General features: G+C 62.8%; 108 protein-coding genes, 1 tRNA gene and 1 riboswitch (1 of these 110 cut by a window edge). Of the genes, 59 read left to right on the top strand and 50 right to left on the bottom strand.

Annotation, left to right across the window (positions count from 1 at the left end; genetic code table 11):
- From FJ443_RS17865 to FJ443_RS17850, 4 genes are all read left to right on the top strand, one after another.
- A protein-coding gene (locus FJ443_RS17865) for a hypothetical protein (RefSeq protein WP_140495786.1) crosses the window boundary here: on the top strand, positions 1-134 show its 3' end. The gene continues 385 nt to the left of window position 1, outside the view; 134 of the gene's 519 nt are visible here — the last part of the coding sequence; its start codon lies beyond the left edge, outside the window; its stop codon occupies positions 132-134.
- Between the two features lie 192 nt (positions 135-326).
- The gene (locus tag FJ443_RS17860) at positions 327-707 is read left to right on the top strand and encodes a cytochrome c family protein (RefSeq protein WP_140665117.1); all 381 of its coding nucleotides are present in this window, start codon (positions 327-329) and stop codon (positions 705-707) included.
- Between the two features lie 152 nt (positions 708-859).
- The gene (locus FJ443_RS17855; protein ID WP_140665114.1) at positions 860-1,795 is read left to right on the top strand and encodes a heme o synthase; all 936 of its coding nucleotides are present in this window, start codon (positions 860-862) and stop codon (positions 1,793-1,795) included.
- Positions 1,796-2,107: 312 nt separating this feature from the next.
- Positions 2,108-2,929, top strand: coding sequence for a DUF2189 domain-containing protein (locus tag FJ443_RS17850; RefSeq protein WP_140517100.1), 822 nt, complete (start codon positions 2,108-2,110; stop codon positions 2,927-2,929).
- Between the two features lie 61 nt (positions 2,930-2,990).
- Here the strand turns inward: FJ443_RS17850 and FJ443_RS17845 are convergent, their stop codons facing one another.
- From FJ443_RS17845 to FJ443_RS17815, 7 genes are all read right to left on the bottom strand, one after another.
- On the bottom strand, positions 2,991-3,464 hold the full coding sequence (locus FJ443_RS17845) for an aminoacyl-tRNA deacylase (RefSeq protein WP_140665111.1): 474 nt from the start codon (positions 3,462-3,464) through the stop codon (positions 2,991-2,993).
- Positions 3,465-3,653: 189 nt separating this feature from the next.
- Entirely contained in the window at positions 3,654-4,052 is a 399-nt protein-coding gene (locus tag FJ443_RS17840; protein WP_140495791.1) for a cytochrome C oxidase subunit IV family protein, read from the bottom strand.
- A 9-nt stretch (positions 4,053-4,061) separates the two neighbouring features.
- Entirely contained in the window at positions 4,062-4,781 is a 720-nt protein-coding gene (locus FJ443_RS17835) for a heme-copper oxidase subunit III family protein (protein ID WP_140495792.1), read from the bottom strand.
- 13 nt (positions 4,782-4,794) lie between these two features.
- Positions 4,795-5,499 (bottom strand): cytochrome c oxidase subunit 3, encoded by a 705-nt coding sequence (locus tag FJ443_RS17830; RefSeq protein ID WP_140495793.1) that lies wholly within the window; start codon positions 5,497-5,499, stop codon positions 4,795-4,797.
- Positions 5,496-7,265, bottom strand: a complete 1,770-nt coding sequence (gene ctaD, locus FJ443_RS17825; protein WP_140665108.1) for a cytochrome c oxidase subunit I — start codon at positions 7,263-7,265, stop codon at positions 5,496-5,498. Before ctaD ends, FJ443_RS17830 begins: the two co-directional genes overlap by 4 nt.
- Positions 7,266-7,286: 21 nt before the next feature.
- Complete coding sequence (gene coxB / locus FJ443_RS17820) at positions 7,287-8,171, bottom strand: cytochrome c oxidase subunit II (protein ID WP_140495795.1); 885 nt, start codon at positions 8,169-8,171, stop codon at positions 7,287-7,289.
- Between the two features lie 284 nt (positions 8,172-8,455).
- Positions 8,456-9,136, bottom strand: coding sequence for a GntR family transcriptional regulator (locus tag FJ443_RS17815; RefSeq protein ID WP_140495796.1), 681 nt, complete (start codon positions 9,134-9,136; stop codon positions 8,456-8,458).
- 216 nt (positions 9,137-9,352) lie between these two features.
- Between FJ443_RS17815 and FJ443_RS17810 the strand changes: the two genes are divergently transcribed.
- The 7 genes from FJ443_RS17810 to FJ443_RS17780 all read left to right on the top strand — a co-directional run bounded on the left by FJ443_RS17810 (position 9,353) and on the right by FJ443_RS17780 (position 17,813).
- Positions 9,353-10,480 carry a sugar ABC transporter substrate-binding protein gene (locus FJ443_RS17810; protein ID WP_140665105.1) on the top strand — a complete coding sequence of 376 codons (1,128 nt, stop codon included), beginning with the start codon at positions 9,353-9,355 and terminating at the stop codon, positions 10,478-10,480.
- Between the two features lie 75 nt (positions 10,481-10,555).
- Positions 10,556-12,097, top strand: a complete 1,542-nt coding sequence (locus FJ443_RS17805) for a sugar ABC transporter ATP-binding protein (RefSeq protein ID WP_140665309.1) — start codon at positions 10,556-10,558, stop codon at positions 12,095-12,097.
- Positions 12,094-14,160: an ABC transporter permease gene (locus tag FJ443_RS17800; RefSeq protein WP_140665101.1), complete on the top strand. Its 2,067-nt coding sequence runs from the start codon at positions 12,094-12,096 to the stop codon at positions 14,158-14,160. Before FJ443_RS17805 ends, FJ443_RS17800 begins: the two co-directional genes overlap by 4 nt.
- Positions 14,161-14,173: 13 nt before the next feature.
- Positions 14,174-14,980, top strand: coding sequence for an SDR family oxidoreductase (locus FJ443_RS17795; protein WP_140665098.1), 807 nt, complete (start codon positions 14,174-14,176; stop codon positions 14,978-14,980).
- A gap of 10 nt (positions 14,981-14,990) precedes the next feature.
- Positions 14,991-15,938 (top strand): 3-hydroxyacyl-CoA dehydrogenase, encoded by a 948-nt coding sequence (locus tag FJ443_RS17790; RefSeq protein WP_140517092.1) that lies wholly within the window; start codon positions 14,991-14,993, stop codon positions 15,936-15,938.
- Positions 15,935-16,897 carry a 3-keto-5-aminohexanoate cleavage protein gene (locus FJ443_RS17785; RefSeq protein WP_140517090.1) on the top strand — a complete coding sequence of 321 codons (963 nt, stop codon included), beginning with the start codon at positions 15,935-15,937 and terminating at the stop codon, positions 16,895-16,897. Before FJ443_RS17790 ends, FJ443_RS17785 begins: the two co-directional genes overlap by 4 nt.
- 37 nt (positions 16,898-16,934) lie before the next feature.
- The gene (locus tag FJ443_RS17780; RefSeq protein WP_140517088.1) at positions 16,935-17,813 is read left to right on the top strand and encodes an SMP-30/gluconolactonase/LRE family protein; all 879 of its coding nucleotides are present in this window, start codon (positions 16,935-16,937) and stop codon (positions 17,811-17,813) included.
- A gap of 195 nt (positions 17,814-18,008) precedes the next feature.
- On the opposite strand, the gene FJ443_RS17775 is transcribed toward FJ443_RS17780, so the two are convergent.
- The 9 genes from FJ443_RS17775 to map form a co-directional block, all read right to left on the bottom strand.
- Positions 18,009-19,325, bottom strand: coding sequence for an ArgE/DapE family deacylase (locus FJ443_RS17775; RefSeq protein WP_140623395.1), 1,317 nt, complete (start codon positions 19,323-19,325; stop codon positions 18,009-18,011).
- 2 nt (positions 19,326-19,327) lie between these two features.
- On the bottom strand, positions 19,328-20,284 hold the full coding sequence (locus FJ443_RS17770; RefSeq protein WP_140561491.1) for an ABC transporter permease: 957 nt from the start codon (positions 20,282-20,284) through the stop codon (positions 19,328-19,330).
- Positions 20,281-21,267 carry an ABC transporter permease gene (locus tag FJ443_RS17765; protein ID WP_181175000.1) on the bottom strand — a complete coding sequence of 329 codons (987 nt, stop codon included), beginning with the start codon at positions 21,265-21,267 and terminating at the stop codon, positions 20,281-20,283. The genes FJ443_RS17770 and FJ443_RS17765 overlap by 4 nt, the downstream gene beginning before the upstream one ends.
- An 8-nt stretch (positions 21,268-21,275) precedes the next feature.
- On the bottom strand, positions 21,276-22,262 hold the full coding sequence (locus FJ443_RS17760; protein ID WP_140495805.1) for an autoinducer 2 ABC transporter substrate-binding protein: 987 nt from the start codon (positions 22,260-22,262) through the stop codon (positions 21,276-21,278).
- A gap of 31 nt (positions 22,263-22,293) precedes the next feature.
- Positions 22,294-23,064 (bottom strand): ATP-binding cassette domain-containing protein, encoded by a 771-nt coding sequence (locus tag FJ443_RS17755; RefSeq protein WP_140495806.1) that lies wholly within the window; start codon positions 23,062-23,064, stop codon positions 22,294-22,296.
- A gap of 27 nt (positions 23,065-23,091) precedes the next feature.
- Positions 23,092-23,868 carry a glutamine amidotransferase gene (locus FJ443_RS17750; protein ID WP_140665095.1) on the bottom strand — a complete coding sequence of 259 codons (777 nt, stop codon included), beginning with the start codon at positions 23,866-23,868 and terminating at the stop codon, positions 23,092-23,094.
- Positions 23,869-23,904: 36 nt separating this feature from the next.
- Positions 23,905-25,086 (bottom strand): PfkB family carbohydrate kinase, encoded by a 1,182-nt coding sequence (locus tag FJ443_RS17745; RefSeq protein ID WP_140521013.1) that lies wholly within the window; start codon positions 25,084-25,086, stop codon positions 23,905-23,907.
- A gap of 231 nt (positions 25,087-25,317) precedes the next feature.
- A complete protein-coding gene (gene radC, locus FJ443_RS17740; RefSeq protein WP_140521012.1) occupies positions 25,318-26,106 on the bottom strand; it encodes a DNA repair protein RadC in 789 nt (262 codons plus the stop codon).
- Between the two features lie 49 nt (positions 26,107-26,155).
- Positions 26,156-26,983, bottom strand: coding sequence for a type I methionyl aminopeptidase (gene map, locus FJ443_RS17735; protein ID WP_140517079.1), 828 nt, complete (start codon positions 26,981-26,983; stop codon positions 26,156-26,158).
- 209 nt (positions 26,984-27,192) lie between these two features.
- Here map and FJ443_RS17730 point away from each other — a divergent pair, with 209 nt between their 5' ends.
- The 4 genes from FJ443_RS17730 (at position 27,193) to FJ443_RS17715 (ending at position 28,813) form a co-directional block, all read left to right on the top strand.
- Positions 27,193-27,591, top strand: coding sequence for a hypothetical protein (locus FJ443_RS17730; protein ID WP_140521011.1), 399 nt, complete (start codon positions 27,193-27,195; stop codon positions 27,589-27,591).
- A gap of 108 nt (positions 27,592-27,699) precedes the next feature.
- Positions 27,700-27,936 carry a hypothetical protein gene (locus tag FJ443_RS17725; RefSeq protein ID WP_140521010.1) on the top strand — a complete coding sequence of 79 codons (237 nt, stop codon included), beginning with the start codon at positions 27,700-27,702 and terminating at the stop codon, positions 27,934-27,936.
- A 178-nt stretch (positions 27,937-28,114) separates the two neighbouring features.
- Complete coding sequence (locus FJ443_RS17720; protein WP_140517077.1) at positions 28,115-28,411, top strand: DUF982 domain-containing protein; 297 nt, start codon at positions 28,115-28,117, stop codon at positions 28,409-28,411.
- Positions 28,412-28,453: 42 nt separating this feature from the next.
- The gene (locus FJ443_RS17715) at positions 28,454-28,813 is read left to right on the top strand and encodes a DUF6074 family protein (RefSeq protein WP_226880309.1); all 360 of its coding nucleotides are present in this window, start codon (positions 28,454-28,456) and stop codon (positions 28,811-28,813) included.
- A gap of 40 nt (positions 28,814-28,853) precedes the next feature.
- On the opposite strand, the gene FJ443_RS17710 is transcribed toward FJ443_RS17715, so the two are convergent.
- The 5 genes from FJ443_RS17710 to phaC form a co-directional block, all read right to left on the bottom strand.
- Positions 28,854-29,996: a hypothetical protein gene (locus FJ443_RS17710; RefSeq protein WP_140665092.1), complete on the bottom strand. Its 1,143-nt coding sequence runs from the start codon at positions 29,994-29,996 to the stop codon at positions 28,854-28,856.
- A gap of 166 nt (positions 29,997-30,162) precedes the next feature.
- Positions 30,163-30,237, bottom strand: a tRNA-Glu gene (locus FJ443_RS17705).
- On the bottom strand, positions 30,223-30,447 hold the full coding sequence (locus tag FJ443_RS17700) for a hypothetical protein (RefSeq protein WP_140517073.1): 225 nt from the start codon (positions 30,445-30,447) through the stop codon (positions 30,223-30,225). Before FJ443_RS17700 ends, FJ443_RS17705 begins: the two co-directional genes overlap by 15 nt.
- A 57-nt stretch (positions 30,448-30,504) precedes the next feature.
- Positions 30,505-31,752: a YcbK family protein gene (locus tag FJ443_RS17695; protein ID WP_140665089.1), complete on the bottom strand. Its 1,248-nt coding sequence runs from the start codon at positions 31,750-31,752 to the stop codon at positions 30,505-30,507.
- Between the two features lie 216 nt (positions 31,753-31,968).
- A complete protein-coding gene (gene phaC, locus FJ443_RS17690) occupies positions 31,969-33,804 on the bottom strand; it encodes a class I poly(R)-hydroxyalkanoic acid synthase (RefSeq protein WP_140665086.1) in 1,836 nt (611 codons plus the stop codon).
- A gap of 98 nt (positions 33,805-33,902) precedes the next feature.
- Between phaC and FJ443_RS17685 the strand changes: the two genes are divergently transcribed.
- The 7 genes from FJ443_RS17685 to recJ all read left to right on the top strand — a co-directional run bounded on the left by FJ443_RS17685 (position 33,903) and on the right by recJ (position 40,676).
- Positions 33,903-34,295, top strand: coding sequence for a hypothetical protein (locus FJ443_RS17685; RefSeq protein ID WP_140495819.1), 393 nt, complete (start codon positions 33,903-33,905; stop codon positions 34,293-34,295).
- Between the two features lie 74 nt (positions 34,296-34,369).
- A complete protein-coding gene (locus tag FJ443_RS17680) occupies positions 34,370-35,587 on the top strand; it encodes an LL-diaminopimelate aminotransferase (protein WP_140495820.1) in 1,218 nt (405 codons plus the stop codon).
- Positions 35,588-35,635: 48 nt separating this feature from the next.
- A complete protein-coding gene (locus FJ443_RS17675; RefSeq protein WP_140665083.1) occupies positions 35,636-36,949 on the top strand; it encodes a homoserine dehydrogenase in 1,314 nt (437 codons plus the stop codon).
- 128 nt (positions 36,950-37,077) lie between these two features.
- On the top strand, positions 37,078-37,434 hold the full coding sequence (locus FJ443_RS17670) for a hypothetical protein (protein ID WP_140495822.1): 357 nt from the start codon (positions 37,078-37,080) through the stop codon (positions 37,432-37,434).
- A gap of 66 nt (positions 37,435-37,500) precedes the next feature.
- Complete coding sequence (locus FJ443_RS17665; protein WP_140495823.1) at positions 37,501-37,668, top strand: Thivi_2564 family membrane protein; 168 nt, start codon at positions 37,501-37,503, stop codon at positions 37,666-37,668.
- A gap of 179 nt (positions 37,669-37,847) precedes the next feature.
- Positions 37,848-38,831: a class II fructose-bisphosphatase gene (glpX, locus tag FJ443_RS17660; protein WP_140495884.1), complete on the top strand. Its 984-nt coding sequence runs from the start codon at positions 37,848-37,850 to the stop codon at positions 38,829-38,831.
- Positions 38,832-38,891: 60 nt separating this feature from the next.
- Positions 38,892-40,676: a single-stranded-DNA-specific exonuclease RecJ gene (gene recJ, locus FJ443_RS17655; RefSeq protein ID WP_140517061.1), complete on the top strand. Its 1,785-nt coding sequence runs from the start codon at positions 38,892-38,894 to the stop codon at positions 40,674-40,676.
- Positions 40,677-40,687: 11 nt separating this feature from the next.
- On the opposite strand, the gene FJ443_RS17650 is transcribed toward recJ, so the two are convergent.
- From FJ443_RS17650 to folE, 3 genes are all read right to left on the bottom strand, one after another.
- Complete coding sequence (locus FJ443_RS17650) at positions 40,688-41,659, bottom strand: patatin family protein (protein ID WP_140495825.1); 972 nt, start codon at positions 41,657-41,659, stop codon at positions 40,688-40,690.
- Between the two features lie 97 nt (positions 41,660-41,756).
- Complete coding sequence (gene hisI / locus FJ443_RS17645) at positions 41,757-42,215, bottom strand: phosphoribosyl-AMP cyclohydrolase (protein ID WP_140521255.1); 459 nt, start codon at positions 42,213-42,215, stop codon at positions 41,757-41,759.
- A gap of 90 nt (positions 42,216-42,305) precedes the next feature.
- Positions 42,306-42,941, bottom strand: coding sequence for a GTP cyclohydrolase I FolE (folE, locus tag FJ443_RS17640; RefSeq protein WP_140517057.1), 636 nt, complete (start codon positions 42,939-42,941; stop codon positions 42,306-42,308).
- A gap of 242 nt (positions 42,942-43,183) precedes the next feature.
- On the opposite strand from folE, the gene FJ443_RS17635 reads away from it, so the two are divergent.
- Positions 43,184-43,630, top strand: coding sequence for an iron-sulfur cluster assembly scaffold protein (locus FJ443_RS17635; RefSeq protein WP_140495827.1), 447 nt, complete (start codon positions 43,184-43,186; stop codon positions 43,628-43,630).
- Between the two features lie 16 nt (positions 43,631-43,646).
- Here the strand turns inward: FJ443_RS17635 and FJ443_RS17630 are convergent, their stop codons facing one another.
- Positions 43,647-44,552 carry a LysR substrate-binding domain-containing protein gene (locus FJ443_RS17630; protein ID WP_140521003.1) on the bottom strand — a complete coding sequence of 302 codons (906 nt, stop codon included), beginning with the start codon at positions 44,550-44,552 and terminating at the stop codon, positions 43,647-43,649.
- A gap of 326 nt (positions 44,553-44,878) precedes the next feature.
- Here FJ443_RS17630 and yidD point away from each other — a divergent pair, with 326 nt between their 5' ends.
- The 4 genes from yidD (at position 44,879) to FJ443_RS17610 (ending at position 49,397) form a co-directional block, all read left to right on the top strand.
- On the top strand, positions 44,879-45,253 hold the full coding sequence (gene yidD, locus FJ443_RS17625) for a membrane protein insertion efficiency factor YidD (RefSeq protein ID WP_140495829.1): 375 nt from the start codon (positions 44,879-44,881) through the stop codon (positions 45,251-45,253).
- 143 nt (positions 45,254-45,396) lie between these two features.
- The gene (gene blaOXA, locus FJ443_RS17620; protein WP_140495830.1) at positions 45,397-46,215 is read left to right on the top strand and encodes a class D beta-lactamase; all 819 of its coding nucleotides are present in this window, start codon (positions 45,397-45,399) and stop codon (positions 46,213-46,215) included.
- Positions 46,216-46,362: 147 nt separating this feature from the next.
- The gene (gene thrS, locus FJ443_RS17615) at positions 46,363-48,339 is read left to right on the top strand and encodes a threonine--tRNA ligase (protein WP_140555350.1); all 1,977 of its coding nucleotides are present in this window, start codon (positions 46,363-46,365) and stop codon (positions 48,337-48,339) included.
- A gap of 119 nt (positions 48,340-48,458) precedes the next feature.
- Entirely contained in the window at positions 48,459-49,397 is a 939-nt protein-coding gene (locus tag FJ443_RS17610) for a GNAT family N-acetyltransferase (RefSeq protein ID WP_140579721.1), read from the top strand.
- A 55-nt stretch (positions 49,398-49,452) separates the two neighbouring features.
- On the opposite strand, the gene FJ443_RS17605 is transcribed toward FJ443_RS17610, so the two are convergent.
- Positions 49,453-50,415: a hypothetical protein gene (locus FJ443_RS17605; protein WP_140623504.1), complete on the bottom strand. Its 963-nt coding sequence runs from the start codon at positions 50,413-50,415 to the stop codon at positions 49,453-49,455.
- 154 nt (positions 50,416-50,569) lie between these two features.
- Here FJ443_RS17605 and FJ443_RS17600 point away from each other — a divergent pair, with 154 nt between their 5' ends.
- From FJ443_RS17600 to FJ443_RS17590, 3 genes are all read left to right on the top strand, one after another.
- Positions 50,570-51,154: a nitroreductase gene (locus FJ443_RS17600; protein WP_140564054.1), complete on the top strand. Its 585-nt coding sequence runs from the start codon at positions 50,570-50,572 to the stop codon at positions 51,152-51,154.
- The gene (locus FJ443_RS17595; RefSeq protein ID WP_140564053.1) at positions 51,155-51,763 is read left to right on the top strand and encodes a flavin reductase family protein; all 609 of its coding nucleotides are present in this window, start codon (positions 51,155-51,157) and stop codon (positions 51,761-51,763) included.
- Between the two features lie 203 nt (positions 51,764-51,966).
- A complete protein-coding gene (locus FJ443_RS17590; RefSeq protein WP_140665080.1) occupies positions 51,967-52,641 on the top strand; it encodes an isoprenylcysteine carboxylmethyltransferase family protein in 675 nt (224 codons plus the stop codon).
- 3 nt (positions 52,642-52,644) lie between these two features.
- On the opposite strand, the gene FJ443_RS17585 is transcribed toward FJ443_RS17590, so the two are convergent.
- A complete protein-coding gene (locus FJ443_RS17585; protein WP_140665077.1) occupies positions 52,645-53,526 on the bottom strand; it encodes a CoA ester lyase in 882 nt (293 codons plus the stop codon).
- Positions 53,526-53,978, bottom strand: coding sequence for a MaoC family dehydratase (locus tag FJ443_RS17580; protein WP_140517043.1), 453 nt, complete (start codon positions 53,976-53,978; stop codon positions 53,526-53,528). Before FJ443_RS17580 ends, FJ443_RS17585 begins: the two co-directional genes overlap by 1 nt.
- A 151-nt stretch (positions 53,979-54,129) precedes the next feature.
- On the opposite strand from FJ443_RS17580, the gene FJ443_RS17575 reads away from it, so the two are divergent.
- The 3 genes from FJ443_RS17575 to FJ443_RS17565 all read left to right on the top strand — a co-directional run bounded on the left by FJ443_RS17575 (position 54,130) and on the right by FJ443_RS17565 (position 56,108).
- The gene (locus FJ443_RS17575; RefSeq protein ID WP_140517041.1) at positions 54,130-55,254 is read left to right on the top strand and encodes a DUF2336 domain-containing protein; all 1,125 of its coding nucleotides are present in this window, start codon (positions 54,130-54,132) and stop codon (positions 55,252-55,254) included.
- 94 nt (positions 55,255-55,348) lie between these two features.
- On the top strand, positions 55,349-55,657 hold the full coding sequence (locus tag FJ443_RS17570) for a nucleotidyltransferase domain-containing protein (RefSeq protein WP_224646996.1): 309 nt from the start codon (positions 55,349-55,351) through the stop codon (positions 55,655-55,657).
- Positions 55,650-56,108, top strand: a complete 459-nt coding sequence (locus FJ443_RS17565; protein ID WP_140495841.1) for a HEPN domain-containing protein — start codon at positions 55,650-55,652, stop codon at positions 56,106-56,108. The genes FJ443_RS17570 and FJ443_RS17565 overlap by 8 nt, the downstream gene beginning before the upstream one ends.
- A gap of 7 nt (positions 56,109-56,115) precedes the next feature.
- Here FJ443_RS17565 and FJ443_RS17560 read toward each other — a convergent pair whose 3' ends face one another.
- Both FJ443_RS17560 and parE read right to left on the bottom strand, forming a co-directional pair.
- A complete protein-coding gene (locus FJ443_RS17560) occupies positions 56,116-58,182 on the bottom strand; it encodes an FUSC family protein (RefSeq protein ID WP_140665075.1) in 2,067 nt (688 codons plus the stop codon).
- 38 nt (positions 58,183-58,220) lie between these two features.
- Entirely contained in the window at positions 58,221-60,281 is a 2,061-nt protein-coding gene (gene parE, locus FJ443_RS17555) for a DNA topoisomerase IV subunit B (RefSeq protein WP_140517037.1), read from the bottom strand.
- Between the two features lie 235 nt (positions 60,282-60,516).
- Between parE and cpaB the strand changes: the two genes are divergently transcribed.
- From cpaB to FJ443_RS17505, 10 genes are all read left to right on the top strand, one after another.
- Positions 60,517-61,443, top strand: coding sequence for a Flp pilus assembly protein CpaB (gene cpaB / locus FJ443_RS17550; protein WP_246671066.1), 927 nt, complete (start codon positions 60,517-60,519; stop codon positions 61,441-61,443).
- 116 nt (positions 61,444-61,559) lie between these two features.
- Positions 61,560-62,945, top strand: a complete 1,386-nt coding sequence (locus FJ443_RS17545) for a type II and III secretion system protein family protein (protein WP_181167416.1) — start codon at positions 61,560-61,562, stop codon at positions 62,943-62,945.
- A gap of 4 nt (positions 62,946-62,949) precedes the next feature.
- The gene (locus FJ443_RS17540) at positions 62,950-63,219 is read left to right on the top strand and encodes a hypothetical protein (protein WP_140495845.1); all 270 of its coding nucleotides are present in this window, start codon (positions 62,950-62,952) and stop codon (positions 63,217-63,219) included.
- Between the two features lie 24 nt (positions 63,220-63,243).
- A complete protein-coding gene (locus tag FJ443_RS17535) occupies positions 63,244-64,458 on the top strand; it encodes a response regulator (protein ID WP_140561477.1) in 1,215 nt (404 codons plus the stop codon).
- Positions 64,455-65,876 (top strand): CpaF family protein, encoded by a 1,422-nt coding sequence (locus FJ443_RS17530; protein ID WP_140495847.1) that lies wholly within the window; start codon positions 64,455-64,457, stop codon positions 65,874-65,876. Before FJ443_RS17535 ends, FJ443_RS17530 begins: the two co-directional genes overlap by 4 nt.
- A 4-nt stretch (positions 65,877-65,880) precedes the next feature.
- Entirely contained in the window at positions 65,881-66,846 is a 966-nt protein-coding gene (locus FJ443_RS17525; protein ID WP_140495848.1) for a type II secretion system F family protein, read from the top strand.
- Between the two features lies 1 nt (position 66,847).
- Entirely contained in the window at positions 66,848-67,810 is a 963-nt protein-coding gene (locus FJ443_RS17520; protein WP_140495849.1) for a type II secretion system F family protein, read from the top strand.
- A gap of 66 nt (positions 67,811-67,876) precedes the next feature.
- A complete protein-coding gene (locus FJ443_RS17515; protein WP_140495887.1) occupies positions 67,877-68,698 on the top strand; it encodes a hypothetical protein in 822 nt (273 codons plus the stop codon).
- 162 nt (positions 68,699-68,860) lie between these two features.
- Entirely contained in the window at positions 68,861-69,331 is a 471-nt protein-coding gene (locus FJ443_RS17510) for a hypothetical protein (protein WP_140495850.1), read from the top strand.
- A 174-nt stretch (positions 69,332-69,505) separates the two neighbouring features.
- A complete protein-coding gene (locus FJ443_RS17505) occupies positions 69,506-70,681 on the top strand; it encodes a diguanylate cyclase (protein WP_140665072.1) in 1,176 nt (391 codons plus the stop codon).
- A gap of 9 nt (positions 70,682-70,690) precedes the next feature.
- Here FJ443_RS17505 and gcvP read toward each other — a convergent pair whose 3' ends face one another.
- The 9 genes from gcvP to FJ443_RS17460 form a co-directional block, all read right to left on the bottom strand.
- A complete protein-coding gene (gene gcvP / locus FJ443_RS17500) occupies positions 70,691-73,501 on the bottom strand; it encodes an aminomethyl-transferring glycine dehydrogenase (RefSeq protein WP_140665069.1) in 2,811 nt (936 codons plus the stop codon).
- Between the two features lie 17 nt (positions 73,502-73,518).
- Positions 73,519-73,887, bottom strand: a complete 369-nt coding sequence (gcvH, locus tag FJ443_RS17495) for a glycine cleavage system protein GcvH (RefSeq protein ID WP_140495853.1) — start codon at positions 73,885-73,887, stop codon at positions 73,519-73,521.
- Between the two features lie 7 nt (positions 73,888-73,894).
- Complete coding sequence (gene gcvT, locus FJ443_RS17490; RefSeq protein WP_140517019.1) at positions 73,895-74,992, bottom strand: glycine cleavage system aminomethyltransferase GcvT; 1,098 nt, start codon at positions 74,990-74,992, stop codon at positions 73,895-73,897.
- A 148-nt stretch (positions 74,993-75,140) separates the two neighbouring features.
- Positions 75,141-75,227: riboswitch (glycine riboswitch) on the bottom strand.
- 103 nt (positions 75,228-75,330) lie between these two features.
- On the bottom strand, positions 75,331-76,122 hold the full coding sequence (locus FJ443_RS17485) for a molybdopterin-binding protein (RefSeq protein ID WP_140665067.1): 792 nt from the start codon (positions 76,120-76,122) through the stop codon (positions 75,331-75,333).
- Position 76,123: 1 nt separating this feature from the next.
- Entirely contained in the window at positions 76,124-77,005 is an 882-nt protein-coding gene (locus FJ443_RS17480; protein ID WP_140564213.1) for a cytochrome b/b6 domain-containing protein, read from the bottom strand.
- A 116-nt stretch (positions 77,006-77,121) separates the two neighbouring features.
- On the bottom strand, positions 77,122-77,799 hold the full coding sequence (locus FJ443_RS17475) for a DUF1345 domain-containing protein (RefSeq protein WP_140633496.1): 678 nt from the start codon (positions 77,797-77,799) through the stop codon (positions 77,122-77,124).
- Positions 77,800-77,824: 25 nt separating this feature from the next.
- Positions 77,825-78,292, bottom strand: a complete 468-nt coding sequence (locus FJ443_RS17470) for a YaiI/YqxD family protein (protein WP_140495857.1) — start codon at positions 78,290-78,292, stop codon at positions 77,825-77,827.
- A gap of 64 nt (positions 78,293-78,356) precedes the next feature.
- Complete coding sequence (gene gfa / locus FJ443_RS17465) at positions 78,357-78,926, bottom strand: S-(hydroxymethyl)glutathione synthase (RefSeq protein WP_140665063.1); 570 nt, start codon at positions 78,924-78,926, stop codon at positions 78,357-78,359.
- Between the two features lie 65 nt (positions 78,927-78,991).
- Positions 78,992-80,119: an S-(hydroxymethyl)glutathione dehydrogenase/class III alcohol dehydrogenase gene (locus FJ443_RS17460; RefSeq protein WP_140665060.1), complete on the bottom strand. Its 1,128-nt coding sequence runs from the start codon at positions 80,117-80,119 to the stop codon at positions 78,992-78,994.
- Positions 80,120-80,321: 202 nt separating this feature from the next.
- Here FJ443_RS17460 and FJ443_RS17455 point away from each other — a divergent pair, with 202 nt between their 5' ends.
- From FJ443_RS17455 to FJ443_RS17445, 3 genes are all read left to right on the top strand, one after another.
- Positions 80,322-82,334, top strand: a complete 2,013-nt coding sequence (locus FJ443_RS17455; protein WP_140665056.1) for an acetyl/propionyl/methylcrotonyl-CoA carboxylase subunit alpha — start codon at positions 80,322-80,324, stop codon at positions 82,332-82,334.
- A gap of 113 nt (positions 82,335-82,447) precedes the next feature.
- Positions 82,448-85,975, top strand: a complete 3,528-nt coding sequence (dnaE, locus tag FJ443_RS17450; protein WP_140562435.1) for a DNA polymerase III subunit alpha — start codon at positions 82,448-82,450, stop codon at positions 85,973-85,975.
- 67 nt (positions 85,976-86,042) lie between these two features.
- Positions 86,043-86,846, top strand: coding sequence for a potassium channel family protein (locus tag FJ443_RS17445; protein ID WP_140665053.1), 804 nt, complete (start codon positions 86,043-86,045; stop codon positions 86,844-86,846).
- Positions 86,847-86,863: 17 nt separating this feature from the next.
- On the opposite strand, the gene FJ443_RS17440 is transcribed toward FJ443_RS17445, so the two are convergent.
- The gene (locus FJ443_RS17440; RefSeq protein ID WP_140501527.1) at positions 86,864-87,745 is read right to left on the bottom strand and encodes a DMT family transporter; all 882 of its coding nucleotides are present in this window, start codon (positions 87,743-87,745) and stop codon (positions 86,864-86,866) included.
- Positions 87,746-87,924: 179 nt separating this feature from the next.
- Between FJ443_RS17440 and FJ443_RS17435 the strand changes: the two genes are divergently transcribed.
- The gene (locus tag FJ443_RS17435) at positions 87,925-88,431 is read left to right on the top strand and encodes a hypothetical protein (protein WP_140665050.1); all 507 of its coding nucleotides are present in this window, start codon (positions 87,925-87,927) and stop codon (positions 88,429-88,431) included.
- Positions 88,432-88,454: 23 nt separating this feature from the next.
- Here FJ443_RS17435 and FJ443_RS17430 read toward each other — a convergent pair whose 3' ends face one another.
- Positions 88,455-89,783: a DNA polymerase IV gene (locus FJ443_RS17430; RefSeq protein WP_140665047.1), complete on the bottom strand. Its 1,329-nt coding sequence runs from the start codon at positions 89,781-89,783 to the stop codon at positions 88,455-88,457.
- 65 nt (positions 89,784-89,848) lie between these two features.
- Between FJ443_RS17430 and FJ443_RS17425 the strand changes: the two genes are divergently transcribed.
- Entirely contained in the window at positions 89,849-90,436 is a 588-nt protein-coding gene (locus FJ443_RS17425) for a GNAT family N-acetyltransferase (RefSeq protein WP_140518294.1), read from the top strand.
- Between the two features lie 94 nt (positions 90,437-90,530).
- Positions 90,531-92,033, top strand: a complete 1,503-nt coding sequence (locus FJ443_RS17420; protein WP_140665306.1) for a hypothetical protein — start codon at positions 90,531-90,533, stop codon at positions 92,031-92,033.
- 146 nt (positions 92,034-92,179) lie between these two features.
- Here the strand turns inward: FJ443_RS17420 and FJ443_RS17415 are convergent, their stop codons facing one another.
- On the bottom strand, positions 92,180-92,479 hold the full coding sequence (locus FJ443_RS17415) for a DUF3572 domain-containing protein (RefSeq protein WP_140501536.1): 300 nt from the start codon (positions 92,477-92,479) through the stop codon (positions 92,180-92,182).
- 236 nt (positions 92,480-92,715) lie between these two features.
- On the opposite strand from FJ443_RS17415, the gene FJ443_RS17410 reads away from it, so the two are divergent.
- The 10 genes from FJ443_RS17410 (at position 92,716) to FJ443_RS17355 (ending at position 104,627) form a co-directional block, all read left to right on the top strand.
- Positions 92,716-93,087, top strand: coding sequence for a response regulator (locus FJ443_RS17410; RefSeq protein WP_140501538.1), 372 nt, complete (start codon positions 92,716-92,718; stop codon positions 93,085-93,087).
- Between the two features lie 33 nt (positions 93,088-93,120).
- The gene (locus tag FJ443_RS17405) at positions 93,121-94,494 is read left to right on the top strand and encodes a PleD family two-component system response regulator (RefSeq protein WP_140562440.1); all 1,374 of its coding nucleotides are present in this window, start codon (positions 93,121-93,123) and stop codon (positions 94,492-94,494) included.
- A 528-nt stretch (positions 94,495-95,022) separates the two neighbouring features.
- A complete protein-coding gene (locus FJ443_RS17395; protein ID WP_140562442.1) occupies positions 95,023-96,516 on the top strand; it encodes an FAD-dependent monooxygenase in 1,494 nt (497 codons plus the stop codon).
- Between the two features lie 150 nt (positions 96,517-96,666).
- On the top strand, positions 96,667-97,401 hold the full coding sequence (locus tag FJ443_RS17390; protein ID WP_140501544.1) for a FadR/GntR family transcriptional regulator: 735 nt from the start codon (positions 96,667-96,669) through the stop codon (positions 97,399-97,401).
- Positions 97,398-98,585 (top strand): PLP-dependent transferase, encoded by a 1,188-nt coding sequence (locus FJ443_RS17385; RefSeq protein WP_140555370.1) that lies wholly within the window; start codon positions 97,398-97,400, stop codon positions 98,583-98,585. Before FJ443_RS17390 ends, FJ443_RS17385 begins: the two co-directional genes overlap by 4 nt.
- 29 nt (positions 98,586-98,614) lie before the next feature.
- Complete coding sequence (locus tag FJ443_RS17380; RefSeq protein WP_140562443.1) at positions 98,615-99,892, top strand: sugar ABC transporter substrate-binding protein; 1,278 nt, start codon at positions 98,615-98,617, stop codon at positions 99,890-99,892.
- 179 nt (positions 99,893-100,071) lie between these two features.
- On the top strand, positions 100,072-100,995 hold the full coding sequence (locus FJ443_RS17375) for a sugar ABC transporter permease (protein ID WP_140518289.1): 924 nt from the start codon (positions 100,072-100,074) through the stop codon (positions 100,993-100,995).
- The gene (locus FJ443_RS17370) at positions 100,995-101,843 is read left to right on the top strand and encodes a carbohydrate ABC transporter permease (RefSeq protein WP_140501552.1); all 849 of its coding nucleotides are present in this window, start codon (positions 100,995-100,997) and stop codon (positions 101,841-101,843) included. Before FJ443_RS17375 ends, FJ443_RS17370 begins: the two co-directional genes overlap by 1 nt.
- Before the next feature lie 3 nt (positions 101,844-101,846).
- On the top strand, positions 101,847-102,914 hold the full coding sequence (ugpC, locus tag FJ443_RS17365) for a sn-glycerol-3-phosphate ABC transporter ATP-binding protein UgpC (RefSeq protein ID WP_140665044.1): 1,068 nt from the start codon (positions 101,847-101,849) through the stop codon (positions 102,912-102,914).
- A 573-nt stretch (positions 102,915-103,487) separates the two neighbouring features.
- Positions 103,488-104,627 (top strand): hypothetical protein, encoded by a 1,140-nt coding sequence (locus FJ443_RS17355; RefSeq protein ID WP_140665041.1) that lies wholly within the window; start codon positions 103,488-103,490, stop codon positions 104,625-104,627.
- Positions 104,628-104,915: 288 nt separating this feature from the next.
- Here the strand turns inward: FJ443_RS17355 and rpmG are convergent, their stop codons facing one another.
- The 8 genes from rpmG to FJ443_RS17315 all read right to left on the bottom strand — a co-directional run.
- Complete coding sequence (gene rpmG / locus FJ443_RS17350; protein WP_006201775.1) at positions 104,916-105,083, bottom strand: 50S ribosomal protein L33; 168 nt, start codon at positions 105,081-105,083, stop codon at positions 104,916-104,918.
- 152 nt (positions 105,084-105,235) lie between these two features.
- Entirely contained in the window at positions 105,236-105,694 is a 459-nt protein-coding gene (locus FJ443_RS17345) for a hypothetical protein (protein ID WP_140656407.1), read from the bottom strand.
- A gap of 149 nt (positions 105,695-105,843) precedes the next feature.
- Positions 105,844-107,019 (bottom strand): MFS transporter, encoded by a 1,176-nt coding sequence (locus tag FJ443_RS17340; protein ID WP_140501562.1) that lies wholly within the window; start codon positions 107,017-107,019, stop codon positions 105,844-105,846.
- A 23-nt stretch (positions 107,020-107,042) separates the two neighbouring features.
- On the bottom strand, positions 107,043-107,783 hold the full coding sequence (locus FJ443_RS17335) for an NUDIX domain-containing protein (RefSeq protein WP_140501564.1): 741 nt from the start codon (positions 107,781-107,783) through the stop codon (positions 107,043-107,045).
- Between the two features lie 73 nt (positions 107,784-107,856).
- Entirely contained in the window at positions 107,857-108,306 is a 450-nt protein-coding gene (locus FJ443_RS17330; RefSeq protein WP_226880329.1) for a DUF983 domain-containing protein, read from the bottom strand.
- Positions 108,303-110,621 carry a ribonuclease R gene (gene rnr, locus FJ443_RS17325; RefSeq protein ID WP_140665038.1) on the bottom strand — a complete coding sequence of 773 codons (2,319 nt, stop codon included), beginning with the start codon at positions 110,619-110,621 and terminating at the stop codon, positions 108,303-108,305. The genes FJ443_RS17330 and rnr overlap by 4 nt, the downstream gene beginning before the upstream one ends.
- Positions 110,622-110,627: 6 nt before the next feature.
- Positions 110,628-113,249, bottom strand: coding sequence for a type I DNA topoisomerase (gene topA / locus FJ443_RS17320; RefSeq protein WP_140557820.1), 2,622 nt, complete (start codon positions 113,247-113,249; stop codon positions 110,628-110,630).
- Positions 113,250-113,595: 346 nt separating this feature from the next.
- On the bottom strand, positions 113,596-113,875 hold a 280-nt coding region (locus FJ443_RS17315; protein WP_140528014.1), incomplete at its 5' end, for a hypothetical protein.

Raw genomic sequence — 113,875 nt, 5'->3', positions numbered from 1 at the left:
CCGCCGCGAACCGGCTCCAGCTTTCGTGGCGCTTCGGGCTGCTGTCGGGGCGGGGCCACGCCGATTTCGATCTGACCGGATTTGATGAAGCGGTCAGCCAGCTCGCCGGCAGCTGCAACACTGCTATGCCTTGATCCGCTGCGGACAACCTAAACCTTTGTAGGTCGACCTCTTCTACCTGCCGGCCAGATTCCGTGGTATATAGAGGCCGCAATTTCATATGGGAGAAGTGGACAATCTGTTCTGCCGTACAAGGCGCTTCGCTGGCGATGCTGGCTTATACCAGATCGTCTCAGGCGCATTTGACGATCAGGGAGGAAAAAGTCATGCGCTTAGCCGCATTTTTCGCCGTCGTGTTTGTTGCAACCTTCGTCGCCAATCCATCGCAGGCTCAGGATACTGCGGCTGGCGAGAAGGTCTTCGCCAAATGCAAGGCCTGCCACATTGCGGACGAGGACAAGAACAAGATCGGTCCATCGCTGCACGGCGTCATCGGCCGCACTGCCGGTACGCATCCCGGTTTCAAATATTCCGACGCCATGATTGCGGCCGGCAAATCCGGCGTCAAATGGGACGAACCAACACTGATGACCTATCTTCACGATCCCAAGGCTATGGTCAAAGGCACCAAGATGGCGTTTCCCGGCCTCAAGAACGATGCAGACGTGACCAGCGTCATCGCCTATTTGAAAACGTTCTCCAAGTGACTTTCTCCTCCGCCATGCGTCTATCCTCTCGTTCGCCGTGATCTCGTCCGAACCCGAAGGGGCCGCGTAAGCAAAAACCGGGTTTCAATTTCGCTCACGCGTGCCTTCGGTTCGGGATCATGGCCTAGGTTTCTTGCTTCCATCGGTCTGAGATGTCGACTAGGGAAAGCCGCCTCAAGGATATCGTCATCCGCCTTCCGGAAGCGACGGCGGGTGATTTCTTCGCGCTTTTAAAACCGCGGGTCATGGCGCTTGCCGTATTCACTGCTTTCGTGGGCCTAATGACGGCGCCTGGCCCGACGAATCCGGTCATCGCGGTGATCGCCATCAGTGCGATTGCGATGGGAGCAGGCGCGGCCGGGGCGCTCAACATGTGGTACGACGCGGACATAGATGCGTTGATGTCTCGCACGTCCAAGCGGCCAATCCCGTCGGGCCGCGTCGCGCCAGGCGAAGCCCTCGGCTTCGGTCTGGTGCTTTCCGCACTTTCGGTGACGGTGCTCGGCGTGCTGGTGGGGTGGCTTGCCGCATCGCTGCTGGCATTCACCATCTTCTTCTACGTCGTCATCTATACGATCTGGCTGAAACGCTCGACACCGCAGAACATCGTCATAGGTGGCGCGGCAGGCGCTCTTCCTCCGGTGATCGGGTGGGCTGCTGCCACCGGCGCCATCGGCATTGAAAGCATCATTCTGTTCCTGATCATTTTCCTCTGGACACCACCGCATTTCTGGGCGCTAGCCCTGTTCAAGGTCGGAGAGTACGCCGCGGCGGGCATCCCCATGATGCCGAACGTGGCTGGCCAACCGTCGACCAGAAAGCAAATCTTGGCCTATTCGCTGGTTCTGGCGCCAATCGGCGTGCTTCCCTGGGCCTTTGGATTCGCGAGCGGATATTACGGGATTGTCTCGACCGTCTTGGGTGCGGGATTCGTCTGGCGCGCCTGCAAGGTGCTCACCATCCCCGACAAGGAGATGAAGCAAGCAAAGGCGTTGTTTTCTTATTCGATTTTCTACCTGTTCGCGATCTTTGCAACGTTACTTGCCGACACTACTGTAATGCGTACGATCGCATCAGCCGGCCATTGACGCCGGCGCAAAACATTACGTCGGCAGTGCGCAAAAACCCAGCAGCAGCAGAACAACGACGCCAAGGCCGAGTATGAGAACTGTCCTTCCGTCCATGACCCTTCACCTTCGACTTGAGGAGAATATCGAAGAAAGGCGTCCAGAGCTAGCCAGGCGGCCGGGCCTTCTTACCCAACCTTCTTACAAAGCGCGACAAGTCGCTCGCATGAGAGTATATTGATCCTGGTGCAGGTCGCGGTTTGCGTGGCCAGTCATGCAGAACGGCAGCACCGTGAAACCGCGGCCTTACCAGACCTGTCTGGAGGAATGGTCATGGCAAGCTTTCACGTCATAGCAGGCGCCAGCGAGACGCTGGAGCACACCAGAATTCGCAAGATCGGTGTCACCGACCTTTTCGATGCGCTCAGGCGTGGCGTCGACGATTTCATGGTCAAACCGTCGCACATCATTTTTCTCTGCCTGATCTACCCGCTTGCGGGGGTCGTGCTTGCAGTCTGGACATCAGGCAATAACACGCTCCCATTGTTGTTTCCGCTCGTGTCCGGATTTGCGCTAATTGGTCCATTCGCCGCAATCGGCCTCTATGAGATCAGCCGGCGACGGGAAGCCGGGCTAGACGCCTCATGGAGGGCCGCCTTCGAGGTCAGGAATTCTCCGGCGCTGCCAGCCATCGCCGCGGTTGCGATCATGCTGCTTGCAATCTTCATCGCCTGGCTTTTGACTGCGCAGGCGTTTTACCAACACCTGTTCGGCCCCGCCCCACCGCAATCCTTCTCCAGCTTCATCAATGACATATTCGCCACAGGACGCGGCTGGACGCTCATCATCTTGGGGCACGCCATCGGCTTCGTCTTCGCTGCGATCGTGCTGTGCACGACGGTCGTCGCCTTCCCGTTGTTGCTCGAGCGAGATGTCGGCGCCTATGAAGCCATCCACACCTCGGTGCGCGTGGTGCTGGCGAACCCGATCGTGATGGCGGTATGGGGCCTGATTGTCGCCGTCGCCCTGATCATCGGCACGCTGCCAGTATTCGCGGGGTTGGCGGTCGTGCTGCCGATCCTCGGTCACGCTACCTGGCATGTCTACCGCAAGGTCGTGGAACCGCCGCCGACGGCCGGACCGGCGCCTCGATGAACTCCCTGCCGCGCCGGCAAGAGGACCGGTGCGTGCAGGTTGATCAGAGCCCTTTCCCGCTTCAGTAAGCCGGATGGCTGAAGCGGGCCTGGTGGGCGCCCATAGTCAGGTTACAGAAATCCTTGCCGCTGACACGCACCAGCGTCCTGTGATCGCCGCCCTCGAAATAGATATCGGCGGCACTGCCAAGGCTTTCGTCAAGGACTACCGGCACATCGTAGGCCGCGCCGATCGGCGGAATGGCGCCGGTATCGCAATCGTCAAAGAGCGAAACCGCTTCATCTTCGGTGGCGAGTCCAAGACTCTTGTCCATGACCTTCTGCAACGCGCCGAGCTCGATCCTATGTGTGCTGGGGACCACGGCCAGCGCATAACCCAGATCGTGGTGAACGAGCACCGATTTGGCCATTATGCTGCCGGGCACGTGCGCGGCTATAGCGGCCTGCCTGCTTGTGGCCGTGCGATGATGCGCGACAGTGTCGTAGGAAATCCCTTTCCGGTCGATATAGTCCTTCAGTTTGTTTGCGATTGTCATTTTGGGCGTCCCTTGCTGAGTTCGCGACGCAGGTCAAAACGCGGCAATCATTTCGCTTCCGTCGTTTCGGTATGAATAAAGATGGCCCAACCGTCGATTGTTTCAAGGCGAGGGTGGCGGCACCGGACCGCCCGCAGCATCGTCGGAATCCTGATCGGCCATCGACAAGGTCTGAACTCCGATTTGGCGTCAGGGCCCAGCCCCGAAAAACGCCATCCGGGTGAGAAGCGTGTAATCCGCTTCAAAGACCATCATCGCCACGAATACCAACACCAGCACGGGCGGCAGGATGATTGCGTATGTCAGCGCCAGCCGTTCCCAGGCCATGTGCATGAAAATGGCGACGATGAGCCCTGCCTTGAGGATCATGAAGATCAGGATCAGCGACCATCTGAGATAGCCGTGCAGACCGAAATAATCGATCAGATAGGAGCAGGTGCTGAGAATGAACAGCCATGCCCAGACCACCAGATAAAGCTTGATCGGGTGCTCCTGATGAACTTCTGCCGGGGGGGCGCCGGTCGTCGCCGCGTCATGAGTAGCGTGCAGCGTGTGTTGCCCGAGGCCGTTTGCGGTTGCTTCAGCCATATCTGCCTCTCACCAAAGATAGAAGAACGCGAAAATGAAGACCCAGACCAGGTCGACGAAATGCCAGTAGAGTCCCATGATCTCGACGTTCTCGTAGCGGCCCCTGCGGCTGGTAAAGAAGCCGGGCCGCCCAAAGTCAAAATCTCCACGCCACACCTTTCGCGCCACGATGATCAGGAAGATCACCCCGATTGTCACATGCGTGCCGTGGAAGCCGGTGATCATGAAAAAGGTTGACCCGAACTGGGCAGCGCCCCAGGGATTGCCCCAGGGCCGCACGCCTTCGGTGATCAGCTTGGTCCATTCGAAGGCTTGCATACCGACAAAGGTCGCACCGAGTGCTGCGGTCAGAAGCATCAGGATTGCCGTTTTGCGGCGGTCGCGGCGATAGCCGAAATTGACCGCCATGGCCATGGTTCCGCTGCTTGAGATCAGCACGAAAGTCATGATGGCAATAAGGATCAGCGGAATATCCGAGCCGCCGATACGAAGCGCAAAGACCTCGCTGGGATTGGGCCACGGCACGCGTGTCGAAATGCGCGCGGTCATATAGGAGAGCAGAAAGCAGCCGAAGATGAAGGTGTCGCTGAGCAGGAAGATCCACATCATGGCCTTGCCCCATGACACGTTCTTGAACGCCCGCTGATCCGAGGACCAGTCGGCGGCGATGCCTTGCCAGCCTGCGGGCCGCGGCTCTGTCTGAGCGATATGCGTGAGTGTCTCTGCCATCCGCCCGTTCCTCCTACGTCAGTAACCCCCGGCAAATATCGATGAAAGTCGCGGCCCAGCCGGCCAGAAGCGCGAAGATGGCAAGCCAGACGAAAAGCAGGAAATGCCAATACATGGCGCACAGCTCGACGCTGAGGCGAAGCCGCGCCGGCCTTGCCCCGTTCCAAGCGCCGACGGTTGTTCTGCCCAGGCCCACCAGTCCGCCCAGTATGTGCAGGCCATGCATTCCGGTAAGCAGGTAGAAGAAACTGTTGGCCGGATTGGAAGCCAGAAAGTAGCCATCGGCAGACAGCTCGCGCCAGGCCATAAACTGTCCAATCAGGAAGGAGAGCGCCGTAAACCCGGCGGTGGCAAGGCCGAGCTTAACCATGTCCATTTGACCCTTGCGCGCCGCGAGCGAGGCGCATTGCAGCGCAATGCTGCTGAGGACCAGCATGCCGGTGTTGAACCAGAGCAGCCGCGGCAGCGGCAGCGCCTGCCAGTCCGACAGCGCCATGCGCATGAAGTAGGCGCTGGTGATCAGCGCGAACAGACAGCCGACGACCGCCAGGAAGACGCCGAGGCCGATCTTGGCGGTCGGCAGCGCCGATCCTTCCATACCAACAAAATCCCCGGCCATACCTTGCTCGAGCCATGGCTTGGTCATCAGCCGCTGGTGGGAAAGCCACCATCCGGCAAAGCCGGCGATCACGAGCATGAAGACCAGAATGACGCTCATGCCGGCTCCTTGGAGGGACCGAAGGAGCCCGGCACGTTTTGCGGGATGAAGTCCTCCTTGGCGCCCGGTACGCTGTAGTCATAGGCCCAGCGATAGACGATCGGCAGCTCCTTGCCGAAATTGCCATGGGCCGGTGGTGTTTGCGGCGTCTGCCATTCGAGGGTCGTGGCCCGCCACGGGTTGCCGCCGGCCTCGCGGCCATGACGGATGCTCCAGATCAGATTGAACAGGAACACAATCTGGGCAAAGCCGACGATGAACGCCATGATGCTGATGAACGAGTTCAGATGGTGGGCCGATTCTGTCATCACCGTCATATCGGTCAGTTCATTGTAACGCCTGGGCACGCCCATCAGTCCGAGGTAGTGCATGGGAAAGAAAATCAGGTAGGCGCCGAGGAAGGTGACCCAGAAATGGAACCGGCCCAGCGCCTCGTTCAGCATCCGGCCGGTGACCTTCGGATACCAGTGGTAGATCGCACCGAAGATCACGATGATCGGCGCGACCCCCATGACCATATGGAAATGGGCAACGACGAACATCGTGTCCGACAGCGGGACGTCGACCACGACATTGCCAAGGAACAGCCCGGTCAACCCGCCATTGACGAAGGTGACGATGAAAGCCAGGGCAAATAGCATCGGTATGGTGAGGTGGATGTCGCCGCGCCACAATGTCAGCACCCAATTGTAGACCTTGATGGCGGTCGGAACCGCGATGATCAATGTCGTGGTGGCGAAGAAGAAACCGAAATAGGGATGCATGCCGCTGACATACATGTGGTGCGCCCAGACGACGAAGCTCAGCGCACCGATGCCGACGATGGCCCAGACCATCATGCGATAGCCAAAGATGTTCTTGCGCGCATGGGTGCTGATCAGGTCCGACACGATGCCGAAGGCCGGAAGGGCCACGATGTAGACTTCGGGATGGCCGAAGAACCAGAACAGATGCTGAAACAGGATCGGGCTGCCGCCATTATGCTGTAATTGCTCGCCCATTTCGACGATCGCCGGCATGAAGAAGCTGGTGCCGAGCGTCCGATCAAGCAGCATCATCACACAGGCGACGAATAGCGCCGGGAAGGCGAGCAGAGCCATGACGGTCGCGGTAAAGATGCCCCAGACAGTCAGCGGCAGACGCATCAGCGTCATGCCGCGCGTGCGGCCCTGCAACACCGTCACGACATAGTTCAGCCCGCCCATGGTGAAGCCGATGATGAACAGGATCAGTGAGACGAGCATCAGGATGATGCCCCAGTCCTGGCCCCCCGGTGTGCCGGTCATGATTGCCTGCGGCGGGTACAGCGTCCAGCCGGCCCCCGTCGGTCCGCCAGGCGCAAAGAAGCTCGACACCAAAACCAGCACGGCAAGCAGGTAGATCCAGTAGCTCAGCATGTTGACATAGGGAAAGACCATGTCGCGAGCCCCCACCATCAATGGGATCAGGTAGTTGCCGAAACCGCCGAGGAAGAGCGCCGTGAGCAGATAGATCACCATGATCATGCCGTGCATGGTGATGAACTGGTAGTAGGCTTCAGGCGTGATGAAGTCGAAGGTGCCGGGAAAGCCGAGTTGCAGCCGCATCAGCCAGGACAGCACCAGGGCGACCAGGCCAATTCCCGTTGCCGTCGCGGAATACTGGATGGCAATGACCTTGGCGTCCTGCGAGAAGACGTATTTCGTCCACCAACTGTGCGGATGATACAGTTCGACTTCCGCGACTTCGGCCGGCGGGATGGCATCTGCAGGGGTAATATCGACCATAGGAACACCTCCGTGTCCTTTTTAGCGAGACCCGACGGTTTCGAGCTTTGCTGCAATCCTCGAACTTGACACCGTCGTTGGACCCGACGCCTGGCTTGCCGAGCCCGTCTGCTGGGGCGCCGACAATTGCGCAAACGTCTGTTGCTGGCCAAGCCACGCCAGGTAATCCTCCTGCGTATCGACCATCACCACACCGTGCATCATCGGATGTCCTTGGCCGCAGAGTTCAGCGCACAGGACCTGGAAGGTTCCGGTTTTCGTTGGGGTGAACCAGAAGTAGGTGACCGAGCCCGGGATCATGTCCATTTTGGCGCGGAATTCCGGCACATAGAAATCATGCAGCACGTCGATCGAGCGAAGCAACATCTTGACCGGCTTGCCAACCGGCAGATGCAGATCGGCCGCTTCGACCACGACATCGTCCTGGCCATTGGAATCGCTGGTGATCACGCCCAACGGATTGTCAGCGGTGACGCCGCGGGTGTCGGATGTGCCGAGCTTGCCGTCCTTGCCGGGCAGGCGGAAACTCCATTGCCATTGCTGGCCGACAACTTCGACCACGGTTGCGTCGCTCGGAACGTTGACGAACCGGTTCCAGACGAACAGGCCGGGAACCAGCAAAGCCGTTACGCCGACCGCGGTGACAACCGTCAGCCAGGATTCGAGCCGCCTGTTCTCCGGTTCATACGCCGCCTGATTGCCTTCCCGATGACGGAAGCGGAAGACGCAATAGGCCATGAACAAAACCACGGCGGCAAAGACGACGCCGGTGATCCAGAAAGTTATGATGATGGTGTTGTCGATATAGTCCCAGTTCGAGGCAATCGGCGTCCACCACCATGGGCTCAGGAGGTGGAACAGCACCGAGCCCACAACTATCAAAACGAGTACAAGCGCGAAGGCCATGTCCCGTTCCTCCCGGCATTCCAGGGGCGCGAAGCCGTCTCCGGAAATGCCAAGTGCATCATAGCTTGATTTGGGGTCGCAATTCTAGAGCCGACTGTCTTGACGGGAAAAATCCCGCCTTGCCTGCGCCAACCCTTCGAGAGGAGCCGTCCATCACACACGGGGACGCGTTCGTCCTGCTGTTGCGCCTGCGCCGGATCGTTTGGGCGAAGTCGACGGTGGGGTGTGCCAAGCCACGTCGGCAGGCCGAATTCGATCTTCGCGCCGACGAAGTTTCGTTTGTGCTATTTCAGCAGGCCGACCAGAACGTCGAAGGCGGCGTCGATGTCGGCGCGGACCGCGGCCTTGACCGCTTCCGCGTCCCGGTCACGCAACGCAGCGAACATCTCCTGATGGTGCGCATTGGCGGTCGAATAGTTTCCGGAATCGTGCAGCATGTTGAAATAAGGACTGATCTGCAGCCACAAGTTCTCGATGATGTTGAGAATGTTCTCGGAGCCGGCCGCCCGGTAGATGGAGAAATGAAAGGCGTAGTTGGCGCGCAGATAGGACTTGACGTCTCCCGCCGCATTGGCCTGTTCGAGCGCGTCCAGATGCTGGCGCAGCCGGGCGATAGCTTGGTCGTCCATACGCTCGGCCGCCCATGCGGCGGCGATCGCTTCGATCTCGAAGCGGACGTTTCTCAGATCGACGAGGCGTGTGCGGCTGAGTGCGGGAATGCCGATCGAGCGGCCTGAAACCACCATCAGCGCGTTGGCGGCGGTCAGCCGCCGCAGGGCCTCCCTGACCGGCATCGGACTGACGCCGAAAGCATCGGCAAGGCTTTGCACCGTTACCATCTCGCCCGGCACGATGCTGCCGTCGAGGATCAATTCGGTGACATGGCGATAGACCCTGTCCTGCAAGGTCTCCTTGGACAGGGGCGCGATCTCGACACCCGGCTTTCTGAACGCCGCTCCAGCCATCTCCCCTCAACCTTCCCGCGCAAGCTGCGCCATAACCCGTATCCGGAATGCAGGCTTCCGGCTGCGGCGTCAAGCACCCCCGCCGTCGCCTTGTTATGAGCATATTTCATCATTGATCTTTGATCAAATGGTGATACGGTTGCGATATCGGATGGCAAGGTCACGTCTCGTGCCCTTGGGAGGCATCCGATCGTTCGGATCGGGAGGAGTTTCATAATGGGTATCGGATTGAAAGCCCGGCGGCTTGCGCTGCTGGCCGGCATGGCTGCCTGTGCTTTTGGCATCTCCGCGGCCGAGGCCGCTGAAAAACACAAGATTTTTCTCAGCATGAGCTTCATCGGCAATGACTGGCAGGCCGAGGCGGCGAACATGGTCAAGGCGATGGCCGCGCACAAGAGCATGGTCGACAAGATCGACCTGCAGGTCCAGGTGGCCGGACCGAACGCGCAGCGCCAGATCCAGCAGATCAACGCCATGGTGCAGGCGGGAGCGGAGGCGATCGTGATCTATCCGATCTCGCCGACGGCGCTGAACCAAGTGGTCAAGAATGCTTGCGAAAAGGGGGTCAAGGTCTTCGCCTACGACGCCGAGATCACCGAGCCCTGCGCTTACAATGTCCATATCGACCAGGAGGAGGCTGGCAGGGTGACAGCCGAATGGCTGGCCAAGAAGCTCAACGGCAAGGGCAACATCATCGCCGTGACCGGCGTTCCCGGCACCTCGGTCGACGAGCTGCGCACGAAAGCCGCCAAGGCGGTGTTCGCCAAATATCCCGACATCAAGATTGTCGGCGAAGCGGTCGGCATGTGGAGCCAGGCGGTGGCACGCACCGAACTCTCCAAGATTCTGGCCACGCGCAACTGGGACGACATTAACGGGCTGTGGATGCAGGTGGGCTGCTTCACCGCCAATTCGATGCAGCTCGAGGCAGGCAGGAAAGCCGGCGCGCTTTTGCCTTGCGCCGGTGAAGGCTCCAATGGCGGCCGCATCCAGATGCTGCCGGAAGGCACGGAGGTCGAGGGCGCTGCTTCTCCCTACGCGCCGCTCGGCGCGCCGCGCATTTCCTATGCCTCGCCGCCTTATTCCGGCGCGCTCGCCTTGAAGCTCGCCATCGAGGCGCTCGAGGGCAAGGATGTGCCGAAAGCGACCATCCTGCCGCTGCCGATCGTCACCAACGAGACGAGCAAGCTTTGCAACGAGGGCACCTGGGCGGAAATGAAGGCCGGATGCAACACCTTCAAGCCGTCGCTGGTTTCCAACCCAGGCTGGTTCGCGTCGATCTTCTCCGACCAGACGCCCGAGATCGGCCTCAACGCGGCGCTCGTCGGCCAGCCCGAGGAGTAGGCTTCAGCAATCCGTGCGCGTGGGGCACTGTGGGCTCCACGCGCCCGCAAGCATGGCATGCCGGAACCGGGAATGATGACTTCAACAACGCATGTGCCGGCTATTGCCGTCAACGGCATACGCAAGGCGTTTGGCGCGACGGTCGCGCTTGACGACGTCTCCTTCGCGATCTCGCCTGGCAGCGTGCACGCCTTGCTGGGTGAGAACGGCGCCGGCAAGTCGACGCTGGTCAAGCTCCTATCGGGACTGGTGCGGCCCGATCAGGGCCAGATCAGCATCCTTGGCGCGCCGGCCGCGCTCGGTTCGCCGCGCGCCGCGCATGAACGCGGGGTGCAGACGGCGTTCCAGGAGATGACGCTGGTCCGCGACCTCAGCGTTCTCGACAATATGCTGCTGCCCTATGCGCCATCCGGCCCGACCGGATTGATCAGGCGGTCGGCCGCGCGCAAGGCAGTCGGCCGGCACATTGCCGATCTCGGTTTTTCGGTCGATCTCGACGCCGAGGTGGCGACGCTCGATCTCGCGGTCCGCCAGAAGGTCGAGATCGCGCGCGCCGTCTACCGCAAGCCGCGCATCCTGTTGCTGGACGAGCCGACCTCGACGCTTTCGGGCGGCGACGTCGAATGGCTGGGAACAATCATCGCGCGGCTCAAGGCCGCCGGAACGACGGTCGTGTTCATCACCCACCGCATGCGTGAGGTGCGGGCCTTCTGCGATACCTTGACCATCCTTCGGAATGGCCGCCACATCATCACCGCACCGGTGGCCGACATCTCGGATGAGGATGTGATCGAGAAGATCATCGGCCGCGCCCTCGCGCAGACCTTTCCGCCAAAGCCCGAGGGCGCGGCCGTTTTCGGTCCGCCGGTGCTCGGCGCGCGCGACCTCAAGGCGGGCAGAAAACTCGACGGCGCCAGTTTCGATTTGCGCAGGGGCGAAATCCTCGGCATCGCCGGACTTCAGGGTATGGGCCAGCTAGACCTGTTCCTCGCCTGCTTCGGCATGGCCGAGATCGAACGCGGCCACGTCATGGTCGACGGCCGCAAAGTGTGGCTCGGCTCGCCGGCCGATGCGCTGAGGCCCAACATGGCGATCGGGCTGGTGCCGGAGGATCGCAAGACCGAAGGCCTGTTCCTGAAATTGTCGGGCCGGCAGAATGCATCGCTGCCGGTGGTCGGCCGCTTCACCCGGCTCGGCTTGATCCGCGAGGAGGAGGAAGCACGCGCCGTGCAGGCGGCCTTCTCGACGGTCGAGGTGGACAACCGAGCGCTGTGGACAAGGGCAGGCGCCTTTTCCGGCGGCAACCAGCAGAAGATCGCCATCGCCAAGTGGCTGGTCGCCGAAAGCCGCATCCTGCTGCTCTTCGACCCGACCCGTGGCATCGATGTGGGCACCAAGCATGAGCTCTACGTGATGATGCGCAACTATGTGGCGGCGGGCGGCTCGATCCTGCTGCATTCGACCGAAATTCCCGAACTCGTCCATCAATGCGACCGCGTGCTCGTTCTCTATGACGGACGGCTGGTGGCCGAGCTCGCCGGCGACGAGATCACCGAGAGCGCGATCATGCGTCCGGCGCTGGGACATGGCGGCAATATGCTGGAGGCAGCACAGTGAGCGCGGTCGGTTCGACGGCAACCGGACAGGCCGGATCCCTGGTGCACCTCCTGGCGCGGCATCGCGGCGCCATCATCGCGGCGATCGTCTTTGCAGTGCTGCTCGTCGTCGTCGACCTGATCAGCGCCGGGCGGCTCACCTATTTCGACATTTCGTTCCTGTCGAGCGGCGGCGCCACCTCGGCGCTGGCGGCGATGGGCCAGACCATCGTCATCCTGTCCGGCGGTTTCGATCTGTCGGCGGGCGCCGTGGTTTCGCTGGTCAATGTGGTGCTGGCCACGTCGATGGATCCGATGGCGACCGGAACGAGCGTCTGGCTGTGGACGATGGCCGGCATTGGCGTCGGCATGCTCGTCGGGGCGTTCAACGGCTTCTTCATCGCGGTGCTGCGCATGCAGCCCATCGTCGTCACGCTGTCGACCATGTTCATCTTGCAAGGCATCACACTGCTGGTCATGGACAAGCCCGGCGGCTTCGTCTCGCCCGATCTCGGTTCTTTCTATCTCGGCGATGCGATCCCGGGCTGGTTGCCCATGCCGCTGGTCGTCATCGGCATGGTCCTGCTGGCATGGTTCTGGCTGAAAGGCACGCGGTTCGGCACGGCGCTTTACGCGGTCGGCAGCGATCCAGACGCTGCGGCCGCGGTCGGCGTGCGCGTCGCTCTCGTGCGCTTCCTCGTCTATGTCATCGCCGGCGGCTGCTACGGGCTTGCCGGCGTGTTCATCAGCGCCCAGACCGGCAGCGGCGATCCGCTGGTCGGCAATCCGCTGCTGTTGTCGATATTCGCCGCCGTCGTGGTCGGCGGCACGCGGCTCGGCGGCGGGCAGGGTGGTCCGTTCGGCACCGTCTTCGGCGCCTATATCCTGATGATGGTCGTCAACGTCCTGCTCGTGCTCAACGTCTCGGCCTATTATTCGACCATCGCCGAGGGCACCATCCTCATCCTTGCCGTTCTCGCGGGCTCGCTGTCGCATGGCTCCGTGCTCGCCTACCAGGTCCGCGCCTTGCGCGCGCGGTTCGCCGCATGGCGCGCCGGCATGCTGCCGTCGCAACTCGATCATACCGACCGCAGGCTGCGCATCGCTCACAAAACGGCCGTTCCAGGACAGGCACCCGGCTTTCGCGTTCGCAATGCCGAGGCGCTGCGCTACGCGCTGCCGGCTTACGTCTGCCTGGCCGTCGTCATGATCGTCACCCAGATCTGGCTCGGCCGGGCCATCTTCAATCCCACCTACTGGAACTCGCTGTTCGTGCTGTCGAGTTTCCTTGCCGTGCTTGCGCTCGGGCAGGGCAGCGTCATCCTCACAGGCGGGCTCGACTTGTCGGTGCCGTGGACGATCGGCCTGTCGGGCATCCTCCTTGCCGGCATGGTCAACGGATCGGACGCGGCACTCGCCTATGCGCTGCCGGTGGTGCTCGCCATCGCCTGTCTTATCGGACTGGCGAACGGCATCGGCATCGTTTTCCTCGGCATCTCGCCGATCGTCATGACGCTCGCCACCAACGGCATCTTGCAAGGTTTCGCGCTTCTCTATTCGCAAGGCACGCCGGCCGGCTTCTCCTCGCCCATGCTGCGCTGGTTCATGACCGGCAAGCTATGGGTGGTGACGCCGGTCGTGCCGTTCATGGTCGTCTTCGTGGCCCTTGCGGTGCTGCTGCTCGGCCGCACCGCCTTCGGCCGGAAGGTCTACGGCATTGGCAACAGCCCGCGCGCGGCCCAGCTTTCGGGCATCGCCGTCGGACGGACGCTGATCTTCGTCTATATGCTGTCGGCATTGTGCGCGGCCATCGTCGGCGTCATGCTGACCGGCTTTTCCGGCCAGGCCAGCCTCGGCATGGGCGACGACTATCTCCTGCCGTCCATCGCCGTTGTCGTGGTCGGGGGCGTGCTGATCACCGGCGGGCGCGGCCACTATCTCGGCATGCTCGGCGGCGTGCTGCTTTTGACGGCGCTGCAGATGCTTCTGGCCGGCACGACGCTGCCCTACGCCACACGGGCGATCCTGTTCGGGCTGGTGGTGCTCGGCGCCGTCATGGCGCTGCGCGAAAGACGCATACAATGAAGGGAATGGAATCATGAGCACGAGCGCACCCAAATCGCCCGACGAATTCCTGGCGGGGCTCAAAGGGCAACGTGTCCTGGTCACGGCGGGCGCCGGCGGCATTGGCTTCGCCATTGCCGAAACGCTGTCGCGGCTCGGTGCGCGCATCGTCGTTTGCGATGTATCCGACGAAGCCCTGGCGGCCGCCCCCAAGAAGATGACGCTCGTCGCAGCGGTCAAGGCCGACGTGTCGCGCGACGACGATGTCGACCGGCTGTTCGAGGCGGTGGAGGAGAAACTCGGCGGCCTCGACGCACTGATCAACAATGCCGGCATCGCCGGGCCGACCGGCGGCGTCGACGAAATCGATCCGGCCGACTGGAGGCGCTGTCTCGACATCGGCCTGACCGGCCAGTTCCTGTGCGCACGGCGCGCCGTGCCGCTCATCAAGGGGGCCGGCGGCGGTTCGATCGTCTCGATGTCGTCGGCGGCCGGCCGCCACGGCTATGCGTTCCGCACGCCCTATTCGGCGGCCAAATTCGGCGTCATCGGCTTCACGCAGAGCCTTGCCAAGGAGCTTGGGCCGCACGGGATCAGGGTCAACGCCATCCTGCCGGGCATCATAGAGGGGCCGCGCATCGAGAGCGTTATCTCGGCACGCGCCAAACAGGTCGGCATCAGCCATCAGGAGATGACCGAACGCTATTTGCAGAACATCTCGTTGCGCCGCATGACCAGCCCGTACGACGTGGCTTCGATGGTCGCATTCCTGCTGTCCGACGCGGGCATCAACATTTCAGGCCAGTCGCTCGGCGTCGACGGCAACGTCGAAACGCTTTGAGGAGCAAGCCATGGCCAGGGTTGCAATTGTCGGAAGCGGGTTCATCGGACGGGCATGGGCGATCAGCTTCGCGCGCGCCGGCCATGATGTGCGCATGTGGGACCAGTCGCCGGTCGCGGCAGGCGGCGCGCGCGACTACATAGAAGGCGTGCTCGGCGATCTCGCTTCGAATGATCTGCTGCGCGGACAGACCGCGCACGCGGTGCTCGAGCGCATCGTCGTCATGGGAGACTTGGACGCGGCTCTGGCCGGCGCCGTGCATATCCAGGAGAACACACCGGAAAATCTCGAAGTGAAGCGCGAGGTGTTTTCGCGGATCGATTCCCTCTCTGATCCGCAGGCGGTGATCGCCAGCTCCACCTCGGCGCTGCTGCCGTCGAAATTCACCGATCATCTCCCGGGGCGGCACCGCTGCCTGGTCGTGCATCCGATCAACCCGCCCTACCTCATTCCGGCGGCGGAGGTGGTGCCGGCGCCGTGGACGTCCGCCGAGACGCTCGAAAGGACGCGCGCCTTCCTCCTCGATGCCGGCCACGCGCCGCTGGTGATGAAGCGCGAGCTCGACGGCTTCATCATGAACCGGCTGCAAGGGGCGCTGCTCGAGGAAGCTTTCCGGCTTGTCGCCGACGGCTATGCCAGCGTCGAGGACGTCGATATCGGCATCCGCGACGGGCTGGCGCTGCGCTGGTCGTTCATGGGGCCCTTCGAGACCATCGATCTCAACGCGCCGGGCGGCGTGCGCGACTATGCCGAGCGCTACCAGGGCATCTATTCCAATATTTTCCCGCAGATGCTGCGTCGCGTCGACTGGGCGGGCGAGGTGATGGAAACCGTCGAGGCCGAGCGTAGCAGGCGCTTGCCCAGGGAGAAACTGGGCGATCGGCAGGTATGGCGCGATCGCCGGCTGATGGCGCTGGCGGCGCACAAGAAGAAATCGGATCAGGAGTTCGGACAATGAAAGAAACCAGCCGCAAGCCCGGCGCCACGGCGGCCAGGGGCAAGGTCATCATCACCTGCGCGGTGACGGGGGCGATCCACACGCCGACCATGTCGCCCTATTTGCCGATCACGCCGGACCAGATCGCCTCGGAGGCGATCGCCGCCGCGGAAGCCGGCGCCGCGATCCTGCATCTGCATGCCCGCGATCCGGAGACCGGCAAGCCCGACCAGACGCCGGAGGCCTTTGCCCGTTTCCTGCCGCGCGTCAAGCAAGGCACCAACGCCGCCATCAACATCACCACCGGCGGCAGCCCCTACATGAAGGTCGAGGAGCGGGTGCGCCCGGCCGCCCAGTTCAAGCCGGAGGTAGCCTCGCTCAATATGGGCTCGATCAATTTCGGGCTCTATCACCTCGCCGACAAATACGAGACCTTCAAGTTCGACTGGGAAAAGCCGCATCTGGAAGCGACGCGCGACCTCGTCTTCCGCAACTCGTTCAAGGACATTGAGTACATTCTCGCGACTTGCTACGACAACGGCACGCGGTTCGAGTTCGAGTGCTATGACATCGCGCATCTCTACAATCTCTCCCACTTCGCAGACCGTGGGCTGGTGAAACCGCCCTTCTTCGTGCAGTCGGTGTTCGGCCTGCTGGGCGGCATCGGCACGCATCCGGAGGATGTCGCGCATATGAAGCGCACGGCGGACCGGCTGTTCGGGGACCAGTTCCGGTGGTCGGTGCTCGGCGCCGGCGCCAGCCAGTTGCGTATCGCCGCGCAATCGGCGGCCCTCGGCGGCAATATTCGCGTCGGGCTGGAGGACAGCCTGTGGGCCGGCAGGGGCAAGCTTGCCAAGTCGAATGCCGAGCAGGTCGTGCTGGCGCGCAAGATCATTGAGGGGCTCGGCATGGAGGTGGCGACGCCGGACGAAGCGCGCGAGATCCTGTCGCTGAAGGGCGGCGACAAGGTCGCTTTCTGACGCAGCCAATCGCCGCGCGAGCAAAGAGGAGGACGGCATGAAGATCGAAGTCGTGGTGGACGTGAAGACCACGCTTGGCGAGGGACCGCTCTGGGACGTCGAGCAGGAGCGTCTCTACTGGATCGACAGTTTCGACGGGCGCGTCTTCCGCGCGACCGCCGACGGGCGCGAGATCCGCTCCTGGGACGTGCCGATGAAGATAGGCTCGATGGCGCTGCGCAAGGATGGCGGCGGCGCTGTCGTCTCGTTGCAGCGCGGTTTCCATCTGCTCGATTTCGCCACCGGCGAGGTGACGCCGATCCATGATCCGGAGCCGGACAAGCCAATGAACCGTCTCAACGACGGCAAGGTCGACCGGCGCGGCCGCTTCTTCGCCGGCTCGATGGACACGATGGAAGAGGGGCCGTCCGGCGGCCTTTACAGGCTCGATCCGGATTTCTCCGTCACCAGGATCGATTCCGGCATCATCTGCTCCAACGGTCCATGCTGGAGCCCCGACGACCGCACCTTCTATTTCGCCGACACCTGGACCGGCGAGATCTGGGCCTATGATTACGACATCGAGACCGGTACGGCCAGCAACCGCCGCACCTTCGTTCGCGTCGATACCAGCCGCGGTGGTGCCGCCGACGGCTCGACCGTCGATGCCGAAGGCTGTCTGTGGAATGCGCTGGTCTATGACGGCCGCCTGGTGCGCTACGCGCCGGACGGCAGCATAGACCGTATCATCGACATGCCGGTGAAGAAGATCACCAGCGCCATGTTCGGCGGACCGAAGCTCGACACGCTCTACGTCACCTCGATGGCCAAGCCGCCGCTGCCGCGTTTTCCCGGCGATGGCGTGCTGCGCGGCAGCCTGTTCGCCATCACCGGCCTTGGCGTGACCGGAGTTCCCGAGCCGAGGTTTGGTGGCTGACGGGCGGCCTCTTAGAGCAGTTCACCGTTTCATGGAAACGGCGAACCGCTCTATCTCTTTGTTTTTGCGCAATTCCATAGGGAAAGCGCTACGCGCTTTTCCCGGGAAAACCGTACACACTTTTCCTGGAATTGCTCTCGCCGCTCCTCCCGGACGTCTTCCGCAAACTTCCTGCCGCTCGCAGTCAGCTAAAAACTATCGGCACCATTTCTCCACCGCTAAGGCGATGGCCTTCGTGCAGTCGACGAGATCGCGCACCGAAACGCGCTCGTTCGGCTGATGCGCCTGCGCCGGATCGCCAGGACCGAAGTTGACGGTCGGGGTGTTGCCCAGGCCGGTCGGCAGGCCGATGTCGCTGTGTGCGCCGAAGCCGCTCAGGGCCGGCGACAGGTCGGCTGCTTTGACGGCCTCCTGGAACAGGCCGACAAAGGGGTTGTCCGACGGGATCTCGGCGCAATCGGCATCGAGGATCCATTCGACACGGGCAGGGTGCTTTCGCAGATAAGGATCCGCCTGGCAGACATTGGCGATGTGCTCTTCGATTTCGCGTTTGACATTGCCGCCCAGCCTGAACTCGTCATGCTCGCTCGGCAGATACTGTACGTCGATGATGATCTCGCCGCGTCCTGCCATGGAGGATGGATGTTCGCCGGCATTGATCTGGGTGACGATGATCTGGTTGGGCAGGTCCATCAGCGGGTGGTTCTTCCTGGGATCGAACATCCATCGCCGGTTGAGGATGTCGATGCCGTCGAGGATCTGCCGGCAAAGCTGGACGGCGTCGACCGGGCCGCTCGAATACCAGGCGTTCGGCGTCAGTTCGGCATGGCCGCCTATGCCGTCGATGATGATCTTGCCCCACAGAATGCCGTGACAAAGCGGTGCGATCCTGTTCGCCGTCGGTTCCGTCATGATGCCGGCGTCGGCGCGAAAGCCGCGATCAACCATGGCGAGCGACCCCATGCCGCCGATTTCCTCGTCGACGACGGTGGTGAAGACGACGTCGCCGGAGAGGGAAACGTCGAGTTCCTTCAGGATTTCGACCGCCATCAGCATGCAAGCGACGCCGCCCTTCATGTCGACCGTGCCGCGACCGTGCAGGAATCCATCTTTCAGGACAGGCTGGAAGGGATCGGTGGTCCAGTGCCCGGCGGCACCCGGCGGCACGACGTCGATATGGCCGGTCAGCATGATGGACCGCCCGCCGCCGGTGCCTTTCAAAACGCCGCCGAGATTGGGCCGGCCCTCGAACGTCCTGCCCTTGTTGGCGCCGGCACGTCCCTTGTATTTTTCGTAGAGTGCCGGGCCGTCTGGATCCCAGAGATCGGTCGAGAAGCCGAGTGCCTCAAGGCGCTTTTGCAGGTAGAGCTGGCAATCCCGCTCGCCGGGGCCGGCCTCCTTCGGATTCGATTTCACGATCGAAGGGAAGGCGACGAGATCGCTCAGCGTCTTAACGATGCGCTCGGCGGCTGCCTCGACGCGCGCGGCGATGGTCTCTTCCATGGAAGGCATTGTTATCTCCAACGTTGGGAAAGTCGGTCGGCGAGAAGGACGAAAACCAGAAGGGCGCCGACAATCCCCACCTGCCAGACCGTGTTGATGTTCAATTGCAAAAGGCCGGTCTTCAACGTGACCAGCAGCAGGACGGCCGCGAACACGCCGCCGACGCCACCGCGCCCGCCAGTGATGACGATGCCTCCCAGCATGGCCGCGGTCAGCGATTCCAGTTCGAGGTTCTGGCCGATATTGGGCCTGCCGCTGCCGAGCCAGGCGAGAGAGACGAGGCCGGCCGCACCGGCAAGCGCGCCGCTCAGCACATAAAGGATGAAGCGCACGCGATCGACCGGGATGCCGACCAGTTTGGCCGAACGTTCATTGAAGCCCATGGCGTAGATCCAGCGCCCCCAGGCCGTCGAGAGCAGCACGAGACCGGCAAGCGCGAAGCAGGGGACGGCGAGCGTAAGGAAAGGCACGGGGATGCCCATGATCGCACCGCGCCCCCAAACTAGCAGCCAGGCAGGCACGCCGGACTGGGCCGCGCCGCCGGTGACCGCAAGCGCCAGGCCGGAATACACGAAAAATGTTCCCAGCGTCGCGATGAAGGGGAGAAGGGCGAGCCCGTTCACCAGCCATCCGTTCAAGGCGCCGAGCATAGCGCCAGCCAGGATGCAGACGACCGGCAACAGAAGGGGTGGCAACCCCAGCTTCAGGGAAAGCATGGCAACGATCGCCGAGAGCGAAACGGCGCCGCCAACGGACAGGTCGATGCCCGCGCCCCCGGCCAGGACGACCAGCGCCTGTCCAAGGCCGACCAGGGCCAGGATCGTCGAAAATTGCAAAATCGTGGTGACGGTGCCGAGATTGAAGACCGAAGGCTTGAGCGCCAGCAGGCCGACAATAACGACCAGCCAAAGGCCGCACAGCAGAGCCAAAGTGAGGGCGGGGCCCTGCAGGTTCCGGATCCTGTTCATGCGCGGGCTCGCAGGAATTGGGCAAGCGGCAGCCGGTTGGAGACGGCTTCGAAGCCGAGCACGCCGATGATGAGAACGCCGGTAACCACAGGCTGCCAAAGCGAGGGGACGCCGATCAGAAGCAATCCATTCTGGAGAATTCTCAGAAGCAGTACGCCGAAGACCGTGCCGATCAAGCTGCATCTGCCGCCCAATATGCTCGTGCCGCCGAGAATGACCGCGGCGATCGCATCGAGCGCCAGCGTGCTGCCGATCGTCATCTCCACGTTGCGGTAGGTGGCGACGTAAAACGTGGCGGCAATGCCAGTCAGGACGCCACTGATGACGAAGGTCATGAAGCGTACCTTGACTACGGGGATTCCGGACAGCCGCGCCTTTTCCTCGGAATTGCCGATCGCGAGCAGATGCGGGCCGTAGGGGGTTCGCCGCAATGCCAGCCAGACGACCAGATAGGCGATGGCAATGACGATGGCTGGGACCGGAATGCCGAGTACGGTGGTTGCCAGAACATTGGTAAGGCTCGAGGGCAGGCCCGAGAGCCACTGCCCGCCGAGAAGGACAAAGACGGCGGTGCGGTAGACGCCAAGCAGGCCGAGCGTTCCCACGATTGCCGGAACGCGACCGAGGACGACGACGGTGGCCGTCACGCAGCCGAGCAGCGCACCGACCGCCGGGCCAGCGATGAGCGCCAGCAGCGGACTGCCGTCGGCGCTGAGCACGCGGCCGATGGCAATGGCCGCGAGGCCCATGATGATGCCGATCGACACGTCGATGCCGCCCATGGCAAGCAGCAATGTCATGCCAAGGCCGATCAGCAGCAGTTCGACGCTGTTGCGCAGGACCGTCGCCGCATTGCCTGGCGTCGCGTAGTGGGGCGATGCGACAGAAAAGATGACGATCGCCAGGAGACAGGCGGCAAGCAAGGACCACTCTCGCCCGTTCATGGCCAAAACGCCGTCTCCAAACTGTCGCACCGTGTTCATCCCAAGGCTCAGAAGTTGAACTTGTCGACATTGTCCTTGGTGAAGACCGCCGGCGGCCCGAGCAGCAGGATGCCCTTGGCGGCATCATAGGTGGCGGGCTTTTCGAGGCCGGCGATCTTGTTTTCCGCTTCGAAGCTCTTGCCGTCGATCAACTGCTTGCCGGCCCAGACCGTGAGATAGCCCAGCTGTTCGGGATCCCACAGCACGGTGAAGCCGAAGGCGCCGCTCTTCAGGTAGGATCGCGCCGTGTTCGGGCTGCAATAGCCCGTGCCTATGACGGAGCCGATCTTGCCGGCGGTTTCGATGGCCTGGGCGACGCCCGGACAGGTCGAGGATGCGACGGCGATGATGGCCTTGATGTCGGGATTGGCGGCCATGAGATCGCCTGATATCTGCGCGGCGCGCTCGGCCGTGCCGCCGGCGAATTGCGGAGCGAGCAGTTTCAGCTTCGGATATTTGGCGGTGGCCTCTTTCTGCATGAAGCCGATCCAGGCGTTGAGATTGGACGCCGTCGCCTCGCCGGAGACGATGCCGATCGTGGCGTCCTCGCCGACGCGCTTCACCAACTCATCGATGATCGTCGTGCCGAGCCCTTCGTCGGTCGCCTGCGCCACATAGACGGCACGGCCGCTGTCGGGTGCATCGCTGTCGCTGGTGAAAAGCTTGATGCCCTTGGCCTTGGCGCTCTCGACGACGGGCGCGATGCTGGACGCATCCAGCACGCTGACCGAGATCGCCTGGACACCCTGGTCGATCAGGTTCTGCACGATCTGCAACTGATCGACCGGGTTGGTGTCGACGGGGCCGGAATAGATGAAATCGACGCCCAGGTCCTTCGCGGCGCGATTGCCGCCGGCTTCCATGGCATTGAAATAGGGTATGCCGATCAATTGCGGGACGAAGGCGACCTTGGGCTTGTCGGCGGCATGCGCCGCCGTGGCGACCACGAGTGACAGCACGGAAACGGCGAGCGCTTTTTTGAGTTGAGAAAGCATTGGTTTATCCTCTCTGGAATGGACGTGCATTTCAGTTTGATTTTTCAAGCGCCCGCACGTCGGGATGAGCGCCTGTTATGAGCGAAACGACTTCCTCGTGATTGGTCTCGGCCGCCAGCCGTTCGGCCACCTTGCGGCCGCGCCGGAACACCACGATGCGGTCGGCGACCTCGAACACTTCGGAAATGTTGTGGCTGATGAGGACGACGGCACAACCGCGCGCGGCAAGCCGCCGCGTCAGTGCCAGAACCTTGCGGGTTTCGGCGACGGCAAGGGCCGCCGTCGGCTCGTCCATGATGACCAGCCTGGCATTCAGATTGAGGGCCCGGCAGATGGCCACGGCCTGGCGCTGACCGCCGGACAGGCTGCCGACGGGTGCTTCCGGATCGGAAATATGCGCGTCGAGCTCTTTCAGCAGGCCGTCGACGCGCTGGCGCATTTCCTTGCGCTTCAGGAAGGGAATACCCAAAATGGAGCGTTTCAATTCGCGGCCGAGAAAGACGTTTTCGGCAATCGACAGGTTTTCCGAGAGCGCCAGTTCCTGAAAGATCGTCGCGATCCCCGACGACGCCGCATCCTTGGGCGAGGAGAAAGCCACCGGATTGCCCTCGATGAGAAGCTTTCCATCGCTGGGCGGATGGGCGCCCGCCAGGATCTTGATGAAGGTGGATTTGCCGGCGCCGTTGTCGCCGAGAAGCGCCAGCACCTCGCCGGAGCGGATTTCCAGGTCGACATCGGCAAGCGCAGTCAGAGCGCCGAAGCGCTTTGCGATATTTCTGGCGACAAGAAACGGTTCTGTCATGGCGGTTCCCCGGCGGTTGCTGGTCGGCTAGACGGCCTTGCTGACCCAGCGCAGCACGTTGGTCCAAAGACGCGCATAGCCCGGCCATTCCACGAAGCTGTTGGGCAGCCAATGCGGGCCGATGTCCGACGTCCAGGCCAGCGTGCGGCCCTGGCCATGGCGGCCGGTGACCAGCAGCGGATGGCCGCCCTGATCCTGCGGCAACCGTGCGAGGATTTCGACGTCGTCGCGATCGCGAGCGATGACCTCGTTGGCGCCGAGCAGCAGCGGCCATTCGCCTTCGATGCCGGCAAAAATCGGGTGTTCCTTGGGGCCGGTGATTTCAGGCCGGAACCCTTCGGGAATCTCGAGCCGGTCGTCATAGGGGAGGCAGGTTACCGGCAGCGCCTCCTCGACGGCCGTGCGGTGCCAGCGCGCCTTGCCGTCGATGCCCTGGAAAGAGAAATAGCCGCCGATCATGACCATGCCACCACCGGCCTGCGTCCAGTCGCGCAGAAGCTTGAGCCGGTTGGGCACTGTCTTGCCGTGCAGCCAGACATCGGGGTGAAGCAGCAGCGAGTTCGCGCCGATGTCGGAGAGGATGATGGCCTTGTATTGCGACAGGCCCTCCGTGGTGAAAGGCAGCTTTTCGACGGCTTCATGGGCCGGCATGTAGTCGAGGTCGAATTCGCTGCTCTTCAAGGCATCGACCAGCGGCGTCGCGCCCAGGTGAAAGGTGACGCTGCCGAACTGATCGAACCCCTTGTAGTGGGTCGCCGAACTCATCCAGCTCTCGCCGACCAGAAGCACTCTTGTTTTCGCCATGACCAATACTCTCCTGGGTTCCCGTAAGTTGTTGGTTCAGCTTGCCAACATGGCGTTGTTCGCCAAAGCGGCAGCCTTCAAAGTCGCGAAATCCGCGATGTAGCCCTGTGCGCCTTCGACCGTGGTCGTCAGGCTCGCGCCGATCGCCGCATGGCGGGCGGCGTCGTCCAGCGACGCACCATGCAGCCAGAGGCTTAGGAATATGCCGGCGAAACTGTCGCCGGCGCCCGTCGCATCGACGCGGTCGACAGGCAGTGCCGGCACCTCGATCTGCGGTCCGCCATTCGCCGGAAAGACGACCGCGCCAAACTCGCCGAGAGTGAGCACGACCGTTCCGCGCGGCTTGATGCGCGCCAGCATCAGCCGCACCTCTTCGATCATCGTCGCCATCCTGGAGCGAAAGTCGAAAATCTCCCGCATCATCACATCGTTGATGAAGGTCAGGTCGATGTGCCGGACCATCTGCGTGAAGGTTTCAGGCGTGCGTGCGCTCTTGGGCAGGCCGGCCGAATGCAGGCTCACCCTCCAGCCGGCCTGATGAAAGCGCGCGATGGAAGCGGTCATCGTTTCGTAGTGGAAGCCTTCGATGTGAAGACAGGCCGGGCGCGGCTCGGGCTGGATGTCCAGATTGGCGGTCAGATCGATCTCGCCGAGTTCGAACGGTTCACTGATGATCGTGCGGCTGCCATTGCGCTCGATGATCACGATGGCCTGCGAAAGGCGGTTGTTGGGCGTGTTGCGGATCGGCAATGCGTGGACGCCCAGTTTGGAAAGCGCGCCGAGCGCCCAGTCACTCTCCGGGTCTTCACCGACCGCCGTCGCCAGTTCCACGTCGAGAGCGTAGGGCGCCCCAACACCGGCGGCGGCAACCGCGAGATTGGCCGCGGGCCCGCCCAGCGCCTTCTCGATATGGCTGGCTGTGATGCGGTCGTCGCGATGCGGCAGGACGTCGACGCGGCAGAGAAAGTCGACACTGACCCGGCCCGCGACCAGGAGCCTCGGCAGATGATCGAGATTCTTCGGCCTGTGGGGCGCGCGGCCCGGCAGCGAGCGCGCAAACGAACTCGGCCGGTACATCAGCGTGGCGATCGCCTTTTCGATGCGTTCGCGCGTGGCCTCCTTCAGGCCGGCAGTCCCGTTGATGAAGTTCGACACCGTTCCGATGGAGACACCGGCCGCGCGTGCGACATCCGCTATGGTTGGGCGCTTGCGTTGCAATGGTTGGCTCCGATTGAAGCGTTTCAAACGGTATCAACGGAAATGCCGCCCCTCAACGGAATTATCTTCTAAAAAGGTCTGGAATTTGCAGAGAAACTTGGAAAACTATGGCGATGTGGCCCCAATTGCGGGTCATTCGTTCCAGAATTGAACGTTTTTCAATTCTTAAGCCGAAAGACTGCGTCGGCGAATTGCCTGCTTTCATTCGGATAGCTTCGCCGAGCCGATGATCTAGATCAGCAGCAAGCCCTTCATGCTGGAATAGCCCTTGCGACCGATGATGATGTGGTCATGCACGGAAATGCCCAGCCGCTTGGCCGCGTCGATGATCTCCTTGGTCATCTCGATATCGGCACGCGATGGCGTCGGATCGCCCGACGGGTGGTTGTGCACCAGGATGATTGCCGTCGCCGACAGTTCGAGAGCGCGCTTGACCACCTCACGCGGATAGACGGGCGTATGGTCAACAGTGCCGGTCTGCTGCACCTCGTCGGCAATCAGCGTGTTCTTCTTGTCGAGGAACAGGATGCGGAACTGCTCGCGCGCCTCGAAGGCCATGGCTGACCGGCAATAGTCGAGAAGCTGCTGCCAAGAGGAGAGGATTTCGCGGCCATGGACCTCGCTGCGCGCCATGCGCTGGGCCGTCGCCGCAATGACCTTCAGGTCGAGCGCTACCACCGGGCCCACGCCCTTGACCTCCTGGAGGAGGCCGACGGGCGCGCCAAGCACCTCGGCCAGGGTACCGAAGCGGGAGAGCAGCGCCTTGGCGACCGGCTTGGTGTCGGCGCGCGGGATCAGGCGGAAGAGCAGGAGTTCCAGAAGCTCATAGTCGGGCAGGGCGTCCGGACCTGCCGAGGCGAAGCGTTCGCGCAAACGGTCGCGATGGCCGAGATAATGCGGCTTCTCCTCGATCCTCCTGGCCTTCGCAGGAGGCCGGGCTGTCCCAGGAGAGTGCATGGTCGCGGAAAGCTGCGCAGGCTTTTCTGCAAAGAAACTGCGCTCGTCGTCGTCACCTGACATCTCGTCTGCCCCCCAGCTCCCCGACCGCGAGCGCCGGGAGAACGAAACATTAGGCTGGCAGGCCGGGGCGGTCGAGCTTTTTGGGGGAGAGCGTGAAGATCTCGCAGCCGGTGTCGGTCACGCCGATCGTGTGTTCGTATTGCGCCGACAGCGAGCGGTCGCGTGTCACCGCGGTCCAGCCGTCCGACAGGACTTTCACATGCGGCCGGCCGAGGTTGATCATCGGCTCGACGGTGAAGATCATGCCGGGCCGCATCTCGACGCCCTCATTGGCGCTGCCATAATGCAGGATATTGGGCGCGTCGTGGAACAACTGGCCGACGCCGTGGCCGCAGAAGTCGCGCACCACCGAGCAGCGCTCGCCCTCGGCATAGCTCTGGATGGCCGCGCCAATGGCGCCGGTGCGGGCGCCAGGCCTGATCGCGGCAATGCCGCGCATCAGGCATTCGTGGGTGACTTCGAGCAGGCGTTCCGCCGCGCGTTTTATGGTGCCGACGGGGTACATGCGCGAGGAATCGCCGTGCCAGCCGTCGAGGATGTAGGTGACGTCGATGTTGACGATGTCGCCATCCTTCAGCGGCTTGTTGTCGGGGATGCCATGGCAGACGACATGATTGATCGAGGTGCAGGAAGACTTGGTGTAGCCGCGGTAGTTGAGCGTCGCCGGCAGCGCGCCATGATCCATGCCGAACTCGAAAACGAAACGATCTATGGTGTCGGTGGTGACGCCGGGCGCAACCATCGGCACCAGTTCGTCGAGGCAGCGCGCCGTGAGGTCGCATGCCTTGCGCATGCCGGCAAAACCTTCCTCGCCATAGAGGCGGATCTGGCCGGTGTTTCTGAGCGGTGCCGTGGCGGCGTCGAGATAAGTGACCATTGGTGTCCGTCTTGCCGGTGTGGCTCTGCAAGGGAGCCGGCGTGAAAATCTCCCCAGATTTGGCACTTGAGGGCAAAAGGTTCAAGGAAGAACTGCCCGGACACGACCAAGCGGCAGGGATATTCGGCGCGCCCCGGTGTCCTTGACGCCCTTGTTCCTTCCCTTTCAGTCGACCGTGCGGTAGGGCGAGGGAGGTTTTTGGAGATTTCATGAGCGTCGAGCACGCCAGATTGCCTGAAGCGCCGTTGAAGGCGGCCTGCTCATTGCTGATGAGCCTTGTGCTGCTGGCGATGCTGTCGCTTGGCCGGGCGGAGGTGCCCGTCTTTGCCGGAGCAGCCTCCGGTGTCGCCAGCGCCGGCGTGGAGCGGTCCGGCGAAGCGGCGGCGCTGCTGCGCATCACCGGCAAGGGGCAGGCGCTGGAAGTTCGTTCCGGCCGGCCGGCCCTGGTTAAGTTCGCCGGCGGCCATCCGGCCCTGCCGGCTCGGGACACCGTCTTTTCCTGGTTTGTTTCGGTTCCGCCGGCAGAGGTCGTCGCCGCCGACAGGGACGCCCGCACACCGTGGGCGACTGCCAATCAGCCGCGCGCGCCGCCATCGGTTCCGGCCTGAGCGGTTTCAACCGCTCCTTCACTCAAACCACTTCCTGTTCGCGCCTCGATCCGCGCGGCGGCTTCGGTCGCGCAGCGGTGCGTAGCGCGTCATTTCCGGATTGTTTCCATGCAACGTATCAAGACACTCAAGAGCCTTTCGCGCGCGGCCTGCGCCGCCATTTTCCTTTCCGTCCAGGCGCTCATCTGTATCGGAACCGTCTACTGGGCGCTGACGGAGACGCTCGGCCTTTCGGCGACAGGGGCACTTGTCCCTGGCGGGATTTTCGCTGTGCCGTCTGCTCTCGTGCTGCTTACGGCGGTGCGCATGGCCTTCGATGCGGAGACCGATCCCGCCAACCAGTAGCCGGACCGCCAAGGCGCCCGCGCTCGACAAGGCCGGGCGCCTTGGCGCTTGCTTGCGGCGGCTGCGGCAAAACGTCCATGACCGCGGAGACGCCACATTCCTGCGGTAGCGACCGGCCAGAGCAACTTTTTACGACGGATGGCGTTGCCGCTGGTGACGACAGTTCGGGAGATGGCGGATGGACAGACTGCAATTCGAGGTGCCGGTGCGTATCGCGCCCGGACCCGGCCTGCCTGTCGAGGAGATCTACAGCGTCGAACAGGCCCTTGATTTTCTCCAGGCCTGGCCGCTGCGCCGGCAAGGCCCGATTTACCAGAAGGCCTTCAACGCCTGCTTCGGCGCCACCGTGGACGTGGTCAAGACCGAGGATGCCTGCCGGGCGTTCATGGCGTTCTGCCGGGTGACCGGGCTGATGGCCCGGGACATGATGGCGCCGCGCAAGCGCGGTGGCCAGGCGAGAGGGCTGCAAGCCTGAGGTACGCTGCGCTCTTCGTTCTCCTGGCCGAACGAAGCATCGATGCCGATGCCATTAAGCTTCCGTTTCCACTTTCGCGGCTACGCCATGCTTGTTCGGCAATGGTTGATTCGTTGCGTCAGTCTCGTGGTTCGGAAGATGTCCCCAGAAAAAATCCGTGCATTCCCGATTGACCGTCAGGCATTCCTGGTTCGGGAGGTGGCTGCCAGGCTCGACAGTTTGCATGGCGACAGCGCCACCTCGTTCTGGAGGGCCAAGGCGACGGAGTTGTTCGATCTCGTCGTCAGGTCAGGCAGGGACAGGGCGGCGGCCAGCGACGAGGTGCGCAGGTTCTTCTTCGCCGTGCAAAAAGAGATATCGGCCGGCGCGGCCGCTGAGCCGATGCCAATTCTTTCCGCCTGAAGTGCTCCGCAAGGCGTCCCACAGCCGGTCCATGCCACCGCTAGCGGAACAGATATTTTGAAACTTCGGGGTTGCCGCGTCGCCACATGACGTTGTCAAGGAAGTAGTGGTGCACGTTGATGAAGATCAGCACTATGAAGAAGAACAGCGACGAACCCAGGACTTCCTTGTCGTAAGGGATCAAGGCAGTCAGTGCCGCCGGGATCAGCCAGAAACCGAGACCGCCGAGGATCCCGCCGGCGACGACGAACCCCAGGACTCGCGTCCTGTAGATCGGACCAAGAACGGAGAGGATTCTGGAGTCCGGAACCTTTTGTGCATCGGGACCGTCACGCTCGACATTGCTTTGATAGCGCCAGACCACGGCCAGGTACTGCAGCGAATGGAGAGCCGGCACCACGAGCAGCCAGAGCGGGTTTATTCTCACGACCAGGATCCAAAGATATAGGGATGCGATATAAGCGACGACGCCGTTATACGGCAGGCTGCCGCCATTTTTACTCCAGCGATTGATCAGCATCACGACGGTGGCGGCCGTGGAAGCGGCCGCGGCCGACAGCGCAATCGTGTTGAGCCACGCAGGCGTGGCAAACGTATAATATTCCAAGCCGTAATATTTTGCTTGGCTGACCGCCGTGTTCGTCTGAAGCCATGCGAACAGCCATACGGCATAGCTGTTGACCAGCAAAATTTTCTTGTCCGGATTGGTGAAGAACCTGCGCTTCAACACGGCGTCCACCATCAACATGCCGTAGCCTTGCTTGACGTAGTGCCAGCCCACGAAAAAGAACATCGCGTTGGCTGCGTTTCCGAGCAGCCGGCCGTTCGCCGTTATCGAGCCGTAAGCAAAAAACCCGACCATGAGCAGGGGAACGACAATGCCGGCGAAAATGTAGCGGATCTGGAGGCCCCTGTCGTATCCCTCGCCGCGCACCTTGCTTCCAAAATTGCGATAGAAGAGTTGGTAAGAGTGGGCGAAATGCGGATAGTTTATCAAGTAGGCCAGGAAAAACATCGCCGCCGCAACAAGGCTGTCGTATTTGGTAGGCACGAAGAACAGGGCCGGCAAAATCAGGAATGCGCTGCCGCCAAGCATGAGGAAGTCGGCCAGCGGGCCAAAGAGATATCTTTGTGGCGGCGTCGCCGCAGGAGCTCGAGCATCCGCCGAAAGGTGAACTGCCATATTAGCATCCCCTGGGAAAGCCGATTTAACCATCGAGCCTTGCCCTCGACAAGGTCGAGGCGGCGGAATGGTCAACACGTAAAATGACGTTTCGGAAGGGGGTGTTACCCTGTCCGGCGCAATAGCTCTTGACGCCGAAAGGAGCGGAGGGGACATCGAGTGAAGCTGGTACGCCCAAGGGGAATCGAACCCCTGTTACCGCCGTGAAAGGGCGGTGTCCTGACCGCTAGACGATGGGCGCGCTCAGATAAAAGCGGCTTATACTGGCGTTGTGCGCAACCGGCAACCCGTCAGGTGCCGGCTTGGACAACTTTTTTCCCGCCTGCCGAAGCGAGTGATTCACGCAGCGCCAGCGGCAATTTTTCTGGCGGCCGTCACCAGCCGCCGCGTGGATTTCCGGGCACTTTTCAGACGATTGCGGAAGCGGCCCGATGAAATGCATGTCGCTCAACAGTGAGCTCCGTTTCAGCGCGACGCGCTTTGGCGCGTCCAGCCGAACCGGCCCTGGTCAGCCTTCGCCACCGCTGCGCCGGCGGCAGCGCCAGTTCCAGTCGCGCTCGGGGCCGACGTCGACATGGACCGATTCGGTGTGGCAGTAGGTGCCGACGCCGCCGCGGCCGGGCATCGTCCTGACGTAGCTCGCCAGCTCCCATTTCGAGACGCCCGGCACCTGGATGTCGGCGGCGGCGCAATACATGTGCAGCGAATTCTTGGCGCCGTTGGCACGGCGGTTGCGGGCGGGGTCGCGATAGCCGGAGGTGACGACCATCTTGCGGCCGTAGTGGCCTTCGATCGTCTTGAGCACGCGCACCAGCGAGGGCTTGAGGCACGCCACGTCGACGCTCTCGTTCTGCTTCAAGAGGCCGTTAGGCGCGAGGCGCGCCATGCCGGCGGCGGAGGCTACCTGGTAGAGGCCGCCCGAACCTTCATCCTCGTTGAGGTCGACGTCGCTTTCGTCGTCGAGGCCGGATTTGCGCTTGATCTCGAACAGCGCCGTCTGGCGGACGCCCGGCAGGGCATCGCTGCCGGTGATGTGACCTGAGTCGTCGCCGAGCGAAGCCAGCTGCACCGGTTTCGCCGTGAAATCGGCCGAGGCCAGTGTAATGATCGGCTTTGCCGCCGCCGGGGCGGGCTTGGCCTGCACAGCCGGCTGTTCGCCTGCGCGCGTGTTGACCAGTGGAGCGGGCTTCGCCGAAGCCGGCGTGGCGCCAAACATCGAGGCCAGGAAACCCCTTTTCTTCGGCGCCTCCGCTTGCTGCGCCTCGCCAGCGGTCACATAGACCGGATTGTTCATCGCCGGTGTGGCGGCCTGCTTCGGCGCCGTCACGGCCGCGTCGGCGGCGGCGATCTTCTGCGCCGCCGCATCGGTCTGCTGCGCCGTCTGCGGCTGCTGCTCCAGCGATTGCGGCGTGTTTCCGGCAATCGTTTCAGCTTCAGCCGGCGCGGTGAGCGGGAAGGCCGCCTGCGGCTTGGTAATCGGCACGTAGGCGACCGTCTCGGGCAGCGCTGTGTCGCCTTCCGCCATCACTGTGGTCTGCGTGGTCGCCGTCTGCGACGACGAATCGCCGGCCACGATCGGCTTGTTTGTCGAGGCTGCGTTGATGTCCGACGCGGAGGCATTGTAGCCGGGCATGCCAACCGACATTGTGGGGTCGCCGGCCGAGGTGCAGGAGGCCAGGAGCACGGAGCAGAGCGCCGCCGCAATGGTGCGGCGTTCTCCCTTCGCGAGGCTCCACCCTGCTGATTTCAAAGTCAAATTCCCCCTCGATATCCGATCGGTATATCCTTGGCGCGGCGTCCGAACGGCTGCGTCGAGGTGCCCCTTGTCTCCGATCCGGAAACGAGACCTGTGTCAAATCAGCAAGCCTGGAAGTATTTTTGCGGCAATTGCCGAATTTAGGCGGCAAGATGGTTGACGACACCATTTCGCCCGCTTTTACGGGTCCGTCAACTCACCAGACATTACAGTCGGTTACACACGCACCTTGACATAGGTGCCGGGGGCATCACCAAAAGTTTTCATATGCTTGCCTGCTTTGCGGGCAGGCACGCGATTATTGTCCTTAGCCTCTATCCAGCTCTGCCAGTGCCGCCACCAGGAGCCAGGATGGTCGGTGGCCCTTGCGATCCACTCGCCGAAGTCGCCCTCCGGCTTGCCGCCGGTCCAGTACTGGTACTTGCCCGATGCGGGCGGGTTGACGACGCCGGCGATATGACCGGAGCCCGCCATCACGTATTCGACCTCGCCACCGAAATATTTCGAGCCGAGGAAGACGGACAGCGCGGGAGCGATGTGGTCTTCCCTGGAGGCGAGGTTGTAGACGGGGATCTTGATGTCGGCGAGCGAAACGGTGCGTCCGGCAAGTTCCATCCTGCCGCGCGAGAGGTTGTTCTCGAGATAGCAGTTGCGCAAATAGAAGGAGTGGTTGGCCGCCGCCATGCGTGTCGAATCGGCATTCCAGTAAAGCAGGTCGAAGGGCAGGGGATCCTTGCCGCGCATGTAGTTGTTGACGACATAGGGCCAGATCAGGTCGCCCGAGCGCAGCATGTTGAAGGCGGTCGCCATCTTGGTGCCGTCGAGATAGCCCTTTTCGTTCATCGCCTTTTCCACCGCCGCGACCTGTTCCTCGTCGACGAACACCTTGAGGTCGCCGGCATAGGTGAAATCGACCTGGGTGGTGAAGAAGGTCGCCGATTTGATGCGATCGTCACCCTCCTGCGCCAGCAGGGCAAGTGCCGCCGCCAGCAACGTGCCGCCGACGCAGTAGCCGATAGCGTTGACCTCTTTCTCGCCTGTGGCCTTCTCGATAGTGTCGAGGCCGTATTGCAGCCCCTCTCTTGTATAAGCCTCCCAGTTCTTCATGCCGTGGCGTTCATCAGGGTTGATCCAGGAGATGACGAACACGGTGTGGCCCTGTTCGATCGCCCAGCGGATGAAGGATTTCTGCGGGTTGAGGTCGAGTATGTAGAACTTGTTGATCCAGGGCGGGCAGATCAGCAGCGGCCGTTTCAGCACCGTCTCGGTGGCGGGATCGTATTGAATGATCTCGGCGACGTCGCTGCGGCCGACCACCTTGCCGGGGGTGGTGGCGATGTTGCGGCCGATCTCGAAGGGCGAGTAGTCGGCCTGACGCAGCTTCAGGTCGCCCTTGCCGGCCGCGATGTCCTCGGCCAGCATCTTCATGCCGCGCACAAGATTTTCGCCGTTCGAGGCGATGGTTTCGCGAAACAGTTCCGGATTGGTCAGGATGAAATTCGACGGCGAGATGGCGTTGGACACCTGCTTGACGTAGAAGCTCGCCTTGTGGCGGGTGTGGTCATCCAGGCCTTCGGCGTGCTCGACAAGATCAGCCGCCCAGCGCGAGGTGACGAGATAGGCCTGTTTCAAGAAATCGAAGAAGGCGTTGCGGCCCCATTCCGGATCCTGGAAACGCTTGTCGCCGCGCTCCGGCTTGACCGCGTCCTCGGTTCGCTCGGCATCGGCGCTGACGCGCTGGATGGCGTTCGCCCAAACCGTCATATAGCCGGCGAACAGCCGCGTCTGCGCTTCGAGCGCGCGTTGTGGGTCGGCAAGCCAGTAATCGCTGAGCTTGGAGAAGGTCTTCACCATGTCGACGACCGGTTCGGCGACATGGTCGCGCACTTCGCCCTTCTCGCGCGGCTCGGCCCAGGCGGAAGCCGCCTTGCCGGCCTGCTCGATCATGCGCGCCATGTTCAGGGCGAAGCGTTCCGGGTCCTTCACCAGATATTGCTCGACCGTCGAAGGTCCGCCATCTTCCGCTTTGCCCGAATCGGGTGTTTTGGACATGGTGCGCGGGGTTCCTCCCGAAGCGTTTTCTTGACATATTACCATGGGACATCCGACTGGGTCCAACCTCGCTCTACCCCGGCTGCCAAGGAAACAATATGACGATTAACATTGGCGAGACTGTTTTTTTCGGCGCCGGTCGTTTTTGCCGCATCGGTGCGGCAATTGCCCTGCTGTGCCTTGGGGCCTGCTCGAGCACCAATACCAGCGGCCCGGTGCCCATCGCCACATCAGCGGGACCGAAGGATACCGGCACCTTTCCGAACCTGAACATCCCGCCGAAAGTAGCGGCCAAACAGTTCACCGATGCCGAGAGGAATGCCAGGCTCGCGGAATTGAAGGGGGACGAAAGCGCGCAGGCAGCCAATGGCGGCGCCCCCAACGTCACCAATCAGGCGGCGCTGACGGACCTGGCCAGCAAGCATGGCGCGCAGACGCTGAAGCAGATCGAAGGCAAATGCGACCCCACCCTCGACCCTACCTGCAAATAAGTATATAGCGCGCGCCCAAGGCACTTGCCGACACGGTGCGCCTTGCCAAACGCCAAGTGATGTCTGGAACTGCCATGGAAGAGTTTCACAAGGTCCGCCGGCTTCCGCCCTATGTCTTCGAGCAGGTCAACCGGCTCAAGGCCAGCGCCCGCTCGCGCGGCGCCGACATCATTGACCTCGGCATGGGCAATCCGGACCTGCCGACGCCCAAGGCAATCGTCGACAAATTGTGCGAAGTGGTGCGCGATCCGCGCACCCATCGCTATTCCTCCTCGCGCGGCATTCCGGGCCTGCGCCGCGCCCAGGCCGCTTACTATCAGCGCCGCTTCGGCGTGAAGCTTGATCCCGATACGCAAGTGGTGGCAACGCTGGGTTCGAAAGAGGGCTTCGCCAACATGGCGCAGGCGATCACCGCCCCTGGCGACGTGATCCTGTGCCCGAATCCAACCTACCCGATCCATGCTTTCGGCTTCATCATGTCGGGCGGCGTCATCCGGTCGCTGCAGGTGGAACCCGATGACGGTTTCATCCCGGCGGTCGAGCGCGGCATCCGCCATTCGATTCCGAAGCCGCTGGCGCTGATCCTCAACTACCCGTCGAACCCGACGGCGCTGGTCGCCTCGCTCGATTTTTACAAGGACGTGGTGGCGTTCGCGAAGAAGAACGACATCATCATCCTGTCGGACCTTGCCTATTCGGAGATCTATTTCGACGGCAATCCGCCGCCTTCGGTGCTGCAGGTGCCGGGCGCGATCGACGTTTGCGTCGAGTTCACCTCCATGTCGAAGACCTTCTCCATGCCCGGCTGGCGCATGGGCTTTGCGGTCGGCAACGAGCGGCTTATCTCGGCGCTGACCCGGGTGAAATCCTATCTCGATTACGGTGCGTTCACCCCGATCCAGGTGGCGGCCGCGCACGCGCTCAACGGCGACGGCGCCGACATCGCCGAAGTGCGCGACATCTACCACAAGCGGCGCGACGTGATGGTCGATGCTTTCGGCCGCGCGGGCTGGACCATTCCGGCTCCGGCTGCGTCCATGTTCGCCTGGGCTCCGATTCCGGAGCCGTTCCGCCATCTCGGCTCGCTCGAATTCTCCAAGCTGCTCATCGAACATGCCGACGTTGCGGTGGCGCCAGGCGTCGGCTTCGGCGAACATGGCGATGATTTCGTGCGTGTCGCGCTGGTCGAGAACGAGCACCGGATCCGGCAGGCGGCGCGCAACATCAAGCGCTTCCTGGCGACCAGCGCCAAGCAACCCAACAATGTCGTGCCGCTTTCCGCCCATCGGTAAGCTTTCCGCACACAATTTCGTTTGATCTTTCGGGGGACATCGCCGGCCATGGCTGAAGCTCTGCGTGTTGGAATTGCCGGCCTCGGCACGGTCGGCGCGTCAGTGGCGCGCGTGCTGCGCGACAAGGCGGCGGAACTGACACGGCAGTGTGGGCGCGACATCGTCGTGTCGGCGGTTTCGGCGCGTGATCCCAAGCGCGACCGCGGGGTCGATCTCAATGCCGCGAAATGGTTCGACGATCCTGTCAAGATGGCGCAGGCCGCCGAGATCGACGTTTTCGTCGAGCTGATCGGCGGCGACGAGGGGCCAGCGTTTGCGGCTGTGAAGACGGCGCTCGAGGCCGGCCGCCATGTCGTTACCGCGAACAAGGCGCTGCTGGCCAAACATGGCGTCGCGCTCGCCGAGATCGCCGAGAAGAAGGGCGTGCTGCTCAACTACGAGGCCGCGGTGGCGGGCGGCATTCCCGTTATCAAGACGATGCGCGAGGCGATGGCCGGCAACTCGGTCACCCGTGTCTTCGGTATTCTCAACGGTACCTGCAACTATATCCTGACCCGGATGGAGGCCGAAGGCATCTCGTTCGACGCCTGCCTCAAGGACGCGCAGCGGCTGGGCTATGCCGAGGCCGACCCGACCTTCGACATCGAAGGCCATGACACCGCGCACAAGCTGTCGATCCTGACCAGCCTGGCCTTCGGCACCAAGATCGCCGCCAACGACATCTACATGGAAGGCATCTCGAACATCACCCAGGCCGATATCCGTGCGGCCGGCGATCTCGGCTACCGGATCAAGCTGCTTGGCGTTGCCCAGCGCACCGAGAGCGGCATCGAGCAGCGCGTGCATCCGACCATGGTGCCGACGGCCTCGGTGATCGCGCAGGTCCACGGCGTCATCAATGCGGTGGCGATCGAGACCGACATCCTCGGCGAACTGCTGCTCTCCGGCCCCGGCGCCGGCGGCAATGCCACCGCCTCGGCCGTCATCGGCGACATCGCCGATATAGCAAAGAGCCGTCCCGGCTTCCAGCACGGCCCGGTCTTCGGCAGGCCGGCGAGGGAATTGAAGCCTTACAAGAAGGCGCAGATGCGCAGCCATGCCGGCGGCTATTTCATCCGGCTGACCGTGCATGACCGCATTGGCGTGTTCGCGGCCATCGCCAAGCGCATGGCCGACAACGATATCTCGCTGGAATCGATCGTCCAGCACGCGATCAGCGGCGAAGCGGCGGCGCAAAAGACGGTGATCCTCGTCACCCACGAGACCACCGAAGCCGCGGTGCGCAAGGCCGTGGACGGTATCACCAAGGATGGTCACCTGACCGACAAGCCGCAGGTCATCCGGATCGAACGGGCAGGATAGATATTTCCTTCCGTCGCGCACCACTGGATTGCTGCGACGATACTGTTGCGGCCGATGCCGCTGCCTGGCTCGCCGGAACCAATCCCGGCCAGCGCCGTTCTCACGAGGTGCAAACCGAGGGAATGCCAATGGCCGAAACATCGAAATCCGACACCCCCCAGATCGACGACATCCAAAAGACGCTCGAAAAGCAGATCGCCGACCTGCGCAAGGAGATCACCAGGATCAACAAGAGCCTTTCGGAGCGAGGTGCGGAACTGGTTGACGAGGCCTCGGCTCAGGCATCCGACGTCTACGACAGCGCGGCGAGCCGTGCGTCGCGAACGGCTCAGCAGTTGCGCAGCCACGCCCAGGCGGTCTCGGAGGTCGCGCGTGAAAACCCGGGCACGACGACGGCAGTGGTCGGCGTCATCGGGCTGCTGGGTTTTCTGGCCGGCCTCGCCGTTGGCCAGTCGATGAATGACAGCCAGCGCCGCTGGTATTGATCCGGTAACGACCGAGCCGGTTTTTGCCGGCTTACCTGTCCGTCGAGCAATTTCCAGGGGAGCACTATGGCTTCTTCCGTCCTGATCGGCATCCTGATCACGTTCCTGGTGATCATTCTGGTGCTTTACCTCATTCAGCGATTGCCGCTGGACGCCAGGATGCGGCAGATCGCGCAGATCATCGTCATCATCATCGGCATCGTTTCGCTATTGAAATATCTGGCCGTGTTTTAGATCTCGATACCTACTTTGAAAGCGGCCCAGGTTCGCCGGAATCGTGCTATCCATAATTTAATCGGTTGATATTGCAGGCTTTTCGAGAAAACCTTCGAGAGGTCTTGCCGTTGTCATGCTCGTTTGACACAAGAGGCGCGCCTCCGGCGGGAGGCGGCATGCGAACGAGGATCGACCTGATGAACGTGGCCCACAACATTATCGCCGGACTTGACCGGATACTCACCATGGAACTGGTGCGCGTAACCGAGCGCGCCGCCGTCGCGGCCGCCAGGCTGCGCGGACGCGGTGACGAAAAGGCCGCCGACCAGGTCGCGGTGGACGCCATGCGCCAGGAGCTCAATCGCCTCGCCATCAAGGGCACGGTGGTGATCGGCGAAGGCGAGCGGGACGAGGCGCCGATGCTCTATATCGGAGAGGAGGTCGGCACCGGCAAAGGCCCGGCGGTCGACATTGCGCTCGACCCGCTGGAAGGCACCACGATCTGCGCCAAGAACCTGCCCAACGCGCTGGCCGTGATCGCCATCGCCGAGAAGGGCAGCCTGCTGTTCGCGCCCGACGTCTACATGGACAAGATCGCCATCGGCCCGGGCTATGCCGAGGGCGTCATCGACATCGATGCCTCGCCGGCCGAAAACATAGCCAGCCTGGCAAAGGCCAAGGGCGTCGCGGTGTCCGACGTTACCGCTTGCATCCTCGACCGTCCGCGCCATGGCAAGCTGATCGACGCCGTGCGCGCCACCGGGGCGGCAATCCGGCTGATCGGCGATGGCGACGTCGCCGGTGTCATCCACACCACCGATCCCGAGGAAACCGGCATCGACATCTATCTCGGCATTGGCGGCGCGCCGGAGGGGGTGCTGGCCGCCGCGGCGCTGCGCTGCACGGGTGGCCAGATGCAGGGCCGCTTGATCCTCGACACGCCCGAAAAGGTCGCCCGCGCCGGCAAGATGGGTATTGCCGACCCGAAGCGGGTCTACCGGGCCGAGGACATGGCGCGCGGCGATGTGTTGTTCGCGGCCACCGGCGTCACCGACGGCAACATGCTGGCAGGCGTCAAGTTCGGCCGCAACTACATCACAACGCACACGATCGTGCTGCGCTCGTCGTCGCGCACCGTGCGCGAGATCAAGGCCCGGCATCAGGACCTGGAAAAGTTTTGATGCATTCCTGACTGGCCGTCGCATATTGTGGGCAATGATCATCCGCAAACGTCGCCTCGCATGACGGGCGAGAGACGCCTTTTTCTCGATGTCCGACAGTCGGCCACCGGTGTTTCCTGGGAACATCGGCTGACCGAGCGGCAGGACATGGTCGCGCTTGCCATCGCACAGGGGCACGGCGTGCCCGATATCGTCGCGCGCGTGCTTGCCGGACGTGGCGTGACGGCGGAACAGGCGGAGCGCTTTCTCGACCCGACGATCCGCGACCTGCTGCCGGACCCGGCTTCGCTGACCGACATGGACAAGGCGGCCATTCGAATAGCCGCCGCGGTGATGGCCCGGGAGAAGGTGGCGATCTTCGGCGACTACGATGTCGATGGCGCCGCCTCGTCGGCCTTGCTCAAACGCTTCCTCGCGCATTTCTCGATATCGTCGGAAATCTACATTCCCGATCGTATCTTCGAGGGTTACGGTCCCAATCCCGAAGCCATGCGCGAGCTCGTCTCGCGCGGCGCGACGCTGATCGTCACCGTCGATTGCGGCACCAACAGCGCGGCTTCCATCGACGCGGCCAATGCCGCCGGTGCCGATGTCGTGGTGCTCGACCATCACCAGGTCGGCGGCGCCTTGCCGGCGGCACACGCGGTGGTCAACCCCAACCGCGACGACGACCTTTCCGGGCAGGGCCATCTCTGCGCCGCCGGAGTGGTTTTTCTCGCGCTGGTGCAGACGGCCAAGGTCCTGCGCGGCCGGCTGGCCGACGCCACGCCGCCGGACCTGCTCTCGCTGCTCGATCTCGTGGCGCTGGCCACGGTCTGCGATGTGGTGCCGCTCACCGGCGTCAACCGTGCCTTCGTCGTCAAGGGCTTGCAAGTGGCGCGCCAGCAGAAGAACGAGGGAATGTCTGCGCTGGCGCGGGTCTCGCGCGTCGGCGAGCCGCTCAGCACCTTCCATCTGGCCTACCTGATCGGACCGCGCATAAACGCCGGCGGGCGCATCGGCGACGCCGCCCTCGGCAGCCGGCTGCTTGCGACCGACGATCCGGTCGAGGCCCGCACCATCGCCGAGACGCTCGATCGGCTCAACCAGGAGCGGCAGCTGATGGAACACGAGATGCTGGCCGCGGCGCGTGCCGAGGCCGATGCCGAGCTTGCCGGCGGCAGCGGGCCGGCCATCGTCGTTACCGCTAGCACCAACTGGCATCCCGGCATCGTCGGCCTGCTTGCCTCCAGGCTCAAGGACCATGCCCGACGGCCGGCCTTCGCCATCGCCTTCAACGCCACCGGCACCGGCACCGGTTCAGGTCGCTCGGTGTCGGGCTTCGATCTCGGCCGGCTGGTGCGCGAAGCCGCAGATGCCGGGCTGATCGTCAAGGGCGGCGGCCATGGCATGGCAGCCGGCATTACCGTCGAGCGCACGCGGCTCGGCGAGCTCAGGGCATTTTTCGAGGAGCGCGCAGCGGCCGACGTGTTCCGATTGCAAGACGAGGAAAGCCTGGCGATCGACGGCGCGCTTGCCGCCGAGGGTGCGACGCTGGCCTTGCTGGATGCGCTGGAAAAGGCCGGCCCGTTCGGTGCAGGGCATGTCGCGCCTGTTTTCGCGCTGCCTCGCCATCGGCTGGCCGACGCCCGGCTGGTCGGCACCAACCACATCCGCGCCGACCTCCAGTCGGGCAGTGGCGGTCGCATCCAGGCGATCGCCTTTCGTGCCGTCGACACGGTGCTCGGCGACTTCCTGTTCAAGAACCGTGGTAAGACGATCCACGTCGCCGGCTCATTGTCGGGCAATTACTGGAACGGCAATCGCAGCGTGCAGTTCCGCATCGTCGACGCGGCACGCGCCTGATGCGTCTTTGATCAGGCGAGAACCGTCTGAAGCCGGGTCAGTTCGCCGATCTGTGCCATCGTCGCCCTATAGCCGATCTGGATCGCCTCGTCGGCGCGGTGGAATTCGGTCAGGCCGATGTGGCTGAGCTTGGGCTGCAGCGACATGTCGGGCGGATCGCCGGCAAGCCTGGCGCGCGAGATTCGATCCTGGATGATGTTGAAGGCCTCGACCATGACGCCGGTGATGCCAAGCCGCGTCTGATGTGCCCGGTGCTCAGGGTCGAATTGGCCACTGCGCGGCGCATCGTTCTCGACGACCAGTTCGCCGGCGCTATGCTTGATGACGGCGGCACGGCCGAACAGGTCGTAATGAAGGTTGACCGCGACAACCAGCGGCTGCTCATAGGCACGGCAGACCGACACCGGCACCGGATTGACCAAAGCTCCGTCGACCAGCACGCGACCATTGCAAGTCACCGGCTCGAACACGCCGGGCAAGGCATAGGAAGCGCGCATGGCTGTTATCAGCGAACCGTTCGACAGCCAAATCTCATGGCCGGTGCGGATTTCGGAAGCGACCGCGACGAACGGCTTGGACAAATCCTCAAAGCGAATGCCGGCCACATGCTCACGCAGGCGAGCATCCAGCTTCATGCCGCCGAACAGACCGCTGCCGCGCAGGTTTAGATCGAGCAGGCCGAAGATGCGCCGCCTGGTCAGGCTGCGGGCGAACTCTTCCAACTCGTCCAGTTTTCCGGCGAGGTAACAGCCGCCGACCAGCGCGCCGATCGAGGTGCCGGCAATCATCGAAACCTCGATGCCGGCTTCATCGAGCGCGCGCAGCACGCCGATATGCGCCCAGCCTCTTGCGCAACCGCCGCCCAGTGCAAGCGAGATGCCAGTTTTCTTTGGTGATGTTGTTTCGGCCGCGCCGCCGGACGAAGCGGGACCATTCGCCTCTCGTACGTCCGCTCTGTTACGCAATGACGCCCACTCGAGCATCATGATCTCCCTTGTCCCACAGCTAATATATAGGCGGGCCGTATCGAAATGGTGAATCTATGTGGTTGGCTGCGGGCAAAAGGTTCAAGCTGGTTATTCACGGGAGCTTCCGATACGTTTTTTCCGCATCGAACAAGGGCTCGCTGCCATCGTCGGCAAGCATCGCCTTGCCGTCGATCAGCCCCACCGTCCGATAGAAGCAGGAACGCCGGCCTGTGTGACAAGTTGCGTCGTGGCCTAGCACTTTGACGCGCAACCATATGGCGTCCTGGTCACAATCCGTGAGCACCTCGATGACATGCTGGAGATTGCCTGACGTTTCGCCCTTCTTCCACAGCGCATTGCGCGAACGCGACCAGTAGTGGGCGATACCTGTTTCAAGCGTCAACGCCAGAGCCTGCGCATTCATGTGCGCGACCATCAAAAGCACGCCGTCTGCCGCATCGGTGACGACGACGGTGACCAGGCCGGCGGCATCGAAGCGCGGTGAAAACACCGCGCCTTCTTCCAGCGATTTCTTGTCTGAGGGAGCCTTCGGAAATTCCAGTGCCGACATCGCCGGGCTATCTTCCTGTTTGACCATGATTATCCGAAAACCGGTAGCCACTTTCGGAATCATGGTCCCGACGATGCCGGGCGAGGCGGCTTACACCCCACCGCCACGCACCATGGTGACGAAACGAACCTGTTCTTCGGGAGTATCCTTGAACACGCCGGTGAAGGTCGAGGTCAGCGTGGTGGAGCCCTGCTTGCGGATGCCGCGCATGGCCATGCACATGTGCTCGGCCTCGATCATCACGGCAACGCCGCGCGGATTGAGCACATCCTGAATGACGCCGGCGATCTGCGCGGTCATGGCTTCCTGGGTCTGCAGGCGGTGGGCGAAGATATCGACCACGCGCGCGATCTTGGACAGGCCGACGACCTTGCCGTCCGGCAGATAGCCGACATGGGCCTTGCCGATGATCGGCACCATGTGATGTTCGCAATGCGAATGGAACTGGATGTCCTTGACGATGACAAGATCGTCGTAACCAGCCACTTCCTCGAAGGTGCGGCCAAGCTCTTCGGCCGGGCACATGTCATAGCCGCCGAACATTTCCCGATAGGCCTTGGCCACCCGCTTGGGCGTGTCGACCAGCCCTTCGCGATCGGGGTTGTCGCCGGTCCAGCGCAAAAGCGTGCGGACCGCAGCCTCGACCTCGGCCTCGCTCGGCCGGTCGGTGACGGGCTTTTCCATGTAGGCCGACTGGGGCATGAACTTCTTGATAACGGCATCCATAAAGGCGTCTCCCGTAGTCCCTCTCTCAGGAGGAACGAGTTGAACGGACCACGACCTTTCGGCGTCGGAAACTCGCCCGGTTTCCAGCCCCGTAAGCGGCGTGAGCAAACTGCGGCAAAGACGTGGGCTTTTCGTCGCCTTGTCGATACCGGACTGCCACCATTATATATGGTCATGACGAGCGAAAGAAAGACGCGTCAGCGGCAAACGCTGTTCGCTTGGCGGCGACGGACTGGAAAATAATGATCAACGACGTCTACAATGCGAAAATTCTCGGTTTTGCCGGAAATATCACACGGATCGGCCGGCTCGATCATCCCGACGCCAGCGCGAGGGCACATTCCAAATTGTGCGGCTCTACCGTTACCGTCGATCTCAATATGGCAGACGGCGTGGTTACCGATTTCGCACATGACGTGAAGGCCTGCGCGCTCGGCCAGGCCTCGTCCTCCATCATGGCGCAGCATGTGGTTGGCGCTACGGCCGACGAATTGCGCGCGGTGCGCGAGACCATGCTGAAAATGCTGAAAGAGAACGGAGCGCCGCCGGAAGGCCGCTTCGCCGATCTCAAATATCTGGAACCGGTGCGCGACTACAAGGCGCGCCATGCCTCGACCATGTTGACCTTCGACGCGGTGGTCGACGCGATCGGTCAGATCGAGAAGAAGCGCGCCGAAGAAGCCGCCTGATAGCCCCTTTGGCGGCCTATCGGGGCCGTCTGCTTTCGGCGAATTCGCTTCTCACCCAGTCGGCGAAGGCGGCGGCTGGCTCGGGGAGATCGCGCAGGCTTCTGGCCACCAGCCAATAGGCGCCGGACGCGACGTCGATGTCGAACGGCTTGACCAACGTGCCGGAGGCGAGCTCTTCACCGATCTGCAGGAGATCGCCCAGCGCCACCCCGTGTCCGAGCAGAGCGGCCTGCTTCGAAAGCGATGCATCCGCCAGCATGGGACCGCGCGCGGGCACCGCGTCGGCAGGCACACCGGCCGCCTCGAACCAGCGCGCCCAACCCTGTCGGTTTTCCTCATGCAACAGCGTATAGCGGCCAAGGTCGGCCGGCTTGTCGAGGGGAGGCCCCGCGGCAAGCAGCGCCGGCGACAGAACCGGTGAATCAACCGTCGAGGCAAGCTGCTCGGCCTCGCTGCGCGGCCACGACACAGCATGCGCACTGAAGCGTAACGCAAGCTCAGGCTGGTCGCCGCGAAACTCAATCAGCCTTGGATCGACTTCGAGCGCGACGTCGATGTCGGGCCGCAATTGGCGAAAACGGTTGAGCCGCGGCACCAGCCATACCGATGCCAGAGACGGCTCGACGCTGACGCGAACCACTGTCTGCGCGGGAGCCGCCACCAACTCGGAAAGCAGGGCGTCGATGGCGTCGAAACTCCTGACCAGCTGACTGAGCAGCCGGCGGCCCGCATCGGTCAGTTCGACGCGGCGATGGTGACGTTCGAACAGGGGCCGGCGCAGAAAGATCTCGAGCTCGCGGATCTGCCGGCTGATCGCTGCCTGCGAGACGAAAAGCTCCTCGGCCGCCCTGCTGAAACTCAGGTGCCGCCCGGCTGCTTCAAAGCTCCTCAAGGCCGTCAGCGGCAGTCGCCCACGCTTCATTCGCATAACCCAGGATTATCCGAAGTGGAAATTATACTCGTTTGAAGGCGAAGGCCAGCGGCGGTCTACTCGTCGTCAAGGAGATACGGCCATGGTCCAGTTGCTAGAGATTTTTGGCGATGTGATGCGGATTGCAACCTATCAGTGGCGTGACGAAAGGACCCGTCGGAAGCACCACGAAGAGCAGTCTAGCCCCCGCCGATGGGCACTGCCGGCTGATCGGCAGCCACTTCGCCGCTTCCGCCCGTGAAAGCTCAGCAAGCAGGGGCGGGATTGCGTTCTCCCGATGAAGCCCACATCTATCGTGTGGAAAGACGGAGATCGCAGTGGGCGACCAGCATGGGCATACACATACAGCCGGGCCGCCGCGGCAAGGCCGCAACTGGTCCGGCCCGTGGCGCAAGACCCCCGGCCGGGTGTTGGGCACGTCGCTGGTGCGCCTCTATCAACTGACGCTGTCCAGCTTCATCGGCAATTCCTGCCGTCACCTGCCGACCTGCTCGGAATACGCGCATGAGGCGATCGCCCGCCATGGCCTTTGGGCCGGCGGCTGGATGGGATTTTTCAGGGTTCTGCGCTGCGGACCATTCGGCACCCATGGCGTCGACCTTGTTCCGGAGGTTCTGGCGGATCGGTATGTCTGGTTTACGCCGTGGCGATATTGGCGGATCGGCGGCAACCACGACGAGGCGCGAAGCTGACTGCCGGTCAGTTCTTCAAGGCAACCGTTTACGATCTGGTAGGGTTAACGGCAGCCTGCACAATAACTGCGAATTTGAGACAAAATCGAGACAAGAGACCTCGCTAAGCCGCTCGCCGAACCCCCCTCTGGAGCGAGCATCCAATGCGCAATGTCGACCGTCTTCCCTTCATCCTTGCCGGAGTCCTGTTCCTGCTTGCCTGGCTTCTGGGATTTCCGATGCGCGCGCAGTCGGCGCCGCTCGGGGATGTGCAATGCACGCTGATCGCCGATGCGCAGAGCGGCAAGACGCTTTACCAAAACGGCGTCTGCGATCAGCGGTTCAGCCCGGCCTCGACGTTCAAGGTGCCGCTGTCGCTGATCGGTTACGATGCCGGCATACTAAGCGACGAGCACACGCCGAGCTGGGACTACAAACCTGAATTCAAGGCGGTCAAGCGGGACCACAAGACCGTCGATCCGATGATCTGGGAGCGGGACTCGGTGCTGTGGTATTCACGCGAGATCACCCGCCGGCTTGGACCGGAGAGCTTTGCCGGCTACGTCTCGAAGTTCGGCTATGGCAATGCGGACGTTTCCGGCGATCCCGGCAAGAATGACGGCCTGACTCATTCCTGGGTGAACTCCTCGCTCAAGATCACGCCGGTCGAGCAGGTCGATTTCCTGCGTAAGCTCCTCGCCGGCAAGATGCCGGTCTCGGCCAAGGCTCACGACATGACGAAAGCCATCCTACCCAGCTTCAAGGCCGGCGACTGGACCGTCCAGGGCAAGACGGGCAGCACCAGGGTCGGCGAGGGCGGCAAGGACAGGCGTTCACTCGGCTGGTTCGTCGGCTGGGCGCAGAAAAACGGCCGCCAGATCGTGTTTGCCCGGCTCGTCGTCGATACGAAGCGGAGCGATATGCCGAAGGGGCTCGCGACGCGCGCGGCCTTCCTGAAGGACCTGCCGCTGCTGATTAAATAGCCGAGGCTTTACGGCGGCGGCATCTGCCCATAAAAGACTGCCGCCGCCGGACGCCTCCGGCTATCTGGCAGGCCGCAGCCTCGAACGGCTGACGACCTGCATTTCACCACCCGCGCTCGTTTGCGGGACTGGATAGGAGAATACCTGATGCTGAATGCCGTTTCCCTGACATTTCCCGATGGCTCCGTGCGCGACTACGATGCGGCGATGACCGGTGCAGGCCTTGCCGAATCGATCTCCAAGTCGCTGGCCAAGAAGGCCGTGGCCTATGCCATCGACGGTACCGTGCGCGATCTCTCCGATCCGCTCGGCAAGTCCGGCAAGATCGAGATCATCACCCGCGACGATCCGCGCGCGCTGGAACTCATCCGCCATGACGCGGCACATGTGCTGGCGGAGGCCGTGCAGGAGATATGGCCGGGAACGCAGGTGACCATCGGGCCGGTGATCGAGAACGGATTCTACTACGACTTCGCCCGCAACGAGCCGTTCACTCCGGACGACTTCCCGGTGATCGAGAAGAAGATGCGCGAGATCATTGCGCGCAACAAGCCGTTCACGAAGGAAGTCTGGTCGCGCGACAAGGCCAAAAAGGTCTTTGCCGACAAGGGCGAGCGCTACAAGCTGGAACTGATCGACGCCATTCCTGACGATCAGGATCTCAAGATCTACGCGCAAGGCGACTGGTTCGACCTTTGCCGCGGTCCACATATGGCCTCGACCGGGCAGATCGGCAATGCCTTCAAGCTGATGAAGGTGGCGGGCGCCTATTGGCGCGGAGATTCGAACAACCCGATGCTGACGCGCATCTACGGCACGGCGTGGGCTGATCAGGCGCAGCTCGACGCCTACCAGACAATGCTGGAGGAAGCCGAAAAGCGCGACCACAGGAAGCTCGGCCGCGAGATGGATTTGTTCCATTTCCAGGAAGAGGGGCCCGGTGTCGTCTTCTGGCATGCCAAGGGCTGGAAGATGTTCCAGAACCTGGTCAACTACATGCGCCGCCGCCTCGACGAGCAGGGCTACCAGGAGGTCAACGCACCGCAGGTGCTCGACAAGAGCCTGTGGGAGACGTCGGGCCATTGGGGCTGGTACCGCGACGCCATGTTCAAGGTCACGGTTGCCGGCGACGACACCGATGACGACCGCGTGTTCGCGCTGAAGCCGATGAACTGTCCTGGCCATGTGCAGATATTCAAGCACGGGTTGAAATCCTATCGCGACCTGCCGGTAAAGCTTGCGGAATTCGGCAATGTGCATCGCTATGAGCCGTCGGGCGCGCTACACGGGCTGATGCGCGTGCGCGGTTTCACGCAGGATGACGCGCATATTTTCTGCACCGAGGAGCAACTGGCGTCGGAGTGCCTGCGTATCAACGATCTGATTCTGTCGACCTATGCCGATTTCGGCTTCGACGAAATCAGCGTGAAGCTGTCGACCCGGCCGGACAAGCGCGTCGGCACCGACGAAGCCTGGGATCACGCCGAAGCGATCATGAGCGGCGTGCTGGAGACGATCAGGACGCGATCGGGCAACCGCATCAAGACCTCGATCAATCCTGGCGAGGGCGCCTTCTACGGGCCGAAGTTCGAATATGTGCTGAAGGATGCCATCGGCCGCGAATGGCAATGCGGCACCACGCAGGTCGACTTCAACCTGCCGGAGCGTTTCGGTGCCTTCTACATCGGCTCGGATTCCGAGAAGAAACAGCCTGTCATGGTGCACCGTGCCATCTGCGGCTCGATGGAGCGCTTCCTCGGCATCCTGATCGAGAACTATTCCGGCCATTTCCCGCTGTGGTTCGCGCCGCTGCAGGTAGTGGTGGCGACGATCACTTCGGACGCCGACGGCTATGCGAACGAAGTGGTGGCGAAGCTGAAAGCCGCGGGCTTGTCCGCCGAGGCGGATCTGCGCAACGAGAAGATCAACTATAAGGTCCGCGAGCACAGCCTAGCCAAGGTTCCGGTCATCCTCGTCTGCGGCAAGCGCGAGGCGGAAGAGCAGACGGTCAACATGCGCCGCCTCGGATCGCGCGACCAGGAGTCGCTGGGTCTCGCCCAAGCGGTCGCGCAGCTGACCGAAGAAGCGATCACGCCCGATCGCCGGCGCCAACGCGCCGCCTGATCAGACAGTATTTGAAGCCGAAATGGCGGTGGAGCAGTCCACCGCCATTTTTATACCCCGCCGTTCTCACATCCCGCCGTTTTCACATCCTTGTCACGGCAGTCTTGTAACAAGCCCTCATGCTCAAGCTGAAAATGCGCGAAAAACCGTTTCCCGAGCTTTCCTATGCCAATCCACGACAGCCGGTCCTGACGCGGTGGGTCATCCATTCCATCGAAGGCCTGTCCGGACGCGATCGGTTTGCAGCGCTTTATGATTTTTGGCGCCGCCAGGTGGTCCCGACCGGCGAGCGCGTGTTCAGTCGCATGCTCGAATTGATCGACGTGCGGGTGCGAACCCCCGACCAATGGCCCCCGAAGAACCTGCCCGACACGCCGCTGGTGATCGTCGCCAATCATCCCTTCGGCATCGGCGACGGCATTGCCGCGCTGTCGCTGGCCGAGCAGCTTGGGCGGCCGTTCCGGGTCATGATCCACAAGGATCTGCTCAAGATCAGCGAGATGGAGCCCTACTCGCTGCCGATCGACTTTTCCGAGACCAAGGACGCTCTGAAGAACAACATGGCGGTGCGTCACGAGGCTGTGCGGCTCTTGAAAGAACGTGTCACCATCGTGGTGTTTCCGGCCGGCGGCGTCGCCACCGCGCCGAAAGGTTTTGGCCAGGCACGCGATCTGCCATGGAAGATGTTTCCGGCCCGTCTCGTGCAGGATGCCAAGGCTTCCGTAGTGCCGATGCATTTCTCCGGCCAGAACGGCAGGCTGTTCCATCTGGTCAGCGGCCCCATGAACATGGCCGAGCGCGACGGCCGCGTGGCGAAGTTCGTCGGCAAGGCATCGCTGACGCTGCGCATTTCGTTGCTTATCCACGAGTTCGCCCGGCTTTCCGGCAAGTCGATCGACGTGCGTGTCGGCGATGTGCTGAACTGGAACGAACTGGAGCCCGTGCGCGACCGCAAGGCGCTGCTCGAGCGCCTCTATAAAGGCGTCTTCGATCTGGCGCCGCCGGTGCCTCGCCGCCGGATTCCATTCCTGCCGGCACGGGCCAAGCTGGCGGCCTAGCTCCATTTCGTCGACGATCCGAAGGGAACCGCCTCAGGCTTACCCGGGGTTTTGACTAATCCGCGCCTTCTTCCGGATCCATCGCGGCGGCTTCCGTCGCGAGAACCTCGATTTCCTGGTTCTGTCCGGCCACGACAGTGAAATCCTTCTGGTAGATCCGGTCGCGGTTCTTGGCGATGATCGTGTAGTCGCCTTCGGCCAGCACCATGGAGGCGAAGGCGCCGACGGTTTCCTTGATCGGATCGCCGGATTCGTTGAGCAGCGACCACGACGTGTCGGCGATCGCTTCGCCGCCCGCTTCACGCACCAGCTTCAAGGTAATCTCGGCGGCGTGATGCTCGACGGTGGCTTCGGTCAGCTTGCCGGCCTCGACGCGGATGTCGGAGCGGATGACGGCATTGACCGCGCCATAGGTCGAGACCACGTGGTAGATGCCGGCATTGAGACGCACGACGCTGTTGGGCTCGACGTCGGGAATGATCAGCGCGCGATCGCCATTGGGTTCGGCATTGCCCTCATAGATCGAAAAGCGCAACTTCTTTGGCGGGATGCGCGCCCCTCCGGAAAGGACGGCGTCGAGCTTCAGGCCGCCGGCATCGAGCACGAGGCTCTCGCGTTTGGCGTCCTTGCCGACAGTGATGCGCTTGGTGGCACCGGCCCGGCCGTAGGAAGCGTGAACCAGATAGCTGCCGGGTTCGAGCTGGAAGACCGCCGTGCCGCCATGGGCGGAAGCCACCATCGGCAATTTGCCGTTGACGGCCTCCGGCTTGAAGACGCGCCAGACGATACCGCGAGTGATATCGCCTCCCTTGTCGGTCAATTGCGCGGACAAGGTGATGGCGCCGCCGCCACCAAGCGCCAGCGATGTCTCGCCTTTCGGCGTCGCGTAGCTCGAAATTCCGGGAAGCTTCAGGTCGCTGACGCCATCCACGTTCTGTGCCACGGCAAAGGAAACCGGCGCCATGAGCAGCAGGGTGCAGACCCAGATCAGGAAAAGACGCAAAGCCCCCTCAAACATGCCTTGCGTTGAAGCCCATGGCGGTGGCAATTTCAAGGCTTAAGAGTCCGACGGATACGACTCTCCAGCCTGGCGCGCCCGCGTCGATGCCCGAGCCGCCCCGCATTCCCATGGCGCGCTTCAGCTCAAAATCGAATTTAGGAGACTTGCGCCCATGGCGTCCCCGATCATCGACTTCCTGCTGACCCGCAATTCAGCGCCGATACCGGACTTGAAGGAGCCTGCGCCCGGCGACGCCGAGATCGCCACGATGATTACTGCGGCCACGCGCGTGCCCGATCATGGTCGGCTCGAGCCCTGGCGCTTCATTCTTTATCGCGGTGATGCCCGCATCGAGATCGGCAGGAAGCTGGCGGCCCTTGCCGAACAGCGGGAGGGACCTTTACCGGATGGCCGCCGCAACCAGGAGCTGGCGCGCTTCTCGCGCGCGCCGCTGGTGATCGGCGTCGTGTCGGTGCCGAAGGAAAATCCAAAAATCCCGCAATGGGAGATGTTCCTGTCCGGCGGCATGGCGGCGATGAACCTGATGATTGCCGCCAACGCACTGGGCTATGGCACCAACATGATCAGCAACTGGTATTCAGACGTGCCGGAGGGCAGGGCGATCCTGGGACTGGCGCCGCAAGAGCGCGTCATCGGCTTCGTCCATATCGGCTCCTATGGCGGCCCGGCGCCGGAGCGGCCGCGCCCCGATCCGGCAAAGCTTTATGCGGACTATGCCGGGCCCTGGGCGGGCTAAGTGTTCTACGAGCCGTCAAAGGGGCACGGACTGCCGCACGATCCGTCGAAGGCGATCGTGGCGCCGCGCCCGATCGGCTGGATCTCGACCCTGAACGGGGCCGGCGAGATCAACCTCGCGCCCTATTCCTTCTTCAATGCCGTTTCGACAAGGCCCTTCATCGTCTGGTTTTCCTCCGAGGGCGAGAAGGACAGCGCCTCCTTCGCCCAGGAGACCGGCGAGTTCGTCGCCAATCTGGTCGGCCGCGATCTGGCCGAGAAGATGAACCGGACGTCGGTCGACGCGCCGCGCGGCGTCAACGAGTTCGTCTATGCCGATCTCGCCATGACGCCGTCGCGTCTTGTCGCGCCGCCGCGCGTGGCGGCCGCACCCGCCGCACTCGAATGCAAGGTGACCGAAGTGTTCCGGCCAAAGGCCCTGGACGGAACGCCGACCAGCGCCGTCGTCGTGGCCGGCGAAGTGATCGGCGTGCATATTGACGATGCCTACCTGAAAGACGGCCTGTTCGATATCAGCAAGGCCGGCAATGTCGCTCGCCTCGGCTACATGGATTATGCCAGCGTCAACGAAGTGTTTTCGATGCGCCGGCCGCGTTGGGGCAAGGATTAGCCCGCAAGGGGCGCCCAGTCACTGTGCTTTCCTGACGGCGAGCCGTCATCACGACGCGCCCTGAGCTTGATGACGCGGCATGACGAAACCTTCTGCACACCAGGACCGTTTCGTCCAGGCGCGGGATGGGCGATAGTCCGCTGAGGGTCGGCGGTAGTCTGTTGCTGGTAAATGCCGACGGCAAATATCATGGAAGGTTGATCATGGTCTCGAGATTGATCCTCCAGACGTTCGTGTGGTTCGGCGCCATGGGCGCGCTGCTTTTCCTGACAGCGGGTACGCTGACCTGGCCGGGAGCCTGGGTATATCTGGCGGTGATGATCGGGCTGAGCCTGACCCTTGGCGTGACGCTGGCCCGGCGCGATCCCGGGCTGATGAACGAACGGCTGAGCTCTCCCATCCAGAAGGACCAGACCGCGGCCGACAAGGTTCTGTTGAGCATACTCCTGCTCGGCATCTTTGCCTGGCTGGCCTTCATGGGTTTCGACTACCGCTTCGGCTGGTCCGTCGTTCCGGTCTGGGTACAGGTGATCGGTGCGCTGGTTCTGCTGGTCGGACTATGGATCAGCTATCTGACGATGCTGGAGAACAGCTTCGCGGCGCCCGTCGTGAAGATCCAGGCCGAGCGCGGACAGCAAGTGATCACAACGGGTCCCTATAGCTATGTGCGCCATCCCATGTATGCCGGCGCCATCCTCTTCTTTGCCGGCACGGCTCTCCTGCTCGGCTCCTGGTGGGGGCTGGCACTGGTCGTCGTGTTCATCGTTCTCTTGGCCATCCGCACATTCATCGAGGAAAAAACGCTTCGCACCGGCCTGCGCGGCTATGACGACTATGCGGCCCATGTCCGCTACCGCCTGATCCCGTTGGTCTGGTAGCGGTCAGGCGGAGATTCCGGCTGCCCGGGCGCGTGCCAGAAGCCGCTCGGCCAGCCGCAGATGCGGCCGGTCATACATCTTGCCGTCGATGCCGACGACGCCGGGATTTCCCGCCGCCTGGAATGCCGCGACAATTGCCGCCGATTTTTGCACCGCTTCCACCGAGGGCGTGAAGGCGGCGTTTATGACCGGCACCTGATCAGGGTGGATCGCCATCTTGCCGGTGAAGCCGTCACGTTCGGCCTCCCTGCATTCGGCCTCGAAGGCCGCCATATCGCGGAAATTCGGGAAGACGGTGTCGATCGCCGCGACTTCCGCCGCGCCGGCGGCGAGAATGGTCATGGCGCGAGCGAAGCGGAATATTTCGGTGTAACGGCCATGCTGGTCGCGGGTGGTGCGCGCGCCGATCGCCGCCGACAGGTCTTCCGCGCCCCAGGTCAGCCCGGCAAGCCGCGCGCTTGCCCCGGCGTAGCTCGCCGCCGCCAGCACGGCCGCCGGTGTTTCGGTAATGATCGGCAGAATTTTTGTCGCGCCGTCGGCCAGGCCGTTCTCCGCTTCGCGCAGCCTGAGCTTTGCCGAGAGGTGCTGGACATCCTGGCCGCCAGCCGATTTGGGCAGCATGACGCCGTCGGGCGTTGCCGGAATGAGCGCCGCAAGGTCGTCGTCCGTCAGTCCGGTCGACAGGTCGTTGACCCTGACGTAGATCGCCGATCGTGTTTGCGCCCGGTGGTTGACGATGAAGCGCGCCGCGATCTTTCGCGCCGATGCCTTGTTGTGGGGCGCCACTGAATCCTCGAGATCGACAATGACCACATCGGCGCCGGCGCCAAAGCCCTTCTCCAGCTTCCTCTCGGAATCGCCGGGAACGAACAGCAGCGAACGCATCAGGCTATCTTCTTCAGCATCATGGCGTGTCTCGTGCATTTGGCGACGAGGTCGCCGTTCTGGTTATAGGCCCGATGTTCGAACTCGACGATGCCGCGATCGGGCTTCGACCTGGATTCGCGCACCGAGACGACAGTGGTCTCGACGCGGATGGTGTCGCCATGGAAGACCGGATGCGGAAACACCGTTTCCTTCATGCCGAGATTGGCGACAGTCGTACCGACGGTGATGTCGTTGACCGAAATGCCGATCATCAGGCCGAGCGTGAACAGCGAGTTGACCAGCGGCTTGCCCCATTCGCTCCTGGCGGCGAAATCGAAGTCGATATGCAGCGGCTGCGGGTTCAGCGTCATCACCGAGAACATCATGTTGTCGCTCTCGGTGACGGTCTTGCGCAGCGTGTGCTGGAAGACATGGCCGACGACGAACTCCTCGAGATAAAGCCCAGCCATTTCATTCTCCTCCGCTGCTGGACGGTTGATAGGCGCTGCATCCAGCGCTCGCAAGCCAGTTAACGAACGTGGTGAACGCTTCATAAACCAATTCGGCCTAACGTCCGGCACGGGGTCGGAAACCTTCCGGCAAGGGGCGTAAGCAGGCGGTATGGTTGTTGTCTCGCATTTCCTGAAATGGATCTACACGGCCAGGGTATCGGAGCGCGCCGCGGCGGCAAGCGCGCTCGCCCGCGCCTATGTCGACGCGGAATTGCCGTTCGAGGATCGCTGCGCCGCCGAGGCGGCGCTGACCTTGCTGCTCGACGACGCATCGTCGAAGGTACGGCTGGCGATGGCCGAGGCGCTGTCCATGAGCCATCACGCACCGCCCCAGATCATCAGCGCGCTTGCTTCCGACCAGCCGGAAGTCGCCGGCGTCGTGCTGACGCGATCGCCACTGCTTACCGACGCAGACCTGATCAATCGCGTGGCTTCAGGTCCGAAGGCGACGCAAAAACTGATCGCCGATCGGCCATTGGTCTCGATGGCGCTGTCGGCGGCTATCGCAGAGATCGGCGAGGCGGAGGCCTGCGCCGTGCTTTTGGCCAACAGCGGCGCCGATATCGCTTCGTTGAGTTTCCGCCGCATGGCCGAGCGCCACGGCCATCTGCCGCTGGTGCGCGAGGCGCTTATATCGGATGCACGCCTGCCTGCCGACTGCCGGCATATGCTGCTCGTCAAGCTCGGTGAGATGCTCAAGACCTCGCCGCTGGTCATGGCCTTGATGGGAGCCGCCCGGGCCGACCGCGTCATGCGCGACGCCTGCGTCAAGGCCTGCGTGACGCTGATCGAGGGCACGCGCCAGGAAGAACATGCAGCACTGATCGAGCATCTCAGGCTACGCGGCGATCTCACCGCGAGCTTCCTCATTCGCACCATCGCGCATGGCAAGGTCGACTTCTTCGGCTCGGCGCTGGTCGCGCTCAGCCAGCAGTCCGCCCAAAGAGTGAGGGCGCTGCTGGCCGGCGGACACGACGTGGCCTTGCAGGCGCTGTTCCGCAGTGCCGGCCTGGCTGCCGCCACGCACGCGGTCATCTTGCGCGCGCTGAAAATCTGGCGAGAGGTCGCCAACGGCAAGCGCGTCGCCGGCGTGCAGGAAGTCAGCTGGCTGATGCTGAAGGAATTGGGCGGACAGTCCGCGGAAGGCGATCTCGCCGCGCTGATCAAGTCGATCCATCTCGCTGCGTTGCGTGAAAATGCGCGCGGCCATGCACTGGCGATCGCAGCCGCTTAGCCCCTTTGGGCGGGCTTGATGCCATTGCGTTGTCGGCGCAAAAGAATGGTATTATGTTTCGCGCATGAGCCACTCGTCCTCAAAGCATCTTCCGGTGCCGATCGAGATCAGGCCGCTGATCGATGAAATCAGGATCCGCATGAATCCCGATTCTATTTGGCTGTTTGGAAGCCGAGCACGCGGCGACAATCGACCTGACAGCGACTGGGATATCCTCGTGGCTTTGCCAGATGATGCCAGACCAGAACTTCTCGACCCACTCATTGGCTGGACCATTCAGCACGAAATCGGAATTCCGGCGACAATCCTTTCCACGACATCGGGCGCTTTGGCTGCAAGTTGGGATTCGCGAAATACGATCGCGTATGACATCGCTCGGGACGGACGTCGATTAGATGTCTGATCAGTGGACTATCGCCAGCGCGCTTCGGTTGGCGAACGGCTGTATGAGTGATGCGCGTATTCTGGTCGCAACAGGGTCTCGCAACGCCGCTTATCTCAGCCAACAGGCCGTTGAGCAGATCATCAGGGCGCTGGCGACGTCGGAGGCCATTCACATCGAACGTCATGATGCACACCAACTCGACAAGATTCTAAGACGCTTTCCGGACGACCACGCCGAGAAAACGGCGTTGGGATCACTCGTTTGGCTGGAGGCTTATGCCACCACTTTCAGATATACATTGCCTTCGGGCCAGATACCTCGTGCGCCTGACAGGGAAAAACTTCAGAAAGCCATCGACGATATCGCAGCCCTTATCTCGCGGGCCGCGGGGCACTTCAAAGTCGATCTTGCCGATGATGCAAAGCCCGCCCAAGCAGTGACGCCCATGCGCAGGTCCAAACCGCGTTGAGGTTCGCCTAAGCTCTGCCCCTGGAAAAAAAATCCGGAAAATCCTCCATCGCCGCCGCGACAATCCGTAGTGACGCCGCAATCTGGAGCATTTCACCAGTGGCGTTTCGCTGAGCGATGCCGGCGGCATACTGCCGGGCGACGGCAATGGTGGCTGTCTGCGGGTCGCCCGGGGCGCGGAAGAGCAGTTCGCGTGCCAGTCCACGCAGGAAGTTGGCGATCGAAAGCGTCGTCTCGGCCGGAACCGCGTGCGCCTGCTGCGCGGCACGTAGCCGCAGGATCTCCAGACCGACGGTGACGGCGGCGACACTGCCGCCCAGAACCGCTTCACCCTTCCTGCCGCTGGTCTGGACCAGCGGCATCAGCTGGTTGATGCGGTCATAGGCGAGGCTCTCGAAGGCTGAACGCCGCGGCACGCGCTCGTGCAGGCAAAGCCGCGCCAGATCCTCGCGCATGGCCCGCACGATGCGGTGCGCCGCGAGCCATGGGTCGGCGGGCAGCACGATGATGAAGACGCCGATTGCCAAAAGGATGCCGACCAGGATCGAGGCCGAGCCGGCGAAGAACGGGCCCGGGTCGTAGGTCATCGCCTGGTGCGGGCTGAGGAAAGCAAGAAAATTGATGGCGAAGGCCGTCGCCACGCCGACATAGCGGGGATTGGCCATGGCGAGCGCCGCCGGCACCAGGATCGGTACGACGAACAGCATGAACCAGCCGAAACCAGGAAAAACGGGAAGCGCGATCTGGCCGACGAGAAAGGCAAAGGGCAGAGCCAACAGCGTTCCCTGGAAGAACCCCCAGGCTACCCGCACCGGATCGGGGCGGGCGGCAAACAAGCTCGACACGACGGCGACCAGAATGACCGTGCCGGCGGCTTCCGACCATCTCATCGTCAGCCAGAAAGCGGCGACCAGCAGCGTTGCAAGTGCCGCGCGGACCGCGTTGCGGCTCGCCCCGTGATAGTCGCGATGTACAACCAGCGCCGGGGGGCTGCGTTCGCGTGAAGGCCGCGTGACGGGCGCACGCAAGGCATCGAGACCGCGCAGCGTCTGCTTCAGCGCTTCGGCGAAATCGGCGGCGATGGTGAGCCGGGTGACGGTGCCGACTCTGTCGCCGTCCTGGTCGGCCAAGGCGTCGGGCATTTGCGTCGCTTTGGCGCCGATCGCGTCGAGCCGTGCCAGCCAGGGCGCCGTGTCGTCGAGCGCGCCCGGCGTCGCCGCCATTTCAGTGACGAGGGCTTGCAGCTCCGAGCGCACCGGAATGAGCGCCGCGTTCTTCGGTGCGGCGTGTGAATGCAGCGCGCGGGCCGCGGACAGGGCTGAAAGCAGTTGTCCGATGGTGCGCCGGACCGGATGGGCGCGCGGCGCGAAGCTCGGGGCCTCCAGCCTGGCATAGGCGCGCATCTCGGCGAGCGTCTGGGTGTCGGCGACCAGCTTCCGGTGCAGGCCGGAAAGCATTGCCGTGTCGCCACCGGAAAAGGCGCCGCCGGCATAGGTGGCAAGGTCGAGAATGCTGCGCTTCAGCCGCGAGATGATGGCCTCGCTGGCCAATTTGGGCAGGATCAGCCGACTGGTCAGGCCGGCGCAGACAATGCCGAGTACGATCTCGGCACAGCGCGCGACCGCGAGGTCGACGACGAGATGCGGCTGGCCAAACGCCGGCAAGCCGATGATCATCGCGGTATAGCCGGCCAGCGCCGCCCCGTAGGCTTCCGGGTTACGCAGCAGCGACGAGACGAAGGTGCAGAGGCCGATCCATAGGGCAAGCACCGTCACCAGCACCCAGGGATTCGTGCCGAAGACAGTGGTGATGGCAATTGCGGCAACACCGCCCGCCAGCGTGCCGAGCAACCGATAAAAGCCTTTCGCCAACACCATGCCGGCGACCGGCTGGGCAACGATGAACACCGTCATCATCGCCCATTGCGGGTGATCGAGCTTGAGGGCGTAGGCGGCCATAAGCGCGATCAGGCCGGCCGAGACCGTGCGCAAGGCGAAGATCCAGTCCGACCGGGTCGGCTGTGTCAGCCCGGCAAGAGCCGCTTCGAAATAGTCTTTCAGCCGTTGCCAGCTCACACGCGCGTCTCCGCAAGCCTTGATCGACCGGCCTGCGCTCAGATATCCAGCACTTCCGTTTCCGCGAATTCGGCGCGTTCCTGGATGAACCGGAAACGAGCCTCCGGCTTGGTGCCCATCAGCGCATCGATCGCGTCCTTGGTGGCGGCCTCGGCATCGATCACATCGACCCGGAGCAGCGTACGCTTCCTCGGGTCCATTGTGGTCTCCTTGAGCTGCGCGGCCATCATTTCGCCCAGGCCCTTGAAGCGACCGATCTCGACCTTGCCGCGCCCAGTGAACTCGGTGCGCAGCAATTCGTCCTTGTGCGCGTCGTCACGCGCATAGGCGACCTTGCCGCCCTGCCGGATCGAGTAGAGCGGCGGCACCGCCAGATAGAGATGTCCGCCGCGAACCAGGTTCGGCATCTCCTGGTAGAAGAAGGTGATCAGCAGCGAGGCGATGTGAGCGCCGTCGACGTCGGCGTCGGTCATGATGATGACGCGGTCGTAGCGAAGATCCTCGTCGCGGTATTTCGACCGCGTGCCGCAACCAAGCGCCTGGATCAGATCGGAAATCTGCTGGTTGGCGGCCAGCTTGTCGTTGCCGGCGCTGGCGACGTTGAGAATCTTGCCGCGCAGCGGCAGCACCGCCTGGCTGGCGCGGTCGCGCGCCTGCTTGGCAGAGCCGCCGGCCGAATCGCCTTCGACGATGAAGAGTTCGGCGCCGGCGGCCGCATTCTGCGTGCAATCGGCAAGCTTGCCCGGCAGGCGCAGCTTGCGCACCGCACTCTTGCGCGACACTTCCTTTTCCTGGCGGCGTCGTACCCGCTCGTCGGCGCGTGCGATAACCCATTCGAGCAGCTTCGACGCTTCCTGCGGATTGTCGGCCAGCCAATGGTCGAACGGGTCGCGGATCGCCGTCTCGACTATGCGGATCGCCTCGATCGTCGCCAGCCTGTCCTTGGTCTGGCCGACGAATTCAGGCTCGCGGATGAACACCGACAGCATGCCCGCCGCCGAGATCATGACATCCTCCGACGTGACGATCGAGGCGCGCTTGTTGCCGACGAGGTCGGCATAGGCGCGCAGGCCGCGCGTCAAGACGTTGCGGAAGCCGGCCTCGTGGGTGCCACCTTCGCCGGTCGGGATGGTGTTGCAGTAGGAGTTGATGAAGCCGTCGCCGCCGAACCAGGTCACTGCCCATTCCAGCGAGCCATGGCCGCCTTGCCTGTCGCTCTTGCCGGCGAAGATTTCGCGCGTCACCTGGAATTCGTCGCCAAGCGACGCTTTCAGATAGTCCTTGAGGCCGCCGGGAAAATGGAATTCGGCCTTGGCCGGAGTGGTGTCCTTTTCCTTGATCAGGGAGGGATCGCAGGTCCAGCGGATTTCGACGCCGCCGAACAGATAGGCTTTCGAGCGCGTCATGCGGTAGAGCCGCGCCGGTTCGAACGCGGCGCCCTTGCCGAAGATCTGCTCGTCGGGGTGGAAACGGGTCCTGGTGCCGCGCCGGTTGTGAACTTCGCCAAGATGCTCGAGGCCGCTGACCGGAATGCCGCGCGAGAAGCGCTGCCGGTAAAGTTGCCGTCCGCGCGCGACTTCGACTTCGAGATGATCCGACAGCGCATTGACCACGGAGACGCCGACGCCGTGCAGGCCGCCCGAGGTTTCATAGACCTTGCTATCGAACTTTCCGCCCGAATGCAGCGTCGTCATGATCACTTCGAGCGCCGGCTTCTTGAACTTCGGATGCGGATCGACGGGAATGCCGCGGCCATTGTCGGTGACGGTGAGAAAGCCGTCAGCCGAAAGCTCGACATCGATGAATGTGGCATGGCCGGCAACCGCCTCGTCCATCGAGTTGTCGATGACCTCGGCGAACAGATGGTGCATGGCCTTGTCGTCGGTGCCGCCAATATACATGCCCGGACGGCGCCGCACCGGCTCCAGGCCTTCGAGTACCTCGATATCGGCGGCGCTGTAGCCCTCTGAGCCGTCACGAGACGCCGCCGCCGGACGCTTGGCTGCCGCCTGCACCAGCGGATCGGCCGGACGCGCCGGTGTGCGAACCGGTTGCGGCTGCTTCTCCAGATTGCCGAAAAGATCGTTGTTGTCGTCCATGCCTGCCATAGAGCCCAAGCTGCGAATCACCCGCCGATACTGCCACGCTTTTCAGCGCCAAGCGACGGAGGTTCCTGTTACGTTCGGGGATTAACCCCCTCTTATCCTAAAACCATTCGATAACCAAGCCGGCGGAAATCAGGCGGATAGCCAGCGAGAAGATTCCTGATTCTTTAACAATGCCGCCTAGCGTGAGCCAACATAACAAGAAACTACGGGCATCAGGGGTTTGGGCGTGAGGGGCAAGGCCATAACGATGATCGGCATCGCCGCCGTTTTCGGCGCGATCTCGATCTTTGCCGCGGATTTCTGGGTCAAGCGCCAGGCCAGGGCCGACGCCGAGGAGAAAACCGCGTCGATCGCGGCGCCCGCCGCGCCGACGGTCGAATTCAAGACCATCGTGGTGGCGAATGCACCGTTGCGGTACGGCATGGATCTCGACCGCGCGAAACTCAGCGAAATTCCGTGGCCGCAGGATTCGCTGCCGCAGGGCGCCTTCGCCACCATCGATGGACTGCTCGGGGACGGCAACCGCGTGGTGCTGTCGCCGATCGAGGTCAACGAACCGGTGCTGCTTACAAAGCTGTCCGGCCCGAATGGCCGCGCCACGCTCTCCAACATGCTGACGCCCGGCATGCGGGCCGTCACCATCCGCACCGACGAGATCGCGGGCGTCGGCGGCTTCGTCACGCCGGGCGACCGGGTCGATGTCGTGCTGACGCGCGATGCCGGCGAAATCCAGGAAGTGGCCAAGAATGCGCAAGGCGCCGCCGGTTCGACCATCACCTCAGAGATCGTCGTTGCCGACGCGAAGGTGCTGAGCGTCGGGCAGGGCGCCGACGAGCGCCAAACGACGCCGCAGGTGGCCAATTCCATAACCATCGAGGTGACCACCGAAGGCGCGCAGAAAGTGGCGCTGGCCCGCACTGTCGGCACGCTGTCGCTGTCGCTTCGCTCCGCCAGCGAGGGCGGCGAGGGCAAGGACGGTGTCACCACCATCTCCTCCTTTGGCGGATCGGTGGCGGGCAAGGCGCAGGCCGCGGCCGGCTCGCTGTTCGACGCCATGGCAAAGGAGCCTGAGAAGCCGAAATTCAAGACGGTCATCGTGACGCGTGGAACGACGGCCGAGGAATATCAGGTTCCTGCGCGGGACCAGAAATAGGAATATCAGGTTCCTGAGTGGAACCAGAGCAGGACCGGTGGGGACCGGACGGGACGGGAACAATGTTCAGGCAACTTCAATATCGAACGACAGGCCGGTTGCACGTCGCGCAGGCGATGGCGATGGCGGTGACGATGGCGGCGGCCGGCATCTTCGCCGGCCCGGCCAGGGCGGACAACGACATCGTCTATGTCTCGGCGACCAAGAACGCCTCGATCAAGGTCGCCAAGGGCAAGCCAAAGACGATCATGACGAGCGCGGCCTTCTACCAGATCGTCATCGGCGATCCGGAGATCGCCAACGTCAACCCGTTGACCGACAAATCCTTCTATGTGCTGGGCAACAATCTCGGCACCACTGGCATTGCGCTGTTCGACGAGAACAAGCAGCTCGTCGGCACCGTAGACATCGAAGTGACGCTCGATACCGACCAGTTGGCCGACACCATCCGCGCCAGCGTGCCGGACGCCAAGATCAAGGTCGGCTCCGCCAATGGGCGTGTCGTGCTGTCGGGCGAGGCGGATGACGCGGTCGCCGCCGAAAAGGCCAACAAGATCGCCACCCGCTTCTCCGGCAATGAGGAGGTGATCAATTCGGTCAACATCTCGTCCTCGCAGCAGGTCCAGCTCAATGTCCGCTTCGTCGAGATCAACCGTCAGGCCGGACAGGACCTCGGCGCCAAATACAGCGCCAATTTCGCTTATGGCATGGGCGGACGCGACGTGACGATTGCTCCCGGCACCATTGAGCCGGCGGGGACCGGCGAGATCATCGGCAAGCTGTTGTCGAACGGCGTTTCCATCGACATCGCCATCAAGGCACTGGAAGAGCGCGGCCTGGCTCGTCGGCTGGCCGAGCCGAACCTGATCGCCCGGTCCGGCGAGACCGCGAGCTTCCTGGCCGGCGGCGAGTTTCCGATCCCGGTTTCCGAAGACAACGGCAAGATTTCCGTCAGCTACAAGAAGTACGGCGTCAGCCTGGATTTCACGCCCACGGTTCTGAAGGACGGGCTGGTCAGCCTCGACATCGCGCCGGAAGTCTCCTCGATCGACGCGTCGGCTTCCTACAATATCGGCAGCATCTCGGTGCCCGGCTTCATCGTGCGCCGCGCCAGGACGTCGGTCGACCTGAAGAACGGCCAGAGCTTCATGATCGCGGGGCTGCTGCAGTCGCAGAACGACATCACCACCTCGCGCATACCGGGCCTCGGCAAGATGCCTGTGCTCGGGGCCCTGTTCTCGTCGAAATCCTACCAGCGGCGTGAGACGGACCTGGTGATCATCGTCACGCCTTACCTGGTCAAGCCGGTGGATCCGTCGAAGAAAATGGCCGAGCCGACCGATGGCACGCAGCCTGCCAGCAATGTCGACTATTTCCTCAACAACACCGAGGAGGTGAGGGCGTCGGACACCAATCGCGCGCTGGCGCTGGCTGACGGCAGCGCCGCGCGTGCCGCTCCCGCCACCAAAGTCGGGCATTTCCTCGACCTGCCGAAGGACTGAAGCCATGCGTCTGGTCTTGAGCTCGAGCGTCGCCTTGCTGCTTGCCGGCTTCACCGCCGGATGCACGAGTGACGACTATGTGCGCAGCGAAGGCGTGACGAGCGGCGCCGGGGAGGCCCAGGCCGCCAACACCGTCATGCAGATGGTCGATCCCTGGAAATACGGCGTCCAGAACACCAGGCTTCTCGTGCCTGCCCAGCGCGGCAGCACGGAACCCGCCACCGCCGAGCAGGCGGCCAGCGCCAAGGCATCGCAAGCCAGCGCCGACAATTGATCCGAGATCACAGGCTGACAAGTAATGGCAAACGGCATCAAGACCAGGAAAATCCTGCTCATATCGACGGACAGAACCTTCGCGCAGGACACGCGGACGGCGTTTGCCGCCTCGGAGATCATCCAGCTCTCGACGGTGGAAAAGAACATCACCGAACTTCGCGGCGAGGTCCAGGAGGCCGATCTCGGCGCGATCATCGTCGATATGGACGCAGCGAAGCTTGAGGAGATCGATGCGCTGCAACGCGTCATGCGTCGGCTGGAAGGCAAGGCGCCGGTCGTGGTCGTCACCCAGGAATTCAACGCCGCCGCCGCGCGCATCCTCGTGCAGCTCAAGGTCGCGGATTTCCTGGTCAAGCCGATCACCACGGCCGATCTCGTACGTTCGGTGGTGCGTGCGCTGCAAGGGCCGGGGCGCGAGGAAAACACCGAGTCGCAGATCTATACCTTCATGCCCGCGGCAGGCGGCGTCGGCACCACGACGCTGGCTTTGCAGACCGCGTTCCAGCTGCATCATTCAGTGACGCGCGGCGCCTCGACCTGCGTGGTGGACCTCAATTTCCAGCAGGGCGCCTGCGCCGAATATCTCGACCTGGAGCCGCGTTTCGACATCACCGAAATCGAGAACCAGCCGGAGCGTCTCGACAGGCAATTGCTCGACGTGATGCTGTCCAAGCATGCCAGCGGGCTTTGTGTTCTGGCCGCACCGACGCAGCCGGCGGAGATGCGCTCGTTCAAGACCGATGTCGTGGTGCGGATGCTGGACCTCGTCTCGGCCTATTTCGACAATGTCGTCATCGACATGCCGCGCACCTGGTTTCCGTGGACGGAGACGGTGCTGCTCGGCTCCAACAAGCTCTACATCGTCGCCGAAATGACGGTACCGTGCCTGCGCCACACGCAACGCCTGATCCAGGCGGTCTACGAGACCGCCGGCAAGGAAGTGAAGCCGAACGTCATCGTCAACCGTTTCGAGCAGAAGATGTTTGACAGCGGCATCAAGCAGGCGGACGTCCAGGAAATCCTCGGCGAGCATTTCGTCGGCGGCATCGCCAACAATTACCGGCTGGTGCGCGAGGCCGTCGATCGCGGCGTGCCGCTGCACGAGATCGATGCCAATGCCAACGTCGTCAACGACCTGAAGAGGATCATCCTTCCGGAGGAAGTGGCGGCGGCGCCGGGCAAATCGAAATCGCTGTTCGGCTTCGGCAAGAGCCTTTTGAAGAGGAAGGCCGGATGAGCAGCCGCTTTTCCACCTTGCAGAACCGCGATGCGCGTCCCCAGCGCTCCGCCGAGCCGACGGCGGTTGCGCACCACGCGGTCGTCATCCCGACGAGCCGGAAGGTCTTGCCGGCGAAAATCGAAGCCGTGCCGGGCAAGAGCGCCAACAAGGTGCTCGATGCGCGCGTGCGTATCCACCGGTTGCTGCTCGAGGAGATCAATCTTGTCGCGCTGGAGCGGCTGCCCAGGGACGAGATGCGCCGGCAGGTGCATGATTTCGTGTCGGAAAAGACGCGCGAAGAGCGGATGGCGATCAACACCGTCGAACTCGATGCCCTGGTCGACGACATCGTCGACGAGATGGTCGGGCTCGGCCCGCTCGAGCCGCTGCTCAAGGACCCCGACATCAATGATATCCTGATCAACGGCCATCAGAACTGCTTCGTCGAAAAGAAGGGCAAGCTGCAGCAGGTCCACATTCCGTTCAAGGATGAGGCGCATCTGCTTAGAATCATAAACAAAATCGTTGCCGCGGTCGGCCGCCGCGTCGACGAATCGCAGCCGATGGTCGACGCCCGCATGCTGGACGGCTCGCGTTTCAACGCCGCCATCCGCCCGGTCGCGGTCGACGGGCCGCTGGTGTCGATCCGCAAATTTTCCAAGAACAAGCTCGGCCTGCACCGGCTGGTCGAATTCGGCGCCATCACCCAGAACATGGCCGAAGTGCTTGCTGCGGCAGTACATGCCCGCAAGACGACGATCATTTCGGGCGGCACCGGCACCGGCAAGACGACCATGCTCAACGCGCTGTCGGCCTTCATTCCCGAGGACGAGCGGCTGATCACCATCGAGGACGCGGCGGAGCTTCAGTTGCAGCAGCCGCATGTCGCGCGCATGGAAACCCGGCCGGCCAACATCGAAGGCCATGGCGAGCTCAAGCAGCGCGACCTCGTCAAGAACGCGCTGCGCATGCGGCCCGATCGCGTCATCCTCGGCGAGTGCCGCGGCGAGGAGGCCTTCGACATGCTGCAGGCCATGAACACCGGCCATGAAGGGTCGATGGCCACCATTCACGCCAATACGCCGCGCGATGCCATTTCGCGGCTCGAGCAGATGCTGGGCATGACCGGCATGCCGATGACGGTGCAGTCGATCCGCAGCCAGATCGCCAGCGCCATCGACATCATCGTCCAGTTGACCCGGCTCTCCGACGGCAAGCGCAAGGTGACGAGCGTCGCCGAGGTGACGGGCATGGAAGGCGACGTCATCCAGATGCAGGAGATCTTCCGCTTCGTGCGTACCGGCATGGACGCCGATGGCACAATCCTCGGCCATTTCGAAGCGACCGGGATCCGGCCGCGCTTCCTCGAGGACCTGCGCGCCATGGGCATCGAGTTTCCCGGGCGCTATTTCGAACCCGGCCGGCCGCAGGAGTAACCAGGTGTTGGACGGATTCAGCGCGATCTATGTCGTCTATGCCGGGGCTGCATTGACCGGCATCATGATCGCCGAGGCCGTTTACCTGCTCTATGCCGGCCGCAGCGACAGGCGCACCGCCATCAACCGGCGCATGAAGCTGCAGGAAAACAGGATCAGCCAGGAACAGGTGCTGATCCAATTGCGCAAGGAGCGCGGTCTCGATGCGGGCACGTCGCTGTTCTCGCCTGACCGTTTTCGCGCCCTGCGCGCCCAGTCGGGCATGATCATGCCGCTGTCGAAGTTCCTGATGATCACTTCGGGGATGGCGCTGGCTGCGGCCCTTGCCGCCATCTGGTATGGCTTGCCGCTGCTGATGGGCGCCATTCTGTTTGTCGTGGTGGTGCCGGTGCTGCCGGTGATGGCGATGCGCTCAATGCGCAAGCGCAGGCTGAAGCGGTTCGGCATGCAGTTGCCGGAAGCGCTGGAACTGATCACACGCGGCCTCAAGGCCGGCCATCCGGTGCCGGTGGCCATCGCCATGGTGTCGCGCGAAATGCCCGACCCGATCGGCACCGAGTTCGGCGTGATTGCCGATGAGGTGACCTTTGGTTCGGATCTGGTTTCGGCGCTGAATTCGCTGTTCGACAGGGTCGGCCATGAGGATCTGCCGCTGTTCGTCACCGCCGTGTCGATCCAGACGAGTTCTGGCGGCAATCTGCGCGAAATCCTCGACGGACTGTCGACGACGATCCGCGAACGCGGCAAGCTGCGCCGCAAGGTGCGCGCCATTTCAACCGAAGGCCGTCTGTCGGCCTATATCCTGACGGCCGTGCCGGCGCTGCTGTTCACGACCATCATGGCATTCATGCCTGGGTATTACAGCGACGTCTGGGGCGTGCCTAAGACGTGGTACATGGTTGGTGGCTCGGTCACCTGGCTGATGCTGGGCAATCTGATCATGTTCAAAATGTCGAACTTCAAATTCTGACATGCAGAAGGTCGTCGAATTCCTCGCCTCGCTCGCGCCGACCTCGCTGATGCCGGTGGCTGTCCTGCTGCTGGCCGTGGGCGCTGCCGCTTTTGCTTGGCCGATGGTGGTGGCAAAGGGCGATCGCAACGAAGTCAGGCGCAGACTCAAGGTCGACGAGGGTCCAGTGGCCGCCAGGCCGGAACCGGCCCAGAAGAAGAATACCGGTGTCGTTCGCGAGAAGGCGGTGAAGAAGGCGCAGGAGTTCTACGCCAAGAGCGATCCGGAAAATGTCGCCCGCCTGCGCTTGAAACTCATCCAGGCGGGCTACATGGAGCCGCGCGCCGTCGGCATGTTCTTCCTCATCCGTTTCACGGCGATGGTGGGCATCGCGCTCGCCGTCTTCGTGCTCAACCGCTGGATGGCCAGTCCCGACGCCACGGTGACCAGCCGCTGGGCCTTCGTCGTGTTGTCGGGCGTGGCCGGCTATTTCCTGCCAGGGCTGGTGCTGACCCAGAAGATACGGGAAAAGATGCGCGAATACCGCAACGGCTTCCCCGATTTCATGGACCTGATGATCGTCTGTTCGGATGCCGGCATGAGCATGGAAGCGGGCGTCGAGCGCGTCTCGAAGGAACTCGCAAAGACCTACCCGTCGCTCAGCCAGAACCTGCAGCTCGTGTCGCTGGAGCTGCGGGCCGGGCGCAGCCTCGACGATGCACTGAAGGCGCTCGCCGATCGCCTGAGCCTGGACGAGGTGCGCTCCTTCGCCACGCTGCTGCAACAGTCCAAGGAGCTTGGCACCAGCCTGTCGGGGGCGCTGCGCGTCTTTTCCGACGAGATGCGCCACAAGCGCATGTCGCTGGCCGAGGAAAAGGCGCATGCCTTGCCGGCCAAGATGTCGGTGCCGGTCGTGGTTTGCATCCTGCCGGTGGTGCTGATGATCGCGGTCATTCCGATCATCGTCAAAATGACCGGCCACTAGGATTTGCTGATATTCAGTGAAACCGGCGATCTGCAAAGTCCGCAAATGAATGAGAAGTCCATGCGAATGCTGTTGCGCGCTTTTGTCCTCGGCCTTGCCGCGGCCAGTCTGTCGCCCGTCTGGGCTGCAGCCGATTGCGGCGATGCCGCTGCCCTGGTGCAGCAGGCTTATCCCAAGGCCCGCAAGAGCGCTGACGGTGCCTCGTTCACGCTCGAACCCCACACCAGCATCGCCCTGACGTCCGCATTTGGCGACCCGCCGGGGCTGGTCTGCAAGATCTGGCCCGCCCATGAGGCCCTGCTGTTGGTCGCGGTGCCGCTGATGGACAGTTCGCAACCCAGCGACTACGCGCATGCCGGCGATATCGAGCTTCTGGTCATCGACAGGAAAAGCCGGCAGGTGCGCCAGCGTCTGCTGCAGCCCGGGCTGATGAATGATGATGCCATCGCCATCCGCAAGTTCGAACTTGATACCGGCCGGTATGCGCTGGCGCCCGATGTCTCCGCCTTCGGCCTGCGCATCGAAATGGCGAACAATTCGCTGCCTAACCCTTTCAGTGAAACCGACCTGCGGCTCTATGCCGAGGACGGCGATGCCCTGCGGATGGTGCTCGATGGCCTGGTCGTGGCCGGCAATGGCGGCGAGGGCGATACCAATTGCGCCGGATCCTTCCATATCAGTCAGGTGAGCCTGGCGATGAGCCCGGCCAAACATCATGGCTACCACGACATCGCGGTGGTCGAACGGATGGATACCGACAATCCGTTGCCCGACAGCAATGGCGAGTGCCAGTCCCACCCCGGCAAGTCCGTGAGCCAAACCTACCGGCTGCGCTATGACGGCAGCCGGTATACGGTTCCGGCGGGACTCAAGGCCCTGGAACCGTGAGAACGCCGCTGGCCGTGATCGAGGCGTTGCGGCCTGGTGGTTAATAGCTGGTGTACCCAGGGCCTAATTTTGGCGGCGTTTCGGCACCTAAGTTTAATTGCTCTGGAATAGTGTGTTTCCTGAAGAACGACCCGGCAAAAAACCGGGCGATGGGGCAGGGGCATGCGTCACAGCAATTTAACGGCAATGGCCGCGATGGCGGCCGTCTTGATGATGTCTGGTTGTACGACGAGTGGCGTCGACACCACCAAAACCACCGCCATTCAACCGGCCGCGAAGGACGTCGGCACATCCGATCTGGCGGAAGGCAAGGCGCAGTTTCGCGACGCGAATTACGGCCTTGCCGAACAGCGTTTCCGCAAGGCCGTCGAGTTGAAGGCCGACAATGCGGAAGCCTGGATGGGGCTCGCCGCTTCCTATGACGAACTCGGCCGTTTCGACTTCGCCGATCGTGCCTACGACCAGTTGCTCAAGATCGCCGGGCGCAAGCCGCAGATCGTCAACAATATGGGCTATTCGCAATTGCTGCGCGGCAACAGGAAAAAGGCAAGGGCGCTGCTGCTCGAAGCCAAGGCCGGCATGGCCGACCCCACGGTCGTCGATGCCAATCTTGCCCTCCTGAACAAGGGCTGACGGCTGTCTGGTGGCCATGATGTCGCGAGGCCGATTTTGGGACACTCGGCGTCGACGCTTTGTAAACCCTATCCGAAGGTCTCAGCCGAAAGATCAGTTGAAAATCATGTCTGATGGCTGTCGCTGACCTAGAATGCAGCGGTAAGGCCGACGCTCAGGGAACCCCCGCCCAATATGCTGGATTTCAGTTCGCTCCTGCTCGCAGCCGCGCTGTCGGGCATCTGCCTCAGCATCACCATGTTCGCGATCTGGTTCGCCGCGCCCCGGGCCAGCTTCGTGCTGACGGTGGGGTGCGGCATTCTCGTGCTCGTTGTGCATGTCATCCTGTTCTGGCGATACACGAAGGAGCCTGATCCGCTGCTTTGCCAGGTCGCGCTTGCATTGCTCAGCCTCGGTTTCCTGGTCATCTGCCTCTCGGCCATGCAGTATCTCGGCGTGCCGGATTACCGGCGTGCCATTTTGCCGACATTGGCCGCCATGACGATCTGCGCGGCGGTGACTTCCCTCGGTCTCGACGGGGTAGGCTTCATCGTTACCTATGTAACGGTGACTGTGCTGCTCTCGGCGATCGGAACCATGTTCTGGCTCAACGGCAGTCATGATCGCAAAATCCTGCTGGTGGTTTCGTTCCTAGGCGGCACCTGTGCGGTGTCGTTTGCACTTTGCGCGGTCGTCCTGGTGGCCAAGGGGCAATGGACGCTCGGGGCAGCCCCCGATAACTGGGCCGAACGCCTGAATTCGGTCGTGGCCGTGGCCTGCATGACCGGTCTCGGCGCATTGACGCTTTCCCTGCATCACCTGCAGGCGCAGATCGAGCTGAAGGCCGAGACGATGACCGATCCGTTGACCGGGCTGATGAACCGCCGGGGATTGATGTCGCTCCATGACGAACGGGCCTTCGGTCCGTTCATGGCTGTCGTCATGTTCGACCTCGATCATTTCAAGAAGACGAACGACATCTATGGTCACCCGGTGGGGGATCAGGTTCTGTGCCGCTTCGCCGCAGTCATCAGAAAATATGCCAGAACGGGCGTCGACGCCTTTCGTCTCGGCGGCGAGGAATTCGCGATCGTCATGTCCCGGGTGACCGAAGAGAGGGCTTACGAGCTCGCAAGCAAGATCGGCGTCGCCTTCGGCACCGAGATCGTTGCGACCTCCCACGGTCCCTTGCGCAGCACTGTCAGCGGAGGCATCGGCTTTGGCGGCGCCAACGGCAACAGCCTCGGCGAGGTGCTGGCCGAGGCGGACGCAGCGCTCTATGCCGCCAAGCGCGCGGGCCGCAATTGCGTCGTCAGCCACAAAAGGATGGGCAAGGCCGAGCCGATCAAGCCGGCCTTGCGCTCAGCATAGTTTGCGAGACTATTCGGCCGCGCCCAAATAGTCCGACAGCGGCGGGCATGAACAGACCAGGTTGCGGTCGCCGGCGACATTGTCGATGCGCGATACCGGCGGCCAGTATTTCGCCGCCATGTCGGCGTCTCCGGCGGGGTAGGCCGCTTCCAGGCGCGAATAGGGATGGCTCCACTGGCCGGCCAGCGCCTCCGCGGCGGTGTGCGGCGCATTGACCAGCGGATTGTCAGCCAGGGGCCACTCGCCCCTCGCAACCTTGGCCGCTTCGCCCGCGATGGCGATCATCGCCTCGCAGAAGCGGTCGAGCTCGCCCTTGGGCTCGGATTCGGTCGGCTCCACCATCAGCGTGCCGGCGACCGGGAACGACATGGTCGGCGCATGGAAACCGTAGTCGATCAACCGTTTGGCGATGTCCTCGACACTGATGCCGGCGCTCTCCTTGAGCACGCGGGTGTCGAGGATGCACTCATGGGCAACGCGGTCGCTCCTGCCCTTGTAAAGGAGCGGGAAGTGTGGGGCGAGCCGCGTCGCGACGTAGTTGGCCGAAACGATCGCCGTCTCGGTCGCCTGCTTCAGGCCGGAAGCGCCCATCATGCGGATGTACATCCAGGTGATGGGCAGGATGGAGGCACTCCCGAAAGGTGCGGCGGCCACGGCATGCGCGGAGCCTTCGGTGACATGGCCCGGCAGATAGGGCTTCAGATGCGCCCTGACGCCGATCGGGCCGACACCCGGGCCGCCGCCGCCATGGGGGATGCAGAAGGTCTTGTGCAGGTTCATGTGGCAGACGTCGGCGCCGATGTCGCCCGGGCGGGCGAGGCCGACCAGGGCGTTGAGGTTGGCGCCGTCGAAATAGACCTGGCCGCCATGCTCATGGATGAGGGCGCAGAGATGTCGCGCGCCCTCTTCATAGACGCCATGCGTCGAGGGATAGGTGAACATCAGCGCCGCGAGATTCCTGGAATGCTCGTTGGCCTTGGCCCTCATGTCGTCCATGTCGATATTGCCGTCCTCCAGACAGCGAACGACGACCACGCTCATGCCGGCCATCGCCGCGCTCGCCGGATTGGTGCCGTGCGCGGAGGACGGGATCAGACAGACCGTGCGATGGCCCTCGCCGCGCGAGCGGTGATAGGCGCGGATGGCCAGCAATCCGGCATATTCGCCCTGGCTGCCGGCGTTGGGCTGGAGGCTTACCGCATCGAAGCCGGTAATCTCCGAAAGCCAGCCTTCCAGATCGTCGATCATGGCGCGGTAGCCTGCCGAGTGCGCGGCCGGCGCGAAGGGATGCATGTTGGCGATTTCAGGCCAACTCACAGGCATCATCTCGGCCGCGGCATTGAGCTTCATGGTGCAGGACCCCAGCGGGATCATCGCGCGGTCGAGGGCCAGGTCCTTGTCGGCCAGCCGGCGCAGGAAGCGCATCATCTCGGTTTCCGACTTGTTCTCGTGGAAGACGGGCTGGGTGAGAAACTCCTTGCCGCGCGGCTTGCCGGGCGTGGTGGCGGCGGCCTCCGCGCTTGGCTTGGCCCCAAACAAGGCGGCAATGGCTTCCAGGTCGGTTTCGTCAGAGGTCTCGTCGAAGGCGATGCCGACACGGTCGGCATCGATGACGCGCAGAAGCCGGCCGCCCTTTTCGGCGGCGGCGGCAATCTGCGCGGCCTTTCCCTTCGTCTCCACCGTCACCGTGTCGAAGCGGCTCGTGCCGATCACCGGCAAGCCTGCCGCCTTGAGCCCGGCTGCCAGGCGGCTGGCCAGCGCGTGGATGCGCCCGGCGATTGCCTGAAGGCCGGCGGGGCCGTGCCAGATGGCGTAGGCTGTCGCCATGTTGGCAAGCAGCGCCTGGGCGGTGCAGATGTTGGACGTTGCCTTGTCGCGGCGGATGTGCTGCTCGCGCGTCTGTAGGGCAAGCCTGTAGCCTGGACGGCCCTTGCTGTCGGTCGACTGGCCGACCAGGCGGCCGGGCATCAATCGGGTCAATTTGTCGGCAACCGCGCAGTAGGCGGCGTGCGGGCCTCCAAAGCCCATCGGCACGCCAAAGCGCTGCATTGGACCGACGGCAATGTCGGCGCCGAGCCTTGCCGGCGTGTCGGTCAGTGTCAGGCCGAGCGGGTCGGCGATGAAGACGACCAGAGCGCCGGCCGCGCGCGCCTTGTCGATGGCCGCCTTGTGATCACCATAGACGCCGAAAGTGTCCGGCCAGGAGACGAGCAGGGCGGCTGTGTTGTCGTCGATCGTCTCGCCGTCGATCTCGATGCCGAGCGGCTCGGCGCGGGTGCGCGCCACATCCAACGTCTGCGGGTGCGGCGTGCCGGCGAGAGCCACCCTGGTGCGCTTGTCGCGGTGATGGCGCAATGCGATGCCGATCGCTTCGGCGACCGCTGTCGCTTCGTCGAGCAACGAAGCCGATGCCACAGGCAGGCCGGTCAGTTCCGCAACCAACGTCTGGAAATTGAACAGCATTTCCAGGCGGCCCTGGCTGATCTCCGCCTGGTAGGGCGTATAGGCCGTGTACCAGGCCGGGTTCTCGAACAGGTTGCGCTGGATGACCGGCGGCACGTGCACGCCGTGATATCCGGCGCCGATGAAGCTCTTCAGAACCGTATTCCGGGCCATGGTCACCGACAATTCGGCCAGCGCTTCGGCTTCGCTGGCCGGCGCGGGCAGGGACAGCGGCTGGTCGAGGCGGATCGATCTCGGCACGGCCTGGCTGATTAACGTCTCCACTGAGGGCACGCCGATGACGGCCAGCATGGCTCTCACATCGGCAATGCCGGGTCCGATATGGCGGGCCGAGAAGGGGTAGGGTGCTGCGGTCATGTCAATGCGTCCTGATTTCAGCCGATATGGGCTTTGTAGGCGGCCTCATCCATGAGGCTGGCGAGCTGGCTTTCGTCGGCAAGCTTCATTTTCCATAGCCACCCGGCGCCGGTCGCCGCCGAATTGACCAGCGACGGATCGGACGACAGCGTTGCGTTGGCCTCGGTGATCTCGCCGTCGACCGGCGCGTAGACGTCGGAGGCCGCCTTGACGGATTCGACCACGACGGCGGTGTCGCCCTTGGCGAGCTTCTTGCCTGTTTCGGGCAGTTCGACGAAGACGAGGTCGCCCAGCTGCTCCTGCGCGTAGTCGGTGATCCCGACGGTGGCGATGCCGCCCTCGACGCTGAGCCACTCGTGATCGGCGGTGAAATAGGTCTTTGCCATCTGAAAATTATCCTTTGCGGTAGCGATGCGGGAGGAAGGGCAGGGAAGAAACGTCGACGGGAATCTTCGTTCCGCGCACGTCGGCGAAAACCCGAGTTCCGGGTTTCGCCAAGGGCGTCGGGACATAACCCATGGCGACGGGATGGCCGGCAGACGGGCCGAAACCGCCCGAGGTTACGTGGCCGGCGGGATTGCCGTCGGCGTCAAAGAGCGTGGCGCCGGCGCGCACCGGCTGGCGGGCATCCGGCCTCAGGCCGACGCGCTTCTGAGCGGAGCCGCGCTCGACGGCGGTGCGCAGCGCGTCGGCGCCGATAAACGTGCCGTTCGCGCGGATGTCCTTCGGGATGGCCCACATCAGCGCCGCGCTTGCCGGATCGGTTTGCGCGGTGATGTCCTGGCCGTGCAGGCAGAGGCCGGCTTCCAGCCGCAGGCTGTCACGGGCGGCAAGGCCGATCCACAGCACGCGCTCGTCTTCGAGCAGCTTCGCCACGAGACCGCGCGCGTCTGCCTCAGGCAGGCCGATCTCAAACCCGTCCTCGCCGGTGTAGCCGGACCGGCTCATGAACCAGTTCTTTCGCGGTTCGATGCCATGCATGAACAGCAGCGACCCGGTCTCGATACCGGCGCGCGAAAGTGCCGCCCAGGCCTCGGGACCCTGGATGGCGAGGAAGACCCGGTCGAGCGGTTCGACCTTGACATCGAAGCCGGTCGCAAGCTCGCGCAAATGCTTCTCGTCGGCGATCGCGTTGCCGGCATTCGCGACGACCATGAAGTTGGTATCGCCCAGCCGGGTGACGATCAGATCGTCCAGGATCCCCGCGGCCTCGTTCAGGAAAAATGTCAGCTTCGACTGTGAGATTTCGAGCGCGCCCGCATCGAGCGGACAGGCAAGGTTGAGCAGGGGAATCGCGCCCGGCCCGATGACCTTGAACAGTTTCATGTGCGAGATGTCGAACAGGCCCGCATGTTCGCGGGTGTGAAGATGCTCCTTCATGACGCCGGCCGGGTAGGTCAGCGGCATCGACCAGCCGGCAAAGGCGCCAAAGCGCGCACCGGCAGCTGCGTGGATGTCTTCGAGAGGAAGGTGTTTGGTGTCGCCCGTCATGTGTTCTCCAGAGTCGCACGCAATCGGTCGCGAATGGCGACCAGTCCGTGCCCCTCTGTCTGAAGCCTGAGAGACTCGCGCCCCGTAACTCTGTCGGCAGCGCTTACACCTTCGGCGCGGGGGCAGGCCCCGACTTTCCAGAGTGTCTTTCCCGTCTACGGTTCTTTTGCCTGAGAGATTTCGGGCGATTTCCCCTTCGGCGACAGCTCTCGCTGCTCTCTCCCGCAAACAGGTAGGGCTCGCAAAAGCCCTCGACTCGTCATCCATAGCCCGTCAACGACGGATTGTCACCTGCATGCGACGTGCAAAATAAAATGGCGGCATCGTGCCGATTGCGATCAGATCCCGCCATACCAGTCGTAGCCATTGTCTTCCCAATAACCGCCCCGTCCGCCTCCTAAGGCGGCGAAGCCGTCGACCAGCTCGATCTTGTAGAGATATTTCGGCATCTTGTAGCCGAGCTGGCGCTCGACCCGGACACGCAGCGGCGCGCCGTTCTCGACCGGCAGCGGCTTGCCGTTGACGCCGTAGGCCAGGATCGTCTGCGGGTGGCGGGCGTCGATGAGGTCGATGCTGCCGTAATATTTGATGTCGCCCGAGAGGCTGCGGTCGATCGTGTCCAGGCAATGGAACATGACGTAGCGCGCCTCGGGTTTGACCACCGCCTGGTCGAGGACCAGCGACAGCGGCGTGCCGGTCCATTTGGCGATACAGCTCCAGCCTTCGACACAATCATGGCGGGTGATCTGCGTTCGGCTCGGCATGTTCATGAGCTGCTCGCGGGTCAGCGACAGCGGCTTTTCGACCAGACCCGAAACCTCCAGCCGCCAGTCTGCGAAGTTGTTGGCGAGCAGGGCCTTGTAGGTATCGTCGTCGGGTGACGTCACGCCGTTGGGGCGCATCGGCTGACGGATATCGGCTTCAGTGAACTCCGGCGCCAGCGAATCGCGGCCCGCGAGCAGACGTTGCGCGCGATGTGTGAGATCGTTGGCGTTTTCGAGGAAGCTGCGCAGGCCGTCGCCCACGCCGAGCTGGCTGTCGAAAGCATCGCAGCCGGAAAGCGTGATGCCGGAAAGGCCAAGGCTGGCCGCGGTCAGGAATTTCCTGCGGTTGATCTCGAATTTTGCCATGTCAGGCGCTCCTTTCGGAGGATTTTGCGTGATGGGCCGGCGGATCGGTCCGATACCATCCAGTGACGATCGAGCGCAGTTCGTTGATCGGGCCGGCGGCGACGATCATCAGAATATGGATGGTGAAGAAGGCGACCAGCAGCACCATGACGGTGAAATGGATGGTGCGCGCCGTCTGCCGGCCGCCGAGCAGGTCGTTGAGGAACGGCAGCACCGAATTCATGCTTGGCGACATTGCGAGCCCCGTGAGGATCATCAGCGGCAACAGCACGAACAGCACGCCGCCATAGGCCATTTTCTGCAGCGTGTTGTATTCGCGCGTGTGGTGGAATTTCAGCCTGGCGTGATTGGCGATATCTTGCGGTAGGCGCCTGAGATCGTCCAGGCGAGGGGCGAGGTCACGTCTGATGTGGCCGTTGACCAGGCTGGCGACCAGCCACACAAGCAGCGTCGTCGTCAGTACCCAGGCGAAGAAGAAATGCACGACGCGTGCCGTGCCGAGGTCGTAGTATGACGGGATCGTCGCCCAGGACGGGAAAGCGCGGGGCGTCTCTTGTCCTGCCGGCCCAGACCAGCCGAGCACGCCGGTCGTGTCGAAGCGGTGTCCGAGGATTTCGGTATAGCCGCGCGGCCCGGCATTCGTATTCTCGGCGCCGATAGCGAAGACGGTGTTGTTGTAGTCGAAGCCGGACTGCTTGCCGAGATAGAGCTGCGGGCGGGCGTTGAAGATCTGGAGGCCGGAAAGCAGCATGAAGAAGAGCGAGATGGCCCACAGCCAGTGCGTCAGCCGCGTCCAGGCCGATTGCCGGTAGATCAATGTCGTGGCCTTCGTAGCGTCACTGTCCGCGCTGGCGGCGGGTTGGTTCATGGCAACCGATTCCATCTGGTCTCGCTTCCTGGCCGTTCCATCCGGCGCGGCCGCTGTCTGCATCATTCTCCTCCTGATACGTCGCCAGCCAAGCCGATGTTTCATCGATCACGAAAATATCAGATCGAAGCTCAAGGGCCGCCCAGGCTGACGGCGAGATTGACGGCGGCGGCGACGATGACCGTGTTGAAGAAGAACGACAGGATCGAATGAACAAGCACGACGCGGCGCATATGGGTTGTCGAGATGTTGGTGTCGGCGGTCTGCGCCGTCATGCCGATGACCGTCGAGAAGTACAGAAAATCCCAGCCTTCCGGCCGTTTGTCGCCGGGGAACAGCAAGCCGCCGACCGGGATTTTCTTCTTGGTTCCGGCATCGACCAGGTCGCCGTCCATCCAGTACACATGCGCATAGTGCAATGCCGCCATGGCGTGGATGGTGAACCAGCCGAGGGGAATCGATAGCAGCGCGAAGCCGAGCTCCATCGCGTTCGAACTGCCTTTCTGGTTGATCAACTGGAACAATGCTGTGATGGCAACGCCGACGACGACCAGCGTGACGGCGAAGATGACCAGCACAGGCTGGTCGGTGTCACGCGCATTCTTGCTGAGATAGATGCCGGTGAATTTGGGCATCTGGGCGACCACCAGCGTGACATAGGCGGCAAAAAAGGCGTTGGCGCCGATCGAATAAGCGAGCGGCGCGTGAAGCAGCAACGCCAGCAGAAGCGCAAAGACGCCGACACAAGCCGACACCGCGAACAGCATGTGCCGGTGCATGGGCGTGCTGGAGGGGATTTCGGCGGCCATGATGGTTCCGAATGGCGCTGGGCTTCTACTGCGGTGTGGCGGATTTTAGAGCGCGCCGCAAGATGCGGTCGAGTTCGCCGAGAAACCGCGAGCGGTCTTGCGGTGCGAAGCTGGCATTGTAGCCCTTGCTTTCACCGGTCTCGCGCAAATGCTGCTTCAAGTCGCGCATCGCCACCGCCATGCCGATCGTTTCCGGCGTGAAGGGACGTCCGGTCGGCCCCAATACATGGGCCCCGAGCGCCACCGTGCGTGCGGCCAGTGGAATGTCTGCGGTCACCACGATGTCGTTGGGTTTTGCGTTTTCGACGATCCAGTCGTCGGCGGCGTCGGCACCCTTGGACACGACGACATTGCGGATCATGGGGTCGCGGGAGGGGCGCAGGCCGCCATTGGAAACATAGGTGACGACGACGCCGTGGCGCTCGGCAACTTTTTCGACTTCGGCTTTGACCGGGCAAGCGTCTGCGTCGACGAGGATGGCGGGTGCGGGCATTGTCTCTCCAAATGAGCATGGGGCCGGCAACCCGTCCGGCCCCATGCCTCAAATCTCATGGTCGTCAGGCCGGAAGCGCTCCCGACCTCTTGGCGGTCCAGGTGGCGATATAGTCCATCAGGCCGGGGTTGAGGCAGTCATAAGGTTCGAGGCCGATCGATTTCAGTTGGCCGCGAATGCCGTCCATGCGGCTCGGGTCGACACCGGATTCGATGATCGAGGAGACAAAGGCGGTAAAGCCCGGCGGCGACCAGCCATCCTCCTCGAAGCGCTCGGGATGGATGAAGGACAGGCCCTTGAACGGATGGTCGCGCTCGACGGGTCCATACATGTGGACGCCGCAGCCGGTGCAGGCATGGCGCTGGATCAACGCGCTCGGGTCCACCACCTTCAGCTTGTCGCCGTTCTCGGCGACGGTGACGTCGCCGGTACCGGCTACCGCCACCACCGAGAACACCGCCCCTTCGGGCTTCCAGCATTTGGTGCAGCCGCAAGCGTGGTTGTGGGCGATCTGGCCCTTGACCTTCACCTTGACCGGATTGCTGGTACAGGCGCAGACCAGCGTGCCGCCGGTAAAGCTCGCACTCTCCCTGGGCAGACCATTGTCGATTTTCGGATGCAGTTTTTCCGCCATGCTTTTCTCCTCCCATTTTTGGCCACAGAGGTCGCGGGCCCGTTGCCCGCGGCGTGTGGCCGCCCTCAGTAAACCACGACACTCCTGATCGACTTGCCCTCATGCATGAGGTCGAACCCCTTGTTGATGTCCTCGAGCTTGAGCGTGTGGGTGATCATCGGGTCGATCTCGATCTTGCCGTCCATGTACCAGTCGACGATCCTGGGCACGTCGGTGCGGCCGCGCGCGCCGCCGAAGGCGGTGCCCATCCAGGTCCGCCCGGTGACCAGCTGGAAGGGCCGCGTCGAGATCTCCTGGCCGGCGCCCGCCACACCGATGACCACCGACTTGCCCCAGCCGCGATGCGAAGCCTCCAGCGCCTGGCGCATCACCTTGGTGTTGCCGGTGCAGTCGAACGTGTAGTCGGCGCCGCCGATCTGGTCGGCGCCGCGCTTGGTCATGTTGACGAGATGGGGAACGATGTCGCCGTCGATCTCCTTCGGATTGACGAAATGCGTCATGCCGAAGCGCTCGCCCCAGGCTCGTCTGTCGTTGTTGAGATCGACGCCGATGATCATGTCGGCGCCGGCAAGTTTTAGGCCCTGGATGACGTTCAGCCCGATGCCGCCGAGGCCGAAGACCACCGCGGTCGCGCCTTGCTCGACCTTGGCGGTGTTGATGACCGCGCCCACGCCGGTGGTCACCCCGCAGCCGATGTAGCAGATCTTGTCGAAGGGCGCGTCGGGATTGACTTTGGCAACGGCGATCTCCGGCAGCACGGTGAAATTGGAGAAGGTCGAGCAGCCCATATAGTGAAACAATTTTTCGCCCCCGATCGAGAAGCGCGAGGTGCCGTCAGGCATCAGGCCCTGGCCCTGCGTGGCGCGGATGGCGGTGCACAGATTGGTCTTGCGCGACAAACACGACGGGCACTGCTGGCATTCGGGCGTATAGAGCGGGATCACATGGTCGCCCTTTTTGACCGAGGTGACGCCCTTGCCGACATCGACCACCACGCCGGCGCCCTCATGGCCGAGGATGGCCGGGAACAGGCCCTCGGGATCGGCGCCCGACAGCGTGAACTCGTCGGTGTGGCAGATGCCGGTCGCCTTGATCTCGACCAGCACCTCGCCCTCGCGCGGACCGTCAAGGTCGACCTCCATGATCTCAAGCGGCTTTCCGGCGGCAACGGCAACGGCGGCGCGGGTTTTCATCTGGCAATCCTCCAACGCGATTTTGCGCTCAGGCTTTCAGGTTTTGGCCTGCTCATCAACCGCCAGATGAGACGAAATATCGGCTTTCTTGACGCAGGTAGCACACCCTTGACCGCAGGCGTTCGCGCCACGCACACGGTACTTGAGACATGGTGACATAATCCATAGAACTGGACCGTCCGCCGGAGGGGAATTTGCCCGCATGTTCACCAAAATCCTGATCGCCAACCGTGGCGAGATAGCCTGCCGCGTCATCAAGACCGCGCGCAAGATGGGCATCGCCACGGTCGCTGTCTATTCCGACGCCGATCGCGATGCCGTGCATGTCGAGATGGCCGACGAGGCGGTGCATATCGGACCGTCGCCAGCCGCGCAGAGCTATCTCGTGCCCGAGAAAATCATCGCGGCGTGCAAGGCGACCGGCGCTCAGGCCGTGCATCCCGGCTATGGCTTCCTGTCCGAGCGCGCATCCTTCTGCGAGGCGCTGGAGAAGGAGGGCATCGTCTTCATCGGGCCGAAGCCGAAGGCCATCAAGGCGATGGGCGACAAAATCGAATCGAAGAAATTCGCCAACGCCGCCAATGTTTCGACGGTTCCCGGCTGGCTCGGCGTCATCGAGAACGCCGACCACGCGGAGAAGATCGCCGGAGAGATCGGCTATCCCGTGATGATCAAGGCCTCGGCCGGCGGCGGCGGCAAGGGCATGCGCATCGCTTGGAACCAGGCCGAGGTGCGCGACGGCTTCGACCGCGCGCGCTCGGAGGCCAAGAGCTCGTTCGGCGACGACCGCGTCTTCATCGAGAAGTTCATCGTCGATCCACGCCACATCGAGATCCAGGTGCTGGCCGACGCGCATGGCAACGCGCTCTATCTCGGCGAGCGCGAATGCTCGATCCAGCGCCGCAACCAGAAGGTGGCCGAGGAGGCGCCATCGCCTTTCCTCGATGCCAGGACGCGCAAGGCCATGGGCGAGCAGTCGGTGGCGCTGGCCAGGGCCGTCGACTACCAGAGCGCCGGCACGGTGGAATTCATCGTCGACGCTGAGAAAAACTTCTATTTCCTTGAAATGAATACACGATTGCAGGTCGAGCATCCGGTGACCGAGCTTGTCACCGGTATCGATCTGGTCGAGCAGATGATCCGTGTGGCCGCCGGCGAGAAGCTCGCCTTGAAGCAAAGCGACGTGAAACTGAATGGCTGGGCGGTGGAGAGCCGGCTCTATGCCGAGGATCCGTATCGCAATTTCCTGCCGTCGATCGGCCGCCTGACGCGCTATCGACCGCCGCAGGAAGGGCAAGTCGGCGACGTCATCATCCGCAACGACACCGGCGTCACCGAGGGATCGGAGATTTCGATGTTCTACGACCCGATGATTGCCAAGCTGTGCACCTGGGCGCCGACCCGGCTGGAGGCAATCGACGCGATGTCCGAAGCGTTGGACAGTTTTGTCGTCGACGGCATCGAGCACAACATCCCTTTTCTGGCGGCGCTCATGCAGCATCCGCGCTGGCGGGAAGGGCGGATTTCGACCGGATTCATCGCGGAGGAATATCCCGACGGCTTTGCGCCGATCCTGCCCGACCATGACGACAAGGCCGTGTTGGCGGCGGTCGCCACCGTGGTCGAACTGCTGCGCCGCGACCGACTCGACCGGCTGGGCGGGCGCTTGGCGCCGCATTCGGGGGCACTCAAGCGTGACTGGGTGGTGAAAATTGGCAAGGACTATCTGTCCGCGTCCATCCTGGAGGGCATGATCTCCATTCCGATGGAAGTCGACTTGTCCATCGAGGGCGGCAAGCCGCTGACGGTTTCGTCGGCCTGGCGGCCGGGCGAACTGGTCTGGCGCGGCAGCGTCGGCGGGCACGAAATGGTGGCGCAACTGCGCCCCGCGCCAAACGGCCTTCGCATCGCCTGGAAAGGGCTTTCGGTGACGGCGCGCGCCATGCTGCCGCGCATTGCCGTGCTGGAAAGGCTGATGCCGGAAAAGCTGGCGCCCGACACGTCCAACCTGCTGCTATGTCCCATGCCCGGCCTCGTCGTTTCGATCGCCGTCGCCGAAGGCCAGGAGGTCAAGGCCGGCGAGACTCTGGCCGTCGTCGAGGCGATGAAGATGGAGAACGTGCTGCGCGCCGAGCGCGATCTCGTGGTGGCGAAACTCAACGTCAAGCCGGGCGACAGCCTGGCCGTCGACGCGGTGATCATGGAATTCGCCTGAAGCGAGGGCGGGCGGAAGCCTGTGGCCGATGTTCGTTTGTGCTGGACTGGCATCGCCCGGTGCCGGACAATACATCTTGATCGACTCAAGTCCTTCGGGAAACGCGAAAAACCATGGCGGATGACAGACTTCCACGCGACCCCTTGCTGCGCGAAGCGGCAGTGAAGGCGGCGGCGCCAGAAGCGCCGGCGCGTCCTTTCGTGCATCTTCGCGTCCACTCGGCCTATTCGCTGCTGGAAGGCGCGCTCCAACTCGGCAAGATCGTCGGCCATGCGGTCAAGGACGAGTGTCCGGCAATCGCGGTCACCGACACCAACAATCTGTTCGGCGCGCTCGAATTCGCGCAGAAGGCGGTGAAGGACGGCATCCAGCCGATCATCGGCTGCCAGATCGCGCTCGCCTTTTCCGGCGAGAATGTCGACGGCCAGCGCGACCGCCGGCGGCAGGGGCCCGAGATGCGGCCAGTCGTGCTTATCGCGGCGACCGAGGCCGGCTATTCCAATCTGGTCAGGCTGGTGAGCCGCGTCTATCTGGAGACGCCGCCCGGCGAGGCGGTGCATCTGACCAGCGAGATGCTGGAGGGCCAGACCGACGGGTTGATCTGCCTCAGCGGCGGTCCCCGCGGCCCTATCGGCGCGGCTCTGAAGGAGGATCGACGCGATCTCGCGGAGACCCGGCTGTCGACCCTGAAAGCCCTGTTCGGCGATCGGCTCTATGTCGAACTGGAACGAGTTTCCGGTTACGACCGGCTGATAGAACATTCCACGATCGATCTCGCCTATGCCCACGAACTACCGCTCGTCGCCACCAACGAGGCGTTCTTCTCCTCGCGCGACGATTATGACGCGCATGATGCGCTGATCGCCATAGCGGAGGGCTCGGTCGTCGCCGTGGACAATCGCCGCCGGCTTTCACCGGATAACTTCCTGCGTAGCCAGGCTGAGATGGCAGCGTTGTTCGCCGATCTGCCGGAAGCGATCGACAACACGGTCGAGATCGCGTTGCGCTGCTCCTACTATCCGAAAACCCGCAGCCCGATCCTGCCGCGCTTTACCGGCGGCGACGCGTCGGACAAGGACGCAGCCGAGAAGGCCGAGGCCGCCGAACTTGCCCGCCAGGCGCGTGAAGGGCTGGAGGCCCGGCTTGCCGCGCACGGACCGACGCCGGGCTATACGGTCGAGCAATACCGCGAGAGGCTCGAGTTCGAGCTCGGCATCATCGAGAAGATGAAATTCCCAGGCTACTTCCTGATCGTTGCCGACTTCATCAAATGGGCCAAGTCGCAAGGCATTCCAGTCGGGCCGGGGCGCGGCTCGGGTGCGGGCTCGCTGGTCGCCTATTCCACCACCATCACCGACATCGATCCGCTGCGTTTCTCGCTGCTGTTCGAGCGCTTCCTCAATCCGGACCGCGTGTCGATGCCCGATTTCGACATCGACTTCTGCCAGGACCGCCGCGAAGAGGTGATCCGCTATGTCCAGCAGAAATATGGACGCGACCAGGTCGGCCAGATCATCACCTTTGGAACGCTGCAAGCCCGCGCCGTGCTGCGCGACGTCGGTCGCGTGCTGCAAATGCCTTACGGCCAGGTCGACAAGCTGTCCAAGATGGTGCCGCAGAACCCGGCCAATCCGGTAAAACTGGCGGACGCCATCGCCAACGAGCCGCGTTTTGCCGAGGAGGCCGAAAAGGAGCCGATCGTCCAGACGCTGCTCGACATGGCACAGAAGCTGGAAGGGCTTTATCGCCATGCGTCGACGCACGCCGCCGGCATCGTCATCGGCGACCGGCCGCTGTCGGAGCTGGTGCCGATGTACCGCGATCCTCGTTCGGACATGCCGGTCACCCAGTTCAACATGAAATATGTCGAGCAGGCCGGGCTGGTGAAGTTCGACTTTCTCGGCCTGAAGACGCTGACGGTGCTGGAGACGGCGGTGAAGCTGATACGCCGCCGCGGCATCGACATCGATCTTGCGACGATACCGCTCGACGACCCCGAGACCTACGCCATGCTGTCGCGCGGCGAAGTGGTCGGCGTGTTCCAGGTGGAAAGTGCCGGCATGCGCAAGGCGCTGATCGGCATGCGGCCCGACTGCATCGAGGACATCATCGCGCTGGTGGCGCTGTACCGGCCGGGGCCGATGGAGAACATCCCGACCTACAACGCCAGGAAGCACGGCGAGGAGGAGATGGCGTCGATCCATCCCAAGATCGACCATCTGGTGAAGGAGACGCAAGGCGTCATCGTCTACCAGGAACAGGTGATGCAGATCGCGCAGGAATTGTCCGGCTATTCGCTGGGCGAAGCCGATCTTTTGCGCCGCGCCATGGGCAAGAAGATCCGCGCGGAGATGGACAAGCAGCGTGAGCGCTTCGTCTCGGGCGCGGTCGAGCGCGGCGTGGCCAAGCCGCAGGCCGACTTCATCTTCGACCTGCTAGCCAAGTTCGCCGACTACGGTTTCAACAAATCGCACGCGGCCGCATACGCCGTCGTCTCCTACCAGACCGCCTATCTCAAGGCGCATTATCCGGTCGAGTTCCTGGCGGCGTCGATGACGCTCGACATGGGAAACACCGACAAGCTCGCGGATTTCCGCCAGGATGCGCTGCGCCTCGGCATCGAGGTGGTGGCACCGTCGGTGATATCAAGCTTTCGTCCCTTCGAGGTCGGCGAGAACCGCATCTACTATTCGATGGCCGCGCTCAAGGGAGTCGGCGACGCGGCGGTGGAGCATATCGTCGCCATGCGCGGCGAGAAGCCGTTCAAGAGCCTGGCCGATTTCTGCGAGAGGGTCGATCCGAAAATCGTCGGCAAGCGCGTCTTCGAAAGCCTGATCATGGCCGGAGCGCTAGACTGTTTCGGCCATGACCGCGCCGCGATGATGGCTGGCGTCGAGCGGATGATGGGGCTGGCGTCACTGGCGCAGCAGAACGCCGTCTCAGGCCAGGCCGACATTTTCGGCGCGTCTCTAGGGGCACAGTCGCAGGCGCTCAACTTGCCCGTGACCGAACCGTGGCTCGCCGCCGACCGCCTGCACCGCGAATTCCAGGTGGTCGGTTTCTATCTCTCCGCCCATCCGCTGGACGAGTACAAGGCGGCGCTGCAGAAGATGCGGGTGCAGAACTGGGCGGAGTTTTCGGCCGCGGTCAAGCGCGGTGCCACCGCAGGGCGCCTCGCCGGCACCGTGACCACCAAGCAGGAGCGCAAGACGCGGACCGGCAACAAGATGGGCGTGGTGCAGTTCTCGGACACGTCCGGCCAGTATGAGGCGGTACTGTTTTCCGAAGGATTGGCGCAGTATCGCGACATGCTGGAGCCGGGCCGCTCCGTGGTCATCACCGTGGCGGCGGAGGACAGGCCGGAGGGCGTCAACCTGCGCATCCAGACCGTGCAGTCGCTTGAGGACGAGGCCAGCCGCATCCAGAAGGCGCTGCGCATCTTCGTCAGAAACGATGCGCCTGCCTCGATCATTCAGTCGCAGCTTACCCAGCGCGGTGAAAGTCAGGTGAGCATCATCGTTATCAAGGAAGAAGCGCAGGGCGAGGTGGAGATTGCCCTGCAGGGGGGCTACCGCGTCTCGCCGCAAATCGCCTCGGCGATGCGCGCCGTGCCAGGCGTGGTCGAAGTGGAGCTGGTGTGATCGCCCCTTCAGGGGACTGGTGGCAATCCGCCGGGCGGCATCCGCCGCTCAAGTCACCGCAATTGCCATGAAGACGAAAGACAGCGACGGATTGCAGGACCGTTCCACAATGGCGCGGCTGCGCGACACGCTGCGCAAGCTCTACCACGGCCGCACGCCGGCGGCTTTTCGTTTTCAGCTGGTTGCGGTCATCATCGACCTTGCCATCATTGCCTTCTTCATCGCTACGCCCGTCATCCAGCAGTCGGCCTCATTCCTGTGGCTCGACTATACGGTGGCGGCTCTGGTCGCCGCCGACCTGGTTGCCAGGCTGCTTGCCTCGAACGACATGCTGCGGCTGATGAAGCAGCCGACCTCCTGGGTGGACATTTTCATCCTTTTGACGCTGCTGATGCCGACCGCGCTCGCCAATCTCGGCTTTCTGCGCATTCTGCGGCTGTGGTCGCTGTCGCGCAGCGGTTCGCTCTGGCGGCATTTCGAGATGCAGGGCCTGCGGCCCTGGCGCGAAGCGAGCCACGCGGTGATCAATCTCTTGACGTTCCTCTTCGTGATCACCGGTTTCGTCTACACGTTCTTCTTCCGCAGCGGAGCGGGGCTGGAAAGCTACATCGACGCGCTTTACTTCACCGTCGCGACGGTGACCACGACCGGGTTCGGCGACATCGTGCTGCCGGGAATGGCGGGGAAACTGACGGCGATCGTGACCATGATCATCGGCATATCGCTGTTCGTCAGGCTGGCGCAGGCGATCTTCCGACCGGCCAAGGTGTTCTTTCCCTGTCCGCAATGCGGCCTGCAACGGCACGAGCCGGACGCCGTTCACTGCAAGGCCTGCGGCCACCTCCTCAACATACCCGACAGCGGTGATTGAGGGGCGATTGAGGCGCGCTACGATGCCGCCGCTTGCGCCGGCTTTGGCTGCCGGCGCTGCAGGTTGAGCATATTGCCCATCAGGATCAGCAATGCCCCGCCTGCGGTGAAGGCGTCGATCTGCTCCTGGTAGAGCAGCCAGCCGATCAATGCCGACAGCGGCACGCGCAGGAAATCCATCGGCGAAATGACGGTGGCATCGGCGTAGCTCAGCGCCCAGGCCATGCAGAAATGCGACGACATGCCGGTGAAGGCGATCAGCAGAATCCACGGCCACAGCTCGAGCGACGGGTTGCGCCATTCGTAGAGCGCCGGGACCAGGCCGAGCACCGACTGGATGATCAACATCCAGAAGATGATTCGCACAACGCTGTCGGTCCGCGTCAGCGACTTGACCAGGACCAGCGAGATGCCGAAGCACATTGCCGCGCCCAGCACGACCAGATGTCCCGGATCGACCGAGCCGACGCCTGGGCGCACGATGATCACGACACCGATCAGCCCGAGCGCCACGGCGCCGAGCTTCGGCCGGGTGAGCCTTTCGCCGAGAAAGGTGACCGCAAGGATCGCCGTCCAGATCGGCGTCGTGAATTCGATCGAGATCAGCACCGCCAAAGGGATCAGCGTCAGGGCGTAGAGCCACGCCGCCTGGCCGGTATAGTGAACCACGTTGCGCGTGACATGGGCGAGGGGGCGCCCAGTGCGCATGGCGGCAAAGCCGCCATTTTGCATGACCAGCGGCAGCAGGATGAAAAAGCCGATCACCGAGCGCAGCTCCAGCACCTGGAAAACGTTGAGCTCGGCCGTGGTGGCGCGGCCCGCGACCGACATCGCCAGGAACGAGGCGATCGACAGCGCCATCCAGAACGCGGCCTTGGGGATGGAAGGGGTGGGTGCCATTTCCGCTATGTCGCAGGCCGTGGCTTTTGCCGCAACCGCTAGCAGCCGCATTCTTCTGGGCCAGCCGGATGTTGCAAAACAGTCATGTTGAAGGCGGAACCTGGCACGGCAGGGGGCGTTGAGTTCCGAACATCGGAAGTGCTTCGCAGGTGCCTTTCAATGTCGATAGGAGAATTTCGATGAGATCATTTGCGCAATTTGCGCTTGCTGGCTGCCTGTTGGTCACGGCAGGCGCGGCACGTGCCGACGAGTCCAGATTTCTCCAGTCGTTCAAGGGCAATTTCACCGGCAAGGGCATCGTCAAGGTGACTACCGACGCGCCGACGGTGAATGTGTCCTGCACGTTCAGGTCAAACGCGACGTCGACCTCATTGTCGCTCGATGGCAATTGCCGAGGGCTTATCGTGGTGACGCGCGCCATCAGCGCGGACCTGAGGACTGCCGGAGCGAAATATAGCGGCACTTATGTCGGGTCTCGTACCGGGCCTGCGCAATTGAACGGCACCCGTTCGGGCAACGCGATCAATCTCGGCATCCGTTGGGCCAAGGAGGTCAATGGTGACCGAAAGGCGCAGATGAAGGTCGAGAAACGAGGCGAGAACGGCATGCGGCTGACGGTGATCGACACTGATCCGAAAACCGGCAAGAGCATGGTGACAAGCAGGATCGATCTGCAGCGCACCTAAATCTCGACAGCTGATATCCATTATCAGTCTTCCAGCGGCTCTGGCGGGTGGGTGTCGCGGCCTTTGCCGAACGTATAGCCGGTTTCCACCGCCTTGCGGCCGAACTTGTCGCGCAGCGCGTCGATGGCGCCTTCGGCCATGGCCCGCTTGCGCGACCGGATATCGACCAGATCGGGCGGATCGGCCTTGTCATCGGCGGAAAGATCGCTGACGCCGATGCCGAGCAGCCGGTATTTGGTGCCGTCGGTTTCCTTGCGCAGCAGCTCGACCCCGGTCGAAAAGATACGGTCGGCGAGCCGGGTCGGGTCGCCGAGCTGGCGGTTGCGGGTGCGGATCTTGAAATCCTGCGTCTTCAGCTTGAGCACCACCGTGCGCCCGGCGATGCCGGATTTCTTCAGCCGCGCCGAGACCTTTTCCGAAAGGCCCCGCAGCACCGAGACCAGCTCGTCCAGCGAAGCGATATCGGTGTCGAAAGTGGTTTCGGCCGATACGCTCTTGGCGTCCTGGTCGGGATCGACGCGGCGGACGTCCTCGCCGCGCGAGAGCCGGTAAAGCCGGTCGCCCATCACGCCATAGCGGCGCATGAGGTCGCCACGGTCCATCTTCTGGAGCTGGCCGATGGTGCGGATGCCGTCCTGCTCGAGCGTGGCGTTGAATGCCTTGCCGACCCCCCAGATCATGCTCACCGGCTGTGCGGCGAGGAAACCCACGGCTTCCGCTTCGCCGATGACCGAGAAGCCGCGCGGTTTGCGGAAATCCGACGCCACCTTAGCCAGGAACTTGCAGTAGGACAGACCTGACGAAACGGTGATGCCGATCTCCTTCTCGACGGCCAGCGCGAAACGGGCCAGCACCACCGCCGGCGGCAGGCCGTGCAGCCGTTCGGTTCCGGCAAGGTCGAGAAACGCCTCGTCGATCGAGAGCGGCTCGACCAGCGGCGTCAGCGCCTGCATCATCGCGCGCACCTCGCGCCCGACGACCACGTATTTTTCCATATTGGGCGGGATAACCACCGCTTCGGGGCAAGCCTCGAGCGCCTTGAACATGGGCATGGCGGAACGCACGCCCCTTATCCGGGCGATGTAGCAGGCGGTGGAGACGACGCCGCGCTTGCCGCCGCCGATGATCAGCGGCTTGTCCTTCAGCGCCGGGTTGTCGCGTTTTTCGATTGCCGCATAGAAAGCGTCGCAGTCGATATGGGCCAGATGCAGCCGGTACAGCTCGGGATGACGGGCAAGCCTGGGGCTGCCGCATCGCTCGCAGCGCCTGGCGTCGCTGCGCTGAAAGGCCAGGCAGTCGCGGCAGAAACCGTGATCAGGATTATTGACAGGAGCCGCCATCGCTGCGAACATAAAGAGAACAAACACAATGGTACGACAGTGCAAGGCTAGCGACAAGCTTGGCCTGGGGAGAACGCATGAGCACGACCATAGTGCCGCTGGCGCCTGAGCTCTGGCCTGAATTCGAAGATCTCTTCGGCAAGCAGGGCGCCTGCTACGGCTGCTGGTGCACGCATTTCCGGCTGGCGCCGGCGGCTCGTCGCGAAAGCAGCCGCGAACGCAACAAAGACCACATCAGGGCGCGCATCGAAGCAGGCCCGCCACCGGGCATGCTGGCGTTCGAGGACGGCAAGGCAGTCGGCTGGATGCAGATCGGGCCGCGCGCCGACGTGCCCGAGTGGAACAACCGGGGCCGGGGCTCGGCTCCGGTCGATCCCGCGGACGCATCGGATCCGAGCGTCTGGGCAATTTCCTGTTTCTTCATCCGCGCCAAGGCACGGGGCCGGGGCATCAGCCATCGCCTGGTCGAAGGCGGCATCGATTTCGCCCGCAGGAACGGCGCGCGAATGGTGGAAGCCTGCCCGATAGACCTGTCGAAGGATTCACGCTCCATCGGGCTGTTCGTGGGCTCGTCGCGCGTGTTCGAGAAGGCCGGGTTCGAGCGGCTCCTGGAACGCAAGGCGGGCCGGCCGTTGATGCGGCTGGTGCTGGAGCCGAGCGCCTGAACTTCGCCGTCTTGCAGTTGTGACGGTCTTTCCCTACCAGAAGTAGGAGACGATTTTGCCTTTTCGACCAAACGGAGAATTCTACGTGAACCGGATGTTGCCAATCGCCTTTACCGCGCTTCTGCTCAGCGCGCCCGCTTTCGGCCAGAGCGTCGACAGCCAGGGTGCGAAGCAGCTATCCGAGAACCTGTCCCGCTATGTCGGCAAACAGGCCCTCGACAAGGGCATCCTGAAGGTCTCGGTCGAAGGCGGCGCCTACAAGATCATGTTCGATTTCAAGGCGCTCGCCGGCACCTTGCCCGACCAGAAGCTGTTGAAATTCGACTTTGCGCCCTACGCCCTGCTGGTCAAGCCGCGCAGCGACGGGACCTGGGATGTCTCGATGGATCTTTCGCACAGCGCCTCCTTCGAGTTCAACGGGCCACAGGGGCTGCAGAGCACGCAATTTTCTATCAAGGACGGTAAGGGTTCCGGTGTCTACGACCCCAATCTGGCGGCCTTTACCAGCGGCACCAGTTCGATGGCGGGCATGACGATGGTGTCGCAAGATGCCAAGCAGCACATGGAAGTCAGCGCCGACGGCGGCACCGCGACCATGGCCGCCACCAAGGCTGCCAATGGCGGGGTCGATTTCGCGTTGTCGCAAAAAGTGTCGAACTTTGTCGAGGCGATCAAATTCGACGATCCCGAAAGCGGACTGAAATTCCCGGTCACCGTCAAATCACCGGAACTGTCGGTGGATGCCAAAGGCAAGGGCGTGCAGACCAAGCCGCTGCTCGATCTCCTGGCATTTGCCGTCGCCAATGAGAATGAAGCCACGCTGAAAGCCAACCAGGCGCAGCTCAAATCGCTTCTGCTCGCCGCGCTTCCTGTGTGGGAGCGCATCGACGGGACATACGGGTTCAAGAATTTCGCGGTCGAGAGCCCGGTCGGCACGTTCGGCGCGGCGCAGCTCAGCACCGCCTTCGGAATGGATGGCGTCGCCCACAGCGGTACGCTCGGCTACGGGATCAAGGCGTCGGGGTTGACCGTGCCGCAGCAGCTTCTGCCGAGCTGGAGCATGGCGCTGCTGCCGACCGATATCGACCTGAACTTCGGCGGCGCCAATATCGATCTCGACAGCATGGCGAAGAAGGCAATCGAAGCCTTTGATCTTAACAAGAACCCGCCGCTGTCGGCCGAATTCGGAGAGCAGCTCAAAACCGACTTCATGGCCAAGACGCCGAAGGTCGTCATTGGCCATAGCACCATCAAGAACAAGGATACCGAAATTGCCTTGGAAGGCGAAATGACTTTTCCTGGCGAGAAGCCGGAAGCCAATGTGACGGTGGACGTGGCCGGCTTCGACAAGATCGTCGAGGGCTTGCAGGAAGCGGCGAAATCGGAACCGGAGGTGGCGCAGTACGTGCCTGTGGCCCTGATGGTGAAAGGGTTCGGCAAGACCTTGACGGACGGCCGCATGGAATGGGTCGTCAACGCCAAGCCGGACGGTTCGGTCATTGTCAATGGCGTCATGCTGAAGCCGGCCGATCCTGCCGAGGACGACAGCATTGACGATGGCGGCGACGAGACGGACCAGGCGGATCCGACACCGTAGCCACTCGGCTCACCAAAGCGCGTCGCCTTCGAACGGATTGGCGCGACGCGCCTCAAGCCTTCGTTTTATGCTTGTCGCTCAAACCGGGCGACAAGAGTCAGACTTCGCTCGACCTGGCGATCGGGGCGCCGCCTTGGGATCGTCACTCATATGGAATGCTCGTGGTTATCGTCGCCCAGCGGCAGCGCGCGCAACGCCTTGCCGACGGAGGCCGGTGGCGTGCCGGTTTCCTCAGCAAAACGCAGCAATGTGGGTTCGTGGGCGAGAACGAACTGCAGCACACCGGCCAGAAATCCCGGCTCGCCGGCAGCTTTGCGGATCGAATGCGCCTCGATGCCGGTGATCGCCAGGAAGCGAGGCAGCAGTTCGGGATCAGAGGCGACGAAGGCCAGAGCCTTCACGGCAATGGTTTCGGCCTCTTCGCGCATTGACGCTGCGTTTGCCATCACTACCTTTCAGGGTATGCGGAATGTGAGTCTCTTCCGCAGTAATGGCAAGCGTCGCTTGCGGCAAGTCGTTACCTCTTCAGTGCGGGACCCGAGGTGGAAACGGAGCAGCTTTTCTCGCCGCAGGTTTCCGTTTCGTCAATCATATTGCCGTAGAGTCGACCAGGGTTTGGTGCGTCCCGGAAGGGCGCATAACGGCCGCGTTCGAGCGAAACAGCGGCCGGGACGGGATATCGATGCCTAAGAAGGTCATGATCGTCGAGGACAATGAGCTCAACATGAAGCTCTTTCGGGACCTCATCGAAGCAAGCGGTTACGAGACAGTTCGCACCCGCAACGGTCTGGAAGCGCTCGATCTGGCGCGTCAGCACCGGCCGGATCTCATTTTGATGGACATCCAGTTGCCTGAAGTGTCTGGGCTGGAGGTGACGAAATGGCTGAAGGAAGACGACGACCTGCACGTCATCCCGGTCATTGCCGTCACCGCCTTCGCGATGAAGGGCGACGAGGAGCGCATCCGCCAGGGCGGCTGCGAGGCTTATATCTCCAAGCCGATCTCGGTGCCGCGCTTCATCGAAACCATCAAGTCTTACCTGGGTGATTCCTGATGCACCTTGCCGCCAAAGCCGGAGCCTTGTGAAATGACCGCTCGGATTCTCGTCGTCGACGACATCCCTGCCAATGTCAGGCTGCTGGAGGTTCGGCTGCTGGCCGAATATTTCGAGGTGTTGACCGCCACCAACGGCCCGGATGCGATCGAGACCTGCGAGAACGGCAAGGTCGACGTCGTGCTGCTCGACGTCATGATGCCGGACATGGACGGCTTCGAGGTCTGCCGCCGCCTGAAGAGCGATCCGGCGACGTCGCATATTCCAGTGGTAATGATCACCGCACTCGACCAGGTTTCCGACAGGGTGCGCGGGCTTGAGGTCGGCGCCGACGATTTCCTGACCAAACCCGTCAACGACCTGCAACTGATGACGCGCGTCAAGAGCCTCGTCAGGCTGAAGTCGCTGACCGACGAGTTGCGGCTGCGCGCTTCGACCACGCGCAACATCGGCATCGAAGAGTTGCTCAGCCGCAATTTCGCCTCCGAGGACACGACGCCGAAAGTGCTTCTGATCGATGAGCGCAAATCGTCGATCGAGCGCGTCCAGAAGATGCTGCGCGACTGTGCTGACCTGGATGTCGCCAGCGATCCGCATGCCGGCTTCTTCCAGGCGGCGGAGACGCCCTATGAATGCGTGATGATCTCGACGAGCTTCGCCGATTTCGATCCGCTTCGGCTCTGCTCGCAACTGCGCTCGCTCGATCGCACACGCTTCCTGCCGATCATCCTGCTGGCGGAGGAGGGCGAGGAGGAGCGCATCATCCGTGGTCTCGAACTCGGCATCAACGACTATCTGATGCGGCCTATCGACCAGCAGGAACTGACGGCGCGGTTGCGCACCCAGGTGCGCCGCAAGCGCTACAACGACCAATTGCGCGCCAGCGTGACGCAGACGATCGAAATGGCGGTGACCGACGGGCTGACCGGGCTGCACAACCGCCGCTATCTCGACAGCCATCTCCAGACGCTGTTCGACCGCGCCGTGGCGCGGCGTCGGCCGCTGTCGGTGATGATCACCGACCTCGATCGCTTCAAGTCGATTAACGACACGCACGGCCATGACGGTGGCGACGAGGTGCTGCGGGAATTCGCGCGGCGGCTGCGCAAGAACGTGCGCGGCATCGATCTGGCCTGCCGGTTCGGCGGTGAGGAGTTCGTAGTGGTCATGCCTGACACCGATGGAGCGATCGCCGAAAAGGTGGCCGAACGCATCCGCGCCGAAATCGCCCAGATGCCGTTCGTCATCGGGCCTGACGGCAAGGCCATCGAGGTCACCGTCAGCGTCGGCGTGTCGTCGGTGCTGAAGGGGGTGGATACGGTGGCGGCGCTGATGAAACGCGCCGATCTGGCGCTCTATGAAGCCAAGAGCGGTGGCCGCAACCGCGTCGTCGCCAAGGCTGCCTGACGGACCGGGTAAGAGTATCCGTCAATCCGGCAAGGTTACCCATTTACCTTAATCCAAGCGATTCACGAGGCTTGGTTAAGAAACTGTTGATTTTCATAAGCTCTTGCGCAAATGTGCGGCCACAGACAGAGCGACGCCGGCACGAGGACAGACAGCCGGGTCGATCAAAAAATACCCCATGATGCTCAGGTCCGCCGCATCTCCTGGGTCCGTGGGGTCGGCCGGCCGGCGCTGGCACATAGTGGCCTCCTCGTACCGCTGCCAAACGCCGACCGGCCCCCTTTCAAAATAGCATCAGGATTCTGCGCCAAGCTCCGGATATGAGGAGCTTTTTGCGCACAGGATATCGACAGCATTTGGACTGTAAAAGGCGAGCCACGATGTGAAGAGCTGCGGCGCACGCTCTCTTGCCATCCGGCGGAGGGCGTTGCTCCTCACTTCATACATATGGCGCCCAAGGGGCTTGCTTCAAGCCCGGGTTCCTCCCGTAAAACCGCGGCCCTAGCCAATGGGAGCGGAGTGACGGGAATGCGTGCACCGACAGATGGATCGCGTCGAAATCATGCGGTGATTGTCGCCGGGGGCGGCCCGACAGGATTGATGCTGGCAGGCGAACTCGCATTGGCGGGCATCGACGTCGCCATTGTCGAGCGGCGCCCGACCCAGCAGCTGATTGGCTTGCGCGCGGGTGGCCTGCACGCACGCACAATCGAGGTGCTCGACCAGCGCGGGATCGCCGACCGGTTCCTCTGCCAGGGGCGATGCTTCCCGACCGTCGGCTTCCACATGATCCGTTTGGACATCAGCGACTTTCCCACCCGGCACAACTATCTGCTGGCGCTGCGGCAAAACCACATCGAGCGGATATTGGCCGACTGGATCAGCGAATTGGGGGTGCCGATCCATCGCGGACAGGAAGTCACGGATTTCATGCAGGACGACAGTGGCGTGGATGTGGGGCTTTCCGATGGCCGACGGATGAAGGCGCAGTACCTCGTCGGATGCGACGGTGGACGCAGCACGATCCGCAAGGCGGCGGGCATCGAATTCGCTGGATGGGATCCGACGATGAGCTGGATGATCGCCGAGGTCGAGAAGTCGGAAGAACCGCCATTGGGCTTTCGCAGCGACGCCCGCGGAACCCATGCGATAGGCAAGATCGAGGACGGCGACCGGTTGGGCATCGTGCTGACCGAGAAACAACTGATCATCGGTGGTGAACCGACATTGGACGATCTCCGCGAGGCGCTCACCGTTGTCTATGGCACCGATTTCGGCGTCCACAGTCCGACTTGGCTCTCTCGTTTCACCGATATGACGCGCCAGGCTGCCGCTTACCGCGACAGACGTGTCCTGCTGGCCGGCGACGCTGCGCATATCCATCCCCCAATGGGCGGACAGGGCCTCAACATCGGCGTGCAGGACGCGGTCAACCTGGGATGGAAGCTGGCCCAGGTCGTCAAACGGGCATCACCGGACAGTCTGCTCGACAGCTACCATGCCGAGCGCCATCCGGTCGCCGCCCGCGTGTTGCGCAACACGATGGCGCAGGTCGCGCTTCGCCGCATGGATGATCGCACCAAAGCCCTGGGCGACACCATCGCCGAACTGCTCGCCATGGATGAACCACGCAAACGAATCGCCGCAGAGATGTCCGGCCTGGGTGTCCACTACGACCTCGGGGAGGGGCACGCGCTGCTTGGGTGGCGAATACCCGACCTCGATCTGCTCACCGCCAGCGGGCCGGTGCGGCTGTTTACCTTGCTGCACCATGCCCGGCCGGTGCTGATCAACCTCGGCACGCCCGGCAGACTTGACATCAAGCCGTGGGCGGATCGGGTCCAGCAGGTCGACGCCGTGTACGACGGCGACTGGGAGCTGCCAGTTCTCGGGGCCGTCGCCGGGCCCGACGCGGTGCTGATCCGCCCCGACGGGTACGTGGCATGGGTTGGTTCCGGAAGCCAACAGGGACTGGCCGATGCGCTGACCACCTGGTTCGGGCCGCCCGCTGCTGTGGCGTAGCAGGGTCGAGGCCGGCCTGGCGCATCGCCCGCAAACGCGTGCTTGTCATGCGTTGCGAGCTTTTACGGTGCTAGGTCTCCTGACATCCCGTTGACAGGAGGTACCATCTGTGCAGAAATTGGTTGGACCATTGGACCACTTGGAACGCGCGTGGATCAAAACAGCCTGCCACCTATTCAGACGACGGCGCGTGACGACGCCGTGCTGAAGGCGTTGGTAGGCTTTGTTCGTGCCGAGGCCCTCCAGCCGGGCGAGCGGCTGCCAACGGAACGCATCCTGGCCGAGCGGCTGAAGGTCAGCCGCAACACGGTGCGCGAGGCGCTGACGCGCTGGGAAGGGCTCGGGCTGGTCGAGCGCCGGCAAGGCAGCGGCACCTATCTCAAGGCAGCCGTTTCGCCGGACATGTTGCATCTGCCGCTGACGCTTGCGGGCGGCAACGACTTCACCAGCCTGATGCAGACGCTTGAAATCCGTCGCGCGCTGGAGGCGGAAGCCGCCGCCCTTTGCGCCGAACGCGCGAGCCAGACCGATATCGCCGAAATCGAGCGCAAGCTCGACATCATGGAGCAGGCGTTCCGCACGCGCGAGGGCATGTCTTCGGAAGAGGACTGGGAGTTCCACCAGGCGATCTACAGGGTTTCCGGCAACCCGCTGTTCGAACAGATCATCGCCGCCATGCACGAATTGTTCCACCGCTTCTGGGAGCATCCGCTGGGCGTGCGCGATTTCGGCCACGCCAGTTTTCCCTATCATCGGACCATTTACGAGCGCATCGCCGCGCGCGACCCGCACGGCGCCCGCGCCGAAGCGCTCAAGCTGATCGCCACCGTCGAGGACGATCTCAAGCGCGGCGCCGCCAAACTCAAACTTTCGAGCCAGACATGAACGAGCATCCCTCAGGTTTCGATCACGACTATCTTGCCGAGGCGGCGACGCTTCTGGCGCATGACGAACCTTTCCCCGGTGGGGCGGTGGTGCCGCCGATCTACCAGACATCGCTGTTCACCTTCGCCAACTATGCCGAGATGGCGGATACTTTTGCCGGCAAACGGAAGCAGCCGATCTATTCGCGCGGCGACAATCCGACGGTGATGGAGTTCGAGGCACGCGTCGCCGCGCTCGAGGGCGCCGAGGCCGCGCGCGGCTTTTCCAGCGGCATGGCGGCGATCAGCGCCACGGTGCTCGCCTTCGTCGGCGCCGGCGAGCGCATCGTTGCGGTGCGCAATTGCTATGGTGATGCCTATCGGCTGTTCGAGCGGCTTTTGCCGCGGCTCAACATCAGGGTCGACTATGTCGACGGCTCCGATCCGGATGCGGTGGCGGCGGCCCTTCCGGGCGCCAGGCTGCTCTATCTGGAGAGCCCGACCTCGATGATGTTCGAGTTGCAGGACTTGGCTCACCTGACCCGGCTGGCGAAGGAGCAGGGCATCGTCACCACGATCGACAATTCCTGGGCGACACCGGTGTTCCAGAAGCCGATCACGCATGGCGTCGATCTGGTGCTGCATTCGGCTTCGAAATATCTCGGCGGCCATAGCGATACGGTCGCCGGCGTGGTGGCAGGCTCGGCCGCCCACATCAAGCACATCAACGAGCAGACTTATTCCTATCTCGGCGGCAAGCTTTCGCCCTTCGAGGCCTGGCTCTTGCTGCGCGGGCTGCGCACGCTGCCGCTGCGCCTGCCGCACCACATGAAGAGCGGGCTTGCCATCGCCGAACGGCTGAAGGCGCACGGCAATGTCGAGCGCGTCAACCACCCCGCCTATTCGAACCATCCGGGCAAGGCGACGCTTGCTGGTTACGCGGGGTTGTTCTCCTTCGAGGTCACCGAGGATATCGACATCCCTGTCTTCGTGGATGCGTTGAAATATTTCCGCATCGGCGTGAGCTGGGGCGGCCATGAGAGCCTGGTCGTGCCCGCCAAGGCGTCGCTGGAGCAGACGCCGGGACTGAATTCGATGGCGCGCTTCGGCGTCAGCCCCCGAACCATCCGCTTCAATGTCGGATTGGAGAATGTCGAGGACCTGTGGGCCGACGTGGCGCAGGCCTTCGAAAAAGCCAGAAAATAACAAGCCGCTTCAAAATGGGAGTCTTGAAGATGAAAAAACTGACCGCCATGCTTGCCACAGCCGCGGGATTGGCAATTTCCGCCGGAAACGCGCTGGCCGATTCGACCCTGAAAATGGTCGAAGTCATCACCAGCCCGCCGCGCACGGAGTTCCTGAAGAAGCAGATCGCCGAATTCGAAAAGGCCAATCCCGGCATCAAAGTCGAGCTGGTCTCGCTGCCCTGGGGCCAGGCCTTCGAGAAATTCCTGACCATGGTGCAGGCCGGCGATACGCCCGACGTGGTCGAGATGCCGGAACGTTGGATGGGCCTCTACGCCAACAATGCCCAGCTCGAGGATCTCGGCCCGTACATGGCCAAGTGGGACGACGCCAAGACGCTCGGCGACCGTGCCAAGCAGTTCGGCTCGACCGTCAACAACACCCAGTTCATGATCCCTTACGGCTACTATGTGAACGCGTTGTTCTGGAACAAGAAGCTGTTCAAGGAAGCCGGCCTCGACGGCCCGCCGGCCACGCTCGACGAGTTCGTCGCCGATTCCAAGAAGATCTCGGCGTTGCCCGGCAAATACGGCTACTGCCTGCGCGGCGGGCCCGGCGCCTTCAACGGCATGCACATGTTCATGAACATCGCCGCCGGCAAGGGCGGCTACTTCAACGAAGACGGCACGTCGACCATAAACGAGGAGGGCTCGGTCAAGGGCCTGCAGATGCTGGCAGACATGTACAAGCAGGGCCTGGCGCCCAAGGATGCGGTGAGCTGGGGTTTCAACGAAACCGTCACCGGCTTCTATTCCGGCACCTGCGCCATGCTCAACCAGGATCCGGATGCGCTGCTGGGTATAGCCGACAAGATGAGCGCAGACGACTTCGCCGTGGCGCCGCTGCCGGTCGGGCCGAGCGGCAAGTCCTATCCGACGCTCGGCTATGCCGGCTGGGCAATGTTCGCCAATTCGCAGCACAAGGACGACGCCTGGAAGCTGATGGCGACGCTGCTCTCGCCCAAGGACAATCTGGAATGGGCCAAGGAAGTCGGCGTCGTCCCGATCCACAACGGCGCCGACCAGGATCCGCATTTCAAGACCGAGCAGTTCAAGGGCTGGTTCACGGAGCTCAGCGACAGCGCCAAATATGAAATGGTGACGCCGCCGACGCATCTGGAGAATCTCGGCAATTTCGTCGACCAGGTGGCGATCAAGAATTTCCAGGAAGTGCTGCTGGGCCAAAAGACGGCCAAGGAGGTTGCCGACCAATGGGCCGCCTTCCTGACCAAGGAACAGCAGGACTGGATGGCGAAGAACAAGAAGTAGTTTTTCTTCCTTCTCCCCGTTCACGGGGAGAAGGTGGCCCGATAGGGCCGGATGAGAGGCGGCGCTACGTTCTGTCAGCCTGGCGCTGCCCCTCATCTGCCTGCCGGCATCTTCTCCCCGTATATGGGAGAAGGGTGCTGTCGCCTTCGCCGGCACCCACTCACCACTGTTGAGCCCAAATGACCTATGCCGTTTCCGAAATACGACCCGCCGGGAGGCCGCGCCGCAAGCGGCTGACGCACGCTGCCACCGAACCCTGGCTTTATCTCAGCCCGGCGATCATCCTGCTGGTCGTGGTGCTTTTGGTGCCGCTGGTCATCGGCATCAGCTATTCGTTCCGTAAGTTTTCGGCCTTCAAGTCGGAATATGTCGGGCTCGGCCAGTACCAGGCGATGCTGTCGGATGCCGTGCTCGGCCAGGCGCTGGTCAATACGTTGTGGTGGACGCTCTCCAGCCTGTTCTTCCAGTTCTTCCTCGGCCTTGGCCTGGCGCTGCTGCTCGACAAGCCGTTTCGGGGCCGCAAGGTGGTGCAGGCGCTGGTGTTCCTGCCCTGGGCGGTGCCGTCCTTCCTGTCGGGCCTGACATGGGCATGGCTGTTCAATCCGATCATCGGGCCGCTGCCGCACTGGCTGTTCGCGCTGGGGCTGAAGGCCGAGCCGACCAACGTTCTCTCCGATCCCTCGACCGCCATGTGGGGGCCGATCGTCGCCAATGTCTGGTTCGGCATCCCGTTCTTTGCCATCACGTTGCTGGCGGCACTGAAATCCATTCCCTCGGAACTGCATGAGGCGGCAGCGATCGACGGCGCCTCGCCTTGGCAACGCTTCACCAAGGTGACGCTGCCGTTCCTGGCGCCGACCATCGCCATCACGGTGATGCTGCGTACCATCTGGATCGCCACTTTCGCCGACCTGATCTTCGTCATGACCGAGGGCGGGCCGGCCGGGTCGACCAACACGGTGCCGGTCTACATCTATGTCAGCGCCTTCAAGTCGCTGGACAAGGGCTACGCATCGGCGGTTGCCGTGCTGCTGCTCGTCCTGCTCATTGCCTATGCGATCGCGCTGATCGCCATCCGCCGCTCCCTGGTGAGGCACGTCTGATGATTGCGGGACGCTCATCTTCGCAGCGCTTCTTCGGCGGCGTCGGGCTCTATGCGGCCATCGCGGCCTATGTGATCTTCGCCCTGTTCCCGATCTTCTGGACGCTGAAGATATCGGTTACGCCGGAACGGCTTCTCTATTCCGAAGGCATCACCTTCTGGCCGTCGCAGATGACGTTGCAGAACTTCGTCACCGTGCTCGAGGCGACCGACTTTCCGCGCTATTTCCTCAACAGCGTCATCGTCTCGGTTTCGACGGCTGCACTGGTGACTGTCATCGCGACGCTTGCCGGCTATGCCATGTCGCGCTTCACCTTTCGCGGCAAGGCGGCACTGGCGCTGATGCTGCTTTTGACCCAGACTTTCCCGCTAGTCATGGTCATTCCACCGATCTATCGCGTGATGGGCCAGATCGGCCTGATCAACAGCCTGACCGGGCTGATCATCATCTACACCGCCTTCAATACCGCGTTTGCAACCTTCCTGATGCAGTCCTTCTTCGACGGCATACCGAAGGACTTGGAGGAGGCGGCGATGATCGACGGCTGCACACGCGCGCAGGCGATGCGCCGGGTGATCGTGCCGCTGACGCTACCCGGCATGGGCGCCACGCTCGGCTTTGTCTTCACCGCTGCCTGGAGCGAACTCCTGTTCGCGCTGATGCTGATCTCCAGCGATGACAAGAAGACCTTCGCCGTCGGCCTGCTCACCTTCATCGGCAAGTTCGCCGTCGACTGGGGGCAGATGATGGCGGCGTCGATCCTGGCGCTGATCCCGGTCTGCATCTTCTTCGGCTTCCTGCAACGCTATCTCGTCACCGGCCTCACCGCCGGCGCCGTGAAGGGATAATCGATGGCTTCCGTTACGCTGGAAAAAGTCCGCAAAGACTATGGTGGCGTGCGTGTGTTGCACGCGGTCGACCTCGACATCGCCGACGGCGAGTTCGTCGTCCTCGTCGGTCCGTCCGGCTGCGGGAAATCGACGCTTCTGCGCATGATCGCCGGTCTGGAGGAGGTTTCCGATGGCGAGATCCGTATCGGCGAGCGGTTAGTCAACGACGTCGCGCCGAAGGACCGCGACATCGCCATGGTGTTCCAGTCCTACGCGCTTTATCCGCATATGGACGTGTCGAAGAACATGGGCTTCAGCCTGATGCTGAAGAAGGCAGAAAAGCAGGCGATCGACGCGCGGGTCGACGGCGCCGCCAGGCGGCTTGGGCTGGACAATTTCCTGCAACGCCTGCCGCGCCAGCTTTCCGGCGGCCAGCGCCAGCGCGTCGCCATGGGCCGGGCCATCGTGCGCGATCCCAAGGTCTTTCTTTTCGACGAGCCGCTTTCGAACCTCGACGCCAAGCTGCGCGTGCACATGCGCGCCGAGATCAAGGCGCTTCACCAGCAACTGAAGACCACATCGGTCTATGTCACGCATGACCAGATCGAAGCCATGACCATGGCCGATCGCATCGTCGTCATGCATGACGGCGTCGTCCAGCAGGTCGGCGCGCCGCTCGACCTCTATGACCGGCCGGCCAACATGTTCGTCGCCGGATTCATTGGCTCGCCCGGCATGAATTTCCTGCCGGCGAGTGTTGAGAAGGGCGGCAAGGCGGATGCAGTGCTGTCCGATGGCCAGAAACTGCGATTGCCGGATGGCCTGCCACTCAGGGAAGGCGATGCGGTTACCGTCGGTTTGCGGCCGGAGCATATAAGGCTGGCGGATGACGGCCCGCTGCAAGGCGAAGTGGTGGTGGTCGAGCCGCTCGGCCTCTCGACGCAGTTCTACGTCAAGCTGGCCGGCCAGCAGCTTTGCGTGTTCGCCATGGGCCGCGCCGGCGTGAAGCCTGGCGAGACGGTGCGGCTATCGGCCGATCCGGCGGCGCTGCATGTTTTCGACCCGAAAAGCGCCGACCGGGTAGGGTAGGGGCGCGGCCGCCGAGCGGCCACTCTGTTGCCCGCTGGGCATATTCTAGCCATACGGCCTTTTGGCGAGTCGAAACTTGCTTCACCCGGGCCAACCGCTTTGCGGAGCCACATTAATAGAAACCTCCTCCTGCCGCCATCATGTGGCGTCCTTTCATCAATCAGTTTGGTTCTTGAATCGCCGCAACGCAGCGGGGGGGGAGATTTATAATGCCTGCGAATAACAACTCCGCCGACGCTCGTATCACTGAACCATGCCGGAGAATGACCAGCCTAGGCCGGTGAACCGGTATGTCAGAAGACGGCTTCCGTCTGCCATCACGCTCGGAGACCGGAGAATTGCTTTCATACGCAGCGAAATCACGGAACAGATTCAGTCGCGAATTGACGCCTAGCGGACAGCGAGGGCAGCAGTATCAAGCCACGCTCTATCCCAGGGCGGCCGGCAAAGCAGCCTAAATCTCTTTGAACTCCACCGTCCGCGGCGGGATATGAGCTAGGCTCAGCCGTTTGGTATTCTTGATTTCTGGTCAACTGCCGCCCTACTTTGGGCCATCATCAGGGACCTAGACGAATGATCTCGGTTTGCGGATACATCGGGGCGGTGATCGGTTGGAAGGCGCTCGAAAATGCCGGCGACATCCTAGATAAGATCGGCGAGACGCTGTTTGGCGGACGTTATAAAGCGATCTACGAGGACGTCGCATCCAAGCTGCGCGCTCATACAGGCGCGGTTCCAGCAAACCACGATTTGGAGCACGCCATTCGACTCAGTGAACTCACCTCTTCACTCGTGATGGTGCGCATGTATGTCGATACGCAAGAGGCCGACCAGTTGCGGCTTGGCGGACGGCCGCCGGAGCGTCGCGCGAGGATTCAGTTCGCTAGTGCCGCGCGCCGCTATCTGCATAAGCAGATCGGATTGGGCGGGCCATTCAAGCTAGAATCCAACAAGGACGTTGTCGATGAAATAGAGACAAACTTGGACGGCGCGCTATCGGCTCGCGACTTTGCAGCGGTCCAGGCGAGTCTGGATGCAGCGTGCAAGCGCGTTCTGCGCGATCTCATCGCTGGAACGGAGCAGGGAAAGGACCAACTGGCCGTTCCTGCCGATTTCGCGTCATTTTTTCGTGGAAAGGCGACGGATGATGAGCCGGGCTGGGCTCTTATTTTCCTTGCCTTCATGCGGGAGGCATTGAAGCAAAATCACAAAGCGGAGGTCGCCTTCATCGCGTCTCGCCTTGGGTATTTGCGCAATTCGCTACCGAAACTCGAAGCCAAATTTGACCAATTTTTGCAGATAGCGAATTCGATAAAGAACGACACATCTGATATTAAAGATGATATATCTAAAATCCTAGCAATAGTTCAGAAACGTGAGTCTTACGTAATTGGTGGAATCCAATTTGAACTTCCTATTAAAATTGAAATAGCCATAAATGATCGTGGAGAGCTTATCATTTTCCACAATCGGCCATTTAACAATGATTTATCTAAACTAGAATTCAATATGGAAGAAAGTCGACTCTCTCTAGTAATGATTAAAGGATTCTCTTGTAATATACCAATACGATCTGAGTTATCTGTGTTTATGAGAAAGTCTACTCAGGCTCTAATGGTGCTTGTGAACGAGGGAGGTGGAAATCTAGTCGAGGGTGACTATGTGCCATTGCATGTCATGAAAAGGTACTTGGAACCATTTTCTTCTGGCTAGGGCAAAGCTGCATAGAGACAAATTCTCTGGATCCCTGCTGAGGCGCCGTGGCTTTTGTCGTAGAGATTTATGCGGTGACGACGCGCACGCCTTTCGCGGTTTATGGGAGCCGCTCGACAAGGCCCCTGCCTCGCGCGGGCTTTGTGACTATAGCAGCCCTATCGGCAGCGCGATCCACTACGTTGGCCGTTATGCTGGATTTGACTGCCAACCAATGAAATCAATGTTTTAGGAACAAAAAACGCCGCCCGATGGGCGGCGTTTCGGCATTTTCTCGGAAAAACCAGATTACTTGATCTTGGTTTCCTTGAACTCGACGTGCTTCTTGGCGACCGGGTCGTATTTGCGGAACGACAGCTTGTCCGTCTTGGTGCGGCTGTTTTTGCTGGTCACGTAGAAGAAACCGGTGTCGGCGGTCGACAGAAGCTTGATCTTGATGTTTGCGGCTTTGGCCATGGTATCAGTCCGTTTGTTCGTGGGGTTTTGGCCGCTGGAGCACGGGAAAACACCCGGACGCGGGAAACTTGCCGCGACACATAAAGAACGCGCCCGGAAAGTCAAGCCCGACGCGCCTTGCGGCCGTCACGGACGCCAATGCCTGTCGGCATTCATACGTGTTCCGCCTCCAGAACGATGGTTTTCTTCCAATCTTCCGTGGTGTTCCACCAGCGATTCGGATTGGCGCGGTCGTCCAGTCCCTTGGAACGGCTGGCAAGGACCGGCTGAATGCGGATCACCGGTTCCTGGTAGCTGTGCGCCTGAAAGATCGCTTCTACGACGCGCGCCGCCAATTCCTGGTCATCGGGCAGTTCGAACGAAACCTCGACCGTGCCGGGGCGGCGCCGCAATTCGGTCTCGGCGCCGGCGGCTGCGCCGTCAAGTGGTCGGTAGCGTTCGATGCCATGTGCCGACTGGTAGGCGTTGCGGTCATAATTACCCATGGCCAGCGGCGCCAGCGCCACCACCGCGTCCATGATGCGGTCGACATCCGCGGCCGGCGCCTGGAAAGTGACAAGCAGGAGCAGCGTCATCCGCAATGATGTGGTTTCAAAGCCGCTGTCGATCATCGGAGTCTCCTCAACTTCAAGTGTTTTGAGGTCTCCGTATAAACCGTGCCTACTGACACGGTTCTGTCAGCAGCCAGTCATCCGGGGTGGCCAGTTATGGGCCAGCCGGTAGTGGGCGATCGTGAATTTCGGTTTGCGCCGGTGGCGCCTTACAGGATCTTGCGGACCAGCCTGACGCTGGCAAGAACCATGTAGGCGGCGAAGAACAGGCCGAGTGACCAGCCGAAGCCAGAAGGGCCGAACGCATCCATGCCGATGCCTATCGCCTGCGGGCCCAGCACCATGCCGACACCATAGCACAGCACGAAGGCGGCATTGGCCGAAGCCAGTTCATGGCCCGAAAGCTGCGAGCCGAGATGGGCGAGGCCGATCGTGTACATGGCCGCGACCACGCCGCCCCAGACGAACAGGAGGCCCGCCATCAGGTGCCAGTTGCCGGCCAGATGCGGCATGAAGATCGTGCCGGCGAGGCCGACAGTGGCGCAGGCCAGAAGCAGATAGCGGCGGTCCGAGACGCGATCGCTGATCATGCCGATCGGGATCTGCAAGAGCACGTTGCCGAGGCCGATCATGGTGAGCAGCAAGGCTGCGTCGGCTTCGGAATAGCCGATGCGGTTGCCATAGACCGGAAACAGGGCGAAACCGCCGGTTTCGACAGCGCCGAACACCAGAACGGCGGCGGTCGCGGTCGGCACCAGCCAGATGTAGCGCAGGAAATTGCTGGTTTCGCCGTCGGATACGATCGTCGGGCTCTCGTTGCGCGCCGCCAGCACCGGGATCGCGGCCAGCGCCACCAATGCGATGATGACTCCGAACGGCCTGAAGCCGGAGCTGCCGAGATGGGCGAACAGCCACGGCCCCGCGGCAAAGCCGAGCGACAGCACGGTGGCGTAGATGCCGAGCACAAGACCTCGCCGATGCGGCGGCGCCGAGGTGCTGATCCAGAACTCCGACAGGATGAACAGCACCGTCAGCGCGATGTGCAGCACGACGCGCAGCGGAAACCACATCCAGAAATCGGGTGCGAAGTGGAAGCCGACGAAGGCCAGCGCACCGGCGGCAATCATGGCGATCATCGTCCAGGCAACGCCGAAGCGCATGGCGAGCGGCGTGGCCAGAGGGGCGCCGGCGATCGAGGCCAGGCCGGCGACTGCCGTGTTGAGGCCGATCATCGAGGCCGAATGCCCACGCGTTTCCAGGATGACGCTGAGCAGCGGCATGCCCAAGCCTATGGCAATGCCGACGACGCTGATCGACGAGATCGCCGCCACCATCGGCAGCCAGTGTACGCGCTCGTCGCCCTTTGGTTGGGTATCGACCGTCATGTTATGTCTGAATACTCGATGTTCTACAGAATTTCGCGGGTGAAGCGGTTGCGGACAAGCCGGTAGAAGGGCACGGGACCGCCCGGACGCAACAGCGGATCATGGGCGAGGCGGCTTTCCAGCTCGTCCAGGATCATCCGGGTGATGTCGGGAATGTCGGCTTCCCTGGCCTTGGCAAGCGGCAGCCAGACCAGCTCCTCGAGTTCGTTGGTCGGACCGCCGCCCGTCAGTTCGACGGCGACATCATCGCGCCAGGCGCAGAAGAAGCGGGTGTCGAAGCGGCGCACCCGGTTGGGCGGCGTGATGGCGCGCGCAATGAAGCGCAGCATGTCCAGGGCAGGTTGCACCCCATGTTCGGCAAAGCCTTGCCAATCAGACCTTGTCGTGGCGAAGGCGCCTTTGCGACCAATCAGCAGCCCGGCTTCCTCATAGGTCTCGCGGATGGCCGACAAGGCGATGGCGCGGGCACGCGCCTCGCTCGTGCGGCCGGGACCGGCGATGAGCTTTGCTTCCTGCTCGGGATGCAGCGCGGTGGCGGTGGGGATGCGGCTGTCCGCCGGGTCGGTACGGCCGCCGGGAAAAACGAACTTGCCTGGCATGAAGGCGTGACCGGCATGACGGCGACCCATCAGGACCCGCAAGTCGTTGGCCTTGCCGTCGAGCAGGATCAGGGTCGCGGCATCACGTGGACGAATCGCCCGGCCGCCATGCGTGGCCAGACCCTTGTCGATCCTGTCGACGTCCGCCTTGGTCATTCCTTCCATGCGCGGGACCTAGCGTAAACGTCTTGCATGCGAAAGTAGCCTTGACGGTTGGCATGTTGCGCCAGGCAGCACCTCAGGCACCGGGATGGGGTTCAGCCACGTCGTGTTCGCCAGCAAAACCGTGCATATAGAATGCCCATTGCAATCCGATGACGGCACCTTTCACCGGCTGCAGCAGGGCAACCGACAGCAGGATCGTCAAGGGTACCCAGATGGCGATGTGCTGCCAGGTGGAAAGGGTCGACGTCGCCTCCACGCCCATGAAGGCGCCGAGCACGATGTGGCCGACGATGACGATGACCAGATAGGCGGGCAGATCGTCGGCGCGGTGATGGTGTATCTCCTCGCCGCAGACGCTGCATGTCTCGACGGTCTTGGTGAAGCCGCGAAACAGCTTGCCTTCGCCGCAATGCGGGCAGCGGCCGAGCATGCCGCGCTTCATCGCCGTCCACAGCGGACGCGCGACCCGGCCCGAGTGATGTTCACCGCCGAAAACCTGTTCTTCCGTGCCTCTTGCCATCATCGTCTCCTGCCACGCGAGCCTGGGCGCGATTGTGACGCACGGGCGCGGCCTTTTGCCTTGTGAAACGACCTGACGGAGCCAGGCAGGGGCTTCGGGTCGGTCAACATCTCAAAGCGCATCGCGCCGGCCATCGGCGCCACTTCGACGAGACGGACCTCGACACGGTCCGCCAGCTGATAACCCTTGCCCGAGCGTTCTCCGTAGAGCGAGCGGGCCGTTTCGTCATATATATAGTAATCGCCGCCCAGAGTTGACACGGGGATGAAACCATCCGCGCCATACTGCGGCAATTGGACAAATAGTCCCGATTTGGTGACGCCGGAAATGCGGGCGTCGAAACGGTCGTCGATGCGCTCGGCGAGATAAGCGGCGATCAGCCGGTCGACCGTGTCGCGTTCGGCCGCCATTGCACGGCGTTCTGTGCCGGAAATCAGCACCGAAACATCCTCGAGCCGCGCTTCCTCCTCCTGCGTCAGGCCCCCTGGGCCTAGGCCGAGTGCGGCGATAAGCCCGCGGTGCACGATGAGGTCGGCGTAACGGCGGATCGGCGAGGTGAAATGCGCATAACGGTTCAGGTTGAGGCCGAAATGGCCGATGTTCTTGGGTGAATATTCGGCCTGGCTCTGCGAGCGCAGCACCACCTCGTTGACCAGACCTTCATTGTCGGCGCCGCGCACGCGCTCGAGAATGCCGTTGAACTGGGCGGGCCGCATCTGCGCACCGCGCGCCAGCGACAGGCCCAGGGTTTGCAGAAATTCGCGCAGCGATTCCTGCTTGGCCAGCGAGGGCGCGTCGTGGGTGCGGTACACCAGCGCCTGCTTCTTCGCCTCGAGTGTCTCGGCGGCGGCGACATTGGCCTGGATCATGAATTCTTCGATGAGTTTATGGGCATCGAGCCGTTCCGGCACGACGACGCGATCGACAGTGCCGTCGGGCTTCAGCAGGATCTTGCGCTCGGGCAGGTCGAGTTCGAGCGGCTGGCGGCCATCGCGTCCGCGCTTGAGGACCGCATAGGCATCCCATAGCGGCTTCAGCACTGCGTCGAGGATCGGCCCGGTCTTGTCGTCCGGCACGCCGTCGATCGCCGCCTGCGCCTGCGGGTAGGCGAGCTTGGCCGCCGATTTCATCATGATGCGGTGGAAGGAATGCCTGACCTTGCGCCCGTCCGCCGAGAAGGTCATGCGCACTGCCAGTGCCGGGCGATCCTGGCCTTCGCGCAGCGAGCAGAGATCGTTGGAGATGCGCTCGGGCAGCATCGGCACGACGCGGTCGGGGAAATAGACCGAGTTGCCGCGCTTCAGCGCTTCGCGGTCGAGTGCCGTGCCGTAGCGGACGTAAGCAGCCACGTCGGCGATGGCGACCGTGATGACCACGCCGCCGGGGTTCTTCTCATCGAGATCGGGCGTAGCGAACACCGCGTCGTCGTGGTCCTTGGCGTCGGCCGGGTCGATGGTGACCAGCGGCAGTTCGCGCCAGTCCTCGCGGTTGGCCATCGTCGCAGGCTTGACGGCTTCGGCTTCGGCGATGACGTCGGCCGGGAAGACATGCGGAATGTCATGTGCGTGGATGGCGATCATCGAGACCGCCTTTTCGCTGGTCAGCGAGCCCAGCACGTTGAGCACTTTTGCTCTCGGCAAGCCATAGCGCGAGGCCCGGGCGGGCTCGACCTCGACGAGATCGCCGTTCTTGGCTCCGTTCTGGAATTCCTTGTCGACGATCAGTTCGGGTTGCCGGCGCTCCACCGGCTCGATGCGGAAGCTGCCGTCCTGAAGCACCCGAAAGACGCCGAGAACGGCATCCGTGCGCTTCTCGAATATCTTCATCACCCGCCCTGTGTAGGCCGGGCCGCCCAAGGCGACATTCGTGTCGTCGGCGGGAAAGGTCTTGGCCAGCACGCGATCGCCAATGCCAGGCGCCGGTCCGCCGCCACTGCGCGACAGGCGGATGGAAACGATGGGGGGCGGTCCATTGGCGGTGTGTTCGGTGGGACGCGCCAGCAGCACGCCGTCGGCGTCGCGGTCGAAAATGTCGAGCACTGTGACATGGGGCAGGGCGCCAACGCGGGCCAGGCGCTTACGCTCCTTGGTCAGGACGCCTTCGTCCTGCAGGTCGCGCAGGAGATCCTTCAGCCAAATGCGGTCCGGGCCGCGCAGCGCGAACGCCTTGGCGATGTCGCGTTTTCCAGCGCGATCCGGATTTTCGGCGATGTAGCGCAGGATTTCGTCACGCGAGGGCCTGTAATCGCCCTTGACCTTGGCCGTTGTGTCGGCGGTGCGCGGGTCGCCGTGGGTTGTTGCGGAGATCCTGCGCGCCACGCCGTTCTATCCCTTTTTCCTGGCGGCAGGCTTCTTGGCCGCCGTCTTCTTGGTAGCGGGCGCCTTGGCCGCCGCCGCTTTGCGGAAAGGCTTCTTGCCGCCGCCGCCCTTGGCTTCCTTCTCGGCGATCAGCGCCAGCGCATCCTCCATCGTCACCGATTGCGGATCCTTGCCCTTGGGCAGCGTGGCATTGACCTTGCCGAAATTGACGTAAGGCCCGTACTTGCCGTCGCGCACGACGATCTTGCCGCCGCCGTCGGGATGATCGCCAAGCTCCTTGAGGGCTGCCGCAGTGCCGCCATTGCGGCCGCCCTTGCCCTTCAACTGCTTCTCGGCGATCACCGAAACGGCGCGGTTGAGGCCGATCGAGAACACATCCTCGATGCTGTCGAGATTGGCGTAGGTGCCGTCATGCAGCACGAAAGGCCCGTAGCGGCCAAGCCCGGCCGAGATCATCTTGCCGGTTTCCGGATGCTTGCCGACATCGCGCGGCAGGGAAAGCAGGGCAAGCGCCTTCTCATGGTCGATCGAATCGGGCGTCCAGCCCTTGGGCAAGCTGGAACGCTTGGCTTCCTTGCCGTCGCCACGCTGGATGTAGGGGCCAAAGCGGCCGCTGCGCAGCGTGATCTCCTCAGCCGTGTAGGGATCCTTGCCGAGCACCTTGGTGCCGTCCTCGCCGCCGCCATTCTCGCCATTGGGATTGGCCGCGTCGCCGAGCTGGCGGGTGAAGGAGCATTCGGGATAGTTCGAGCAGCCGACGAAGGCGCCGAACTTGCCGAGCTTGAGCGACAAATTGCCGGTGCCGCATTTGGGGCAGATGCGCGGATTGGAGCCGTCCTCCCGGGCAGGGAAAACCAGCGGCGCCAGTTCCTCGTTCAGCGCATCGAGCACATCGGTGACGCGTAGTTCCTTGATGTCGGCCACGGCGCCGGAAAAATCCTTCCAGAAATCGCGCAGAACGTCCTTCCAGGCGAGCTTGCCGTCGGAGATCTCGTCGAGCTTTTCCTCAAGCGATGCGGTAAAGTCATATTCGACATAACGCTCGAAGAAGCTTTCCAGGAAGGCCGACAGCAGCCGGCCCTTTGCCTGCGGCACAAGCCGGCGCTTGTCGATGGTGACGTAGTCGCGGTCCTCGAGCGTCTTCAGGATCGCCGTGTAGGTCGACGGCCGGCCGATGCCGAGCTCCTCCAGCTTCTTGATCAGCGAAGCTTCGGAATAACGCGGCGGCGGTTCGGTCGTGTGCTGGGTGGCGTTGATCGCCTGGCGGGCAAGCTGCTCGCCGGCGCGGATTTCGGGCAGGCGGCGGTTTTCCTCGTCCTCGGAATCATCGTCCTTCTGGTCGGTATAGGCGGCGATGAAACCGTCGAAGCGCACGACTGAACCGACGGCGCGCAACTCGGCCGTGCGCGCGCCGTTGACCGCCTCGATCTCGACCGTGGTGCGTTCGATCTCCGCCGGCTGCATCTGGCTGGCGATGGCGCGCTTCCAGATCAATTCATAGAGCCGCATCTGGTCGGCATCGAGATATTGCCTAACCGATGCCGGCGTGCGCATGAAGTCGGTCGGGCGGATCGCTTCGTGCGCTTCCTGGGCGTTCTTGGCCTTGGTCGTGTACAGGCGCGGCTTTTCCGGCAGGTATTTGGGGCCGAATTCCTTGGCGATGGCATCGCGTGCCGCGTCGATCGCCTCGGGCGCCATCTGCACGCCGTCGGTTCGCATATAGGTGATCAGGCCGGTGGTCTCGCCGCCGATCTCCATTCCCTCATAGAGGCGCTGCGCCACCTGCATCGTGCGGTTGGCCGAAAAGCCGAGGCCCGACGAGGCGGCCTGCTGCAATGTCGAGGTGGTGAAGGGCGGGCCTGGATTGCGCTTGGTGGGTTTTGCCTCGACGGACAGCGCCTTGAAGGCCGCGCCCTCGAGCATGGCCTTGATGTCGTCGGCCTGCGCCTTGTTGGCGATGTCGAGCTTTTGCAATTTCTTGCGCTCGAAAGCGGTCAGGCGCGCCTCGAAATTTTCGTTGCGCGGCGTGCCGAGGATGGCAGCGATCTGCCAGTATTCCTCGCGGATGAAGCGTTCGATCTCGGATTCGCGGTCGCAGACCAGCCGCAAGGCGACCGACTGCACGCGGCCGGCGGAACGGGCTCCGGGGAGCTTGCGCCACAGTACCGGCGAGAGAGTGAAGCCGACGAGATAGTCGAGCGCCCGGCGGGCGAGATAGGCGTCGACCAGCGGCGCATCGATCTGGCGCGGATTGGCCATCGCCTCGAGCACCGAGCTCTTGGTGATGGCGTTGAAGACGACGCGGCTGACCGGCTTGTCCTTCAGCGCGCGCTTCTGCCGCAAGACTTCCAGAACGTGCCAGGAAATGGCCTCGCCCTCGCGGTCCGGGTCGGTGGCGAGGATCAGGCCGTCGGCGTCCTTGACCGCCTTGGCGATGTCGGCGAGGCGCTTGCCGGATGCCGTGTCGACCGCCCAGGACATGGCGAAATCCTCGTCCGGTCGCACCGAGCCGTCCTTGGCCGGCAAATCACGGACATGGCCGAACGAGGCCAGAACCTTGTAGTTCTTGCCGAGGTATTTGTTAATTGTCTTCGCCTTGGCCGGCGATTCGACGACGACGACGTCCATGAGGGCTCATATCAGCTGTGATGCGGCAGAAGAATTCCGCTGCGCGCGACGAAATCTCGGTTCTGTTCGTCGCTCACATGGCCGCGCTTTTGCATCCGGTCAAGGGGAAGCGGCCAAATTGCAAGAGTGCCGGCAGCAATACACTCTAAGAGTGTATGGAGAAGATCACATTGTTGAGGGGTAACTAAGACAAATGGCTGGAGCGGTGGGGAGCGGCTCAAATTGGCGCCGATGAGGTCGCCGGCGACCCTGTGGACCGAGTCAAATGCCGCGCCAGCGCGTCTGATGCGGACTGCCAGGCGTTGAAGGCACGCCCGGCAGCAACGTCGAAGTTAAGGTGGCAGCCTTAGTCGGCCTTGACGATATGCCAGACGCCGCCGACGCCATCACCCGACACATCGCCGGCCTTCTTGTCCTTGATGAATGTGTAGACGGGCTTGCCGTCATAGGCCCACATCTTGGTGCCGTCGGTGCGGTCGACAACGGTCCATTCATCGTCCGCCTTGGCGCCGGCCTCGGCCTTCAGCGGCGGCCAGTTTGTGGCGCATTTGTCGTAGCAGTTGGTCTTGCCCTTCTCGTCCTTGTCATAGGTGTAGAGCGTCATGCCGTTGGCATCGGTGTAGATC

Origin of the sequence: Mesorhizobium sp. B2-6-1 (assembly GCF_006440475.1) — a bacterium.
Classification (GTDB): domain Bacteria; phylum Pseudomonadota; class Alphaproteobacteria; order Rhizobiales; family Rhizobiaceae; genus Mesorhizobium.
This window is presented reverse-complemented; position numbering and strand designations above follow the sequence as displayed.

What these genes read in the sequence shown, in the direction of transcription:
- FJ443_RS17860 (WP_140665117.1), top strand. Translation starts at nt 327, where the DNA reads ATGCGCTTAGCCGCATTTTTCGCCGTCGTGTTTGTTGCAACCTTCGTC.
- FJ443_RS17855 (WP_140665114.1), top strand. Translation starts at nt 860, where the DNA reads ATGTCGACTAGGGAAAGCCGCCTCAAGGATATCGTCATCCGCCTTCCG.
- FJ443_RS17850 (WP_140517100.1), top strand. Translation starts at nt 2,108, where the DNA reads ATGGCAAGCTTTCACGTCATAGCAGGCGCCAGCGAGACGCTGGAGCAC.
- FJ443_RS17845 (WP_140665111.1), bottom strand. Translation starts at nt 3,464, where the DNA reads ATGACAATCGCAAACAAACTGAAGGACTATATCGACCGGAAAGGGATT.
- FJ443_RS17840 (WP_140495791.1), bottom strand. Translation starts at nt 4,052, where the DNA reads ATGGCTGAAGCAACCGCAAACGGCCTCGGGCAACACACGCTGCACGCT.
- FJ443_RS17835 (WP_140495792.1), bottom strand. Translation starts at nt 4,781, where the DNA reads ATGGCAGAGACACTCACGCATATCGCTCAGACAGAGCCGCGGCCCGCA.
- FJ443_RS17830 (WP_140495793.1), bottom strand. Translation starts at nt 5,499, where the DNA reads ATGAGCGTCATTCTGGTCTTCATGCTCGTGATCGCCGGCTTTGCCGGA.
- ctaD (WP_140665108.1), bottom strand. Translation starts at nt 7,265, where the DNA reads ATGGTCGATATTACCCCTGCAGATGCCATCCCGCCGGCCGAAGTCGCG.
- coxB (WP_140495795.1), bottom strand. Translation starts at nt 8,171, where the DNA reads ATGGCCTTCGCGCTTGTACTCGTTTTGATAGTTGTGGGCTCGGTGCTG.
- FJ443_RS17815 (WP_140495796.1), bottom strand. Translation starts at nt 9,136, where the DNA reads ATGGCTGGAGCGGCGTTCAGAAAGCCGGGTGTCGAGATCGCGCCCCTG.
- FJ443_RS17810 (WP_140665105.1), top strand. Translation starts at nt 9,353, where the DNA reads ATGGGTATCGGATTGAAAGCCCGGCGGCTTGCGCTGCTGGCCGGCATG.
- FJ443_RS17805 (WP_140665309.1), top strand. Translation starts at nt 10,556, where the DNA reads ATGACTTCAACAACGCATGTGCCGGCTATTGCCGTCAACGGCATACGC.
- FJ443_RS17795 (WP_140665098.1), top strand. Translation starts at nt 14,174, where the DNA reads ATGAGCACGAGCGCACCCAAATCGCCCGACGAATTCCTGGCGGGGCTC.
- FJ443_RS17790 (WP_140517092.1), top strand. Translation starts at nt 14,991, where the DNA reads ATGGCCAGGGTTGCAATTGTCGGAAGCGGGTTCATCGGACGGGCATGG.
- FJ443_RS17785 (WP_140517090.1), top strand. Translation starts at nt 15,935, where the DNA reads ATGAAAGAAACCAGCCGCAAGCCCGGCGCCACGGCGGCCAGGGGCAAG.
- FJ443_RS17780 (WP_140517088.1), top strand. Translation starts at nt 16,935, where the DNA reads ATGAAGATCGAAGTCGTGGTGGACGTGAAGACCACGCTTGGCGAGGGA.
- FJ443_RS17775 (WP_140623395.1), bottom strand. Translation starts at nt 19,325, where the DNA reads ATGCCTTCCATGGAAGAGACCATCGCCGCGCGCGTCGAGGCAGCCGCC.
- FJ443_RS17770 (WP_140561491.1), bottom strand. Translation starts at nt 20,284, where the DNA reads ATGAACAGGATCCGGAACCTGCAGGGCCCCGCCCTCACTTTGGCTCTG.
- FJ443_RS17765 (WP_181175000.1), bottom strand. Translation starts at nt 21,267, where the DNA reads ATGAACACGGTGCGACAGTTTGGAGACGGCGTTTTGGCCATGAACGGG.
- FJ443_RS17760 (WP_140495805.1), bottom strand. Translation starts at nt 22,262, where the DNA reads ATGCTTTCTCAACTCAAAAAAGCGCTCGCCGTTTCCGTGCTGTCACTC.
- FJ443_RS17755 (WP_140495806.1), bottom strand. Translation starts at nt 23,064, where the DNA reads ATGACAGAACCGTTTCTTGTCGCCAGAAATATCGCAAAGCGCTTCGGC.
- FJ443_RS17750 (WP_140665095.1), bottom strand. Translation starts at nt 23,868, where the DNA reads ATGGCGAAAACAAGAGTGCTTCTGGTCGGCGAGAGCTGGATGAGTTCG.
- radC (WP_140521012.1), bottom strand. Translation starts at nt 26,106, where the DNA reads ATGTCAGGTGACGACGACGAGCGCAGTTTCTTTGCAGAAAAGCCTGCG.
- map (WP_140517079.1), bottom strand. Translation starts at nt 26,983, where the DNA reads ATGGTCACTTATCTCGACGCCGCCACGGCACCGCTCAGAAACACCGGC.
- FJ443_RS17730 (WP_140521011.1), top strand. Translation starts at nt 27,193, where the DNA reads ATGAGCGTCGAGCACGCCAGATTGCCTGAAGCGCCGTTGAAGGCGGCC.
- FJ443_RS17725 (WP_140521010.1), top strand. Translation starts at nt 27,700, where the DNA reads ATGCAACGTATCAAGACACTCAAGAGCCTTTCGCGCGCGGCCTGCGCC.
- FJ443_RS17720 (WP_140517077.1), top strand. Translation starts at nt 28,115, where the DNA reads ATGGACAGACTGCAATTCGAGGTGCCGGTGCGTATCGCGCCCGGACCC.
- FJ443_RS17715 (WP_226880309.1), top strand. Translation starts at nt 28,454, where the DNA reads ATGCCGATGCCATTAAGCTTCCGTTTCCACTTTCGCGGCTACGCCATG.
- FJ443_RS17710 (WP_140665092.1), bottom strand. Translation starts at nt 29,996, where the DNA reads ATGGCAGTTCACCTTTCGGCGGATGCTCGAGCTCCTGCGGCGACGCCG.
- phaC (WP_140665086.1), bottom strand. Translation starts at nt 33,804, where the DNA reads ATGTCCAAAACACCCGATTCGGGCAAAGCGGAAGATGGCGGACCTTCG.
- FJ443_RS17685 (WP_140495819.1), top strand. Translation starts at nt 33,903, where the DNA reads ATGACGATTAACATTGGCGAGACTGTTTTTTTCGGCGCCGGTCGTTTT.
- FJ443_RS17680 (WP_140495820.1), top strand. Translation starts at nt 34,370, where the DNA reads ATGGAAGAGTTTCACAAGGTCCGCCGGCTTCCGCCCTATGTCTTCGAG.
- FJ443_RS17675 (WP_140665083.1), top strand. Translation starts at nt 35,636, where the DNA reads ATGGCTGAAGCTCTGCGTGTTGGAATTGCCGGCCTCGGCACGGTCGGC.
- FJ443_RS17670 (WP_140495822.1), top strand. Translation starts at nt 37,078, where the DNA reads ATGGCCGAAACATCGAAATCCGACACCCCCCAGATCGACGACATCCAA.
- FJ443_RS17665 (WP_140495823.1), top strand. Translation starts at nt 37,501, where the DNA reads ATGGCTTCTTCCGTCCTGATCGGCATCCTGATCACGTTCCTGGTGATC.
- glpX (WP_140495884.1), top strand. Translation starts at nt 37,848, where the DNA reads ATGAACGTGGCCCACAACATTATCGCCGGACTTGACCGGATACTCACC.
- recJ (WP_140517061.1), top strand. Translation starts at nt 38,892, where the DNA reads ATGACGGGCGAGAGACGCCTTTTTCTCGATGTCCGACAGTCGGCCACC.
- FJ443_RS17650 (WP_140495825.1), bottom strand. Translation starts at nt 41,659, where the DNA reads ATGCTCGAGTGGGCGTCATTGCGTAACAGAGCGGACGTACGAGAGGCG.
- hisI (WP_140521255.1), bottom strand. Translation starts at nt 42,215, where the DNA reads ATGTCGGCACTGGAATTTCCGAAGGCTCCCTCAGACAAGAAATCGCTG.
- folE (WP_140517057.1), bottom strand. Translation starts at nt 42,941, where the DNA reads ATGGATGCCGTTATCAAGAAGTTCATGCCCCAGTCGGCCTACATGGAA.
- FJ443_RS17635 (WP_140495827.1), top strand. Translation starts at nt 43,184, where the DNA reads ATGATCAACGACGTCTACAATGCGAAAATTCTCGGTTTTGCCGGAAAT.
- FJ443_RS17630 (WP_140521003.1), bottom strand. Translation starts at nt 44,552, where the DNA reads ATGAAGCGTGGGCGACTGCCGCTGACGGCCTTGAGGAGCTTTGAAGCA.
- blaOXA (WP_140495830.1), top strand. Translation starts at nt 45,397, where the DNA reads ATGCGCAATGTCGACCGTCTTCCCTTCATCCTTGCCGGAGTCCTGTTC.
- thrS (WP_140555350.1), top strand. Translation starts at nt 46,363, where the DNA reads ATGCTGAATGCCGTTTCCCTGACATTTCCCGATGGCTCCGTGCGCGAC.
- FJ443_RS17610 (WP_140579721.1), top strand. Translation starts at nt 48,459, where the DNA reads ATGCTCAAGCTGAAAATGCGCGAAAAACCGTTTCCCGAGCTTTCCTAT.
- FJ443_RS17605 (WP_140623504.1), bottom strand. Translation starts at nt 50,415, where the DNA reads ATGTTTGAGGGGGCTTTGCGTCTTTTCCTGATCTGGGTCTGCACCCTG.
- FJ443_RS17600 (WP_140564054.1), top strand. Translation starts at nt 50,570, where the DNA reads ATGGCGTCCCCGATCATCGACTTCCTGCTGACCCGCAATTCAGCGCCG.
- FJ443_RS17590 (WP_140665080.1), top strand. Translation starts at nt 51,967, where the DNA reads ATGGTCTCGAGATTGATCCTCCAGACGTTCGTGTGGTTCGGCGCCATG.
- FJ443_RS17585 (WP_140665077.1), bottom strand. Translation starts at nt 53,526, where the DNA reads ATGCGTTCGCTGCTGTTCGTTCCCGGCGATTCCGAGAGGAAGCTGGAG.
- FJ443_RS17580 (WP_140517043.1), bottom strand. Translation starts at nt 53,978, where the DNA reads ATGGCTGGGCTTTATCTCGAGGAGTTCGTCGTCGGCCATGTCTTCCAG.
- FJ443_RS17575 (WP_140517041.1), top strand. Translation starts at nt 54,130, where the DNA reads ATGGTTGTTGTCTCGCATTTCCTGAAATGGATCTACACGGCCAGGGTA.
- FJ443_RS17565 (WP_140495841.1), top strand. Translation starts at nt 55,650, where the DNA reads ATGTCTGATCAGTGGACTATCGCCAGCGCGCTTCGGTTGGCGAACGGC.
- parE (WP_140517037.1), bottom strand. Translation starts at nt 60,281, where the DNA reads ATGGACGACAACAACGATCTTTTCGGCAATCTGGAGAAGCAGCCGCAA.
- FJ443_RS17545 (WP_181167416.1), top strand. Translation starts at nt 61,560, where the DNA reads ATGGCGATGGCGGTGACGATGGCGGCGGCCGGCATCTTCGCCGGCCCG.
- FJ443_RS17540 (WP_140495845.1), top strand. Translation starts at nt 62,950, where the DNA reads ATGCGTCTGGTCTTGAGCTCGAGCGTCGCCTTGCTGCTTGCCGGCTTC.
- FJ443_RS17535 (WP_140561477.1), top strand. Translation starts at nt 63,244, where the DNA reads ATGGCAAACGGCATCAAGACCAGGAAAATCCTGCTCATATCGACGGAC.
- FJ443_RS17530 (WP_140495847.1), top strand. Translation starts at nt 64,455, where the DNA reads ATGAGCAGCCGCTTTTCCACCTTGCAGAACCGCGATGCGCGTCCCCAG.
- FJ443_RS17520 (WP_140495849.1), top strand. Translation starts at nt 66,848, where the DNA reads ATGCAGAAGGTCGTCGAATTCCTCGCCTCGCTCGCGCCGACCTCGCTG.
- FJ443_RS17515 (WP_140495887.1), top strand. Translation starts at nt 67,877, where the DNA reads ATGCTGTTGCGCGCTTTTGTCCTCGGCCTTGCCGCGGCCAGTCTGTCG.
- FJ443_RS17510 (WP_140495850.1), top strand. Translation starts at nt 68,861, where the DNA reads ATGCGTCACAGCAATTTAACGGCAATGGCCGCGATGGCGGCCGTCTTG.
- FJ443_RS17505 (WP_140665072.1), top strand. Translation starts at nt 69,506, where the DNA reads ATGCTGGATTTCAGTTCGCTCCTGCTCGCAGCCGCGCTGTCGGGCATC.
- gcvP (WP_140665069.1), bottom strand. Translation starts at nt 73,501, where the DNA reads ATGACCGCAGCACCCTACCCCTTCTCGGCCCGCCATATCGGACCCGGC.
- gcvH (WP_140495853.1), bottom strand. Translation starts at nt 73,887, where the DNA reads ATGGCAAAGACCTATTTCACCGCCGATCACGAGTGGCTCAGCGTCGAG.
- gcvT (WP_140517019.1), bottom strand. Translation starts at nt 74,992, where the DNA reads ATGACGGGCGACACCAAACACCTTCCTCTCGAAGACATCCACGCAGCT.
- FJ443_RS17485 (WP_140665067.1), bottom strand. Translation starts at nt 76,122, where the DNA reads ATGGCAAAATTCGAGATCAACCGCAGGAAATTCCTGACCGCGGCCAGC.
- FJ443_RS17480 (WP_140564213.1), bottom strand. Translation starts at nt 77,005, where the DNA reads ATGGAATCGGTTGCCATGAACCAACCCGCCGCCAGCGCGGACAGTGAC.
- FJ443_RS17475 (WP_140633496.1), bottom strand. Translation starts at nt 77,799, where the DNA reads ATGGCCGCCGAAATCCCCTCCAGCACGCCCATGCACCGGCACATGCTG.
- FJ443_RS17470 (WP_140495857.1), bottom strand. Translation starts at nt 78,292, where the DNA reads ATGCCCGCACCCGCCATCCTCGTCGACGCAGACGCTTGCCCGGTCAAA.
- gfa (WP_140665063.1), bottom strand. Translation starts at nt 78,926, where the DNA reads ATGGCGGAAAAACTGCATCCGAAAATCGACAATGGTCTGCCCAGGGAG.
- FJ443_RS17460 (WP_140665060.1), bottom strand. Translation starts at nt 80,119, where the DNA reads ATGAAAACCCGCGCCGCCGTTGCCGTTGCCGCCGGAAAGCCGCTTGAG.
- FJ443_RS17455 (WP_140665056.1), top strand. Translation starts at nt 80,322, where the DNA reads ATGTTCACCAAAATCCTGATCGCCAACCGTGGCGAGATAGCCTGCCGC.
- dnaE (WP_140562435.1), top strand. Translation starts at nt 82,448, where the DNA reads ATGGCGGATGACAGACTTCCACGCGACCCCTTGCTGCGCGAAGCGGCA.
- FJ443_RS17445 (WP_140665053.1), top strand. Translation starts at nt 86,043, where the DNA reads ATGAAGACGAAAGACAGCGACGGATTGCAGGACCGTTCCACAATGGCG.
- FJ443_RS17440 (WP_140501527.1), bottom strand. Translation starts at nt 87,745, where the DNA reads ATGGCACCCACCCCTTCCATCCCCAAGGCCGCGTTCTGGATGGCGCTG.
- FJ443_RS17435 (WP_140665050.1), top strand. Translation starts at nt 87,925, where the DNA reads ATGAGATCATTTGCGCAATTTGCGCTTGCTGGCTGCCTGTTGGTCACG.
- FJ443_RS17430 (WP_140665047.1), bottom strand. Translation starts at nt 89,783, where the DNA reads ATGTTCGCAGCGATGGCGGCTCCTGTCAATAATCCTGATCACGGTTTC.
- FJ443_RS17425 (WP_140518294.1), top strand. Translation starts at nt 89,849, where the DNA reads ATGAGCACGACCATAGTGCCGCTGGCGCCTGAGCTCTGGCCTGAATTC.
- FJ443_RS17420 (WP_140665306.1), top strand. Translation starts at nt 90,531, where the DNA reads ATGTTGCCAATCGCCTTTACCGCGCTTCTGCTCAGCGCGCCCGCTTTC.
- FJ443_RS17415 (WP_140501536.1), bottom strand. Translation starts at nt 92,479, where the DNA reads ATGGCAAACGCAGCGTCAATGCGCGAAGAGGCCGAAACCATTGCCGTG.
- FJ443_RS17410 (WP_140501538.1), top strand. Translation starts at nt 92,716, where the DNA reads ATGCCTAAGAAGGTCATGATCGTCGAGGACAATGAGCTCAACATGAAG.
- FJ443_RS17405 (WP_140562440.1), top strand. Translation starts at nt 93,121, where the DNA reads ATGACCGCTCGGATTCTCGTCGTCGACGACATCCCTGCCAATGTCAGG.
- FJ443_RS17395 (WP_140562442.1), top strand. Translation starts at nt 95,023, where the DNA reads ATGCGTGCACCGACAGATGGATCGCGTCGAAATCATGCGGTGATTGTC.
- FJ443_RS17385 (WP_140555370.1), top strand. Translation starts at nt 97,398, where the DNA reads ATGAACGAGCATCCCTCAGGTTTCGATCACGACTATCTTGCCGAGGCG.
- FJ443_RS17380 (WP_140562443.1), top strand. Translation starts at nt 98,615, where the DNA reads ATGAAAAAACTGACCGCCATGCTTGCCACAGCCGCGGGATTGGCAATT.
- FJ443_RS17375 (WP_140518289.1), top strand. Translation starts at nt 100,072, where the DNA reads ATGACCTATGCCGTTTCCGAAATACGACCCGCCGGGAGGCCGCGCCGC.
- FJ443_RS17370 (WP_140501552.1), top strand. Translation starts at nt 100,995, where the DNA reads ATGATTGCGGGACGCTCATCTTCGCAGCGCTTCTTCGGCGGCGTCGGG.
- ugpC (WP_140665044.1), top strand. Translation starts at nt 101,847, where the DNA reads ATGGCTTCCGTTACGCTGGAAAAAGTCCGCAAAGACTATGGTGGCGTG.
- FJ443_RS17355 (WP_140665041.1), top strand. Translation starts at nt 103,488, where the DNA reads ATGATCTCGGTTTGCGGATACATCGGGGCGGTGATCGGTTGGAAGGCG.
- rpmG (WP_006201775.1), bottom strand. Translation starts at nt 105,083, where the DNA reads ATGGCCAAAGCCGCAAACATCAAGATCAAGCTTCTGTCGACCGCCGAC.
- FJ443_RS17345 (WP_140656407.1), bottom strand. Translation starts at nt 105,694, where the DNA reads ATGATCGACAGCGGCTTTGAAACCACATCATTGCGGATGACGCTGCTC.
- FJ443_RS17340 (WP_140501562.1), bottom strand. Translation starts at nt 107,019, where the DNA reads ATGACGGTCGATACCCAACCAAAGGGCGACGAGCGCGTACACTGGCTG.
- FJ443_RS17335 (WP_140501564.1), bottom strand. Translation starts at nt 107,783, where the DNA reads ATGGAAGGAATGACCAAGGCGGACGTCGACAGGATCGACAAGGGTCTG.
- FJ443_RS17330 (WP_226880329.1), bottom strand. Translation starts at nt 108,306, where the DNA reads ATGATGGCAAGAGGCACGGAAGAACAGGTTTTCGGCGGTGAACATCAC.
- topA (WP_140557820.1), bottom strand. Translation starts at nt 113,249, where the DNA reads ATGGACGTCGTCGTCGTCGAATCGCCGGCCAAGGCGAAGACAATTAAC.